We start from the raw sequence: 94,817 nt of genomic DNA, 5'->3' as shown, positions 1-94,817 counted from the left end.
CACTCACCGAATGTGTGTGGTGGCGATAGCGAGAAGGATACACCTGTTCCCATGCCGAACACAGAAGTTAAGCTTCTTAGCGCCGATTGTAGTGAGGGGTTGCCCCTTGTGAGAGTAGGACGTCGCCACGCAAGACTGAAAGACCTGATTATACTGTCAGGTCTTTTTTTATATCTCAAAATAAAACAACCAAAAGCAAAAAAATGGACAAATCTTTCACACAAGAAGAAAATAAAGGAAAAGTAGGTGAGAAAATGACAAACTATTCTAAAGAAGAATTGAAAAAGAAATTGACACCGATGGAATATGCGGTCACACAGGAAAATGCAACAGAACGACCTTTTACCGGAAAATATGATGATTTCTATGAAAAAGGGATCTATGTAGATATTGTTAGTGAAGAGCCGTTATTTGTTTCAAGCGATAAATTTGATGCAGGTTGTGGCTGGCCAGCATTCTCCCGTCCGATCTCTACGACAGAGATTCAGGAAAAAGAAGATTTATCTTTGTATCAACCAAGAGTTGAAGTAAGGAGTCAAGAAGCGGATTCTCATCTAGGACACGTATTTAATGATGGACCAGAAGAATTAGGCGGATTGCGTTACTGTATCAATTCAGCAGCTTTAAAATTTATTCCTTATGAAGAAATGGATGAAAAAGGATATAGCGAATATAAGCAATATGTTCACTAAATAATAGGGATAAACAAGGAATCAGGCAGTGAAAGATTGCCTGATTTTTTTTCATATCCATGTATTTTATGATACAATAAAGGGAACATATGTACAGAAAGGAAAAAACATGTACGAGTATATTATTGGTAAAGTAGCGGCAATCTATCCCGCGTATATCGTAATCGAAGTAAACGGCATCGGTTATCAAATCGCCTCAGGGAATCCTTATCGCTATAGTGGAAAAACGGATCAAGAAGTAAAAATATTTCTTCATCAGGTCATTCGTGAAGATGCCCATACCTTGTATGGTTTCAATAGTTTAGAAGAGAAGCAGTTGTTTTTGCGTTTGATCAGTGTCTCAGGAATCGGCCCTAAAAGCGGCTTGGCAATTATGGCAAATGAAGATCATGAAGGACTGATTGCTGCAGTTGAAGCTGCAGATATTAACTATCTAACAAAATTCCCAGGTGTTGGTAAGAAAACGGCACAGCAGTTGATCTTGGATCTAAAAGGAAAGCTGGGAGAGTTGTCTGGCGAGTTAGTTGGAGCTCATCCAATGGAATTGTTTACAGAAGAAAAAAATCCTGAACTGGCAGAAGCCATGGCAGCCTTACAAGCGTTGGGCTACAATGAAAGAGAAGTCAAAAAAATTCAGAAGCAACTACTTCAAGAACCCGCACAAACAACCGATGGGTATTTAAGAACCGCTTTGAAGCTGGTGATGAAAAAGTAAGGAGAGACGTATGACAGATCGAATGATTTCACCGAATGCCAACCAAGAAGAAGAATTTTTTGAAAAATCATTACGTCCACAGTATTTTTCACAGTATATCGGTCAGGACAAGGTAAAACAAGAACTGACTATCTATATCCAAGCAGCTAAAAATCGAGAAGAGTCTCTGGATCATGTGTTGCTTTATGGTCCTCCTGGATTGGGGAAAACGACGATGGCAGTAGTGATTGCTAATGAAATGGAAGTCAATATTCGAACGACTAGTGGACCAGCAATCGAAAAACCAGGGGATTTGATTGCGACACTCAACGAACTAGAACCAGGGGATGTCCTTTTTATCGATGAGATCCATCGCTTACCCCGAGTAACGGAAGAAATGTTGTATTCTGCTATGGAAGATTTTTATGTGGATATTATGGTTGGGCAGGGAACGACTGCACATCCGGTCCATTTCCCGTTGCCACCCTTTACTTTGATCGGTGCCACAACAAGAGCCGGGATGCTGGCCGCACCATTACGAGATCGTTTTGGAATCATTTCTCATATGGAATATTACGAAGAAACGGATCTGAAGGAGATCGTCCAGCGTTCTGCTTCGATTTTCCAAACAGAGATCGTTGAAGAAGGGGCGATCGAGATTGCTCGCCGTTCTAGAGGAACACCAAGGATTGCTAATCGCTTGCTGAAACGAGTCCGTGATTTTGCTCAAGTACAGGCAGACGGTGTAATCGATCAAAAAATTGCAGACAAGGCGTTGTCTTTGCTTCAAGTCGACAGTGCTGGACTAGACCTGGTGGATCAGAAATTGATCAAGACCATGATTGAGCTGTACAATGGAGGACCTGTGGGATTGAGTACTTTGTCTGTTAATATCGGCGAAGAAAGAGAGACCGTTGAAGACATGTACGAACCCTACTTGATCCAGAAAGGTTTTTTGAAACGAACGCCTCGCGGACGAGTGGCAACAGCCTTATCCTATGAACATTTCGATTACCCTTATCAGGAACAGTAAAAGTGAGGAAGAGCATGGCAGAAGGAAATAAGACCAAACAAGTCATTGCTACAAGCTATATTCAGCTATGTACGGAAAAAGAGTATGCAAAAATCAGTATCCAAGAGATTGCTTTTCGTGCACAATTGAATCGACAAACTTTTTATTACCATTTTAAAGATAAGCAAGAATTGCTTCGCTGGATATATTTCAATGACTCACTGAAATATCTGGTGGCTGAAAAGGTGACCCTTGATAATTGGGAAGAACAGGCACTGAAAATGCTGAAAGCTATGAAAGAGAAAGCTCTTTTTTATCAGTCTTCTTTGATAGGAGACCGGGATATTTTGATCAACGAGTTTTTTAGTATTGTCGAAAGAATTTTTCAACAGTTGTTTAGACAAGTGGATGAAGAAAAAGAGCTTTCGTCACAAGATATCCTTTTTTACAGCCGTTTCTTTGCTTTTGGCTGTAGTGGTATTCTAGAAACTTGGATTCGTGGGGATTTTCAAGAATTACCGCTTGAGATTGCAGCACAGCTTTTTCGATTAGCAAAGGATATTGAGCTCTTTTCATATCGAATCTATCAAAAAGGGAGGATGGAAGATGACTAAAGTATTATTTGTTTGCTTAGGTAATATTTGTCGTTCACCCATGGCAGAAGGCATGATGCGACAATACAGTGATAAATATCAGCTTGATTTATTGATCGATTCGGCAGCTACAAGTCGCTGGGAGGTAGGTAGCCCGCCATATAGTGGGACACAAAAAATATTTCGAAGAGAAAACATTGATTTTAGTGGGATGGTTTCCAGACAAGTCCAACTAGAAGATTTTTCTGAATTCGACTGGATCATTGGAATGGATCACAGCAATGTCCGAGAGTTGAAACGGCGTGCACCTAAAGGAACAGAAAATAAAATTCGGTTATACATGGAAGTAGTTTCTGGTAAAGAAGCGCAGGAGATCCCTGATCCGTGGTTGACTGGAAATTTTGATGAAACTTATGACATGTTATTAGAAGGGTTGCCATTATGGGCTGAACGATTCAAGTCAGATCTTTAAATGAGTATCGGAAAGGAAGAAGCTATCGTGAAAAAGAAACCTTTAGCAATAAAAAAGCTAGAAAAATTCATTCTCATGATGACAACGACATTGTTGGATAGTTTTTTAAGCGATGATGCAGACAAGCGGATCGCCAAAGAAAATTTGCGGAAAATCCGAACAAAACTCCAGCAAGCTGCACAGGAAACAAGTCTCGTGGTGCTTCAACTAGAAACCGAAAAGCCGGACAAATACGAGATCATTTCTGGCTGGATTGTCGGGAAGAAAATCGGTAAAGAACAAGTTGTGATCAAGATTCAAAACGATCAACAGCAAATACGCATTCTTTCCTTGATGATGATCAAAAAAGTTAGTATCCTTTCACCAAAAGGAAAAAACGATAAACTAGAAAAATAAGAACTGCCTGTATGGAAGATGTATTTCTCGATTCAGGCAGTTCTTATTTTGTTGTCATATAATGGATTCTATTTCCTTGTTCGGCAGAAACATTCGCTAACTATTCGTACCTTTCTTTTTCTAAGGAAGTAATTCCCAAGTAGCTGTCTTTTTCAAATGCAATCGATCATCAGGAAGATTCGTATCTTGAATAATAGAATCGACATAGTTGCTTAAAAAATCAGCATCTTGTGCTTTCAACAGCTGGTAACCAGCTGTTTGTTTGAGTTGTAGAACTTCTTCGTCAGTCAAAAAGTCATCTCCAGAGAAGAAGCGAAGATTAACTTGACCAACAAATTCAGCGATGGGGTCGAGAATTTCTGAATCATAGATTCCTTGCTCGATCAGCATACCATAGGCCATTTTTTGACCATCTTCGATAAACAACTGTTCCAAATAAGTAGCATAGGAGTCTGCCTCCTCAGGGAAAGGCTGCTTGCTTGAGTCTAGCTGACTACGCTGATAGATCAGCTCATTTTGTGTCAATTGAAGCTTGCCGATGGTTTGTGGCGCAATCGAAAAGGAACCCGTAGTGATCTCGATGATCCCGCTTTGAGGATTTTGTAAAATATCCTGTGCATGGATATGGCCAGAGAAAACCAGCGGAACTTGATAGGTCTGCAGCATTCGATGGAGTTCATCGGCATTGTTCAAGACAAAGCCTTGATAGACCAGTGAGTTATGCTTCAGTAAATTGTGATGCATGAAAATCACGGGTGTTTGTGCCTCTTGTTCAGCTTTTTCTAGCTGTTCTTCAAGCCACTGCAAAGATTCTTTTCTAAGTTTCCCGCCGGTCATGGGTTTACGACGGCTAGTTTCACGGGTATAGATATTGGTGTCCAAAAGAAACAGCCGGGAATCATCGGTAGCCTGGATGATGTAGCTTAAAGAATAGGGATCTTTTTCAATCGCTCGTTCATAACTAGATGAAAAAAGCGTTTCGAAATCTTTTGGACTGATCTGACTAGTTGTAAACTGTTCATCACCAATAAATTTTCTGGCCCAACCGTCATGAATATCGTGGTTCCCAGGGAGGACAAAAACAGCAACTCCTTCTTGTTCTAATGCCTCAAAAAAACCGACAAGTGTTTCAGCGCTTTGCTTTTCACCGTTGAAGGTTAAGTCTCCTGTGACAATCAGGGCATCTGGCTGTTCCTTTTTTGCTTGCTCGATCAGAGATTGCCAACTGTCTTCTTGATAACGCAGCTCTTTGCCAGCAGCAGTTTGCTGCATTTTTTCAAAGGCCGAGCCTGTATCGTAAAGTTCAGTAGCCAGTAGATGAGGATCTGAGACGATCCAAAGATCTGCGCGTTCTCCAAAAAGAGCTGGTGCTGTTGTCTTTGGTCTAAAAAAAAGCAGAACAGAGAGACTAAGCAGGACAAATAATAAAATAAAATTTCTTTTCTTCATGAGAGGCTCCTTTTGTTCAGCTTACTATGAGACGAAAAGAAAGTAAACCTTTCAAAAGAATCACTTTTAGAAAATCAAAACAATTTCATCATACTTTTTTCACATCTCTCTTATATAGTATAAACATACCAACAAACAACCCTAACAAAACACTTTTTCATTTTTTACTCCTTGACCTGTCGATCCCCGTCGACAGGTCTTTTTTTAATGTATGAAACGCTTCCTTTAAATAAGTATTTTGTTCACAAGTGAAAAAATTTAAACTTTTTTTAGAGTATAAAAATGTTATTATAGCTGGTTTTTCAGAAGAAACTATCATATTTTTAGCTTGTGCAAAAAAAAATGATAGTTTCTTAGTTCACAATCTAGGTATACTAAGCATGTAAATTAAAGGAGGAACTCTCAATGACAAAAACAGTAATTATTGGGTCTAACCATGCAGGAATCGCTGCCGGAAATGTATTATTAGATAACTTTGAAGATCAGGAAGTTGTAATGATCGAACGCAACAGTAACTTCAGTTACCTAAGCTGTGGAACAGCACTTTGGGTAGGTCGACAAATCGATGAAGTAGATGGCTTGTTCTATACAAACCGTGAAGACTTTGAAGCAAAAGGTGCAAAAGTTTATTTAGAAACAACTGTTGATCACATCGATTTCGAGAAAAAAGAAGTTCATTCTGTGAATAGTTCAGGTGAAGAAGTGGTAGAATCGTATGACAAACTTGTTTTGGCTACAGGTTCAATTCCAATTTCTCCAAATGTACCAGGGCGTGACTTGAAAAATATTACGTTCATGAAAAAATTCCAAGAAGCACAATTTATTGATGGTTTATTAGCACAAGATGAATTCCAAAACGTAGCAATCATCGGTGCTGGATACATTGGGGTAGAAATGGCAGAAGCGGCAAGACGTCGTGGCAAAAATGTATTGCTATTTGATGCAGCTGACCGTTCTCTTCCAAATTACTATGACCGTCCATTTACTGATAATATGGATAAAAACTTAGCAGATCACGGCATTGAATTACACTTAGGTGAATTGGTTCAAGAATACAAAGGAACTGATAAGGTAGATACAGTGGTCACAGCTAAAGGTGAATACTCTGTTGATTTAGTCATCAACGCTATTGGTTTTTCACCAAACAATCTACTAGGTAAAGAGCATTTAGATCTATTTGTGAATGGTGCTTACCTTGTTGACCGTCATCAACAAACAAGTGATCCAGATGTTTACGCAGTAGGTGACTGTGCGACAGTTTACTCAAATGCGTTACAAGATACTGCCTATATTGCTCTAGCGACAAATGCTGTCCGTACAGGGATGGTTGCTGGTGAAAACATCGGCGGTAACAAGATCGAATCTCCTGGGGTTCAAGGATCAAACGGTATTTCAATCTTTGGTTACAACATGGTTTCAACTGGTTACTCTGTTGAAGCAGCCGCTCGTTTTGGTTTAGACGTGAAATACACTGATTTTGAAGATACACAAAAACCAGTCTTTATGAAAAACAATGACAAAGTGAAGATTCGTATCGTTTATGGTGCGAAAACTCGCCGTATCATTGGTGCCCAAATGGCGTCAACAACTTCAGAAATCTCAATGGCGATCCACATGTTCTCATTGGCGATCGAACGTGGAGTGACTGTTGATGAGTTGGCATTGCTAGATCTATTCTTCTTGCCACACTTCAACCAACCATACAACTATATCAACAAAGCTGCTTTGGCTGCTGAATAATAGAAATAAGAAAACGACTCTGTGAGCGACACTCACAGAGTCGTTTTTTGATATTTACAAAAAGTCAGTGGACAATCAATCGTTTGAGAAGAACCTGAACGTAAAAATTTTTGTTTTTCCTTACGATAGTTTTTAGGTGTCAGGTGATATTTGTCTTTGAAGCGTTTGCTGAAATAAGAAGAATTAGTGAAACCACATTGAAAAGCAATCGATGTAATATCGTTATCTGTTTGAAACAATTTAACGGCTGCGACAGCTAAACGCAGATCGCTAACGTAGGAGCTAAAGGATAGATTCATCGACTGAAAGGATTTTTGCAAGGTCCTAGGTGAAACGTGACAGTGCTCTGCGGTTTTTTCTAACGACAGTGCAGGATTCCATAAATACGTATGAATAAATGTTGTAGCGATGTGGATCAGGTCAGTCGTATTTTTTTTTGGGCATAGTAAGATTTTTTTGCTGGATCCAATCACACAGAAGGGAGAGCAGTTGATTCAGGATCAGCAGATTTTCTTCTTTTGAACAGTGGACTAGCTGTTTTTTTAAACTGAAAAAGCTGTCCAGTAAATAACGTCCGATACCAGAAGAGACATCAAAGCTGATACCAGACAACTCCTCCGGCAGTAAGCCTTGCGTTTGCGGCTTCTTTTCGATGAAGAGATTGATTCCTTCTGTTTGTTGGGTTCATACATAATGACTACTGCAGGTCAAGTCAAAAATTCCTAGAGAGTAATCTGACAAAGAGATCTCGGTCTGTTCGGTAAAATGCCGTTCGGCACCTTTTTTGATGAAACGAATCCCCAAAAAAGACCGATCATCGTCAGCGTTTCTAAAGAAAATGCCTTTTGAGGCATCTACTTTGCTGTAGGTAAAAACAAGATCATCCAGCACATGAATCTCAGAAGCAATCGGGAGTAACGGATGTTCTTTGATTGTGTAATGATAGTTGAAACGAGCCAATTGGTGTGTGTACTCAATGGATTTAGAAGACATCAGATGATTCAGTTCTTGTGCAGACACAATAATTTCTCCTTTCGCAGAAATGACAAAACAAGCGGCGTAATGTTTATATCGAAATATGAAAACGTTGTCTATGATTAATTATAAGGATTGTGTGGAAATTCACAACCGTTGATAGCTATTTTTTTAGTTATTAGCAAAAAATTAATTTTAGGAGGAATTTTCATGAAGTATGAAGCATTGTTCTCGCCTTTGAAAATTGGCAAGGTAGAAGTTCCTAATCGTATTGCAATGATGCCAATGGGGGTGTTCTCGCCACGTCTGTTGAATATGGAATCTGTCGCTTATACGAAAGATGGGGCAGATTATTATATCGAACGTGCCAAAGGCGGGACGGGTCTGATCATTACCGGTTTGATGCCGATCATCAATGACATGGGTTTTAGCATTTTAACGAATCCTAAAGCATATGTGGAAGAGATGAAGTATTTGATGGATGGCGTTCATGCGGCAGGCAGCAAGGTTTTTGTTCAATTGACTTCACTGACTGGACGGGTGAATCACGGTTTGACAGGTGTGATCAAAGCGCCCGCACCGATCCAAAATGTCTGGGATCCGACGAAGACAGATTTAGGCATGACCAAGGAAGATATCCATACGTATGTAGGAAATTTTGCCGAAGGAGCGAAACTGGTTCAGGAAGCAGGCGGTGATGGTGTTGAGATTCACGCTGTGCATGAAGGCTATCTGCTAGATCAATTTGCGATCGCCTTTTTCAATCGTCGAACCGATGAATATGGTGGCTCACTAGACAATCGTCTACGGATCATCAAGGAGATCGTAGAAGCAATCAAAGAAAAATGTGGCCAAGATTTCCCAGTGTCTATGCGTTATAGCGTAAAAAGCTATGTCAAAGATTTTAATCGAGGGGCCTTGCCAGGAGAAGAATTTGAAGAAAAAGGTCGAGACATTGAAGAATCACTGATTGTAGCCAAAAAATTGGAAGAATTTGGCTATGATATGTTGAACTGCGACAACGGAAGCTATGATTCTTGGTTCTGGCCGCATCCACCAATGTACATGCCAAAAGCCTGCAACTTGATCGATGTCATGAAGGTGAAGGAGGTTGTCTCTATTCCGGTAGTTTGTGCAGGACGATTTGATAATCCGGAGCTGGCGAATGAAGTGATTGCAGCTGGCAAACTGGATATGATGGGCATGGGCCGTCCGCTGCTTGCAGATCCGGAACTAGCCAATAAATTCAAAGAAGGTCGCTTAGCGGATGTCCGTCCTTGTATCTATTGTCATCAAGGCTGTTTGGGCCGGATTTTCCAAGGCAAGGATATTTCTTGTGCTGTTAATCCAGCTTGTGGCAGAGAAAAAAGCTATGCGCTAGAGCCTGCCGAAGTGAAAAAACGGGTGCTAGTGGTTGGTGGCGGACTTGGCGGAATGGAGGCTGCTCGAGTAGCAGCGATTCGGGGACATCAGGTAGACTTGTTTGAAAAAACAGATCAGTTGGGAGGCGTCTTTGTAGCAGCCGCCACCCCTGATTTCAAAGAAGACGACCGTCAGCTATTGGCATGGTATAAAAGACAAATGGCAGAGCTATCTATCAATGTTCATTTGAATACCTTGGTCACCAAAGAAATGATCACCGCTTACGATGAAGTCTTTATTGCCACAGGTGCTACAGAAAGAAGATTGAATACACCGGGATTTGAAGGGGAGCATGTGAACTATGCCGTGGATGCTTTGTGCAATAAAGAAATCACGGGCGAGAATGTTGCAATCGTTGGGGCTGGTTTGACCGGCTGTGAAATTGCCTATGACTTGGCGAAAAAAGGCAAGTCTGTGACGATTGTGGAAGCATCAGAAACGATTTTGAATGCTTTTGGACTTTCGGCAGCCAATTACAATATGCTGATGGAGCTAATCGATTATTATCAGATTAAAGTCATTAAAAATGCGGTGGTCGACAAATTTGAGAATGGCACGGCTTATGTAACGGAAACCATCAAAAATTATCCGAATGTCGCGAATAGAGCACAGCATATGTTTGCTTTGGGGACACAAGGAATGCCGAAAGCGCACGAGATCCCAGCAGATGACATTGTCGTATCGATCGGCTATCTGCCAGAAGATCAGCTATACAATGAAGTTCAGGCAGAAAATATCCATTTGATCGGTGATGCAAGAAAACCAGCCAATGTGATGGAAGCCATCTGGTCTGCTTATGAAACAGCGATGACTATTTAAAAAGAAATGACGCACGCTTCTGGAGTGAAGGTGCGTCATTTTTCAGCTATTCCGAGTGGTCTATTTGAAGAGCATCATTGTGCCTCATTCCAAGTGATCGCATCGTTGACAATGTCTTCTAAGACGCTAAAATCGACTTTTTTTAAATTTCGCAGACGTAGACAAATTTTGCCCATATTGGATTTTGCGAAATGCTGTTCATAGCTTTTTAAAATCGGCTGTCCATTTTTTTCTCCGCCGATATAAAAGGAGACATTGTTCTTCTGTGGTGCGAGACTAAGCAGACAGTTGTAGATGTCATCTGTAGCATTCGTCAGATCTCCATAACCAATAAAGGTGATAGTACCGCTCGAAATTAGACGTCGAGACAATTGCGGAAAGGTAGTTTGCATCCAGTCATCCAGAGCTTGAAACAGTTCGCGGTGTTCACTTGATTCGATCAATTCTGTGATTGTGTGTGCATGAATATTCATAATATTCCTCCGTATGAGTTTATTTAGAAGATCCTTCGATGAGCTCTCATCGATCAGTCTTATTTTCACTTGAGTATACCATGAGGAAAACAAAAGAGGAAAAGATCGATTTTTCAAAAAGGGATTCCATCATCTTTGGTGATTTATTTTGTCTATCACTATAGAAGTGGTTGTTTTCTTGGTTTTGATGAGTGAGTACACGGAACTCCTCTCAAAAAGCGTTTTAGTGATCGAAAAAAACTATGTGAAGTGTAATTGACTTCTTTATAAAGGAAGGCTATGATTACCTCATCAAATAACTCATGCAATAAAAAGAAGAGTACAATTCGTTTTTTCTTTATAAAAGAGAGCCTCAGCTGGTGAAAAGGGGTAAAGAAAGAGGATTGGAAGATGGTCTTTTTCGCATTCAACTGTAAGTGCTAAGCGATGAGCAGTTGACGGGGGTGCCCGTTACAGCAACGCAGTCTAATCTTTCTTTAGGAAGATTGTACTGGCAGAGTTTCTTTGTTGTGAGACAAAGGATAAATGAAGGTGGTCACACGAATCCATTCGTCCTTCCAGATTAATTTCTGGGAGGACTTTTTTTATCTAAATTTAAAAGGGGGAAATGGAAATGAAAAAAAGTAAAAGGTTAGGATCAATAATGACTCTAGCTGTTGCCGTGGTTGGTTTAGCAGCTTGTGGAAATGGTGCGACGGCAGAGACAGAGACGACTCACGTCAAGTTGGGCGTAGTGGGTGACAGCAATGAGGTTTGGGAGCCGGTGATCGAAAATCTCAAAGAAGAACATATCGAGATCGAATTAGTAAAATTCTCAGACTATACCCAACCGAATGAAGCCTTGGAAAAAGGCGACATTGACCTTAATGCGTTTCAAGGATATATTTTAATGGATGAGTTCAATGCAACCAATGAGGGACATCTAGCTGCAATCGGTGAAACAGTTTTGAATCCGATTGGTTTGTACTCAGACAAGCATGATTCTGTGGAAGAAATCGCAGATGGATCGGAAGTGGCGATCGCCAATGATCCAGTGAATGCTGCTAGAGGACTGTTGCTTTTACAATCAGCAGGTTTGATCAAGCTGGACTATGAGGATGGCAAAAATCCAACGGCCGAAGACATTGTTGAGAATCCTAAGAATCTAAAGATCTTGGAGCTGGAAGCAGCGCAGACAGCTCGTTCACTGCCGGATGTGGGAGCCAGTGCGATCAATGTGTTCATGGCATTGGATGCCGGCTTTATTCCTAAAGAAGATGCGATCTTTATCGAACCCGTCAATGAAGACTCAAAACCGTATTACAATATTATTGTTGCTAGAGAAGACAAGCAGGACAATGAAGTTTATAAAAAAATCGTGGATGCCTATCGTACAGATGCATCAAAAGAATTGATCGATGAATTATATAAAGGTTCTGTATTGCCTTTATGGTAAGAAGAGGTGGAAAGATGACAATAACACTGACAAAAGAAGAAGCATTGGATTTGTATTATGAAATGCGTCGTATTCGTCGTTTTGAGGAAACAGTTAAAGAAAAAAGTGGCACGGACATCGTTGGTCCTACGCACTTGTATATTGGGGAAGAAGCGATCGCTGTTGGTGTATGCAGCAATCTGACAAAGGATGATTATGTGACTAGTACTCACCGTGGACATGGTCATACCTTGGCTAAAGGTGCCAGATTAGATCGTTCGTTAGCTGAACTTTACGGGAAAAAAACAGGATACTGTAAAGGAAAAGGCGGTTCGATGCATCTGGCAGATTTTAGTGTGGGGATGCTAGGAGCCAACGGTGTCGTCGGTGGTGGCTTCAACATCGCCACTGGCGCGGCACTGGCGATCCAGCAAAGAGCAGGGAAAGAGGTCGCTGTCTGCTTCTTTGGAGATGGTTCTAGTAATCGAGGAACCTTCCATGAGGCAGTCAATTTGGCTGCCTCATGGAAGCTACCAGTGGTCTTTGTCTGTGAAAACAACGGTTGGGCATCAACGACACGTTTCAGTGAGACGGGCTCGGTTTCCCAATTGTCTGAACGAGCGAAAGGTTATGGTATCCCGGGGATCACGATCGACGGTAATGATGTCGAAGCTGTCAAAAACACGGCAGCTGAACTAATTACTCGTGCTCGAAATGGAGAAGGTCCAAGTATCTTAGAGTGCCGTTCCTATCGTATCGAAGGGCATTTTTTAGCTGATCCGCAGCTCTACCGAACAAAAGAAGAAGTGCAGGAGCAGTATGATAACAACAACCCGATCACACGGTTTAAAGAAAAAATGTTACAAGGGCAGCTAGTCTCTGAAGAGGAGCTGCAGGAAGTGGATGATAAGCTGGAAGCAGAACTGCGAGAAGCGATCGCATTTGCGGAAATCAGTTCGTTTCCAGAAGCGGAAGAAGCATTGGAGGATTTGTTTGTAGGAGAGGTGACTTTGTATGAGTGAACGTTTGATTACTTTTTCAGAAGCGACTAGAGAAGCGATGATCGAAGAAATGCGAGCAGATAAAGGAGTCTTTGTTTTTGGAGAAGACATCGCTAAACAAGGTGGGATCTTTGGTCAATTTGCCGGCTTAAAAGATGAATTTGGTGAACGCGTCAAGGATACGCCGATTTCTGAAACAGCTTTAGTTGGTGCTGGAGTCGGTGCAGCGATCGCGGGTTCTAAACCGGTCATCGATCTGCATTTTGCCGATTTTATTGGCATCACGATGGATGAGATTTTGAATCAAATGGCCAAGGCACATTATATGTTTGGTGGTCAAGCGCAGCTTCCGCTAGTTTTACGGGCACCAGATGGTTCGATGAAGCACGGTGCTGCACAGCATTCGCAATCACTGGAAGCTTGGTTTATGGGCATACCAGGCATTCGCGTCGTCATCCCTTCGACTCCTGAAAATGGCAAGGGCTTGTTGAAAGCCGCGATTCAAGATCCAAATCCAGTGATCTATTTTGAAAACAAAGGTTTGTTTCCAGTCGTTGGACATGTTCCAGAGGGAGAAGTAATCACGCCTTTGGACAAAGCCGAAGTCGTGCGTGAAGGAACCGATGTTACACTGGTTTCTTACTCGCTCATGTTATCCAAAGCTTTAAAAGCAGCGGAACAGGTTCAGGAAACTTATGGAATCAGTGTCGAAGTCATCGATTTGAGAAGCATTGTACCAATCGACACCGAAACGATCTATCAATCAGTCAAAAAGACTGGACGCTTGGTGATTGCGCATGAAGCAATCAAAATCGGAGGTGTCGGTGGTGAGATCGCCGCACGTGTGGCAGAAAATGTTTGGGAGTACCTGCAGGCGCCGATCCTGCGTGTCGGAGCGAAATTTGTTCCGGTTCCCTTCAGCCCACTAATGGAAAATTATGTATTTGCAGATGAACAGGAAATCATTGCAACGATTTTAAAAAGTACAGAAAAAAGAGGATTGGTGACAAAATGACAAAATTATCGATCGTACTGTTGCAATTAGATGTGGCCTTTGGTGATCCGCAAACGAATAGAGAAAATGTCCGTTTGTGGTTTGAAAAAGCAGAACTAAAACCAAATGAAGTCGTGCTTTTACCAGAACTTTGGGATACAGGCTATGACCTGACTCGTCTGCCGGAAATCGCAGATCAGGAAGGGGAAACGGCGAAAGCTTTTCTTTCAGAGCTGGCGAGAAACTATCAGGTCTTTATTTCAGGCGGCTCGATTGCCAGACAAAGTCAGGGAAAAGTCTTCAATACGACCTATATCGTAGCACCAACCGGAGAGATTCAAACGAGCTATGACAAGGTGCATCTGTTCCGTTTGATGGAAGAAGAAAAATACTTGCATGCAGGAGATCGATTGGTACAAACGTCAATCCTAGAAGTTCCATCAGCCCCTTTTATTTGTTACGATCTACGTTTTCCAGAATTTTTCCGGAAAAGTGCTAGTCAAGGAAGCGAGCTTTTCTTACTTTCAGCACAATGGCCAACCCCTCGCATCGAGCATTGGCAAAAACTGCTTCAAGCCAGAGCTATCGAGAATCAGTGCTTTGCAGCAGCAGTCAATCGCGTAGGCTCTGATCCCAACAATCAGTTTGGCGGGCATTCTTTGGTGGTCGATCCTTTGGGCAAGGTCCTCTTGGAATTGGATGACTCTGAGAGCTTCGGACGTGTAGAGATCGATCTACAAGCAGTAAAAGAGACAAGAAAAGGGATCCCGGTATTTGAGGATCGTCGAACAGATCTATATTCGTAAGGAGGAAAAGTATGATACCAAATGCTGGAGTCTTGCAGCAATTACCGACGCAGTTTTTTGCGCATCTAGTCAAGCAAGTCAATCAAAAAATCACAGAAGGAAAAGATGTGATCAATCTTGGTCAAGGGAATCCAGATCAACCGACACCTCCAGGAATCGTTGCAGCGATGCAGCAGGCGGTAGCGGCTCCTGCGAACCATAAATATTCTCAGTTTAGAGGAAATCAGGCTTTTAAACAAGCTGCAGCTGATTTCTACTGGGAACACTACGGTGTGAAACTAGATCCCGAAAAAGAGATCGCAGTCATGGGTGGTTCTAAAATCGGATTAGTCGAACTACCTTTAGCTTTACTTGATCCAGGAGATACTTTGCTATTGCCTGATCCAGGTTATCCAGATTATCTGTCGGGAGTGACTTTGGCAAAGGTCCAGCAAGAATTGATTCCTTTGTTACCTGAAAACGGCTATTTACCAGATTATGATTCATTAGATGAAGAAATCGTTGAAAAAGCCAAGCTGCTGTTTTTGAATTACCCTAATAATCCAACGGGAGCTCAAGCAAATCCCGCATTTTTTGATGAAACTGTCGCTTTTGCGAAGGAAAACGATGTCGCAGTCGTACATGATTTTGCCTATGGCGCTTTAGGGACTGAAGCAGAGTCACCGATCAGTTTTTTGCAGAGTCCAGGAGCCAAGGACGTGGGGATCGAATTATATACCCTATCTAAAACCTACAATATGGCAGGCTGGCGAATTGCTTTTGCAGCAGGAAACCAACAAATCATCGAAGCACTTAATCTGATCCAAGATCACTTGTTTGTCGGGCTTTTCCCTGCCTTACAGGAAGCAGGCGTCTATGCTCTAGAAAGTTATGAACAAGTCGATGAATTGGTGGCCTTGTATAATCAACGCCGGCAGGTCTTTGTCAAAGCCGCGGCTGAGATCGGTTGGCAGGCCTATCCATCAGAAGGGGCTTTTTATGCTTGGATGCCAGTTGCCAAGGGGTATGATAGTACGTCCTTTACGGAACTTCTTTTAGAAGAGGCTTCTGTTGCTGTTGCACCAGGCAATGGCTTTGGGGCAGGTGGCGAAGGTTTTGTGCGTATTGGCCTACTTGTAGAAGAGGAACGATTGATCGAAGCAGTGGAAAGAATCGGAGAACTGCAACTAACCTTTGAGTAAAAAAATTAGTAGATTAGCATTCAAATTAAGCGAGGGTCAGTTACCAATACTATTGGTTGCTGACCCTTTAAAAGAGTTCTAGGATGATTTTATAGAGGACTGCCAACAAGAAGGGTAGCTAAAAAGAAACAGATAAACAAGTATACTTATTTTTTTATGATAAAAACCTTGACATCTTGTTTGTCACATGATATGATATAAAAGTTGAGAAATGAAAGCAGAAGCACCCGCTTCTCGCCTAAGCGAACATATTGCTGGGCAGAATAGGATTCCTACTAATCTTTGATTGGTTTGGAGTGCGCGCGGGTTCTTATAGAAGAACTCGTTTTTTTATTGCCATTTTGGTAATTCTTTCTTTCTCTCAAATAACTTGGAGGTGAATGACCATAGCTAGAGATATGATGGTAAATGACGGCATTCGTGCAAGAGAACTACGCTTGATTGATCAGAACGGTGAACAATTAGGAGTTAAATCTAAAGCAGAAGCATTAAGTATTGCTGAAAGAGCAAATCTAGATGTAGTATTAGTGGCTCCCAATGCAAAACCACCAGTTGCGCGAATTATGGACTACGGTAAATATCGTTTTGAACAACAGAAAAAAGAACGTGAAGCCCGTAAGAAACAAAAAGTGATCAACGTTAAAGAAGTGCGCTTAAGTCCAACGATCGACGTAAATGATTTCAATACTAAATTGCGTAATGCACGAAAATTCTTAGAAAAAGGCGATAAAGTGAAAGCTTCTATCCGTTTCAAAGGACGTGCCATTACCCATAAAGAGATTGGTCAAAGAGTTCTGGATCGTTTAGCTGAAGAAACTACTGATATTGCAACAGTAGAGCAAAAAGCAAAAATGGATGGACGTAGCATGTTCTTAGTGCTTGCACCGAAAAACGAAAAGTAAATAGATTAACGAAAGATTTTGAGGAGGAAATTAGTTATGCCAAAACAAAAAACTCACCGCGGATTAGCAAAACGTGTTAAACGTACTGGCGGAGGCGGATTAAAACGCGCTCGTGCTTTTACTAGCCATAGATTCCACGGAAAAACGAAAAAACAACGTCGCCAATTGCGTAAAGCAAGCATGGTGTCAAGTGGCGATTACAAACGTATCCGTCAACAATTAGCAAAAATGAAATAAACCAATTACTAGATTTGATATATATTAGGAGGAATTAATCATGGCACGTGTTAAAGGTGGAACAGTTGCTCGTAAACGTCGTAAAAAAGTGCTTAAATTAGCAAAAGGATATTACGGGTCTAAACATACTTTATTTAGAACAGCTCAAGAACAAGTAATGAAATCATATAGTTACGCATATCGCGATCGTCGTCAGAAAAAACGCGACTTCCGCAAATTATGGATTGCACGTATCAACGCTGCAGCTCGTATGAATGGCCTAAGCTATTCTAAATTGATGCATGGTTTGAAATTAGCTGAGATCGACATCAACCGTAAAATGTTGGCGGATCTAGCTGTTCATGATGCAACAGCATTTACTGCTCTTGCTGACCAAGCAAAAACAGCTTTAAGCAAATAATAACAAAAAGTCCCTACTCCTAGAGTGGGGACTTTTTTTGTTTGTCCATCTTTCTAAACAGCGACAAAAGCAGTATGATAAAGGTATCGATAAGGAAAAGGAGTTTTTTATGAAACTGTATAAAAAAGATCGAATATTGTTTTTAGGCGACAGTGTTACAGACAGTCACCGTGAATATGGCAAGGATGCTAGCTTAGGACAAGGCTTTACGCTGATCACCGCCGGACTATTGTCAGCGAACTTTCCTAAAGCGGAGCTCACCTTCTTGAATCGTGGGCGCAATGGTGATCGCATCAACGATATCCTTCATCGGATCGAGAAAGACTGTCTCGATCTAAAGCCAGATGTTCTTGTCTTTCTGATAGGTATTAACGATACATGGCACAATCAATACAGTGACAGCTTTGGGACAAAAGATGAAGCGGTCCGTTTTAAAACCGCCTATCGAAATTTTTTGAAAAAAGTCACCAAGGCAGGCATCACTCGTCTCTTGATTTTAGAACCCTTTGTTCTACCGTATCCTCAAGAACGAATGAATTGGCGTAGAGATTTGGATCAAAAAATCGCCAGTATTCGTTATTTAGCTGGCGAATTTGGCTGTGAATATCTACCCTTGGACGGGATTTTTGCAGAAAAAGCGATTGAAGCTTCGCCTGAATACTACGCAGAAGACGGGATTCATCCAACTGTAGCAGGCAATGGACTGATCGCCAAGGAAATCGTTGCTCGAATGACCTTTACAGAAAAAACAAAAGAAGAATGACAAAATTCGTCATCCTTCTTTTAAGGTGCCCTGCTGGATTTTCTCTTGATCCAAAAACCAGTAATCTTTGGCTTGACCGAGCAATGCTGAAAAGGCTACCGCTGTTTTTTCTTGTTTTGCTAGTTCTGCCAGCAAATAATCGCGTAAGATCCAAGGTTCTTCAAGGATACTGGTTTTGAGAGTGATCACTTGTTTCACGTGCTGTGGTGTCGTCTCCAGATCGATGGCGATTTCCTCAAAAGAGCTGCCTAGTCGTTGGATATTTTCGTAAAATTCTTCAGTAGTGGCTTGTCTTTGTTTCGCAGATAAGGACATTTTTTCACCTTCCATTTTCTTGAAGTAATGAACTAAAGGTAGCATTTAGCTGTGTGCTTGTTTGCTACTTATTAGCAAAGGAATCCAATCCGCCAAATTGATTGTTGTGAATGACTTCAGATTGTAGGTAAGTCACAATGGTTTCTGGGATTTGGATCCCCTCACGCTGACTTTTTTGATAACGTTGCTCAGAACCTTGTCCAGGATATTGGACGCTTGCAAAATCTTTTGCTGGTTTACTGGCAGTTAGTTCCTCCATGGTTTGTGTGATATGTTGTTTGAAACTATCTGGATCACCAAAGCGGGCAGGATCCAAAACGATATACAGTTGACCTAAATTACGTCCTGCATGCAAATCATCGTACATCGAGCTGACATGTTTGCCAAAGGGCAGATTCATCAGCACGCCGGTCAGTACATCAACCATCATCATTAGACCATAGCCTTTTGGTCCAGCGATCGGCAGTAAACCGTGGACACGATGAGGATCGGTGGTTGTTTGTCCATTTTCATCGACGGCACAGTCAGTGGGGAGTTCACTGCCGTCTAAACGAGCACTTAAGACTTTCCCCCAGGTTTGGGCAGTCGTTGCCATATCAAAAATCAAAGGAGTTTCTGTTGTACTAGGTGCACCAAAACCAAGCGGATTGGTACCGTAATAAGGCTCAGAACCACCATAAGGCACAGCCATCGGATCGGATTGTGCCATCGTGATACCGATCAAGCCTGCTTTGGCAATTTTACGAAGGTAATAGGAAAGGGTGCCAATATGACCAGATTTAGAAACACCGATGATCGCTACTCCATTTTTCTTGGCCATGTCGATGGCCGTTGCAGCAGCTAAACTTGCTACATATTGTCCTTGGGCATTGTCACCATGAAAAACACCTGAGCATTCGCCGGTTTTTTCGAGACGTGTCGCTGGCTCCAAGGTGATGCCACCTTTGTTGATTCGCTCAGCGTAATATTCCACGCGCATTGCTCCATGTGAGTGGACACCGCGCATATCGGCATCTACCAAGTGCTTAGCGGTTTCAATAGCTTGGACTTCTGGCAAGCCGGCTTTTTCTAATTTTTTTTGGATCAACGCGTGCAGTGTTTCTGGTGAGAGAGTCATCAATTTTTCTTCAGACATCCTATCCGCTCCTTTTTAATGAGTTATTTTTTGTTGTCGCCGATACATATAGAAAAATCTAGGTGGGAATTCATAGCCTACGGTGATGCCAATAGCGATGGCAATCGCGATTTGAATGACCTGTACCAAGATCTTGGCGGCTTCGAAAGAATCACCAACAAAAAAGTCGTAGGCAAATTGGTAGATACCCAAGCCGGGAACTAAGCAGAAAATGCCGCAAATCAGAAAAATCGTGACAGGAGCTCGTAAACCAAAGGCCGCTTCTCGTGACAGCCAAATCAACATGAACGCCGATACGAAGGTTGCGAAAATGATCGAGTCAAACAGATTCAAAGACAGGAGATAGACGCCCCAGCCAATACTGCCGATCGCACCACAATAAATATAATATTTGGACGGTGTGTCAAAAAATATCGCAAAAGAGATCGTACCAATAAAGCTGGCCAACAGCTGTAAGAAAATCGTCATAGGATACCTCCTGTCAAATGATTCAAAAGGCTTAATCCAAGCCCTACACCGATCGAGATCGAAGTAGCAGTGATTAGAGCATACAAAATTTGTGTCCAACCTGTTTGATAGTCTTCGTCGAACAGTGCACGAATCCCGTTGGAAATTGCCACACCAGGAAACAGCGAGACGACACCTCCTGCGATCAAGCTCGTTACATTCAATACCGGAAACCATAGAACAAGCAGTGAAGCACAAACACTGATCAGAAAGCTACTCGTTACCTGACTGATGATGGGAGAGAGCTTCAATTTAGGAATGATCCAAAGACTGTATCCAGCTAAAATCGTTCCTAAAGCCAAAGCTCCCAGAGAATCTAAAAGCGTCCCGCCAAAAATATAACAAAAACTGGCACTTCCTAAAAGGTAGGACAGAAATTTTAGTGGAGGGCTACTAAAGGTCTCTGATTGAATCTCATGTAGACGTCTACGGGCTTCTTTAGGATTGACTTTTCCTTCTGTGATATGCCTCGAAAGGGTATTGATCGCATCGATTCTCCCCAAAGAAATCGGTGTGTCTCTGACCCGTGCCTGAACGGTGTCGTGAGCTTGTTGATGGGTCAAAAAGACACCATGAATCGAGACATAGCTGTCGAAATTTTTTAATTGGAAAGCTTTGGCAACATGTGCGATCGTTGATTCTACACGTTGCACTTCAGCGCCATTTTTTAACAGTGTTTCTCCGATATCATACACGAGATCAAAGCGTTCTTGTTCATCCAATGAGTTCATTCCTCCTAAAGTTTTTACTCGTTCTTAGATAGTAGTTATTTTACCAAATTTTTCCAATGAACGAAGCAAAAGATCCCAAAAAACTCTTTGAACGTATTATCAAGGACAGGAAAACGCTAAAGAGAATGCTGGATGGGATTTGTGATTGTTTTACTATGTAAATAAAAAGAGCCTAAGCGACTTCTAATAAGGAAGGCTTAAGCTCTGACGGCGTCTAGTTTTTTGACAAGACCGCCAACTTTGTCAGCAAAGATCTCGGACTGCTTTTTATCGTTGAATAACAATAAATTGTCAGCACTTTTGTCTCGTGTACGTTGACCATCTTTGGAAATATATCCATGAAAAACTTTTACGACATACATAGAAATGCTCCTTTCTTTTTTTATCTAAACTTGATTATACAAGTCAGGACAAAAAAATCAAAAAGAATGCTTTCATTTTAATGAAATTCCAATAATTGTTAAGAAAATCACGATATTCTTAATTGTTTTTAGCATAATCCTCGAAAATCTGATGAAAATCAGGGACGGCTTTTTTTAGATGGACCAATCGTTGCTTTTCTTTAGATAAAAAGCAGTGTTTGCTGGAACCTGTCGTCAGCAGTCGCTTATTTTCATCACGAATCTCATAACGAAAATCCAAACGTGTACCAGTATATTTTTCAATAAATACATCGATCCGTACCGTGTCACCATAACGGATCATCTCCTTGTACTGACAAGTGACTTCAAGAACTGGAACGATCAATCCAGCTTCTTCGATCACATGATAAGGCAATTGCAGAAAAGCTAAAATATCTACACGAGCTTCTTCAAACCAACGAATGTAGTTCGAATGGTGAATGATACTCATTTGGTCTGTTTCATAATAGTGGGGTTGGCGTATATATCCTTGATAACCAGTCAAGAAATCCTCTCCTTTCAATTGATCGACTATCTCTAGTTTACGGTGCAATTCCTAAAGGTGCAAGCTTCTTTTGCTTTGCAGATTTTCAAAAGAGAACGGCTGCTTTCAAATAAGAGAATCACTTCACGACAAACTGTAGAAAATAATGGGAATTTTCAGAAATAATCTTGTTAAAATCTTGACTTTTGGGGCACTTTCCTGTAATTTATAGCTATTATCGAAAAAAAGCCAGCGAAAGAATGAGTATGTCGCAAGAATTGCTTTAAAGAGAGAACTACCTTGGCTGAAAGTAGTTTAGGATTCTGTAGCAGAAAGACAATCTGGAGGCGAGTGCGTGCAAAGCCACTCCGCGAGCGAGCGTTATTCGCACAGAGGAAAGCCGGAAATAGAGCTTTCAAATTTAGGTGGTACCGCGTGTAATTGACTCGCCCTTGTATATAAAACAAGGGCGATTTTTTTTTGTTTAAAAGAAATGTTACAGCTTTTCATCAATTGAGGGAGGAAAAAGAATGAGTTATCAACGCCCAAAAGGCACAAATGATATTTTGCCTGGAGAAGTAGAAAAATGGCAATTTGTTGAAGAAACGGCCCGATTGTTATTCAAAGATTACCAGTACAACGAGATCCGGACACCCATGTTCGAACATTATGAAGTAATTGCGCGTAGTGTGGGAGATACAACAGATATCGTTTCAAAAGAAATGTATGATTTCTATGATAAAGGCGAACGCCATGTCACACTGCGTCCAGAGGGAACAGCACCGATCGCCCGTTCATATATTGAAAATAAATTGTTTGGACCCGAGTATTCCAAACCCTACAAAGTGTATTATGTAGGACCAATGTTCCGTTACGAACGTCCACAAAAAGGGCGGATGCGTCAGTTCCATCAAATCGGTGTCGAAGCTTTTGGTTCCAATAATCCAGCGACGGATGTGGAGACAATGGTGATGGCATTGGAATTTTTCAAACAATTGGGAATCGACCAGATTCGCTTAGTCATCAATTCGCTGGGGGACAAAGCTACGCGTGCTGCTTATCGTCAGGCACTGATCGATTATCTGGAACCTCATCAAGCAGAATTAAGTGAAGATTCGCAACGTCGCCTGCATGAAAATCCTTTGCGGGTATTAGATAGCAAAGACAAGCGTGACAAAAAATTTGTAGCGGATGCACCTTCTATTTTGGACTATCTTTCAGAAACTTCTAAAAGTCATTTTGAAGAAGTCACAAACATGCTGGATGCGTTGGAGATTCCATACGAGATCGATTCAAACATGGTTCGTGGCTTGGATTACTATACAGATACTATTTTTGAGATCATGAGTGATGCAAAAGGCATGGGGGCCCAAGCAACGATTTGTGCCGGTGGCCGTTACGATCACTTGGTGGAAGAGCTAGAGGGTCCAGCAACGCCAAGTTTTGGTTTTGCGATGGGGATCGAGCGGATCTTGTTGGTGTTGGAAGCCGAGGAAGTGGTTCTTCCGACACTGAATCAGGTAGATGCTTATATCGTGAATTTAGGAGCCACAACCAACATTGAGGCCTTGAAAGTTGTCCAAGCAATTCGCAATGCCGGCTTCTCTGCTGATCGAGATGTGATGGACCGTAAGGCAAAAGCACAATTCAAAAGTGCTGATAAAGCGGGCGCAACACTGGTTTTGACACTGGGAGAAGATGAATTGGCTGAAGGCATGATCAATGTCAAAGCAATGGAGACCCGTGAAGAAAAACGAGTACCTTTGACTGATATCTATCAGTCTTTCGAAACAATCTATGATGAAATGACTAAAGGAGAATAAAGAAAAATGGCAAAAAGAACAGTTTATTGTGGTCGTGTGTCAAAAGAACAGCTTGGCCAAAAAGTGACCTTAAAAGGATGGGTCCAAAAACGACGTGACTTGGGAGGCGTAATTTTTATCGATCTGCGTGACCGTGAAGGTATCGTCCAAGTCGTATTCAATCCGGAATTATCTAAAGAAGCTTGGGAGACGGCAGATACTTGCCGTAGTGAGTATGTCATCGAAGTGACTGGAGAAGTCATTCAGCGTGATCCAGAAGCAATCAATCCAAAAATGGTGACCGGAGAATATGAAGTCATGATCGATGAGATCACGATTTTAAGTAAATCAAAGACACCACCATTCCCGATCGAAGAGGATGCAAATGTTGGTGACGAAGTGCGCATGAAATATCGTTATTTGGATTTACGTCGTCCGAACATGACAAAAAATCTAATCACTCGTACAAAGACAACACAAGCGATCCGTCGATTCTTGGATGACAATGATTTTCTAGATATTGAAACGCCATACTTGGCTAAATCAACACCGGAGGGAGCACGTGATTACTTGGTTCCTTCACGGGTACACCCTGGACATTTCTATGCTTTGCCACAATCACCACAGATTTTTAAACAACTGTTGATGAACGCTGGTTTTGACCGCTACTACCAAATCGTTCGCTGTTTCCGTGACGAAGACCTGCGTGGCGATCGTCAGCCGGAATTTACACAGGTTGATATTGAAACAACTTTCCTGACAGCTGAAGAGATCCAGGAATATACAGAGCAAATGATCGCCAAAGTGATGAAAGAGGTCAAAGGAATCGATGTCACACTACCATTCCCTCGCATGAGCTGGGATGAAGCAATGAACCGCTATGGTAGTGACAAGCCAGATACACGCTTTGACATGGAATTGATCGATTTGTCTGAAACAGTGAAAGACATTGACTTCAAAGTCTTCCAAATGGCCTTACAAAACGGTGGAGTTGTCAAAGCATTGAACGCAAAAGGTGCAGCAGACAAATATTCTCGCAAAGATATGGACAATTTGGGTCAATACGCGGGGCAATTTGGTGCCAAAGGTTTAGCTTGGCTGAAAGTTGAAGAAGATGGCTTGAAAGGGCCAATCGCTAAATTCCTGACAGAAGCAACACAAGCGATCTTGGAAGCAACCAATGCAGAGGTCGGCGACTTGTTGATGTTTGGTGCGGATAGCTTTGAAGTAGTTGCCGCAACTCTAGGTGCGATCCGTACACGTCTAGGAAAAGAACTAGATCTGATTGATGAATCTGCCTACAATTATTTGTGGATCGTTGATTGGCCACAATTTGAATACGATGCTGAAGCTGGTCGTTATGTTTCTGCCCACCATCCATTCACGATGCCTAAAGCAGCAGACGTGGAATTGCTAGCAACAGATCCAGCCAAAGTTTATGCGGAAGCCTACGATATTGTTTTAAATGGCTACGAACTAGGCGGAGGTTCTCTGCGTATCCATGACAGAGCGGTACAAGAGCAAATGTTTGAAACTTTAGGATTCTCTCGTCGTGAGATGCAAGAGCAATTTGGCTTCTTGCTGGATGCTTTAGATTACGGTTTCCCTCCACATGGTGGAATTGCTTTAGGCTTAGACCGTTTGGCAATGCTTCTAGCAGGCGAAGAGAATATCCGCGAAGTGATCGCCTTTCCGAAAAACGGAAAAGCAGTTGATCCGATGTCTGCAGCTCCAAGCCCAGTCTCACCACTGCAGTTGTTTGAATTGAACATTGATGTGACATCGATCGAGGAAGAATGATTTTATACGGAAATGTTGTAAAAAGGAATAGTTTGGTTAAAAAACACTCTTTTTACGGCACTTCCGTTTTCTTTTGTCCACAAACTATCTATAATGAAAGAAATCGAAACAAAGCGAGGAACAACCATGAGTCGTTTATTTAAACTTTTGCCCCATCCAGACTATGCAATGAAATTTTCTTTTTCCGTTGTATATGCTATTTTAGCAGCAGTTGCGGTCAACATTTTTTACCAGCCAGGAAACATCTACTCCAGTGGACTGACTGGGATCGCCCAAATCATATCGACACTGTCTGAAAGTTGGTTTGGCTTTGAATTACCGGTATCTTTGACGCTGTTACTTTTAAATGTGCCTTTATTTTTTATTGGCTGGTTTAAAATCGGTCATAAATTTACCATTTTTACTGGAATCACAGTCGTTAATACTTCAGTATTTATGCAGCTGATCCCGATTGAGGTATTGACGACCGATCCAATCATTTGTGCGATCTTTGGTGGTGCAGTCATGGGAGCCGGTATTGGTTATGCGCTGAGAAATGGTCTGTCTTCAGGTGGTCTGGACTTTATCAGTATTGCGATCCGTAAAAAAACCGGGAAAACGATCGGTTCGATCTCGATCATTTTTAATTTCTTTATCCTGATCGTTGCAGGGATGCTATTTGGTTGGCAGTCTGCTTTCTATAGTGCTTTAGCGATCTTTGTTTGCGGAAAAGTCACCGATGCCTTTTATACGAAACAAAAGAAAATGCAAGTGACGATCATCACGCGTTATCCAGATCGTGTGATCCATGCGATTCAAGACAAATTAAGACGGGGCATTACGATTATCAATGAAGCAGAAGGTGCTTTTCGTCATGATAAGCAAACGGTTTTGTTGACGGTAGTGACACGTTTTGAATTGCCGATGCTGCGTCAGGCAATGAGAGAAGCGGATCAGCAGGCCTTTGTCAGTATTGCTGAAAATGTTCAAATTTTGGGACGTTTTTATGAGGAAAACCTTTAAACAACGAAAGTTAAAAAAAACCAAATTTTTCATGCTATTTCTTCATTTTTGTGGCATGATGTAAGAGATAAATGAGCAGAGAAGGTAAAAAAATGGAAAAAAGAATCAAAAAAAGCCGCTATATCACTGGAATAGATGGCATTCGTAGCGTAGCTGTCATTGGAGTCATCTTCTACCATTTGATTCCGACAAGCATTCGGGGAGGTTATTTAGGTGTGCCGGTGTTCTTTGTGATCTCAGGTTATTTGATCACAGATTTGTTGCGTCAAGAATGGCAGCAAAATGGGAAGATCCAGCTAAAACAATTTTACATACGCCGATTGAAACGTTTGTATCCAGCTTTGGCTACATTACTGATCGTCTCATCTGCCTACATTACCCTGTTTCAAAGAAATCTATTAAATAATTTGCGAGGCATCGTCACCAGCAGTCTACTATACCTCAACAACTGGTGGCAGATTCGCAATGAACTGTCTTACTTTGATCGTTTTGGAAATGAGTCACCTTTTACTCATCTCTGGTCACTGGCTGTTGAAGGCCAAAATTATTTGATCTGGCCGTTGCTGTTCTTACTTTTGATCCGTGTGACCAAAAAAAGGCAGACAACTTTTCTAGTGATTGCTGCTGGTGCGCTAGTTTCAGCCATTCTAATGGCAATCTTATTTGTACCAGGAGCAGATCCAACTAGAGCTTATTATGGCACCGACACAAGAATCTTTTCTATTTGGATCGGAGGGAGTTTGGCTTTCATTTGGCCAAGTAAGCAATTAAAGGAAAAAATCCCTCTAGAGGCAAAACGTGTTTTAAACAGTGCAGGACTGCTGGCGTTGGTTTTACTGGTCATCAGTTTTGTGTATTTAGATGGACACAGTACCTTTGTCTATTATGGTGGCATGTACTTGATTAGTTTGCTGGCAGCAGTCTTGGTAGCTATCACAGCACATCCGGGAGCAAGTCTGAATCGTTGGCTGACGAATCCCGTCTTCACCTACTTGGGAAAACGCAGCTATGGGATCTATCTCTATCAGTTTCCAGTTATGATTTTTTATGAATCAAAGGTCCAAAACATCGCTGATAATGTCTGGCTGCATATCGTTATTGAACTCGCGCTAATTTTGATTGCTAGTGAGTTGTCCTATCGTTTTGTTGAAAAACCTTTACGCAATTTTGATTACAGTCAAAGCTTCAACGTGATGAAAAAGTGGCTGACTACTCCGAATGTCAGCTTACAAAAAATAGGTGTGATCTTCGGAATTCTCGTCTTTCTATTAGCCGGATTCGGGATGATCACAGCACCAGTTAATTATGTGGCAGATGACAAAAAAGTTTTTCAGCAAGAGATTGAGATCAACAAAGAACTTGCTGAACAAACACAAAACAATCAGTTGGCAGAAAATCCTGATGCTGCAGGTGAGACCGAGACAACCGCTAGCGAGGAAGAGACGTTGGCTGAAGAAAGCTTGGCAATCATTGAAAAGTACGGTTTGACCGAGGAACAATTTCAAGCAGCAAAAACAATGGAGATCACGGCCTTTGGTGATTCGGTTATGTTGGGAGCAACGATCGAACTGCAGGAGATTTTTCCTCAGGCAGTGGTGGATGCAGATATCAGCCGACAGCTGTATACAGCTCCTGAGCTGTTGCAAAGTCTTCGAGAGCAGGGCTTGTTAAAAGATAAGGTGGTCTTGGCTTTAGGAACAAATGGTTCCTTTACCGATGCCCAATTTGATAGCGTCATGAAAACGATTGGCGATCGACAAGTCTATGTGGTGAATGTTCGAGTACCGACGCAAAGATGGCAAAACGAAGTCAATCTGTCATTTGAAAAGATGGTCGAAAAATATCCGAACATCACGTTGATCGATTGGTACAGCGAGAGTAATGAGCATGACGATTGGTTTAGAGAAGATCATGTGCATTTGGAAGAATCAGGTAAAGTGCACTATGCTACTTTATTAGCTAAAGCAATTTTAAATTAAGAAGAACCCGTTAAACTGAAAAAAAGTTTGACGGGCTTTTTTGCGTATCTTTTTATGAAAGGAGGAAACATATGACTATTGAAGAATTATCGAATCATTTGATCGCTTATGGGATCAAATATCAGATGCAGGATGTTTATATCTACACATCGGAAAGTGAAGCAACGATCTCTTTTAGGCAAAGTACACGTATCCAAGTCTACAAAAAAGTAGCAGCGGATATTGGTCAACAGCTGATTTCAAGATTCAAATATTTAGGAGCGATGGATGTCGGTGAAAAACGCAAAGCCCAGCTAGGAGCGATCTCTTACAGGATCGAAGACCAAGAACAGCGCTTGCGATTGTCAACGGTTGGCGATTATCGAGGACAAGAAAGCCTGGTGATTCGTTTTTTGCATCCTTTAAGCAACATTCAGCTGGATTATTTTTTTCCTGACGATCTGCCGTTGATCAGAGAGAAGATCCAGGAAGCGGGATTGTATTTATTCAGTGGTCCTACGGGTTCTGGAAAAACGACGCTAATGTATCATTTGGCCAAGGGGTGTTCAGGTCAAGTGATTTCGATCGAGGATCCTGTTGAAATCGAAGAGCCAGCCTTTTTGCAGCTTCAGACGAATCTCAAGATTCAGCAAACATACGATCAGCTGATCAAACTGTCCCTAAGACATCGACCAGACCTGCTGATCATTGGAGAGATCCGTGATCAGACAACTGCTCAAGCCGCTGTTCGAGCTGCTTTGACGGGGCATACGGTTTTTGCGACAGTCCACGGTAAAGGCGTCAGCGAAACCAAAGAACGTCTGATTGATTTGTTGGGGGAAGCAACCGACATCGATTCCTGTCTAAATGCTGTTTTTTATCAGCAGCTTTTTTTTGATGAAGCCAATACAGCGAAGGCTTTGCTGGCCTATGAATTTTACACTGGAGAACAGGAAAAAGCATCGTGGCAAGAACGGTATCAGCAAATCCAAGGGCAGGTGACTTCTCATGAAGAAGGAAGTCTTTCGTAAGTCGTTTTTAGCTATTTTGGTGGCACTGTTAGAGAATGGCTTCTCTTTGCAGGAGAGTATCGAAGTCATCCAGCGTAGCGGTCAGTTTCAAGAAGGACAATTGCAGAAATTCAGCCGAGGATTGTTTTTAGGAGAAACGATCGCCCACTGTTTTGCACAGATCGATTTTTCTGTTCATCAGGTCGTTCAGATTCAATTGGCGGAAACTCACGGAGATATTCAACATACATTAGCAACAATGCTACAGCATATGGAACTGTTTGAAAAGCAGCAAAAAGAACTGCGCAAAGTTGCTGCCTACCCAGTGTTGCTACTGTTTTTTGTTTTTAGCTTGTTGATTGGGATGCGATTATTTTTATTGCCTCCGCTACTTCAGTCCGGCATGCTGCCCGTCGATCACTGGGGAATGCTGTTTTTGCGTTACGCACCCATCGTTTTATTGGTTGTCCTTGTTGTTTTAGGCAACGGTGTGTTGGCCTTATTTTTGTACTTCAAACGACGAACGGTTTTGGAAAAAGCCAGCTTCTTTGCACGCTTGCCTTTGACAGGAACCCTCTATGCATTGTATCAAACCAGTTGTTTTTCTTTGGAATGGGGCCGTTTGTTCAAGCAAGGGCTAGAAGCACAGCAAATTTTGACACAGATGAGCCAGATCAATCCTTCTTCGTTGCTGGCAGCTGTTGCGAAGGAAGTAGATGAAGGATTGTCACAGGGAAAGACATTAGCGGAACAATTAGCAGATTATCGTTTTCTGACACTAGAATTCCCGTTGATCATCTATCAGGGAGAGGTGAAAGGAAAATTGGGAGAAGAGCTACTGTTGTACAGTCAGCTGTTATTGACCAAATTTATTAGTAAAGTTGAAAAAGGCATTCAGTGGATCCAACCATTAGTCTTTTTATTTATTGCTGTGCTGATTTTAGCTATTTATATGGCAATGTTTTTGCCAATCTATGGAAATTTAGGAGGAATGATGACATGAAAAAGAAGTTATACTCAGGATTTACTTTAATAGAAATGCTCGTCGTCTTACTAATAGTAAGTTTATTAGTGTTGATGTTTATCCCCAATTTGTCCAATCAAAAAGAGACCGTGACCAAACAAGGACATACCGCTGTCGTAAAATCGGTTGAGACACAATTGGAGTTGTTTGAAATGGAGCACAATCGAAAAATGACAGCAGAAGAAATGAAAGACAAGATCGATGCGAAGCAACTGGAGATCTATCAGGAAGCCAAAAAGTAGGTGATCAAGATGGAAAGATACAATGGATTCACCTTATTGGAATCCTTGTTCGTTTTGGCAATCGTCTCCTTTTTTATTGCATTGCCTGCATTAGCAGTCAAAGAAGCAATAGATACATTGACGACACTGCACTTTTTTGATCGTCTGGAAAAAAGTATTTTGACAAGTCAGCAGACAGCGATCATTTCAAATAAAAAAACAGATATCATTCAAGATTATGATAATCAACGAATTTTAGCTTTTCAGTTACAAACTGGTGAATGGCTAGAGCATTTGATTGTTCCCGAAACATTGACTGTCGGGAGTATCTCACCGAAGATCTCTTTTTCAGCGGGGACAGGCAATGCCAGCGCATATCGGACGATCCGTTTTACCTGGCCGAAAAAAAATCAGCGGATCACCTATCGTTTTTTATTTGGAAAGGGGCATTATGAACAGACTATTGAGCCACTCTAAACAGGGGTTTATCTTACTAGAAGCCGTATTCGCAACCGGTCTTCTCACAATGATCCTTTTCTTTTATCAGGAGAATCAATTGCAGGCGATCAAAGCCAGTCAGCGGCAGTACGAGGAAGTCCGAATGCTACGTGTTTTGGCGGAAGAAGTGAGAGAAAGGCAGCTCCATCAGTTGCCTGAAAAACGCTATCAATTGACGAGAAATGGCCAGTTTATCGTCACCTATACTAGCGAACCCTATCATCAGGCCAAAATTGAAGCTGAGGCACTTACTTGGGAGATTCGTCGTGAAGATTAAGGGATTTACTTTACTGGAGTGTCTGATTGCACTACTGGTATTTAGTCTGTTCTTTTTGAGTGTGCCGCCGTTGATCCAACAGAGTCGGCAAGTAGGGGAAATCGTTTTTGGTCGTGCCGAACAGGAATGGCATGTGTTTCTGATCCAAATGGAAAATAAACTAGCCGAAGGTGTTTTCGTGTCTGTTGAAAAAGAAAAATTCCACTTTCAGAAACCGATCGAAGAGACAACACGTTTTTCTAACGGTCAGATTGAATTTAGACGTTCAGACCAGTTGATTGTGATCAGAGACAACGGGGGCTATGAGCCAGTCTTGATGGAGGTAGAGGATGTTACTTTTTCAAAACAGGGACAAAATGTTTATTTTGAAATAATCTTTAAAAATGGAGAGAAAAGAAATGGAAAATGGGCGATCCCGCAAATATAAGGGTAGTATCTTACTAACAGCAATCTTTTTGGTAAGCTTCATGAGTATGCTGTCATTGCTATTATTAAGTAATTATCGAGTAGTGACTGAATTTTCTTTTCGAACACGTCAGTATTATGAAATGAAGATCATGACGCATCTTTTCCTCGCAGACTATCCGTTGCTTTCTTCAGAAGAGCAAAAAGAAGGTCAGATAAAGTACAACAAAGGGGCAGTTGTTTATCGATTAGAGAATGAACAACTGGTGGTAACAGCAATGGCTGGAAAATATAAATATGTTCATTACGAGACAGTGTCGCAAGAGATAGAAACAAGTCTGAGTACGACAGAAACTGAAACAGATATAGCTGGTTCAATGGAAAATGAGTAACAGATAGATAGATTTAATGATACAGCTAAAAGGGTATTCTCCAATGAGAGTATCCTTTTAGCTGTCCCGAAAGATAAAGCATAAAAGATCATAAGATGAAATCTTGCAATTACATAGGAAGCGGTTGATTATTTGGCTTAAATCAGATAAAATTAAACAGGTAATACCGTTGTTATAGTTTAAAAATTTGAAATGAGGTGCACCATGTTTCCAGAAAAAATTGAAGACAGCTTTCATCTTCATTTAGAAGCTACTCAATTGTTGCAAAATGCATTGGGGTCCTCATACTTGGATACCTATGTAGAAAATGTGGAAAATATCATTGATCAGTTTCAAGTCCGTGTAATTGATGGCATCCCAAGTGAAGAAACAGCTGAAAAAATCCAGACGATCTATCAGAAACTTCAGGAAATTCCTTTGGAACAAGAAGAGATTCGTAAATTGTCACAGTTGTTGTTACTAAAGGGGACACAAACTGAACCCTTACAGCCAAACCATCAATTGACACCTGATAGTATTGGCTTTTTATTTGTTTTTTTGATCGAACAACTTTATGCAGACAAAAAACAATCCCTTTCTGTTTTGGATTTAACGGTTGGGTTGGGCAATCTATTGTTAACGATCTTGAACAATTTGACTTTGGCAGGTTACCAGGTCTCAGGTATTGGTGTAGACAATGACGAAACACTCTTGGCCGTTGCTGCAGCAAACAGTCAATGGATGAATGCTGAAGTTCAGCTGTTCCATCAAGACGGTCTGCAGGATTCTCTGATTGATCCAGTCGATGTTGCAGTAGCTGATTTACCTGTGGGATATTATCCAGTGGATGAAAAAGCACAAGCGTTCGTAACGGCTGCATCAGAAGGGCACAGCTTTGCGCATCATTTGTTGATGGAGCAAAGTATGAGCTATGTGAAAGAAAATGGCTTTGGATTCTTTTTAGCCCCCTCTAACTTTTTAGAGACAGAACAAAGCGATGCCTTGAAGAAGTGGATCGGAAGTCAGGTTTATCTACAAGGGATCATTCGTCTGCCGGATGAACTATTCAAAAATGAAAGTGCTCGTAAAAGTATCTTGATCCTACAACAAAAAGGGGAGCAAGCCAAACAAGTACCAGAAGTGTTACTGGCACAGCTAACTTCTCTGAAAGATCCAAAATACATGACGGCTTTCTTTCAGGAATTTATTGCCTGGAAAAATAAGAACCAGTTATAAACATGCATGATCCTTGGAAAGATTTTTCGAGGTTTTAAAATAAAACATAAGGAGAAATACACATGTCTAAAACAATCGCAATCAATGCCGGAAGTTCAAGTCTAAAATGGCAATTGTATCAAATGCCAGAAGAAACAGTTATCGCAAAAGGGATCGTAGAACGTATTGGTTTAAATGATTCTATTTTTACGATCAAATACGGAGACGGTCAAAAATTTGAGCAAATCGTGGATATTCCAGACCATGAAGTTGCTGTAAAAATGTTACTAGATCAATTGATTGAATTGAAGATTTTAGGTTCTTACGATGAGATCACTGGTGTTGGTCACCGTGTGGTTCAAGGTGGAAGCTACTTTGATAAATCAGTCCTTGTTGACGAAGATGTTATGGCTAAAATTGAAGAACTAGCAGAATTTGCACCATTACACAATCCAGCTAACCTAATGGGAATCAAAGCCTTCAAAAACTTGTTACCTGATATTGTTAGTGTCGCTGTTTTTGATACTTCTTTCCATTCAACAATGCCAAAAGTAAACTATCTATATAGCTTACCAAAAGAATTTTATGATGAATTTGGTGCACGTAAATATGGTGCTCACGGAACAAGTCATCGCTATGTAGCGTATCGTGCAGCTGAAATGCTAGACAAACCAATTGAAGAATTAAAAATTATTACTTGTCATTTAGGAAATGGCGCATCAATCACTGCAGTTGATGGTGGTGTTTCTGTTGATACATCTATGGGATTCACGCCACTAGCAGGTGTAACGATGGGAACTCGTTCAGGAGATCTAGATCCTTCATTGATCCCATTCTTGATGAACAAGCTAGATGTAGATATCAATGAAATGTTGAACATCTTGAACAAAAAATCTGGATTGCTAGGATTGACAGGCATTTCAAGTGATATGCGTGATCTAGAAGCGAACATGGATAAAGAAGAAGTCCGTGTTGCTTTGGATATCTTTGCAGACCGCATCCGTAAATACATTGGTTCTTATGTAACTGTGATGAACGGTGTTGATGCGATCGTCTTCACTGCAGGAATCGGTGAAAATGATTCAAACGCTCGTGCGAATATTATCAATGGTATGACTTGGTTCGGTTGTGAATTGGATCCAGAACAAAATGCAAAACGTGGTGAAGAACTAGTGATTTCTACACCTGAATCAAAAGTAAAAGTACTACTGATTCCAACTGATGAAGAATTAGTGATCGCTCGTGATGTCGAAGCATTACGCGGCTAATCGTCAAATATAGTAAAACAGTCGAGGGATTTTTTTCCTCGGCTGTTTTTTTTCGAAGCATGCCAGAGTAGGTAGCAAAGGAATTTTATCCTGCTTGCTGCGGTCTTTTGTCAAAGGAATCTTTAAAAAATATTCTGTAAAAATTGGGGGACATGGTATAATAAGCCAAAATAGTGAAAGGGAGATCAGTATGGGATTGTTTTTAAAAGAAGAAGATTTTTTGCAGTATATAGAAGAAACCTATCCGGATGTAAAAATTGAAAAAGGACATACGATCGTGTCTGTCAATATTATCAGTATGCAACCAATTATGAGCTTTGCCTATATTACTGAGGAGCTAGTGATTGCTGCAAAATATCAACGACAATTACAAATTTTCACCGACCACATCTTATTTACCAAAAAACAAATCAAGCAAATTGAGTATGTGGCAAATGGACTCAATGCCCAGTTGATTGTTCATACCAATGAAAAATTACCAGATGAGCGAGACATTACTTTGACATTAAACGTCAATACGATGACCGGTAATCGTTGGCATAAGGAAAATTTAAAACAACTGAGAAAAACTTTTCAACAGAGTGAATAATCTAAACCTTAGAAGATCGATTTCAATGATGATAGATCTTCTAAGGTTTTTATTTTTCATTTAAATACTTATAAATGCTTGCATGAACTTACAAACACTTATATAATTGATGTGAGGTGAGTGAGATGTATCAAGAAGAGAGAATCCAACAAATCTATCAGTTATTGGTGCAACATGGTCGAGTGACCAAAAAAGAAATTATGGAGCAATTTGCCATTTCTGCTGACACTGCGCGAAGAGATATTCTAGAAGTTTTAAAGCTAGATAAAGTAATTCGCACCCATGGTGGTATTATGCTTGCACAAACAAATCCCCAGGTATTTGATTTTCTGGAACGATTGGATCAATCGAAACCTGAGAAAGAGCATATGTCCATGTTAGTGAAAAAACACTTGCCAGAAAACAGTGTATGTTTTTTAGATGTGTCTACTACACTTTTATTAGTTGCTCAGCAATTAGAGAAGAAATGTACGGTGTATACTCATTCTTTAGATAATGCGTTAGCTTTAGCAAAAGACAATCAAGTAGATACGCATATATTAGGTGGACAACTAGATAAGGAAAACCGTTTCTTTTTTTCAGAAGAAGGACTACAAACGATTCGAAAGCAAAAGTTTGACTGCTGCATCATTGGGGCAGCAAGTCTAGAGCAAGAAGGGATCTTTTTTAAGGAAAGCACTAATGCATGGATTAAACAAAGGATTATTGAACAAAGCCGTAAAGTCATTTTAGTGGCTGAAAATGCAAAGTTTTTTAAACAAGGACATTATCAGGGAGCCAGCTATTCGCAAATCGATCAGTTTATTACCGACAGAGAATTAACACCAGATCAAAGAGCTTATTTTGAACCAGAAACAGAAATTATTTTTTAGGAGGGAAAATAATGACGGTAAAAATAGTGTTTAGTGATATTGACGGGACATTATTAGACGATAAGCACCAACTAACAAAGGAAACAAAGAAGGTGGTGCAAGCTTTAAAAAAGCAGAAGGTGGAAACAGTCCTAGTTTCTGCTCGGCCTCCTAAAGCAATGACGTCTATTGCCAATGAGTTAGTGTTAGACACGCCCTTAGTTTGTTTTAATGGTGCATTAATTACGCAAGTCCAAGGAAATCAGCTGACTGATTTATTTAGTGTAAGCATAGAGAGGCTAGATAGTTTGATGCTGTATCAAATGATTGCTTCGAAGTTTCCAAATGTAAGTATTAACCTCTATTCCAGCGAACGTTGGTTGGTGGAGGAAATGGGAAGTTGGGAAACGCAGGAGATGGAAATTACTGGTATGAAGCCTGAAATCATAGCTATGCCATTGTTTTTAAAAGAGTATCATCCGATTCATAAAATCTTGTGTATGGGTAATGAGCAGGAAATTGCGGGGTTGGAGAGTGCTTTACTATCAGCGAATATATCAGGTGTGACTTGTCATCTCTCCAAACCAACGTATTTGGAAATTGTGAATAAAGAGGTTTCTAAGTTGGCGGCATTAAAATTCCTGTGTCAAGACTATCAACTTTCCTTGAATGACGCGGTAGCCATTGGAGATAACTACAATGATTTACCTATGATCGAGCACGCAGGAATTGGCATTGCTATGGGAAATGCCCCCACAGCAGTCAAAGAGCTTGCCGATATAACGACAACCTCTAATTGTGAGAATGGCTTTAGTCAAGCGTTGGCAAAAGTCTGTGGATTAGGTATACTTGAATAAAAGTGTTTTAAAAAGGCCGGGATGTATATGAAACGGATTGAAAAAGTGTATCAAGAATTAGTTGATATTTGGCAAGACTGTGAAAAGCAGGATTTCTTAATCAAAAAAGGTTCTTCAGCGAATGAGCTTGCCGAACGATTGGATTTAACTAGAGCCAATACTAGCTTGGAATTAAATAAATTAGTTCGGGAAAAGCGAGTCTTAAAAATCAAGTCCTATCCAGTAGGTTACTTGCCGATTGAAGTGCTTGAAGACAAATTACAGCTTCAATGGGATGACAAGATAGAAGAAGTAACGGATTTAACAGCTTATGTTCGACAACCAGAAAAAAAAGTCAAAAGAAATCCTTTTGAGTTGATGATCGGCAGCAATGATAGCTTAAAAAAAGCGGTTTTTCAAGCAAAAGCAGCGGTATATTATCCGCCCAATGGTTTGCATATGTTGCTTTTAGGTCCAACCGGTTCAGGGAAGACCTTTTTTGCTAATAAAATCTATCAATATTCTATTTTCGAAAAAATAATTGAAGAAAATGCACCATTTGAAAGCTTTAACTGTGCAGATTATTACCATAATCCTCAGCTACTACTCTCTCAATTATTCGGTTATAGGAAAGGGGCTTTTACCGGTGCTGAAGAAGATCATCCAGGATTGGTAGAAAAGGCCAATGGTGGGGTATTATTACTGGATGAGATTCATCGATTAACCCCAGAAGGTCAAGAAATGTTGTTTTATTTTATTGACCATAACCGTTTCAATCGTTTAGGAGAGACTGGTTTCAAACGACAAGCCAATGTGCTGATTATTTGTGCTACGACCGAAGATCCTAACTCTTCAATGTTAGAAACGTTTTTACGTAGGATTCCAATGACGATTCAAATTCCAGCTCTGAATCAACGATCCTTGCGAGAAAAAGTGGAGCTTTCCAAGTTCTTATTTGAAAAAGAAGCCAAGCGTGTGCAACGGACCTTTGTCATTGATATCGATGTGATTAACGCCTTGATTAATACAGATGCTTATGGAAATGTCGGACAACTACAATCCCATATCCAACTGATTTGTGCGCAAGCTTTTTTACACAATCTCCATGAAAAAAATAAGATCAGTATCGGCATTCAAGAATTGCCTGAAGAAATGCTGTCCCATTGGAGTTCCAGTAGTAAAAATATCCGCCGCTCAAAAGAAATCGAAGAATTTGTAGGAGTGACCACAACGATCCATCCTTCAGAAAAGAGTAATGACGAAGACTATGAAGGATTCAATATTTATGAAATGATTGAGGAAAAGGTCAAGATTTTAGAAAATGAAAGCATTTCAGAAGCACAAATCCATCAGTATATCTTGACAGATCTCCGTCTTCACGTAAAAAATTTCATAAGTAACAAAACAGTGAACTATAATCTACTGAAATTTGTCGACCCCTTGATTTCTAACTTGACCATTGAGCTGAAAAAAATTGCAGAAAAGCATCTGGGGGTTTGTTTTGATCGGAAATTTCTTTATTATATTGGCATGCATTTGGATGCCTATTTCCGCAGAGAAAAGAAGGACAACTTGCTTTCTCAATTAGACATTCGTACCATTACGTCAGAACATAGTCGTGAATACGAAGTGACACAATTGTTTCAATTGGAAATAGAAAAAAGACTAGGTATTACCCTACCAGAAATTGAAATGGTCTATTTAACAATGTTGTTAGTTTCCATTGAAACAGTTGAAGAGAAGAAGCAGATAAGTGTTTTGGTGGTGACTCATGGGAACTCTACAGCGACTTCGATGGTACAGGTAGCTGTTGAATTATTGGGAGCTGCTCCGATTGTTGCCTTGGATATGCCTTTAAATCTGAACCCTGATGAAATGTTTCAACGAATCGTGCAACAAATTGAGGAGTTGGAAACTGACAATGGTGTGTTAATGTTAGTAGACATGGGATCGTTGGCTATGATGGAAGGCAAATTGATGGAAAAAACGGGTGTCGCCATTAAAACGATTCCTAATATTACTACACTAATTGTGCTAGATGTTGTCCGTAAAATCAATTATATGGACTTGAGCTTAGCGGGCATCTACTCTTCTGTGATGAAGGATTTTTTAGCCACTATTCAAACACAAGAAAACGGCCGACCTAAGGCGATTTTATCCATTTGCACAACTGGAAGTGGTACTGCTAAAAAAATAGAACAAATGGTTTCAGGAATTTTGCAAAATTCAACAGAAGAATCGGTAGAGATTATTACGGTATCTAGTTTAAAAATCCCACAAACCATGTCCAAACTGATTGAAAAGTACCAAATTTTAGCGACTGTTGGAACCAAGGATCCTAAAATCGATGTGCCTCATATTAGTTTAGAAGACTTGATAGAAGGCTCTGGAGAAAGAGTGATTCGTCAAGTGGTGGGTTTGCCCTATGAAAAAAAACAACAGCGACCAAAAAATACAGTGATCAGAGATTTATGTCAAGATGCGTTAAATACCTATTTGGTTTACTTGAATCCATATCACATAACAGATATGCTACTTGATTGGACAAAAGAATTGCAGATGAATATCGAGATGACATTTTCCAATATCATGATCCTAAAATTAGTGGTGCATACAGCTTTTGCTTTTGAACGAGCGATCAAGCAAGATCCTTTGACCTATACGGATCCTTGGAGAGAAGAGCTTCAAATCCCTCTTGATATCGTTTCAAGTACCATTGAATCCTTAGAGGACAGATTAGTACTGAATTTAGTAGAGGATGAAAAGATATTTATTGCAGAGATTCTACTCAATGAATAAAACAGTTTCATTTCAAGTGAAACAGTGTTTTAGAAATGGAAATATCCAATGAAAGAGTGTTCTTTTTTTTGAGACACTCTTTTTTGTGTCTGGAAGATCCTAGGTTAATCTAGGGTTTTGTGCTGAAACACTGTTTTGGCACGTATTTTGCTTATAGTATAGTGAAAGGAGGGATAATCAATGGTATCAATTATAATTAGTGGTCATGGTCAACTATCTGTAGGAATTCTAGATGCGTTTGAAATGATTTTTGGTGCTGATCAAGATGTTCAAGCAATTCCGTTTTTAAAAGGGGAAGGTTTGCCACAGGTGAATGAGAAATATACCAATGTCTACAATTCATTAGAAGAAAACAAGGAATTATTAATTTTGGTAGATGTTTTTGGTGGCACACCGTACAATGCAGCCGCACAGCTAGCATTTGGTAAGGACAATGTGGATATTCTTTCAGGAGTGAACCTACCCATGGTATTAGAAGCTGCAGCTGGGAAAAAACAATCCTTGACACAGTTAGTAGATTATCTAAAAAAAGTAAGTAAAGATGGAATTAAGAACTTCAAAGAGGAAGTAGCCAAACTTCAAAAGGATGAAGACGAGGAGGATTTATAATGAAAATTGAATTAGCTAGAATTGATGACCGTTTTATTCATGGACAAGTGTTAACTAAATGGGTGAAATTACGTCCGATTAGTCGGATCATTGTTGTTTCAGATGCGGTAGCTCAAGATGAAATGCGTAAAACGTTGATTTTATCTGTGGCGCCAGCAAGTGTAAAAGCAAGTGCTGTGACAGTGGACAAAATGGTTCGTGCGTACAAGTCACCACGTTATGACAATGACACCGTGATGCTATTATTTGAAAATCCAGAAGATATTGTTGATTTAGTCCAAAAAGGTGTGCCTTTAAAGGAAATCAATGTAGGTGGGATGCGTTTTGAACGTGATCGTAAACAAATCACTAAAGCAGTTAGCGTTTCTCCAACAAATGTGGAAGCATTCAAAACCTTACATGAATTAGGGGTTAAACTTGAATTACGTCAATTACCAGGGGATACAAGTATAGATTTCTATAAAGAATTAGTCGGAAAACTTGATAAATAGGGGGATCGATCATGTCTATCATACAAATTGTTTTACTTTTAATTGTTGCTGGAATTACCGGTGTAGGAAGTGTACTAGATGAAGGTCAAACGCATAGACCGCTAGTTGCTTGTACACTTGTTGGTTTAGTTTTAGGAGATATTACTACGGGAGTCATTCTTGGTGGAACGCTAGAAATGATGGCTCTAGGTTGGATGAATGTCGGCTTAGCAATGGCACCAGATACAGCGATTGCTTCAGTTATTTCAACAATTTTGGTTATCACAGCAAACCAAGGAATTGGTGAAGGAATTGCGATTGCAGTACCGTTGGCAGCTGCCGGTCAAGCACTAACTATTTTTGTTCGTACGATTGCGGTATTCTTTGTTCACAAAGCAGATAGTTATGCAGAACAAGGCAATTTTCGTGGGATTGAAATAATGCATATTTTTGCCTTGCTGCTGCAAGCCTTACGTGTAATGATTCCAACATTAATTATTTCAATGATTAGTGCGGATGCTGTAAGCCGCTTTTTAAATGGTATTCCAGAGGTTGTTACTGGTGGTCTACAAATTGGTGGAGGGATCATTGTTGTCGTTGGATATGCGATGGTTATCAACATGATGGATGTCCCTAACTTGAAACCCTTCTTCTACATTGGATTCCTATTCGCTGCCTTTACAAGCTTTAATTTAGTTGGCTTTGGTGGTCTAGGTTTATGTTTGGCCTTGCTTTTCATTCAGTTGAAATACAATGTGCTCAATCATCCTGCACCGCAAACAGTTGCAGTAAATCAAGGATCTTATGATGACCTTGACGATGATTTGGATGCGTAGGGAGGATAAGAAGAATGGAAAATACACAAAAGAAATTAACGAAAAAAGATTTAAATAGTATGTTTTGGAGATCCAACTTATTGTTAGGTTCATTCAACTTCGAACGTGTGCAAAACATGGGCTTCTGTTTTGTCATGATTCCTGCCATTAAGCGACTATATGCTCCAGGTAAAGAAAGAAACGAAGCGTTACAACGTCATTTGGAATGGTTCAATACTCATCCATGGTTAACTGCGCCAATTTTTGGTGTAGTAGGTGCGATGGAAGAGGAAAAAGCGAATGAGGGAAATATGCCCGGCAGTTCGATTGCCGCAATGAAAATAGGTTTGATGGGACCTTTAGCTGGTGTTGGTGATCCTATTTTCTGGGGAACTGCTCGCCCAGTATTGGCTGCCTTAGGTGCTTCTTTAGCCATGGCAGGTAGTGTATTCGGACCACTGCTATTCTTTCTTTTGATTAATGCTATTCGTATTGCTACCAAATATTACGGTTTGACACTAGGCTATGAAAAAGGGAATGAAATCATTCAAGGCATGGCTGGTGGAACGGTTAAAAAACTAACAGAAGGTGCATCAATTGTTGGTTTATTCGTAATGGGAGCTCTGGTTAATAAATGGACAAGCATTAATATTCCGATTATAGCTACTCGTATTACCAATGATAATGGTGAAATAGTTACACAAACCGTTCAAGATGTCCTAGATAGCATTTTACCAGGACTATTACCATTGCTATTAACTTTGTTTGTGGCTTGGTTATTGAAGAAAAACGTAAGTCCGTTGTTGATCATCCTTGTGATCTTCGTTATCGGGATTGCCGGAAAAGCATTTGGTTTCTTAGGGTAATAAAAAAGAAGTCGTTCATAGGAGTTTCAATACTCTCTTAAATTTTGAAATCGGACGAGAAAGCGAGGTGTTTAGCACTCGCATTTTCGTGCGATTTTTTCTGTGCATCAAAAAAGGCCCGGCAGTAAATCAAACTGCCTGACCTCAAAGAATGTATGCTTCCATTTATGAGATGCTTTAAAGAGTTTTATGACTGAATGATCTCTAACATTTCAGGGATCGTGCGAACGATATAGTCCGCTTGAATGTCTTCCAAAACATAGTCAAGATCATAGAAAATCGACTGGACGCCGGCATTTTTTCCAGCTAGAACATCTAGCGTACGATCACCGATCATCACGGTCTTCTTGCGATCCATTTGATATTTCTCCACTAAGTAAGTCAGTGAAGCAGGATCTGGTTTACGGGGAAACTTGTTTTCTGGACCAACGATTTCCTCGATCAAGTGTAGCATGTCCTCTTTTTTCAAAAGCTCAATAGTGGAAGAGACAGTCCGATGAGTCAAAATATAGTTTTTTTGTCCTTTGGCAACGATGGCTTCTAGCATTTCCTTTGTACCAGGATAGGAGATCGGATCCTCCCATCCTTTGCCCTCGTAGGATTTGAAGGTTTTGGAGAACTCAATAAAATCAAGTGCGTATTTTTCTGCTACGGAGGCAGAAGATTTTTCTTTTAGTATTCGAAAAATCTCCTGACGATCCGCAGTTATTTGATATTCTTTCAGGGTATGCATAAAGCCATCCAGCATCATGGGATAGGTGTCATACAGTGTGCCGTCAAAGTCCCAAATGTAATGTTCAAACATTTTTAGACTTCACTCCAATCATCAGTTTTTCACAGTTCTAATTTATTTACTTGGATCTGTTTCGCAAAAGTTTCGACATCTTCTTTATTGATAAAACCAACTTCACCGTGTTGGGCATTAGACATACCGCAAGCCATGGAATAACTGAAGGTATCCTCTAAAGAAAACTGTTGTTCAACAGCATGAGCAAAGCCCCCAACAGAAGCATCGCCAGAACCGGTCGTATTGACGATCTCGATACGAGGGATCGTGATATCGTAAAAGTCTTCGCCTACTTTACACAGGGCACCTTCTTCACCACAGGAGATCATGATGTAATCAATTCCTTTGAAGTAAGCATGGCTCAATTCTTTCCGAGCTTCTTCTTTTGTTTCAATGTCCTTATGAAGGATCTCGCCTAATTCATGAACATTTGGTTTGATAAAGCTTGGTTTGTAGGTATCATTTTTTAAAAGAGAGAGCAATTGTTTGCCAGAAACATCCATGAATACCGGGACATCTTGGCTGATATGTTTTCTAATATGAGCAAGCATTTCCAAGTAAATCTGATCATTTTTCGAATTGATCGAACCCGAGATACAAATCACTTGTAACTTGCCCTGCTCATGAATAAGTTTGATTTTATCCAGTAGTTGATAGACCTCTTCATCAGAGATTTCAGGACCGCTTTCCACGACCTCTGTGTGCGTATCATTGTCATGCATGATGGTGATCGCATTGCGTGTTTCGCCAGAAGTTTCCATCATGTCCAGGGTGAAGAGGTTTTCTTCTATGAGATACTTTTCAACCAATTCTCCAATATCCCCAGCCAAAAAGCCAGTCAGAACAACTTCTGAACCAGACTGGGCAGCTGTCCTTCCAGCGTTGATCCCTTTACCGCCCACCGATTTAGTAGGTGAGTTGAAGCGGTTCATTCTTCCTAATTGAAAGTGCTCAATAAAATAAGCTAGATCAATCGAGGGGTTCATAGTAACAGTAACAATCATTTCATTTCCTCCTTCAAAATTTCTGTATATTGACTATAATATTCAAATTGCTCTGCCGAGATATGACTATCAGTGACTAAATAGTCGATTTCGCTTAACCGTTTAAACGTATAAACGTCAGAAACACCTAGCTTTGAACTATCTGCGACAACACATTTGGTTTTTGATTTTGCGAACACCGCACTTTGCACAGCACCTTCGTCAAACTGTGCAGTCGTGATATTGTCTTCGAAGACACCATTTGTTGCAGCAAATGCGAAGTCGATGTTCAAATTGTCAAAGGCTTTGATGGCTACTTCGCCAACAAATTCCTCTGTAATAGGAGAAAATTCTCCGCCACTTAATAAGATTCGATAGTCTGTATGCTCTTTCAAATAATTAAAGGCAATCAAACTGTTCGTCGTCACGAAGAGATTTTTGCGATTGAGTTCTGCTAACGCATAAAGGATGGTAGTACCAGCACCAACAAAAATAGTGGCATTATCAGGAATTAGGCTGTTCATTACTTTACCGATATATTTTTTTTCATCTACTTTTGTTTGGATTTTTTCTTCTGTGCTCCGCTCTTTTTCTAAAATTTCAAGCCTTTGAGCGCCACCGTATAGCTTGGTCAATTTTTTTTGTTTGGATAATTCTGTAATATCGCGCCGGATCGTCATGTCGGAAACATCCAATTCTTCGGCGATCGTCACAATAGACAAATATGTATGGTCTTGTAACAAGTCTAAAATCATTTGTTGTCTCTCTTTTTTTAACATCGAACCCTCCCTTTCTTTAAATGTCCAAAAATGTTCATCTTTGTTAACTTGGGCATGCAGATTCATTATACGGGCAAACTCCTTGTTTTTCAATAGAAAATCCCAGAAAATAAATTTTTGATTTTTTGAAAGAAAGCGTTGACAAAGTTCGAGTTTGATAATATGATGTGAATGTAAAACAAAATATTACATAAACGAACTTTTGATAAAACAAAATTTTACAAAAGTGAACAAAAGGAGGGGAGTAGAAAAATGGAATACAAAGAAATGTTTCATCCAGATTTAGTAGATTTGTCATTGAAAGTATCTTCTGAAGAAGAAGCTTTTGAAGTAATCGGTGGACGACTAAAAGAATTAGGTTATGTCAACGATGGCTACTTATCTGGAATAAAAGAACGTGAAAAATCATTTCCAACGGGTTTGATCACCCAGTATTTGAATATTGGCTTACCGCATTCTAATACAGAATTTGTTGAGAAAGCATTTATTTACATTGTTCGTTTGGAAGAAGAGGTTACTTGTTATCAAATGGGAGACAGTCGTGAAATGCTGGTTAAAAACTTGTTCTTTCTAGGAATCAAAGATGGAAAAAATCAAGTAGGGTTGTTGCAAGCGTTCATGGACTTGTTCATGAATGAGGAGTTCGTTCAAAAATACAAATCAGTTGAAACACCAGAACAAGCATATCAATTATTTGTAGATAATATTTAATTATTTAGGAGGAAAACAAAATGAAAAAAAGATTGATCGTAGCATGTGGTAGTGGAGTAGCAACAAGTCAAACAATTGCAAGTAAGATCCAAAGCAAATTTGAAGAAGACGGCATTGATTACCCAGTAGATGCAGTGGATTACAAATCAATTTCAGGTGAACTGCCAAGCTCAGGAATCTACGTTTTTGTGGCTCAGCCGGATGAAGAAGTTTTGGCGCAAGCAGAAGAATTAGGAATCAAAGTATTCCCAGGAGTTCCTTTCATCACAGGTATGGGTATGGACGATATCTATGATCAAATCGTAGAAGCAACAAAAGAATAATTTCTTATAGTAAGTATAGAAAAGAAAAGAGGTAAGCAAAATGGAAGTATTTTCAAGTGTCATTAACTTTGTCTTAGGATTGGGATCCGCTATTTTCGTTCCATTAATCATCTTGATCCTAGGATTGCTTGCCGGTATGAAACCCGGCAAAGCATTCATGTCTGCTATCACATTAGGGATCGCCTTCACTGGGATGTCAATGGTTATCGGATTCATGGGTAATGCTGTAGGACCAGCATCAGAATCATTAGCAATGAACACAGGAATCAACTTGCCTGCTCTTGATATGGGTTGGACAAGTGCCGCAGCGATCACTTGGTCTTGGAGTTATGCATTCATCTTTTTCGCGGTTACGATCGGTGTGAACTTTGTCATGTTGGTGTTGAACTGGACGAAAACGTTGAACGCAGATATGTGGAACGTTTGGGGTAAAGCTTTAACAGCTTACTTGGTTTACTTTGTTACTGGTAATCTAATTGCTGGTTTCATCACAGCAATCGTTCAAGTTGTTCTAGAATTGAAGCTGGGAGATATGTTCCAGCGTCATATTCAAGATTTAACGGGTATTCCATTGGTAACAGTGACTCACTTTATGACTTCAGCAGCAGTCCTATTATTGCCACTAAATATGTTGATGGATAAAATGCCAATCTTCAACAAACGTGCAGATACCAATGCATTGAAGAAAAAAATCGGTATGTTCTCAGAAAACTCTGTGATGGGTTTCATCATTGGTTTAGGTCTAGGTTTGGCAGCGGCTTACGGCGTGTCAGGTTCATTGAATTTGGCGATCCAAGTAGCAACAGCCTTATCATTATTCCCAACGATCTCTAAACTATTCATGCAATCTCTATCTCCATTAGCAGATGCAATGTCAGAATTCATGAAAAAACGTTTCAAAGACCGCGAAGTATTTATCGGTTTAGACTGGCCAATCTTAGCTGGTCGTTCAGAAGTATGGGTAACAGCGATCCTTTTGGTTCCAGTATTTATCGGTTATGCGATCATCTTGCCTGGAAACCAAGTATTGCCTCTAGCAAGTATCATCAACTATTCAATCGCTGTTGGTGGTTTACTGTTAACTGGTGGTAACTTGGCTCGTATGTTAGTGATGGGTGTGATCACCATGCCGATCTACTTGTACGGTGCAACTTACTTGGCGCCGATCTTAACTGGTTTGGCAAGAAGTACAGGTACTGTTGCAGAAGTTGGTGATGGTCAATCGATCACTTGGGCTTCTATTGAAGGACCTGAATTCAGAATTTTATTTGCTGAAGCATTTAACGGCAACTTCCTGGCGATCGCCGGAGCTGTCATCTTCATCGGTTTGTTCTACTTATTGAACAAATACATGAATAAGGCAGAAGTACCAAGTAAACGTTACGAATAAGATAAAAATATAAAAAGCTAAAAGCGGGGAAAAGAAAATGACAAAACAAGAAAATCAAGCAAGCAAGGTTAAATACATGTTACTACTTTTCCTTGCTTTGGGACTTTTTATCCTGGCCTTATACACAGGTCAACTCATGTTAAACGTCGTTGTAATGGGCTTGGGAATCTATATTTATAAAAATGGTAATCCAATCCTATTTAAAGAATACAATGAAAAACGCAAGAAGCAGTTAGAAGAATCAAAAATGGTTCAGGAAGCTGTGAAAGAAACGATCCAATCAAAAAAACTTTTTACAAAAAATAAGGGGGACGCATAAAATGTCTGATGGACGTATGATGTTTGAAAGAGAAAGAGAAGATATGGCAAGAGTCGTGAAACTGATTTTTTCAAGAAAGTTAACGAACGTAGCTGGAGGAAATTTTTCTTTCAAAGCAACAGATGAAAACGGTAAAGACTATATTATTATGACACCAACCATGATGTCAGAAGCATATTTAGGTGATTTAAGTGCGGCTCAAATTTTAGTTGTTGAACCACATACAAGAAAAGTTGTCAGTGGAATCGGTAAATTGACTCGCGAAATCAACATGCATGAAGCTATGTATGATACAAATCCTGAGATTAAAGCTGTCTTACATGCGCACGCTCCTAATGCAATGTTCTGGGCAACAGCAGAATTACCAATGCCTAACTTGACAGAAGCAACCCAAAAAGTCGGCGCGATTCCTGTACTGGACTTTGCTCCAAACTGTTCAGAAGAATTAGCAGGTATCACAAGCAGCTACATCAAAGAAAACAACTTATCCATTCCACATATGTTGTTATTGGACAGCCATGGTGTGCTAATCAACGCAACCGGTGATTCAGGAATGATGGCGATTCACAAAGCCTTGGCTATTCTGGATACAGTAGAATGGAATGCTGAGATCGCTTATAAACAAGCGGTATTCCAAGCATTGGGAATCACAGATGGTTTCTATTCTAAAGGTGAAAAAATCGGTACTTTAGAAGATTTGAAAAATGGAAAAGCAATTTACAACAAAGCAAAAATCGCTGCTGGCGGAGACTAATCCGCTTAGTGAGGCAAAGAGAAGGAACTGTTCCGGTTGGAGCAGTTCCTTCTTTTTACTTTTGAAATTTCCACATCCAATAAGGCAAGGCAGCACTAATTTCAGTCGGCAACACGACATAACGATCTTTAGCCAACTGATCACCGATGTAGCTGTGAAGGTAGACTGCAGCGTGGATCGTTGACATTTGCTTCGGAAATTGTGCAAGAAAACCAGAGATTATTCCGGCAAGGGTATCTCCGGTGCCACCAGTCGCCATACCGGGATTTCCTAAAGGATTTTGAACAGGTTCTTGTTGGCTGTAAATCTCTGTTTGATGACTTTTTAAGACGATTGCGGCTTTTAAGGAGCGTTGTATTTTCTGGTTATTTAACTCTGATTGATTCTCGATTGCCAGACCACTCAGTCGCTGCCATTCTTTTTGATGGGGAGTGAAAACGACCTGTTGGGGTTCTCTTAACGAAAGTCCATGCTCAGCCAGTAGCGTAATTGCTGATCCGTCAATAACCAGCCATTGCTTTTCCTGTTGAGCCAAGACGAAAAGCAAAAGCTCTAGCTGTTCTTGTTCCAATCCTAAACCAGGTCCGATCAAACAGACGTCCGCGGTACTCAAAACAGTCTGGATCAGTTCTTCGTTGTGCCAATCAACGACCATTACTTCTGGAAGTCTAGCATGTAGTGCCGTATGATTGACGGGATCTGTCACGACGGTCACTAAGCCAGCACCAGACCGGACACAGGCTTCGGCTGCCATAATGATTGCGCCGCCATACTGATGATTGCCGCCAACAAGTACCACACGGCCAAAGGTGCCTTTGTGAGATTCTTTGGGGCGGACACGGATCATTGATAAACATTCTTCGGTCAATTGTTTCATCTGAATCCATCCTTTGGGTTCTTTTTTTCCATTATATGCTTTTTTTCAAAGAATGAAAAACCTCTCAGAGTTCCGCATCAAAACTTTTTCACTTTCCCAAGTAGAAGTGGTATCATGGAACATGTGAATACGAATTGGAGGGAATCAAATGACAATTGACTGGCAAAAAGAAGTCGAAGCACGTAAAGATGATTTACTGCAAGATTTGATTGATTTATTAAAAGTAAAAAGCGAACGCGAAGATGATAAAGTAACTGCGGATGCGCCTTTTGGACCAGGACCTCGTGATGCCTTACTGCATATGCTGGCATATGGCGAGCGTGATGGTTTTACGGTAAAAAATGTAGATAATTATGCTGGACATATCGAGTTTGGCGAAGGCGATGAAACATTGGGAATCTTTGGCCACATGGACGTAGTACCTGCTGGCGACGGCTGGGATACCGATCCGTATCTTCCTGTGATCAAAGACAATAAAATTTTTGCCCGTGGTTCTTCCGATGACAAAGGACCAAGTATGGCTGCTTACTATGGTATGAAAATCATCAAAGAATTAGGCTTGCCGATCTCTAAAAAAATTCGTTTTGTCGTTGGAAGCGATGAAGAGAGCGGTTGGGGAGATATGGACTATTATTTTGAGAAGGAAGAAAAACCAGACTTTGGCTTTTCACCGGATGCAGAGTTTCCGATCATCAATGGTGAGAAAGGGAATGTTTCCTTAGCACTTCATTTGGAAACGGGCAATACCGGTAGCTATACGCTGACAAGCTTTGCTTCAGGCTTGCGTGCCAACATGGTTCCTGGTGGAGCAAAAGCAACAGTTAGCGCACCAGATACTGAAAAAGCCGCAGCTTTGGCAAAAGAGTTTGCAGCGTATACAGAGAATCAACCGATTACTGGTACAGCCAGTGTAGAAGATACTACGGTGACATTGGATGTCGTAGGTAAAGGTGCACATGGTGCCAGCCCTCAAAGTGGGATCAATGCAGCAACATTCCTAGCGGGCTTTTTGGATGGGTATGATTTTGCTGGTGGTGCGAAAAACTTCCTTCATGTGACAGGTGCTTACTTACATGAAGACTTCTATGGTGAAAAACTGACGGTTGCCTATGAAGATGCAAAAATGGGCAAATTAACGATGAACGCAGGTCTGTTCGATTTTGATGCAGCGCAAGAAAAAGCCTTTATCAATTTGAATTTCCGTTATCCGCAAGGGACAACTTTGGGAAAAATCGAAGCGGCTTTGAACACAGCAATCGGTGAATACGGTGTAACTATTAGCGTTGAACCTCATCACATGACGCCACATTATGTTCCTCAAGAAGATCCATTGGTAGCGACATTATTGTCTGTCTATGAAGATCACACCGGAGAAAAAGGCTTTGAACAAATCATTGGTGGTGGTACCTATGGACGCTTGTTGAAACGCGGTGTTGCTTACGGTGCGATGTTCCCTGGATATACTGATACAATGCATCAGGCCAATGAATTCATGGATCTTGACGATTTGTTCCGTGCAGCAGTAATTTATGCAGACGCGATTTACCGTTTAGCAAAGTAAATGTTGGAATAAAATAGAAAAGTGCCTTGTCACAGAAATTTTGGTGACAAGGCACTTTTCTACTTCGATCACAGTCCCAATATAAGTTGCTTACAAAGTAGCCATTGCTAGCGCTTTTTGTACTTGGGTGATATTTTTGTCTTTTCTGAATTGCAGGGTTTCTACAGGTTCTGTATCGCTGGAGATCCAAATTTTTAGTTCTGCATCTAAGTCAAAGTGTCCAGAAGTTTCGACGCTAAATCTTGAGATGCTCTTGTAAGGATAGGTCTTATATTCACTTTTCTTTCCCGTGACACCTTGCTTGTCGACGACGATCAACCGATAATCGGTGAAAACGATCAAATCACGAACCAGTTTATAGGCCAAGTCGATTTGTTCATCCGGCATCAGGACATCTTCCAGCTCTTTTTCGACTTTTGGGTGTTTCGCTTCGATGGCATTGCCCATCAATCCATTGAATAATCCCATATTTTTCCCCTCATTCCTTTGACTAAAGTTCAGGCGATCGAACGCTGAATATCCAGAACCGTTCCTGTGTTGGTATCAGCTAAAAATTCGTACATCACGAGTTGCCCGTCTTCCATCCGTGTGATCCCACCACTGTAGGCATCCGAATGCACAGCGAATTTTCGTACAGGCTGTTTTTCAAAGGTGATCCAAGAACCTTCGATCGGCCCTTCTTTTTGAAAAGCTCTTTTTACTGTATCTAGGACGTCATCTGCTCCCAGTGCATTTCTATTTTTGACCCAAACGGCTGCAGTGATTCCACTGACAAGACCGATTCCTGCACCAATCATTAAACCAGTTTTAAAAAGATCCAACTGTTTCTTTTCCATTTAAGGACTCCTCTCTGTACAAAACGATGTAATTACTGTTTATTTTACCATAGAATAGAAAAAATCGAACGGGAAATCTTTCAACTTCCGTGATTTGCGTTATAATTAAGAGGATACTGATGAGTTAGAAGAAGGAGGCTAGGTTTGACGATTGTCAAACGACCAGATGATGCAAGAAAAAACATTTCAACGAATCAAAGAATTAACAGAACTTCAAGGGACGAGCGGATTTGAGCACGAGGTTCGTGCTTACATGCGTCAAGCAATGAGCCCTTTTGTAGATGAAGTACAGCAAGACGGACTGGGTGGTATTTTTGGAATCCGTCATCATGAGCAGGAGGATGCACCAAGAGTTATGGTTGCTGCTCACATGGATGAAGTTGGTTTTATGGTCAGCCAAATCACGGATCGTGGTTTATTCAAGATCATTCCATTAGGTGGTTGGAATCCTTATGTTGTTTCTGCGCAAAGATTTACTCTAAAAACAGCCAAAGGAGACTATCCATGTATTTCTTCCTCGATTCCTCCCCATTTATTGAGAGGAACTGCGGGGCAAAAAACAGTAGAAGTTTCTGAGATTTTGTTCGATGCAGGATTTGACTCTCGTGAGGAAGCAGAAAGCTATGGCGTGCGTCCAGGTGACACAATCGTGCCTCAGGTAGAGACGATCCGAACAGCTAACGGAAAAAACATTATCTCTAAAGCCTGGGATGATCGTTATGGCTGCACGGTGGTACTAGAAGCATTGGAAGCTTTAAAAGATGAAAAACTGGCACACACACTGATTGCTGGTGCGAATGTACAGGAAGAAGTTGGATTGCGGGGAACAAAAGGTTCTGTCAATAAATTCAAACCAGATTTATTTTTTGCAGTTGACTGTTCACCAGCCGATGATACGGTCACAAAAAATGGGACATTTGGTCATTTAGGTGAAGGAACATTGATGCGTATCTATGATCCAGGTATGATCATGCTGCCACGCTTGAAAGAATACTTGTTGGACACTGCAGCAACACACAACATTCCCTTCCAGTACTTTGTTTCCAAAGGGGGAACGGATGCCGGTGCCGCCCATACTTCGAATGAAGGCATCCCAAGTGCCGTTATTGGTGTACCAGGCAGATACATCCACACGCATCAAACGATGTTCAGTATCGCAGACTTTGAAGCTGCACGAGAAATGCTGATTCAAACCTTGCGTGGACTAGATGCAAGCACGATCCACACGATCGTTGAAGGCAAATAAAGAAGAGCTGTCCGTTGTGGGCAGCTTTTTTCATTTAGATGAATTGGCTGGCCGGAACAGCGAAATTGTCGCAAAAATGATATACTAAAGATAACAAGAGAGAAAGCAGGCGGTCAGATGATCATCCCAAAAAATTTAGAAGAACTTGCAACGTATGTCGAAAATGGAGCCAATGTATTTTTCTTTACAGCAGACTGGTGTGGCGATTGTCAGTTTATCAAACCGGTGATGCCTGAGATCGAAGCTGATTTTCCAGAGTATCAGTTTGTGCAAGTAGATCGTGATGAATACATCGATGTAGCGTCAGAATGGCATATTTTTGGTATTCCAAGTTTTGTCGTGATCAAAGACGGAAAAGAGCTTGGACGTTTGGTCAATAAACAACGAAAGACAAAAGAAGAAATCGAGACATTTCTTCGGAATCTATAAAAAACTTAGAAAGGATGAGAGACATGGAACATACCTATCAAACGATTCTAGTCGGTATTGACGGTTCCAATCAGGCAAAGGAAGCTTTTGAAAAGGCAGTAGAAGTAGCCAGAAGAAACCAGGGAAAAGTGATCGTGGCAACAGTGATTGAACCTCAGACAAACACAACGATGGGCTATGCGCCTTTAGTTGAAAGTATCGTGGAGATCGAGGAACGCAATGCGAAAGAAATGATCCAAGAAGCCAAAGCATATGCCGCTTCGGTAGCCTTTGATGCGGTTGAAGGAGTTGTAGCCTTTGGTTCTGCCAAAACGGCACTGTCCAAAGAATTACCCAAAAATTACGGAGTAGACCTGATTATGGTTGGCCAGTCGGGACTGAATGCGGTGGAGCGTTTCATTACAGGGAGCGTAGCTAGTTACATCATCCGTGAAGCCAAATGTGATGTGCTAGTAGTCACACCAAGCAAGGAAGTTGAATAAGCCTTTTTATAAAAAAATTGCCATGAAACGTGTGCAAAAAGCAAAAATTTGTTAAGATAGTTGTCGAAATGAATTTTAGGAGGAACGCAAGTGATTTTTGCATACAATCCCCAGCATGTGGGAGATACTTTATTGGTGATCACAGACAATGATCAAGGACTGGAACAAAGCGTAGAACGTAAAGAGAATGTGGCACGCATCCAAACAGAAGACGGTCGTGTCGTTGGTTGGAACTTTTTCCATATTTCTGAAGCAATCACATTGGAAGGAAACGGACAGGTGACACTCTCTGATGAGCAAGTTGCAACATTGAATCAATTGATGGCTGCCGCAGGTTTTGCAGACCAGTTGACAGCAGATCATGAAGCAAAATTCGTTGTCGGCTTTGTTAAAAGCTGCGAGCCACATGAAGACAGTGACCATTTATCGATCACAGAAATCGAAGTCGATGGTGGAGAGACATTACAAATCGTTTGTGGTGCACCAAACATTCGTAAAGGGTTAAAAGTCGTCGTCGCAAAACCAGGAGCGATGATGCCGGACGGAATGATGATCTGGCCGGGTGAATTGCGAGGAGTGGCCAGCTACGGAATGATCTGTTCAGCCAAAGAGTTGAAATTACCAAACGCACCAATGAAACGCGGTATTTTAGAATTGGGCAACGAAGCCGTGGTCGGAGAAGCCTTTGCAGTAGGAAAGTAAATAAAAATGAGCTGGCAGCTGCCAGCTCATTTTTTGTTTAAAGTTATTGTTCATTCAATGCGGTTTGATCTAGAGTCAGTTCTACAGATACGGTTTGTTCTTCATCGCCTCGATAGAAAGTCAGCTCCATGATGTCACCGACAGATTTTTTATACAAAGCTGCTCGTAGTTCTGTGGCACTGGTGATCTCTTCACCGTCAACTTTAGTGATTACATCGTATTGTTGCAAACCAGCTTTTTCAGCAGGTGTCGCACTTTCAACATAACGCACCACGACACCGTTGACCACAGAAGCAGGTACCTCTAGTACACGTTCTTGCTGTTGGGTAGAGACTTCACTCAAATTCAGCATAGAGATGCCTAATGCTGGACGAATAACGCTACCGCTATCTTCTAATTGTTGAATGATATTGGTCACATCGTTACTTGGGATCGCAAAGCCCATACCTTCCACACTCACACCAGAGCTAGAAGAGGTAGCTATTTTGCTTGAGTTGATCCCGACGACTTGTCCAGCGACATTGACCAATGGACCACCAGAATTCCCAGGATTGATCGCGGCATCTGTTTGGATGGCATTGATGCTGATTTCTTGTCCCGATTCATTGACATTTTGAACCAATCGATTCAAGGAAGAAATAATTCCTTGAGTCACAGAGTTCGCATAGTCAGAACCAAGAGGAGAGCCGATTGCGATTGCTGGTTCACCAACTTTTAAAGAAGTAGAGTCACCGAATGTTGCGACGGTGTCAACCTTGTCGCCAGCAATTTTCAAGACAGCTAAATCTGTGTAAGCATCCGTTCCGATCAATTCTGCCTGTACTTTCGTCCCGTCTTTTAAGACCACTTCTAACCCTTCTTGACCTTCAACGACGTGGTTGTTGGTAACGATATAAGCATCGTTGCCATCCTTTTTATAAATAACACCACTTCCTTCGCCTGTTGGCTGTAATTCAGAAGAATCATTTTGCTGTGTTTCAAATGGACTGCTCCATTGACTTTGCGTGCTCGTTTGTAAATTGATGACGGATACCACCGCATTTTGTACTTTATCCACCGCATTTGTAATGTCACTGTTGACATTGACCTTCACATTACTTATTTCTGCATCATTGTCGATCGTTTGTGTGCTTTCAGCAGTCAAGGGCTCAACGACAGATGAATTGAAACCATCTGTTGCATAATAGATACCACCGATACTTAACATACCGCCTAAGACACCACCTAAAAGACCAACACCAAATTTTTTGAATGAACCATTATTTTTACGAGGTGTAACATCTTTTCTAGCCATAGCTATTTTCCTCCATTTCTTTTCCTTCTCATAAATAGTATAATATCAATTTCTGAATTTAGTCTACTGCGAGATTTTGAAAAAAATATGAAGAAGATACGCAAAAAAATACGCAAAAGCGTGAAAAATTCTTTTTTCCACAAGAATTGTGTAAAAAAAGTGTGAAAATCTATAAGATTTTTATCCACAAAGTTGTGGATAAAGTGGATAACTAAGCGTGAGAACCTACGTTCTTATCAAAAAAGTTGATAAAAAAGGCTTTTTCACACAAAATTCTGTGGATAAACCTGTGTATAGTGTGTATAACTCTGTTGAAAATAAGAGGATAAGTAAAAAAATAAATCTTGAAGCGAATTTTGGCTTCGTTCCATGTATAATAAAAAACGAAGAAGACAAAGGAGCAGAAATATGAATATCAAAATTATTACGGTGGGTAAACTAAAGGAAAAATATTTGGTTCAGGGAATCAATGAGTACGTGAAACGCTTGGGCGCTTACGCAAAAATACAGTTAGTGGAAGTTCCTGATGAAAAAGCACCGGAAAATCTTAGTGAAGCCCAGATGCTGCAGGTCAAAGAGAAGGAAGGACAGCGGATCTTAGCCAAGATCAAGGATCAGGAATACGTTTATGCGTTGGCGATCGATGGAAAAAATCCCTCCAGTGAAGCATTCGCTCGTCAGATTGATCAATTAGGCATCCAAGGGAAAAGTCAGTTGGTTTTTGTGATCGGAGGCTCCTTGGGCTTGAGCGAGGAAGTCATGAGACGGAGCAATGTGCAGATATCCTTTGGAAAAATGACCTATCCACATCAGTTGATGAAATTGATTTTGGTGGAGCAGATTTACCGGGCCTTTCGGATCAATAAAGGGGAACCTTATCATAAGTGAGGATGACCGAAAGTATCGCAAGTTATGTCATTTGCGAAGCAACAGGTGTTGTGTGTTTCTTCTCAGACTAATGAGAAATAAATTTGAAAAATAGGGTGATGACATTGAGTTGTCATCACCCTATTTTTGCTTAAAAGCACTTGTCGCTTTCATCTAAACTTTAAGCTGGAGACAACTGGATTGTTTAGAAAAAAATTCCAGAGGATAAAAGAAAAATACTTAATCCGTGAGCCAATGTTGCTGAGATTATTCCGTATTTTTCATATAAGACTGCACAAATAAGCCCTTCCCAAAAAGTAAAAATCAGAATAATCGTGCCTAAATCGGTCACTGTAAAAGCTAGAAAGATGTGTCCTATTGAAAAGAATAATGCGGACAACAAGACTCTCTTTAACATACGAATACTTTGTTTTTGCAAGTAGTTTTGAAAATAACCTCTAAACAGTATTTCCTCTAAAAAATTTCCTAAAAGAGCAAATACAATAAGTGGTAATAACATTTCTAAGGGTACGCTGTCATTTTGTTGAGATACCGATGTCCAAAAAGAAGTCATTCTAAATGGAAACACAACAACAAAAGAGGACAATATACCAACAAGAATGTCTTGGAACTTTGAGTAGTTGGAAAACCATTTTAAACTGGTTTTTAAATTCTTATCAGTTCGATATAAAACTAAACTGACAACAAGAGAAGTAAAACCAAGTACAAGGAGAACTAGCGGATCATTTATAAAGCGTAACGTGAGCGTATTATTAGTAAATCCGAATTCCCAAAATCTCAGTGGTGTCATGGTATCTCGCATTAAAATAAAACCGAATAAAAGTAGAAACATCCTAATAACAATCTCTTTTTTTGGTAAAAGAAAATAACTAGTGCTTAAGATGACTAAACCAGGAAAAATACGTACACTATATTCAAATAATTGCTCCATCAATCAACTCTCCTTTTTATTAGTTTTTTATTATACCATTCATTTTAGTTAATCTAATACGAAAGGTGGAAATACTGCTTTGATAATAAAAACTAATCTATTTTAAAACTTTCTAAAACATATTAAGAAAAGCTATAATTCTCTGAAACACTCATACACAAACATTCACAAGTGCTATTCTTAAAGTAAAGACCTTGTTATTCATCATTCAAGGATTATTTAAGTGGAGGAGTGTCGTCAATGATTGGGTTGGTACTTGTTGGCATGCTGTTGATCATGCTATTTTTTTGGTGGAGCTTTTTTAAAAAGCAATATGTTTGGTTGGCACGGTCTCTGGGGATCTTCTTGATCATTAGCGGGATTATCATTTTCATCTATAAAACGAGCGTTCCTCATACGGATTTGAGCAATGAGGAATTAGGTGGTGTGAAGCTTGGAGCGGAGATTGCGGATAGTCAGATTCAGCCAATTGAAGGGAACACTCTTTATGTGGCGTTGAAAGAGCAGCCAGATCTTCATTTAATAGTATGAAAAATCATCGAGTGAAGGAACTATCAACGCCTTTTTACACAGCAGATGAATCGGTACAAACACAGCGAGGAATCGGCTTGGGAGCAAATTTCGTAGAGGTGGTGAACCAATACGGTGAAGGTTTTCGAAGAATGCCGTTTGTCGAAGAGTTTTCCACAGGGATCACTTATTATGATCGCGAAAATAATCAAAAGCTGTCCTTTTATTTCGACAATGACGAGGAAGGCAGCTGGCTCAGCTATATAAGTTTTCGATAATATACGTGTATTAGAAATCTTTGCAATAAATTAACTGCAGAGGTTTCTTTTTTGATGTACTCATATTCAACAACGATAAATGAAATCCGTGTGCTCGGGAGTCTGAAATATTTTGTGATATACTTCAAGAGAAAGAAATAATTGGGAGGAATTGTCTTGAAGATTTTTGTTTATAATCTACGTGAGCATGACGAAAAAGCATATTTCGATCATTTTTGTAAGAGCTACGATTGCGAATATGCCTACACAACAGAATACCCTACGCTGGAAAATGTCTATTTGGCAGAAGGCTGTGATGCCTTGAATATCATTACCAGCAGAATGGACGCGCCGCTACTGGAGGCTTTTCAGGAAATTGGGATTAAATATATCACGACTCGAACGATTGGCTATGATCATATTGATGTAGAAAAAGCTGAATCACTGGGAATGAAGGTGGCCAATATCAGTTATTCGCCAAACAGTGTGGCCAATTATGCCATCATGCTCATGCTGATGAGCTGCAGAAACATCACGCATATCTTAGAAAGAACCAAATTGCAAGACTATACGTTAAAAGGAAAAATCGGAAAAGAGCTCAGCATCAGTACCGTTGGAGTCATTGGAACGGGAAAAATCGGACGGACGGTGATCGAGCATTTGCAAGGCTTTGGCTGTAAAATCCTTGCCTACGACAAATATCCAAATGCTGAATTAGCCAAAATAGTTGAGTATGTAGAGCTGGATACACTTTTGGGAGAAAGTGATATTCTGACCTTGCACGCCCCATTGACTGAGGAAACTTATCATTTGATTGATGAACAGTCGATTGCAAAAATGAAAGATGGTGTGATTCTCATCAATACAGCAAGAGGTGGTTTGATCGATACCACCGCATTGATCAATGGATTAGATCAACATAAAATCGGCTATGCTGCTTTGGATGTACTTGAAAAGGAAGACGGCTTGTATTATTTTGATCGAATGAATGAGCCGATCGGAAATCATGAATTGGCTATTTTAAATGCATATCCTAATGTGATCATTACGCCTCATACGGCTTTTTATACCACCCAAGCAGTTTCTGATATGGTAGAAAATTCGATCAAAGGAATAGTAGCATTTATGGAAGAAAGTGAGTAAGTGTCGAAAGTATGGACACTAACGTTTTAATAACATCGAGAGCGTTTTCTTTTCCGTTGCCAAGGAGGGAATTCTCGCATATGATTGAAGTATTAGCAACAATCACAAGAAGCTCTTTGTGATGGGAAGCCAAAGGAGAGAGAAACATGACAGACATGGAAAAGAAATATATTATGGCGATCGATCAGGGAACGACTAGCTCACGGGCCATCTTGTTTGATAAAAAAGGCAACAAGATTGGTGCCTCTCAAAAAGAATTCACGCAACACTTTCCTCAATCGGGCTGGGTGGAACACAATGCCAATGAAATTTGGAATTCTGTACAGTCTGTGATTGCAGAAGCCTTCATCGAATCAGGGATCCGTCCAGAAGAAGTAGCGGGGATTGGGATCACGAATCAGCGTGAAACGACGGTCGTCTGGGAAAAAGCGACCGGACGGCCCATTTACAATGCGATCGTCTGGCAGTCACGCCAGTCAGCAGACATCGCAGACCAGCTCGTTCGTGACGGTCATCAAGGGATGATTCATGCCAAAACAGGTCTGGTTGTCGATGCCTACTTCTCAGCAACCAAAGTTCGTTGGATCTTGGATCATGTGGCACATGCACAAGAGCGGGCAGAGAAAGGTGAACTACTTTTTGGAACGATTGATTCTTGGTTGGTCTGGAAATTGACGGACGGCGCGACGCATGTGACGGATTATTCGAATGCCAGTCGTACGATGCTGTACAATATTCACGACCTCAGCTGGGATGAAGAGATCCTTTCTTTACTGAATATCCCCAAACAGATGCTTCCTGAAGTAAAAAGTAATTCAGAAATTTACGGACAAACCAAACCCTATCACTTTTACGGAAGTCAAGTACCGATCTCCGGGATGGCTGGTGACCAACAGGCGGCATTATTTGGTCAGATGGCTTTTGAGCCTGGAATGGTCAAAAATACTTACGGCACAGGTTCCTTTATCGTCATGAATACAGGGGAAACACCTCAGCTTTCAAAGAACAATCTGTTGACAACGATCGGTTATGGCATCAATGGGAAAATCTATTATGCTTTGGAGGGAAGTATTTTTGTAGCGGGTTCCGCGATTCAATGGCTGCGAGACGGCTTAAAAATGATCGAGACTTCTCCAGAATCAGAAGAGATCGCCGGACAAGCTAGTGGAGACAATGAAGTGTATGTGGTACCAGCCTTCACCGGTCTAGGTGCGCCTCATTGGGATTCAGATGCTCGCGGTGCTGTTTTTGGTTTGACCCGCGGAACGACCAAAGAAGATTTTGTAAAGGCAACGCTACAATCGATCGCTTACCAGTCCAGAGATGTCCTAGATACGATGAAAAAAGATTCCGGTATCGATATTCCTCTATTAAAAGTAGATGGTGGCGCAGCAAAAAACAAGCTGTTGATGCAGTTTCAGGCAGACATTTTGGACATTCCTGTTCAAATAGCCGCCAATCTTGAAACCACAGCATTAGGTGCCGCTTACTTAGCTGGCCTAGCTGTAGGATTTTGGAAGGACTTGGATGAGTTGAAAACGATGCTTGAAGAAGGCGAGATCTTATCACCGAAAATGCAGGATGAAGAACGCGAAAAACTCTATGAGAATTGGCAAGCAGCGGTAAAAGCAACCCAAGCCTTTAAACCTCGAAAATAGCAGAAAGTGGTGGAATACCATGACCTTTTCATTCGAAACAAGAAAACAGAATATCGAACAGGCAAAAGAAAAGAAACTTGATCTCTTGATCATCGGTGGAGGGATCACCGGTGCTGGAGTGGCGGTTCAAGCTGCAGCTGCGGGCATGAAAACTGCTTTGGTAGAAATGCAGGATTTTGCAGAAGGCACTTCTTCTCGCTCGACCAAGCTGGTTCATGGCGGACTGCGGTACTTGAAGACTTTTGATGTAGAGGTCGTTGCAGATACGGTCAAGGAACGGGCAATTGTGCAAAGGATCTCCCCTCATATTCCTAAAGCCGATCCCATGCTGTTGCCAATCTATGGAGAAGCTGGAGCGACCTTTACGCTGTTTTCTTTGCAACTAGCGATGGATCTCTATGACCAGTTGGCAGAAATCACAGAAACTGCCAGTGCGAACGTTCTTTTAACCAAAGCAGAGATCCTTGAAAGAGAGCCAGACTTATGTCCAGAAAATCTGGAAGGTGGCGGTGTCTATCTGGATTTTAACAACAACGATGCCCGATTGGTGATCGAAAATATTAAGCAAGCACAGGTAGACGGTGGCTTGATGATCAGTCGCGCAAAGGTCATTGAGCTCTTGCATGATGTTTCTGGCAAAGCAATCGGTGCTGTCGTGGAGGATCAGCTGTCAGGTGAAACCTTCATGATTCAGGCTCGGGTGATCATCAATGCGACAGGTGCTTGGTCGGACGAGCTGAGACGATTGGATCATACGAACGATCTGCCTCCACAAATGCGCCCAACCAAAGGCGTACATCTAGTGGTAGATCGCAGCAAACTCTCTGTTTCGCAACCCATCTATTTCGATACAGGAAAAAACGATGGACGCATGATCTTTGTGGTTCCCCGTGGAGAAAAGACCTATTTTGGAACGACCGATACAGATTATCAGGGAGAGCTTGAACAACCACGTGTCGAGCCAAGCGATGTCGATTATTTATTGGCGGTCGTCAATCATCGTTTTCCTAAAGCGCAGCTCACGGTGCAGGATATTGAAGCAAGCTGGGCAGGCTTACGGCCATTGATCGCCAGCAACGGCGGCTCTGACTACAATGGCGGCAGTCAGAAAACAATCACCGAAGAAAGCTTTCAAAAAGTCGTGGCGGCAGTCAAAGAATACGTGGCTCACCCAGAGACTCGTGAAAAAGTAGAAAAAACCATTCTCGAAGCCAAAGCATCGAGTGGTGGAACCAATCCTTCACAAGTCTCCCGTGGCAGCAGTTTGACTATTTCCCCAAATGGTTTGCTGACGCTAGCTGGTGGGAAACTCACCGATTATCGTTTGATGGCGGAAGGTGCCATACAAAAAATACAGGAAATTTTAGCCAATGATTTTCAAAGAAACTATTCACTGATCGATTCAACAGAATATCCCGTTTCTGGTGGACACATTGATCATCAGAAGGTTGAAGAAGAACTGGCTCGTTTGGCAAAATTAGCCAAGGAAAAAGGCTTGAGTGAAGACGATGCCCGCTATTTAGCTCATCTTTATGGATCGAATCTGCCCACCGTCTTAACTTATGAAGAACCTGTGACAGGTTTGTCTGTAAGGGATAGCTATTCATTGAATTACGCCTTGTACGAGGAGGCAGTCTTGACGCCGACTGATTTTTTGATGCGACGCACAAATTTTCTGTTGTTCATGCGTGGCGAACTGGATCAAATCAAAGAACCAGTGATTGCAAAAATGAAGAACTTCTTTCAGTGGACAGAAACAGAGACAGAAGGATATACTGCAGACTTAGAAACAATCATTACAGCATCTGATTTGAGAGAGATAAAGGAGCAAATACATGAGAAACATTAAATTAACGATCGAATACGATGGCAAACGCTATTTAGGCTGGCAACGACTAGGTGATTCGGACAAAACGATCCAAGGCAAAATCGAGAGCATTCTGAAACAAATGACGGGAGAAGAGATTGAGATCACCGGCTCTGGTCGAACCGACTCTGGTACCCATGCCAGAGGACAAGTAGCAAATTTCAAGACCGAGCATTCGATGGCACGTGCAGAGATGCTTGATTTTTTGAATCGTTATTTGCCACGTGACATCGTAGTGAAGAAAGTAGAGGAAGTACCAGAACGTTTCCATGCTCGTTACAATTGTGTGGGAAAACAATACAGTTACTACGTTTGGAACGAGCAGATACCAACTGTTTTCGATCGCAATCACAGTTTCCATGTTCCAGAGAAGCTAGACTTGGAAAAAATGGAGGAAGCCTGTCAAAAATTGATCGGCACACATGATTTTATCGGTTTTTCGGCTTTGAAGAAAACTAAAAAATCTACGGTAAAGACGATCAACGAATTGTCGATCAAAAGAGAAGGCGGCATGTTGTGTTTTACTTTTAAAGGTGATGGCTTCTTATATAAAATGGTCAGAATCATCATGGGCACGATATTAGAGATTGGTGCTGGCAAGATGCCAGTGACGGTTATCGATGAGATTTTTGAAAACAAGATCAGAAAAGATGCGGGAGAAACCGTTCCAGCACAAGCTTTATTTTTGGATGAAGTGTATTATCGGTGAAAAAAATAGTCAAGTGGAGATTGCTATTCAGTAGGATGGCAATCTCTTTTTTAGTTGTCGAGGGTTTGTATTTACCCTACCTTGTCTTTTTAATCTAACCGATATATAATATTTTTGGATTGAAAAAAATAACTATTTCAGAAAATCATTTCATGAATGTTCGTGTAAAACAAAGATGAAGGAGTTAGTCAAAAATGGATAAAGCACAACTTACCAACTTGATCGATGTCGCAGCTGGCAGAAAACCAGCAGACTTGGTGTTAAAAAATGGTGTGATCATCGATGTGTATCAAGGAACGACACTAACAGGCGATGTGGCAATCGTAGATGGAAAAATCGCGGGCATCGGGAGTTCGTATGAGGGCAAAGAAATCCGTGATCTAAAAGGAAAATATATTGCGCCAGGCTTGATCGATCCTCACATCCACGTCGAGTCTTCTTATGTGACACCAGAGGAATTTGGTCGTCTCCTTGTCCCACATGGAACCACGACTGTTTTAGCGGATCCGCATGAGATCGTCAATGTCGCAGGTTTAAAAGGCTTGGACTACATGATCGACGCAGCCAAGAACACAGCTTTGGATATCCAGTATATGCTGCCATCCTGTGTGCCGGCAACGACGATGGAAAATGCTGGTGCAGTCTTGCAGGCTGAAGACATGATTGCTCCTTTAAAAGAAGGCAAAGCAGCTGGCTTGGCAGAGTTTATGGACTTTCCAGGTGTGATCCAGGCGCAAGAAAAAGTGATCGATAAATTATTGGTAGCCAAAGAATTGAACAAACGGATCGACGGACACAGCCCGATGGTATCTGGGAAAGAGCTGAATGCGTATATCGCTGCCGGTGTTGAAAACGATCATGAATGTTCGACCGTTGAGGAAATGCAAGAACGATTGTCACGAGGCATGTATGTCTTTTTACGTGAAGGCTCAGTTACACAAAACCTACGAACCTTGCTTCAAGGAGTGACACCGCGTAATAGTCATCGCTGTACACTTTCGGGCGATGATGTTCAGGCGAAAACGATTCTGGAAAACGGGCATATCGACAACAGTATTCGGATTTGTATCGAAGAAGGTATCGATCCGATTCAAGCGATCCAAATGGGAACGATCAACACTGCACAGTGCTGTCAATTGCGAGATCGAGGAGCAGTTGCTCCAGGCTTACAAGCTGACCTGATCATTTTTTCTGATTTACAAAACTTCACCGTAGAGCAAACCTACATCGAAGGGAAACTTGTGGCTGAAGACGGAAAATACGTCGGCCCATTTGCTCGTGCGGAGATTTCAGCAGTCCAGTCTAGCGTTCATATTGGCGACTTTTCTGTAGACAAGCTAGTGCTGCCTTTAACTTCGGATAAAGCTCGAGCAATCGGTGTGATCCAAACCGAGGCATTGACCAATGAGGCGATTGTTTCTGTTAAACGTGATCCAGCAGGAAACTATGTTTATGATGAAACACAGCCGGTGGCCAAAATCGCTGTAATCGAACGTCATCACAACACCGGCAATGTGTTTGTTGGTTTGATCAAAGATTATGGCATCCAAAAAGGAGCAATCGGTCTTTCGATCGCTCACGATTCACACAATCTGATCGTTGCCGGAACGAGCGATGCAGATATGGCCATCGCCGTTGAAAAATTAAAAGAGCAAGATGGTGGTGTCGTCTTGATCGAAAATGGGGAAGTTCTGGCAAGCATGGCATTGCCGATTGGCGGCTTGATGAGTGACCTCACCGGAGAAGAGATTGCAGCACAGCAGGAAAAAGTCAATCAAGCAGCGCATCAGAGATTAGGTGTTGCCGAAGATGTGGACCCGATCATGACTTTAGGCTTTATGTCATTGGCGGTCATTCCTAACTTAAAAATCACCGATGTCGGTTTGGTCGATGTCACAAAATTTGAATTTGTTCCGGTTTCGGTTGAAGAATAATTAGCTAGACGCTTGCTAAATGCAGGCGTCTATTTTTTTCGGAAATATTTTTCCTAGCCAGACAATCTGTTATGATAGAAGTAATGAAAAAAAGAAGCGGAGTATCTATATGAAAGAAGCAAGTCGGACAATCCAACTGATGGGAACGACGATCCAGCTCTGGATTCAGCATGTGAATCCAGAACCCTTGGCTGAAGAAGCGGTTCGTCGTCTCTATGATTATGAACAGCGATTCAGCGCCAATCGTCCCTCACATTTAATGACGATCAATCAGCAGGCAGGCAAAAGATCAGTCAACGTGGAGGCGGATTTATTGGAGCTGATCCGTATTGGAAAGCAGCACAGTTTACCACGAGACAGTTTCTTGAACATTGCGATCGGGCCCTTGACGCAAGCCTGGCATATTGGTTTTCAAGATGCGGTTCGTCCAAGCGATACACAGATCAAAAAACTGCTATCCTGTATTGATCCAAATAGAATCGAGATAGACGAAGAGCAGCAAACGGTCTTTTTGCAGGAGAACATGTCGATCGATCTCGGAGCCTTGGCCAAGGGATATTTTGCCGATCAGCTGCTGGATTATTTTAAATCACAAGACGTGCAATCAGCGATGATCGATCTGGGTGGCAATGTGCTCGTTTACGGAGACGCGCCCAATCGTGAAGATACATACTGGCGTGTGGGAATCCAAAATCCTTTTCAACCTCGAGGGAATTTTGTTGCGGCGTTGAAAGTGAAGAATCAGTCGGTCGTGACTTCCGGTATTTATGAACGAACCAATACATTTGACGGCCAAAAATACCATCATATCTTTGATCCTCACACTGGTTATCCAGTCGATACGCAAATTGCGAGTGTGACCATTGTTTCAGAACATTCGATTGACGGCGAGATTTGGACAACTCGTTTGTTTGGTCACTCTGCGGAAACGATTTTGACGACACTTGATCATGTAGCAGGGGTAAATGGCTTGGTGATCACGAAGGAAGGGCATGTGTATTATTCTAAAGAATTAGCGGAGCAAATCATTCAAAATTGAAGACAGAGATTTTACAAATAGCAGTTGTATATTTTGTTTTTTTCTGTTTCAATAGTACAAGAGAATTTTTTGCTTTTACAGCTAGTGAAAGAAGAGTTAATTTAGATGAGGGGTTCGACAATGACGAGAAAAATGGGATTTGATCCACAGAAGTATATCGAAGAACAGTCCAAATACATTTTAGAGCGTGTCAATAATTACGACAAATTATACTTGGAATTTGGTGGGAAATTGATCGGTGACATGCATGCAAAACGTGTATTGCCAGGCTTTGATCAGGATGCAAAAATCAAATTGCTCCATAAATTAAAAGACAAAACAGAAATTATCATCTGTGTGTTCGCGGGAGATATTGAGCGCAACAAGATTCGTGGAGACTACGGAATTACTTACGACATGGACATTATGCGTCTGATCGATGAATTGAGTGATTATGAGTTAGCAGTGAACAGTGTCGTTATCACACGTTACAGTGGGCAGCCGTCCACAAAGATTTTTATCAATAAACTGAAGCAACGCGGAATCAAAGTGTTTACTCATCGGGAGATCGAAGGCTATCCAGTCAATGTCGATAAGATCGTGAGTGACGAAGGTTTTGGTCAAAATGAATTTATTCCAACGACTAAACCAATCGTGGTCGTGACTGGACCGGGAGCCGGAAGCGGGAAGTTGGCAACTTGTTTGAACCAGCTTTACCATGAAAGCCGTAACGGTAATACAGGCGGGTATTCTAAGTTTGAAACCTTCCCTGTTTGGAATGTGCCGTTAAGACATCCACTGAATATTGCCTACGAAGCCGCAACGGTAGATTTGAAGGATGTCAACATGATCGATTCCTTCCACTTCGATCATTACGGAGAAGTAGCCATCAATTACAATCGTGATATGGAATCTTTCCCAATTATTAAGCGGACGATCGAACGGATTACGGGTCGTGAATCTGAGTTCCATTCACCGACAGACATGGGGGTCAATCGTGTCGGCTTCGGCATTATTGATGACGAGGTTGTGCAAGAAGCTTCGAAACAAGAAATCATTCGTCGTTATTTTGAAACAGAGTGCAGTTATAAAAAAGGAACAACCGATCGCGATACGTTGAAACGCAGTCAGATCATTATGGAAGAAATCGCTTTGCGACCAGAAGATCGCCCGGCTGTCCAACCAGCGCGGGAGTACGCGGAGCAATTAAAGCAATCAGATGATTGGGATCAAGAATTCACACCATCCGTTGTTGCTTTGGAGCTAACAGATGGTCAAATCATCACGGGTCGAGCGTCTGAATTGATGGATGCCAGCGCCTCAGCGATTTTGAACACCATCAAGAAGCTGGCAAATATTGCCGATGAAATCTTGCTCTTGTCACCTAATATTTTAGAGCCAATCCAAAAACTGAAGACGGACGAGCTTTCCGGTCGGATCACTTCACTGAATACGTCAGAGATTTTGATTGCTTTGTCGATCAGTGCGGTCACCAATCCAACCGCTCAATTAGCTTATGCACAATTCAAGAAACTCAAAGATGCGCAAGCTCATTCAACAGTCATTTTAAATAAAGAGGATGAGCAAGTATTACGCAATCTAGGAATTTCCTTCACTTGCGATCCCATCTTTTCGTCTAAAAATCTCTTTTATGTATAGTAGAACAACGCCTAAACTTTGTGATAAGTTTGGGCGTTTTTTTATCGGATGATACAAATTATGGAGGTTTCATAAAATTTACAAAATTAAATTGACATCCGAAACGTTTCGGATTATACTTGTAAATGAGTTAAGCGCTTACAAAACAGGAGGGATAGAGATGAAAAAATTGTTAAAACGTTTTGGGATCGTCGGAATGTCATTAGGTGTGCTGGTAGGTTTGACAGCCTGTTCTTCGGGTGGTGACACTGCAGGTAGCGGTGAAGATGGCGACAGTGATGTCACATTGACCGTGGGTTTTTGGAAGGGTGATTCTACCTCGGAAGATTCTGCACGTAAGAAAGCATTTGATGCATTCACTGAAAAAACAGGAATTGAAGTAAAAGAAAAAGTTTACAATGATTATGAAACACAGTTGATGACCGACTTAGTTGGCGGTACGGCACCAGATGTCTTTTATGTAGATGCTTCTAATTTACCAAGTTTGACTGCACAACAAATTTTAGAGCCATTGAACAGTTTTATTGATGAAGAAGAAAATTTCAATCAAGAAGATTTCTATGAGCCGATCTTCAACGCTTTTGTCGAAGATGGCAGTGTTTATGGTGTTCCCAAAGATTACTCGACACTAGGCTTTTATTACAATGAAGAATTACTGGGAGAAGCTGGTTTGAGTGTGGCGGATATTCCGACAAACTTCGAAGACTTGGAAGGCTTCTTGACAACATTGAAAGAAGAGCTGCCAGATGTACAGCCAATGGTCTTCTCACCATTACTTGCTAGACAAATGTATATTGCACAATCCAATGGCGGTAAGATCGTCAATGAAGATGGCACGGCCAACTTGGATGATCCGCAAGTTATTGAATCTTTGGAACCATTGGTAGATCTTTATGAAAAAGGTTTGGTCCGTTCAGCTGACGATTTAGGTGACGGCTGGCCGGGAGATACTTTTGGACGTGGTGGTGCAGTGATCAGTGATGAGGGTGCTTGGATGGTGTCTCACTTGAAGACAAACTTCCCGGATCTTCAATGGGGTGTGACAGAAGTACCAACGATCAATGGTGAAAAAGGCAATATGGCCTTTACTGTTAGCTACTCGATGAATGCGGCAACAGCCCACAAAGAGGAAGCATGGCAGTTGATCAATCATTTGACCAACGATGCGATGAAAGATTATGCAGAAGAAGCGTCTGTACTTCCATCAAGAAAATCAGTAGCAGAAGAGTTGAATATCGACTCTGACGAGATCATGGCATCTTTTGCTGAAGCTGCGAACTACGCAACAGCCTGGCAGGATGGCCCGAACTTGACATTGATTGCTTCTCGTTATGAAAATATGTTCCCTTCCGCATTAAAAGGGGAGATGTCTCTTGAAGAAGCATTAAAAGAAGCTACTGAATCGGCAAATCGTGACATTGACAATCAATAAACAAACTAATTGGCGATGCAGGAATTTTTCCTGCATTGCCTTAAATTTTAAAAGGGGTGAGTAAGTTGAAGAGATACGGGGAGAAGATACAGGGAGTGCTTTTTTCACTTCCAGCTGTCATCATACTTGTAATATTTACACTACTGCCAATCATTTATTCTTTTTACCTGTCATTCAATAAGGTGAACTTAGTTGGCGATGTGACCTATGATTTTGTGGGCTTGAGAAATTATATTACAGCTATTCAGGATCCACGTGTGATCATTGCAATGAAAAATACGATGAAATATGTTCTGTTCGTTGTGCCAACACAAACGCTGTTGGCGTTGCTGCTAGCATATATTCTGAATTCCGGAATCAAATTTCAAAATAGTTTTCGTACGATGTTGTTTCTGCCAACGTTAACTTCAAGTTCGGCATTGACGATGATCTTTATGTTTTTATTCAGTGTCAATGGTCCGATCAATAAATTTTTAGTGGCAGGCGGGATTCTGGATGCACCGATCGGATTTTTAAATGAAAGCTCGACGGTGCTGTATGCGATTATTGTGATGAATGTCTGGTCGACCGTCCCAATGTTTATGACGATCTATCTTGCAGGTCTGCAGGATATTCCGAAAACGATGTACGAAGCAGCCGAGATCGATGGGGCAAACGCCTTTCAGAGACTGACCAAGATCACGGTTCCCCAGCTAGTACCTGTAACGAATTATATTTTAATGGTTGGCTTGGCGTCTACCTTCCAACTATTTGACCAAACCTATATCGTTTCAGGAGGATCAGGGGGGCCCAACAATGCAACGCTGACGCTGTCTTTGATCATTTATCAATACGCATTCAAGACATTTGGAACAATGGGCTATGCTTCAGCGATCGCCGTTGTTTTGACACTCTTTATCTTTGTGGTCACGATGATCCTAAGAAGATTCAGTAATGAGGATGTTACTGGGGAAGGAAGGATTTAATATGAGAAAAATAAAACTCTCCAAAGTCATTTTATACAGTATTTTGATCGTTTATGCAGTGATCACGGTGTATCCTTTCTTGTGGGCAACCTTTGCCTCGATCAAACCCTACAGCGAGATCGTTGGTGGTGGATTGAAGTTGCTTCCTGAACAACCGACACTGGACAATTTCCGTTACATTTTTACACAGGACCCGTTGTTTCCTAAATGGGTCGTGAATTCTATCGTGATCGCTACGATCGGGACCTTTTTGAATGTCGTGTTCAACAGTATGTGTGGTTATGCATTGGCAAGGCTGCGTTTTCCTGGGCGTAAACCCTTATTGCTGATCGTGATGATCTGTATCATGGTACCCGCACAGATCTTGTTGATTCCCAACTATTTGATTATGCGTCAATTAGGTTTGCTGGACACGTATTCGGCCTTGATCATTCCTTCAGCAATCAACTTTTCTTACATCTTTATGATGCGGCAGTTCTTTATCTCATTTCCAAGAGAAATCGAAGAAGCAGCAGAAATCGATGGCTTGGGACGTTTTATGATCTTTTTCAGGATCGTTATGCCAATGGCGCGGGCCTCGGTCGGAACACAGGCAATCTTTGTCTTTCTGGCATTTTGGAATGATTTTATGAAACCTTTGCTTTATGTGACATCTCAGGATAAGTATACGTTGACATTAGGTCTACAGTCCTTTCAGTCTCAGCATGCCACTCAGTGGAATTATATTATGGCAGCCGCTGTCGTCACGATCGCGCCGATCATTGTCATGTATATCGTGCTAAATAAATACTTCATGAAAGGCATGAAAATTGGCGGTGATAAGTAGATGTCGAAGCTTACCAATCTTACTCTAATCAATAGTTCTAATGTAGAGATTCAACAGACAAAGCAAGCAGAACAAACAATTTATGATTTGACCGTGATAGATGATCGAGAACCCTTGGCGGTGACCTTTTCTTTTCCGTTGATCGAGATTTCTCGATTTTGGACACCCGTCTCTGGTGGAGAAGATCATTTGCCGAATCTATGGAGTACACCATTGGAAACACAGATCAATTATTCGATGCCGTTGTTTTCTTTTTTGAATGAAGCAGGGCAAAATAAATGGGTCGTGGCACTGTCAGAAGCAAAATACAAGGTAGAAACATTAGTAGGTGTTCATGAGGAAACGGCTTGTCTTCATCTGACTTTTCGCATTCCGCAGCTGTTTGATCTGCGGCAATTGTACATTTATACGGATGAGGAAACAAAAGAATTCTATCAGGGGATCACCGAAGCGCGTCAATGGATGTATCAGATCAATGATTTGGAACCACTGGCTCGCAATGAAAAAGCCTATCAGCCAGTATACTCTACTTGGTACAGCTTCCATCAATCATTGAATCAAGTGGCGATCGAGAAGCAGAAGGAATATTTTAAGGAAAATCATTTGAAGACGATCATTCTGGATGACGGCTGGCAAACAGATGATAGCAATCGAAGGTACGCCTATGCTGGCGACTGGGAGATCGCTCGAAAGAAATTTCCAGATATGAAGAATCACATCCAGAAGTTTCAAAAGGAAGGAATCAATTATCTCGTTTGGATCACCTTGCCATATATTGGTAAAAACACGGCAGCTTTTCATCGATTTGAGCAGAAATTTTTGTACTATGACGAGTACCAGCAGGCAGGAATTCTGGACCCGAGATATCCAGAGGTTCGCGAATATTTGATTGAGAAGCTGATGCATCTGATCGAGGAATTGAATTTGGATGGACTAAAAATCGACTTTGTGGATGCCTTCAAAGAGAGCCAGCCGATCAGGAATGAGGCGATGGATGGTTTGTCTTTAGAGAACGCGATCGAGGAATTACTGCAGGAATTGACAAAGCGATGCATCGCTTATAAAGCTGATTTTCTGTTTGAATACCGGGAGGATTATTTTGGTCCGTGGATGAATCAACTGGCCAATATTATCCGAGTAAAGGATTGTCCAAATGACCTGAATCGCAACCGCTACAGTATTGCCAATCTGCGCTTGCTGTGTCCAACAGCGGCGATCCATTCAGACATGATCCTTTTCCATAGCGAAGAGACGATGGCATACACTGCTTTTCAACTGCTCCATTGTCTGTTTGGGGTGATTCAGCTTTCAGTGGATCTTACACAGCTTTCATCTCAACAGCGAAAACTGCTTCGTTTTTGGATGAATTATCAGCAAGAGAATTTCAGTACTTTATTTGAAAAAGCCTTTCAACCGCTGAATCCTCACGCTCGTTACAATCTAATCATTGCAGGCGATGAAACGAAGAAAATCACTGCCAAATATCAATCGGATATCGTGTTACCTTTGGATAGAATGCGGGCGGATGAAGTAGACATTATCAATGCCACCCTGGATGACTCATTGGTACTTTCGGATGAAAAACAGGAAGCAGTCACGTACGAGCTAACGATTTTTGATGTCTTCGGTGAGTTCGTCGACAGCAGAAAAACAATCATTGATCGCATCAGTACGATAGAGGTACCGAGCGGCGGCTTTATTAGAATCAAGAAATGGCAGGGAGGATACGATGGAAAAAATAAATTATAGAAACGACTGGCAAATTTCCAGTGATCAGTTTGACGAAAGCAATCTGGCGAAATTTGAATCGATCATGGCATTAGGCAATGGTTATTTGACAATCAGAAATAGTCATGAAGAAGTCTATCCTTTAGAAAAAAGGAATTTTTTTGTAGCAGGTATGTTCAACAAATTTTCTGAAGACGAAGTCACTGAACTGGCGGCTTTTCCAGATATCAGCAAGATCGTTCTTTGGATCAACGGGCACCGTTTCTCTTTGCTGCAGGGAAAAACAGAGGAATTTGTTCATCTGTTTGATTATCGAACCGGTGAATCTAAGCGGTCGTTCATCTGGAGCTTGGATGAGAACATCTGCTTGCGATTTTGTTTTAGCAAGTTTGTCTCTATGGACAACAAGCATTTGACTGCTACGCATTTGGAACTGGAAAATTTAGGAGAAACAGTCGACGTAGTGATTGAATCTGGGATCGACGGGTCAGTGACCAATACTGGTAGTCAGCATTTCGAAGAAGGCGAAAAACGCTATTTTGATAAAAAAAATCTGTATGTCAAAACGCAGACGACAGAATCAGATGTGGTGGTTGCTGTGGCCTGTCGTCACCACTTGTCAGTAGCACACACAACTCGAGCAAGAATGGCACGCAGACAGATTTATGAGCGCAAGCAATTTCAGTTGGGGCAAGGAGAGACGGCGACCTTCACTAAATGTTCATTGGTGAAGACGGATCGTGATCTGGCGTATGAGAAAGAAACCTATTTAAAGGAATCTTTGCTGACAGAATTGGATCGTCTTTCTTCGCAAACCTATGAAGAATTGTTTGAGAAAAATCAACAAGCCTGGGAAAAAATCTGGACGGAAGGCAAGGTCCAGATCAAAGGAGCGATACGCGATGCATTGCTGTTGAATTTTTCACGTTACCATCTTCATGCGATGTCACCGATCCATGATCCACGTATGAATATTGGTGCTAAAGGAATGACAGGCGAAGGCTATAAAGGGCATACCTTCTGGGATACAGAAATTTTTATCTTGCCTTATTTTATTTATATGTATCCGGAATGGGCAAAAAATCTTATCCTGTACCGAGTCAATGGTTTGGAAGCGGCGAAGAAAAATGCACAAAAGAATGGATACGATGGTGCGCAATATCCTTGGGAGTCAGCTTGGCTTTCCGATGGAGAAACGACACCGGAATTTGGGGACATCGATGTCGTTACTGGTCAGGCAACACCGATATTGACAGGGAAAATCGAACATCATGTGACCGGAGATGTGATTCAGGGGGCGTTGGAATATTTAAAAGCCACTCAGGATGAAGCGCTGGAGGAACAGTTGTTTGAAGTCATCATGGAGACGGCGAAGTTTTGGTGCTCTCGAGTTACTTGGCAGGAAGCAAAGCAACGCTACGAGATTTTGGATGTGATCGGTCCGGATGAGTACAAGGAACATGTAGACAACAATGCGTACACCAATTATCTAGCTAAATACAATTTGGATCATGCCTTAAAAACCTTTGAAGAGCATGTCGGGACGGAGAAAAACAAGGCGTACCAACAGGATATCGAGAAGATCAGAGCTGTCGCTGAAAAGCTCTATCTGCCTGTAGCAAATGAACAAGGGATCGTGCCACAGGATGATACCTACCTACAAAAAGAAATTCTAGATTTGACTTCTTACTTAGCAGATGAAGAAGTCAATACGATCTTTCTTGATTACAATTTGGAGCAGGTCAACGAAATGCAGGTCACGAAGCAGGCAGATATTTTGCTACTGTTGTCTCTGTTCATTGAGCAATTTAGTGAAGAGCTCTTGCTTAAAAACTGGGATTATTATTATCCTAAGACACTGCATGATTCTTCCTTGTCGCTTACGACACATTGCACCTTTGCCTTGCAGCTGGATAAAATCGATTTGGCCTATGACCTATTCCAGCGTTCCTTTGACATCGATCTTGGTGCAAACAACATGAAATCTTCTGATATGGGGATTCATTCGGCTTCTATGGGTGGCGTTTGGCAAAATGTTGTTCGAGGATTTGGTGGATTCTCACTCGAAGAAGGTCAAATTCGAATTCAACCACGGCTTCCAGATGCTTGGGAAGAGCTCATTTATACGGTGAACGTCAGTGGTGCCAAACTGGAAATCACCGTTACAGCAGACACGATCCTGGTTAAAAACTTAAAAGGCAGTGTGCCAAGTCTTGTAATTAATGGTAAAATCTATTCAATAGATAAAAATCAGTTACTAGTCAAGAGGTAAAGAAGGTGCACCCAAAATGATTACGTTAAAAGATATTGCAAAATTATCCGGTTATTCGGTCACAACCGTCTCTAGAGCGTTGAATGGCTATAGTGATGTGAACGAGGAAACACGTCAGCATATTCAGAATATTGCAGACCAGCATGGCTATGCCCCCAATGTGTTGGCCAAAGGTTTAGTCAGCCAAGATTCTAAGACATTCGGTTTCATTACTTCGCATTTCTCGCAAACCAAGACACCGCTGATCGACAATTTTACCTTCAGTCTGTTTATTCGATCAATCGAAAAAGCCAATGCCTTAGGCTATGATATCGTTTTGATCCATTACAATGAAAAACTACAAAAAAACAAAACATTTAAACAGCTGATTGCCGAGCGTAACCTTTCGGGTGCTATCATACAGGGGTTTGACCGTGACGATGAATTGTGTCAAGATGCGTTAAACTCTAAAGTACCAACAGTTTTTATCGATATGGGACTTGATAATGAAAGTTCTGGCTTTGTTGTTTCTAATATTCGGAAAGCAGCAAAGATGGGCTTTGAGTATTTAGTAGACTGTGGTTATCGGAACCTGCTCTTTATTTTCGGTTCTGAGGAATCATGGGTCACAGATCAATGGAAAGAAGCCGTTGCTGAAGCATCTCAGCAGTATCAAGGAGTGCTTGATTCTATCGCGTCGCTTAATGGAAATTATAGCTTGGAGGATACGATCGATCTAATCGTTGACAATCAGGCGATGGTCCAGAAAGAGAAGCTGGCAATTTTTTGTGCAAGTGACCATATGGCAGTCGGTGCGATCAAGGGATTGGAAAAACTCCAGATCAAGGTACCCGATCAAACGGGGGTATTGGGCTATGACGGTATGGTCATTTCTCAATATCTGACACCATCGTTATCTACGATTGCTCAAAATCCTGAAGAGCTTAGTGCCAAGGCAGTGGAAATGCTCTTGGAGATCATGAACAATAAACAGAAGAGAGCCAGCTACATTTGTAAAGAGGTCGAAGTGGAGCTGATTATCAGAGAATCCACGAAGGAGTTGAAGCATGATTGATTTATTCGTAAATAGTGTGCAGCTGAATGTCAAAAAAACAGCAGACTATCGCAACGATAAATTGTCAAAGTTTATTTCTTACTTGATCTTGTTGATTTTAAGTTTAAGTATGCTCGTCTTGTTTTACAATCTTAGTCAGATTAAGCTAGATGAATTTTTAACTTTGACCGCAGATTCGAAAATCCAACTGATTGATACACAGCTGCAAGAGAATCCTGCGGTGGCGGAGATCAATCAGCAAAGTGCTTATACAGGGATCACGATGTCTGAGGATCATTTGCAGATCCGTAATGTCGGTGCATTCCCCTATGAAACGCTGCAGGATGTGACACAATACTCTTCTCATGCGTTTTTGTATGATGTCTTGAATGACAGCCAAGGAACCTTGCGAAGTTTGATGTTCATTACCCTTTATTTAAAGACAATTCCTTTTATTCTTGCTGCGATTTTCTTGGTAGGGATAATGAGCTATCTCTTCTATCGTACATTGAAGAATACGGGCTATGATTACAAAGAAGCCTTCAAGATCTGTACCTCTTTGCTGACGCTACCTGCGATTGCCTATACAGCGGTAAGAGTGGTAGGTCTGCGGGAAGCGACAGCACTGTTCTTTTTCAGTATGGCTTACATCATTCTTGTCTTTTATGCTTCACGAGTTATTTCTGGGGACAACAAGTAAACCGTGTTCTTCAAGAAGTACTCAACAGTTTTTTTGAAAAAACATCCCGGCCAACCTGTTTGATCGACAGGTTGGTCGGAATGTTTTACTATTTTTTTATGATCATGTTGATCGCCTGTTCCAGTTTTTTTGACTGTTTCTCAGGATCATCTTCAGGATCAACAAAGCAGTTTTTTAAGTTTTCAGCAACGATCATCCCCATGACACGATCAATACTGGAACGAACAGCACTGAGCTGTGTGATGACATCCACACATTCTTTTTCTTCCTCAATCATTTTTTGAATCCCGCGTATCTGCCCTTCTGTTCGTCGCAGGCGATGAATAACTTTCTTCTGTTGTTCTTTCATGCGATTTCCTTCTTTCTCAAAGCTCTTGGTTTGAATATACCGTAAGAGGGTATAGAGGTCAACCGATTTGAAAAAGATAAAAAGCTTGACAGACGGATTAATCAATAGTTTAATATACCCCATAAGGTATATTAAAGGAGTGTATGAAATGTTTGGATTTATTTTTAACAGTGTGCCGTCTGTCTCAACAGCAGAGCTTTCCCAGCGATTATCCGAGAATATAAGCATCTTAGATGTACGGACACCATCTGAATACCGCAGTGGGCATCTTCCAACTGCGAAAAATGTGCCATTGAGCAAGATCAGCAGCTACAGTTTAAAAGAAAAACAAGTCTATGTTATTTGTCAGTCCGGCATGAGAAGTCGACAGGCAGCAAAGCAGCTGAAGAAAAAAGGTTATGAAGCGATCAATGTTCGCGGTGGTATGAATCAATGGACTGGAAAAATCAGAGGAGGGAAATAAATGAAAATAATCATTGTAGGAGGCGTAGCAGGTGGGATGTCTGCAGCTACTCGTTTGCGAAGATTGATGGAAGATGCAGAGATCGTTGTGCTAGAGAAAGGACCATTTGTCTCTTTTGCAAATTGCGGACTGCCCTATCATGTCTCTGGCGAAATAGCAGAGCGTGATGAATTAGTAGTTCAGACACCGCAAGCATTACGATCACGGTTCAATCTGGATGTCCGTCCGTTTCATGAAGTGATCAGTATCTCGCCAGCAGACCACACGGTAACGATTCGGACAGAAGAAAAGGAATTTGTTGAAAGCTATGACAAACTGATCTTGTCTCCAGGGGCTAGACCGTTTGTCCCGCCGATCAAAGGATTACAGGAAGCGCAAAATGTTTATAGTTTGAGAAACATTCCTGATCTGGATCGGCTGATTTCAGGAATCACAGAAGAAACAAAACAGGCGGTTGTAATCGGTGCAGGCTTTATCGGTCTGGAAATGGCGGAAAATTTAAAGAAACGTGGGCTGGCTGTAACGATCGTGGAAAAAGCACCACAAGTTTTACCGCCGTTGGATGAGGAAATGGCAGCTTTTGTCGAAAAAGAGCTGACTAATCAGGGAGTCCGTGTCATTACTTCTCAGTCAGCGATTCGTTTTGAAGAAGCTGGTAAAAAAATTGTCTTGGAGGATGGACAGGTACTGACTTCCGATTTAACCATCTTGTCTGTAGGTGTTCAGCCAGAGAACCAGCTAGCTGTTGCTGCCGGACTGAAGACAGGACAGCGTGGCGGAATTTTAGTAGACTGTTCCTATAAGACCAGTGAAAAAGATATCTATGCGGTAGGCGACGCGATTCTCGTCAAACAGCAGATTACCGGCGAAGACGCGCTGATTTCTCTGGCTTCTCCAGCAAATCGTCAGGGAAGACAAGTGGCAGACGTAATTGCCGGACTTTCGAGGAAAAATCAAGGAAGTATTGGGACAGCAATCGTTCGCGTGTTTGATTTGTCAGCGGCTTCCACAGGTTTGAATGAGCGCATGGCGAAACTTGCAGGTTTTCCCGTCACGGTTGTACACATTACTGGCAAAGATCATGCAGGTTATTTTCCAGGAGCAACAGACATGACGTTAAAGCTGATTTTTAATGCAGAAACAGGGGAAATCTACGGAGCTCAGGGAGTCGGTGAAAAAGGAATCGACAAACGAATCGACAGTCTAGCGACAGCAATCAAAGGGAAACTGACGATTTTTGACTTGCCTGAACTGGAATTTACTTATGCACCGCCTTTTGGTTCAGCCAAGGATCCAGTGAACATGCTGGGCTATGCTGCAATGAATCTGGCAGAAGGATTGAGTGAATCGGTTCAATGGCATGAATTATCAAAAGAATTGGCACAAGGAAAGAAATTACTGGACGTTCGTACGTCAGCTGAAGTTGCACAAGGTCAATTTGCAGATGCGATCCATATTCCATTGAATGAGTTGCGTGATCATGTAGCCGAATTGGATGCAGAAAAAGAGTATATCATTAGCTGTCATAGTGGCTTGCGCAGCTACATTGCCGAGAGAATTTTAAAACAAGCAGGTTTTAAAGCAAAAAATTTAGATGGGGCGTTCTCTCTTTATCAAGTAATCAGACCGGAGGAAATCAAGTATGTATAAATCAATCGGTATCGATGAATTTGAGCAACGAATCAAACGAGAGAATCTTTCAGTCATTGATGTTCGCGAAGTCCATGAATACCAAATGGGGCATGTGCCGGGTGCAATTAATGAACCATTGAGCAGGTTGGCAGGAGCAAAACTGACTGTAGACAAAGCTCAGGAGCACTATATTATTTGTCAGGCAGGTTCTCGTTCAGCGAGGGCTTGCGAATTTCTTAGCTCGCAAGGATATCAGGTAGTCAATATTATGGGGGGAACTTCCGCTTGGCGGGGGATTTTAGTTTAAAGAAAAGAAAGGAAAGATCCAAATGAAACAGTTAACAAAACAAAATTTTGAAGAAACAGTAAAAGAAGGACTTCATTTGATTGATTTTTGGGCAGTCTGGTGTGGACCTTGTCGTATGCAGGAACCGATATTAGACGAATTAGAAAAAGAGCTGCCATCCATTCAGATCAGCAAAGTGAACGTTGATGAAGAACCGGAATTGTCTGCTCAATTTGGCATCCAAAGTATTCCAACGATGCTGATTTTTCTAGATGGTCGTTTGGTGGATCGTTTGAGCGGTGTCCGTGTCAAAGAAGAACTGAAAAAGGAATTAGCGTATTACATGTAGGCAAGTGTGGATGAATAAGGTAAAATAAAAGAAAGATTGTCAACAAAACAGGAAGCGAGGAGAAACAATGCAATCGATTATTTTTGATTTCAATGGCACCTTATTCAGTGACACGCCAATCCATGAACGCGCCTGGCGGCAATTTCTTCAAGGGATACTGCAAAGAGAGCTAGCAGAAGAAGAATTCCACCAAATCCATGGATGTTCCAATCATTTGACCATGGAAAATTTGTTAGAGAAAAAGCTGACTAAAGAAGAAGGCCATCGATATTCTGAACAAAAAGAAGCTGTTTATCGAAAATTACTTTTACAGGAAGAAAAGATTGAGTTGATAGCAGGAGCGACCGACTTTTTTGATCACCTAAAAGTAAAGGGGATTCCGATGAATATCGCTACTGCCTCACCAAAAAGCAATGTTGATTTTTACTTTGAATTGTTTCAGCTGCACCGCTGGTTCGATCTGGAAAAAGTCGTCTTCAATGATGGCAGCCTAGCAAGCAAACCAGCACCAGACTATTATGTACAGGCAGCGTTGAATATTGACGCAGATCCAAAGGAAATGGTCGTTTTTGAAGATTCATTTATCGGACTGCAGGGAGCAGCTAACGCTCAAGCAAAACAAATCATTGCTGTTGCTACAGAGGATAACCATGAATCGTTACAAAAAACTGGACTGGTCGATTTTGTGATTGATGATTTTACTGATCGACAACTACAAGATCTAATATAACCAAAAGCACGTTTGTTTACGCAAACGTGCTTTTTTTTGAAGTTATTTTGGTACGACAGGAATCCACATTTCACCGAAATACTGACCATCACGCGTCCCCATTTCAACGGTTGTATTTGGTCCGCCGACATACTGGTAGTCTTCGATCTCCATGAGTGCTTGTCCGAAAGCAATCCCTGTTAAGGTATTTTTCAATTCTTCAGGATCAGCTGCTTCGGCTTTGACCACAACATAGGTACTTTTAGGGAACTGGATCACACGAGTTGCTTCTGGCAAGGTTTGTTCTGTCAAGACGTCCATATAATACATCATTTTATTATTGACTGCTTCGTTTACTGCAAACAAATAGTCGTTGTCAGCAAGATTCTGTAATTTCTCTAAAGTACCGTCTTCTGAGGCTTGTGTCCAGAAGTCTTTCTTTTCTTTAGTGATACCCATGTAGTCAGTGTAGTCGCTTTTCAAATCTGTGCCAAATCCTAAAACGGTGAATGCTTCTTTTTCTTCTAAAGTGTATGTTGACATGAGAAATTCCTTCTTTCTTATCTTTTGTTGTTTTTTGTTTCTACGTTTATACTAAAAGAAAACCATGTCAAAAAATGACACTGTTTAGGAGAAAACGATCCATTCAAAGAAACACTGGCTTATACGAGTCCTTATCAACTGACGGCGCGTTTGGAAACAGTTGTTGACGTAAATCAGGGATCAGAGGTTGAGGAGATGATCAACTGGCTATTGTTTCTAGGAAAAGAGGTTCAATTTCGACAGCTTCCGCCAATCTTGGCTAAAGGAGTAAAGCAACGACTTTCAGCAGCTACCAAAGACTGGTGATCAATATTATGTAAAATAGTGTTCAATCTAGCGCAAAACTATATTAAAATAGAGGTAAGAGCAAGAGAGTAGGTGACAAAATGGTCCATACGCACAGTCGTTTATGTCCCGATCTGGTTTATCGTTTCTTACAATTGTTTGCGCTTTTTTTAACAATCTCAGCTTTTTTAATCGATTCGATCTCAGAAATCTGGCAAGGACTTGAGGCGATCATCGTCTCACCAAGTAATTTGACGACGGATTATATAGAGTTGGGTGGTCTGGGAGCAACGTTATTGAACAGTGGTATTTTGACCTTCCTTAGTTTGTTTATGCTAAGAAGGCACGAACATTATTTTTCACCCAATACAGTATTGACGGTCATGTTACTGGCAGGCTATTCTTTTTGGGGAAAAAATTTATTCAACGCAGCCCCCATTTTTATCGGACTGTCTGTTTATCTGAAGCAAAAGGGGGACGATTCTCAAACGGATATCGCAGCAGGTATGCTGGGAACAGCACTTGCTCCAGCAGTGAGCCTCGTCTTCTTTTATTCGGATGACTGGCAGATGAAAGGAATCGCCTTGTTGCTGGGCTTTTTGATTGGCTATACGATTGTGCCAGTATTCAAAAAAGTTCAAAATTTTACTCGAGGGCTGAATTTGTACAATATGGGTTTTGCTGCAGGAGTCCTCAGTATAGCCGTCAACATTGTAGTCACAAAGCTGTTGGGTGTTCCAGTTCCTTGGGTTCGCAGTGAGGTTCAGCACGATAAAGAGATCTTTTATCTACTGTTAGCTCTGTTTGCCGCTGCCGGATTATACGGGATCTATATTTTTTTCAAGTATCATTTTGTTTCGGTCCAACGTCACAAACTCGTAGTGACTTGCATCCATCAACGCTTTGCTTTGCGGGATACGTCAAGGATCTTCAAGTTTTCAATCTATGGTTTTATTGGACTGGGAATCGTGGAGCTGTTTCATGGACAGCTCAATGGTCCAGTCGCTGGAACGATTTTGATTTTTACTGGCTTTAGTATGTATTATTATCACTTTGGACAATACCTCGCACCCGCTTTAGGTGTGATGCTTTCTTATGTTTTATTTTTTCCCGATGCGGGAGTCTCGGAGCGGTTGATTGCGGTCTTGTTCGTTAGTACGATGGCACCTTTTACTAAAAAATACGGGATACTTTTGGGCTTTCTTTCAGGGATGCTCTTTCCCGCAGTGTCTAGACAGTTGAATATTCTACATGACGGAATCAATCTGTATAACAGTGGCTTTGCTGGTGGGGTGACAGCGATCTTGATGTACGGTGTACGCAGAGAGGTCAAACGAATTCCTTTTTTGCGAAAGATTTTTTTCGGTTTACTACCTTACACCTATCAAAAACAACAGAGGCGTTTGAAACAATGGTTCAGAAGAAAATTTTTAAAAAATAGTATCGAAATCATCGTTATCAGATCCAAAAAATAAAAAAGTGGACAAATTTTCATTCGTTTGTTCACTTTTTTCAATGTCATTTGTTTTATAAGTGAGGGGGGAGGAAATGAACAGTTATTCAGAGGAATATTTATTGCGCACAGCCAATGAACTGATTGCTTACCTGAGAAAAATCGGCGCTCGATTGCCAGATGCGCAGGATATCGCTCAAGAAACCCTGCTGAAGATCCTAGAGATCGAAACAGAGATTCCCCCTGATAAGGTCCACGCTTGGATGTTTCGGGTGGGGACGAATCTGTATTTCAATCTATACAAGCAAACCAAGCGCCGTCAGGAGATATTGGAAAGAGATTTCCCTCGTATACCAGAAGAATGGAGCTCCTACAATGAGCAATTATTTATAGCATTGAATCAACTTGATTTGAAGGCCGCTACCGTGCTGATTTTGAAATACAGTGAGGAGCGTTCAATGAAGGAAATGGCTTTTCTATTGGGACGACCTGAAAGTAGTCTGAAAACTGAATTATATCGAGCAAGAAAAAAACTCAAAAAGATTTTGGAGGAGCTGACTGAGGATGGAAGATAAAGAGTTAAAAAAATTGGTCAAAAAATCACGCAATCGCCAAACCAAAAAAATACTGGGAACTTATGCGATCATGCTCTTGTGTTTTGCTCTTATCGGACTGGTGTTTATGAGCGTGTATAATTATGGTCCGTTCAAGGCAGACAAGGTTTCCGGACTTCGCGACGATCGGATCAAAACGGTTGAGCAGCAGTCAGATGTCGGAGCATTGCTTTTTGATCAGGTACAAGAGATACAAATGAATACCGATGTCAATCAGTTGACGATCCACATCGACTATTATGAAGGAGAAAAATTGATTTCTGCCACGGAGCCTTTCCAAGTAGGGGATGCCGAAGAAACGGGAGAGGAGCTTTCTGGCTTGAAGGGCAGCTTGATGTATGGCATTCCGACTGGGGAAAAGCGAATGATCATCGATTTTATTGGAGACGGTTATCGTGCACGAGGGCAACTAGATTTTGATGAGTATCTGACCCTAGAAAAGGATAAGGGCTGGAGCTCTCAGGAGTACTATTACGAAGGGACAGAAAGAATCGAGCGAGACAAAAAATATTATCTATACCTTACTCAAACAGGAGGTAATATGTATTTAGACTTTGAGCAGAATTTGTCAAAGAAAAAACTCAAAGAGACCAAGCAGACGATAGTGATGTATATGGTTTTAAAATAGTAAGAAATTTCAAAATTTCGAAAAAGTCGGAAACGTGTCTGTTTCTGGCTTTTTTTCTTGCTACCAGCTTTATTTACTGCTAGACTAAGTCTCTGCCCGAAAACCACGTTGAAGTTTCCCCAAAACATACATTCTCAAAAACTTTTTAAAGAGGAGATTGCCAATGAACGAGTACATTGAATTTATTCATGCCAGAGAGAACAATCTAAAGAATGTCAGCTTAAAGATCCCGAAAAACAAGATCACTATTTTTACAGGTGTTTCTGGTTCGGGAAAATCCTCGATCGTTTTTGATACGATTGCTCAGGAGGCTGGGCGCCAGCTGAATGAGACCTATGACAGCTATACCCGTTTGTTTTTGCCAAAGTACAGTCGTCCGGATGTGGATGAGATCAATCATCTGTCGACAGCGATCGTCATTAGCTAAAAGAAAATCGGCGGTAGTGCTCGTTCCACATTAGGGACAATCACCGATATCAATGCCTTGTTCCGAGACCTGTTTTCACGTTTTGCGAAACCAAGTTTAGGTTTTGCCAATGCGTATTCTTTCAATGATCCAAGTGGGATGTGTCCAGTTTGTCAGGGAATCGGTCAAACGATTGCTTTAGATACTGAAAAAGCCGTCGATCATGAACGATCTTTGAATGAAGGCGCCATCTTGTTACCGGGTTTTTCTATAGGTTCATGGTACTGGAAGCTTCATGCAGAGACTGGTCTCTTTGATCCTGACAAAAAGATCAAAGAGTATACGCCAGAGGAATACGATCTGTTGATGTATGCTCAGCCGCAAAAAATAACCACTGCGGAAACTGGTGAAATGAATGTACCTATGAGGGGATCGTGACCCGCTTTATGCGGACCAACATTCATACCGAAAAAGAAACCAGCAAGCGGGCTGCAAAAGTCTTGGAGGACTATACTGTCATGAAGGCTTGTCCAGATTGCCACGGGAAAAGATATAATCAAGACGTGCTGGCATCGACCATCGACGGTTACAATATGCACGACCTGACGGCAGTCCAGTTGACTGAACTAAATGAAATTTTGCAGACGATCGATACGGAGACTCGTCATCCAATCATTGCCGGCATTCAAAAGAGAGTCCAAGACATGATCGATATTGGTTTAGGCTATATGGACCTGTGTCGAGAAACCGGGACTTTATCTGGTGGAGAATCGCAGAGAGTCAAGATGGTCAAACAATTAGCCAGCAGTTTGACCAATATTTTGTATATTTTTGATGAACCTAGTACCGGACTGCATCCAAGAGATGTCTATCGTTTGAATGATCTACTGCGCAAGATCCGTGATGCTGGCAATACCGTGTTAGTTGTTGAACACGATCCAGATGTGATCCAGATTGCCGATCATATCGTAGATGTCGGTCCCCATGCTGGCAGACAGGGTGGCGAGATCACCTTTACCGGTAGCTATTCGGAGTTGCTGGATTCTCAGACATTGACCGGTCAATCACTGAGTCAGTCTTTGCCGATCAATCAAGAGCCAAGAAGTGCAACAGAATATTATGAGAGTGCCCACAGCTCTTTGCATAATTTGAAAAATGTCCAGTTACGTATTCCAAAAGGGATCTTTACGGCAGTCACAGGTGTTGCTGGTTCAGGTAAGAGTACGCTGGTCAATGAAGTTTTTGCAAAAAAATTCTCCGAAGCGATTCAAATCACGCAAACACCGATCCATGCCAATAAACGTTCAAATCCAGCGACATATACTGGGATCATGAACAGTATTCGCAAATTGTTTGCCAAAGAGAATGGCGTAGATGCAGGACTCTTCAGTTATAATTCCAAAGGTGCTTGTCCCGAGTGTAAAGGAACCGGTTCGATCGAGCTCAATCTTTCTTTTATGGATAAATCGGAGATCGAGTGTAGCCACTGCCAAGGGAAACGCTACGATCCAACGGTGCTGGAGTATTTGTACAAAGAAAAAAACATTGTGGATGTCATGGATATGACGATCGATGAAGCGGTGGCTTTCTTTGATGCCAAAGATATTCAAAGAAAATTACAAAATCTACAAGAAGTAGGCATCGCCTATTTGACATTGGGTCAACCGATGGATACCTTGTCAGGAGGAGAAGCACAGCGCTTGAAGCTGGCGAATGAGCTAAAAACCAATGGCAATATCTATATTTTGGATGAACCAACTACCGGCTTGCACATGTCGGATGTGAAAAATGTGATTCGAATTATCAACAATCTAGTTGAAAAAGGCAATACCGTGATCGTTATCGAGCACAATGTCGATGTGATCCGAAGTGCCGATTGGGTGATCGATCTAGGACCAGATGGTGGACGAGCTGGAGGAGAACTTCTCTTTGAGGGAACCGTTCAAAACTTACAGAAAGCTGCTACGATCACTGGAAAATATATTTAAAGATGAAGAACATCAGCCACTACTTACAGAGTAGATGCTGATGTTTTTTTATTTGGCGAACCGATTGAGAAAGACTTTCAAGTACAAATGATTCTCTTTATCGTTTAGGGGATATTGTTCCAGTCTAAAAAAATAAAGTGTTATGCTCAAAGTGTGGAAGGGGCGAGCGACATGAAACAGGAGAAAATAGATTGGAAAAGTACAGCAGGATGTACCTGCTTTTTGGTGGTCGGACTAGGGATCGAATTTCTTACAGGATGGGCGTTTTCCAGTTGGCTGTATGCTTTAGCCGTTTTAGCTGGAGGAATCCAGTTGACGATAGCGGGACTGCAAGAACTTTTCAAAGAAAAACGGTTCAACGTAGATTTACTGATGATGCTGGCAGCGTTGGGTGCCGGACTGATCGGCGAATGGCGAGAAGGGGCCTTGCTGATTTTTATTTTCAGTTTAAGTCATGTCATGGAAGAATATGCGACACATCGAAGCAAAAGAGAAATCAATCATTTGTTGGATCAGCAGCCGCAATCTGCGAGGAAAATCTTTTCCAACGGGCGCTCACAGGAAATTCCGGTCGCTGAATTGGTAGTAGGAGATCATTTACTTGTTTTTAAAGGAGAACGTGTACCGACAGATGGCAAAATAATTAGAGGTGTGTCGGAGATCGACGAGTCAGTTGTTACCGGAGAAAGTGTACCGCAGGCAAGAGCAAGAGGCGAAGACGTCTTTGGAGGAACGGTCAATCTAGGCAATGAGCTGGAGCTAATTGTAACGAAAGACAATTCTGAAACACTGTTGGCGCAGATCATTCGACTGGTAGAAGAAGCACAAAACAGTCAGACACGAACGGAAAGCTTTATTCAAAGAATTGAGAATCGCTACGTCCGCGTGATTCTTATTGGTGTACCCTTGATGATCTTGTTCTTTTATTTTGTTTGGCAGTGGTCCCTGACAGAAAGTTTGTATCGGGGAGTCACCTTGTTAGTTGTTGCGAGTCCGTGTGCATTGGTTGCCAGTAGTACACCAGCTTTGCTCAGTGCCATCAGCAACGGTGCCAAACGTGGCGTGCTCTTTAAAGGTGGCACCTACCTAGAGACTCTCTCGGAAATCAAGAGTATCGCTTTTGACAAAACAGGCACATTGACCAAAGGAGAACTGATCGTGACCGATCATTGTTTTTCAGTATCGGAAGAAGAGATTCTGCCAATGGTCGTTGGCTTAGAAGAAAAAAGCACACATCCATTGGCACAAGGAATTCTTCGTAAATGGCAGGAGGATTACTCATCGTTACAGTTAGTGACAGAAGAACTGACGGCACAGGGAATACAAGGAAAATATGACGAGCACACCTATTATATAGGAAAGAAAACCTCAGAATATTCGGATTCCGAAGAAATCATTCAATGGAAGGAAGAAGGAAAAACCGTAGTGTATGTTGAAAGAGATCAGCAGTTTTTAGGAGCGATTGCTTTGTTAGATACATTAAATACGCATGTAAAAGAAATGATTGCTTATTTTCATCAGGAAGAAGTCCATACGCTGATGCTGACAGGAGATGCACAAAAGACGGCGGCCTATATCGCAAAGCAAGCCGGAATCCAGGAAGTCCAAGCAGAATTGCTGCCGGAAGACAAGGTTCGCTATGTCAAAGAACAAAAAGAACGGTTTGGAAAAAATGCCATGCTGGGTGATGGTATCAATGATGCACCTGCATTGTCTACAGCCACTTTGGGGATCGCGATGGGAAAAGGAACAGACGTGGCGATGGATGTCTCGGATGTCGTAATCATGGAAAATGATTTGAGCAAGCTAGTATATACCCATCGTTTATCCAAAAAGATGAAACGAATCATCAAACAAAATATTTTCTTTAGTCTTACCGTGATCCTACTGCTCATTTTCCTGAATATCCAACAAACATTAACGATTCCCTTTGCAGTCATTGGACATGAAGGTAGTACGATTCTAGTAATTTTGAATGGGCTGCGCTTATTACGAAAACTTCCTCAATAGTAGGAAGTTTTTTTACTGTTATCGATTGACAAATGAATGGTTGTTCATGTATTATAAAGATAAACAAATGAGAGTTCGTTCATATGATGAATAGAAGTGTTTGTTAAAAATTTGCCAGCCCTACTTATCAGAATTTTTAAGTTAGTAGGATGGTATGCGTACAAAGAATCAAACTTAAATGTTCAATTTTTTAAAATTTAAATACATTAAAAGAAATAAGGATGCCAGTTCCACTTTCCCAGATTACAAGCTAGTGGAAATGGTATACGGCATTTCAATCAGACTAAAATTTTGCTTTTTAAAAATTTGCCAGTTCTACTTATCAGAATTTTTTAAGTTAATAGGATGGTATGCGTAGAGAGAATCAAACTTAAATTTTCAATTTTTGAAAATTTAAATACGTTAAATCGAAGTAGCTTAATACATTAAAAGAAATAAGGAGTCGATAAAGATGGAATCACATGAAGAGCATACACATACCAGGAGTTGTCATTATGATCACACGCATGAACACGGACATGGTCACGAACACGAGCATGGTCGCCAGCCAGTGATTCTTTATCTAGTTGGTCTCGTCTTATATTTGATTGGCTTTTTAGGTGATTTTTCTACAACTGTCAATCATATTCTCTATATTTTAGCGATGCTGACCGCTGGCTATCATGTGATCTGGGAAGGTTTTGGGGAAACGATCACGGATTCGATTCGTTTGAAAAAATTTCGTCCGAATGTCCATATTCTGATGACTCTAGCAGCAGTGGGCGCTTCGATCATTGGGGACTTTGACGAAGGTGCTCTATTGATTTTGATTTTTGCTGGGGCTCATTTTTTAGAAGAATACGCAGAAGGAAAAAGCCGTAGAGAAATCACCAGTCTGTTGCAAATGAATCCTACAGAAGCCCGTCTTCTTCAAAAAGATGGAAAAATGAAGCAAGTTTCTGTAGAGACACTAAAGATTGGTGATTACCTAAGAGTGCTTCCGGGAGATCAAATTCCCACAGACGGGATCGTGATCGAAGGAATCAGCGCGATCGATGAATCATCGATCAATGGGGAAAGTATGCCTCAAGAAAAAGGAGTCGGAGCTGAAGTGTTTGGTAGTACTATCAATGGACAGGGAACCTTGACGATGGAAGTGACAAAAGAAAGCACGGATACGGTCTTTGCCAAAATTTTGCAGCTGGTCGAACAGTCACAAAGCAATTTATCCAAGACCGCTACGAAAATCAAAAAAATCGAACCGGTTTATGTGAACACTGTTTTAGTGATCGTTCCGCTCTTTATTCTGCTCGCGCCAACGATCTTTGGTTGGGACTGGTCCACGAGTATATATCGCGGAATGGTCTTGCTGATTGCAGCATCACCGTGTGCTTTGGCGGCAAGTGCTGTACCAGCAACCTTGTCAGGTATTTCTAATTTAGCCAAACGAGGTGTGTTGTTCAAAGGGGGTTCCTATTTGGCGAATCTATCAACGGTCAAAGCAGTTGCCTTTGACAAGACCGGCACACTGACTGCTGGAAAACCAGTGGTAACAAACAGCGTCTTTCTGGAAGATTCCAAACAAAAATGGCTTGATTTGATCGTAGCGATGGAAAAAAATGCCAACCATCCTTTGGCGAAGTCGATACTGGAAGCCTTTGGTCAGGAGACACCCCTTACTTTAACAGTGGAAAATGAGATCGGTCGAGGACTCGTAACAAACTATCAAGAAAAAACCTATAGAATTGGAAAACCGTCATCTTTTTCGGAAATTCCAGAAGACATCCAGCATCATACAGAAATGTACGCACAGCAAGGAAAAACTGTCGTGTATTTTGCTGAAGATGAACGAGTGGTTGCATTGCTGGCGATGATGGATGTGCCAAACAAACAAGCCGAAACATTGATTGCCTACTTAAAAACGCAGAAGATCCATACCGTGATGATCACCGGTGATGCTGAACAAACAGGAAAAGCAGTTGCCACAGAATTGGGAATCGATGAAGTAAGTGGCAATGTGTTGCCTGAGAACAAGGCAGCGATCATTCAATCACTTCAGGAAACTTATGGAGAAACCGTGATGATCGGTGATGGTGTCAATGATGCGCCAGCTTTGGTGCAGGCAGATATTGGTTTTGCAATGGGGGATGGAACAGACATTGCAATCGATGTAGCCGATGCCGTCATTATGCAAAATGATCTAATGAAATTTAAATATGCTCATCAATTATCGAAGAAACTCGACAAAATCGTTTGGCAGAATATTCTCTTCTCGATGTTTATCGTCGCTTTGCTAACTGTGTTGAATATTCTAGGAAAAATGGATATCGGGATCGGTGTTTTAGCCCATGAAGGAAGTACTTTAGTCGTCATTTTAAACGGTCTTCGTTTACTAGTACCAGTAAAACATTAGAAAAAAGAAGCAAACATTTTCAAAATGTTTGCTTCTTTTTTTAGTTACCTTCTAATTGAAAAAGATTGGTCACCTGCTTCAAAGATTCCGAAACAGATTGTAGATCCGCAACATGCGCAATAAATTCTTCCATTGTTGCCAATACTTCTTCCGCATTTGCGGAAACTTCCTGTGTACCAGCTGCGTTTTCTTCTGTCGAGGCTGAAATACTTTCCAAATTTTCCAGAACCACTTGCTGAATTTGAGAAACGCGGGCTGACAAAGCATCAATCTGCTCAATTTGGCCCAAGAGATTATAGCTTTGTTCGAATAATTTTTCTGAAGAGTTGATTGCTAGATGGATCAGATTCGTTTGATTTTGGCCGCCGTCTAATGAACGCGAGGTTTGATCGACCATGTTTTGTGACTGTTTTTGAATTTTTTCGATAATCGTCTCGATTTCTTTGGTGGAGTTTTTACTTTTTTCAGCCAATTGACGAACCTCTGTGGCAACAACCGCAAATCCCTTACCAGATTCGCCGGCACGAGCCGCTTCGATCGAAGCATTGAGTGCCAGTAAATTAGTTTGATAAGAAATGTCATTGATCACATGGATGATTTGTGTAATATTTTGGACCTCTGTATTCATTTCTGTCATATTGGACATCAAGTTTCCAATTTGTTCTAGCTCTGTCGACCAGTTTTCATTGACCTCTAACATCGCTTGCATATTTTCTTTATTGATTTCGCTGACTTGTTCGGCATCTTGGCTCATCATCGAGACACTTCCGCTTAGTTCTTCGACTACCGATGACAGATCGTGGACTCGCAAGACACTGCTTTCGGTCTCCTGCGCCTGTGTAGAGGTGACCTCTGCGATGCCTGTAATGGTTTCGGTGACTTCTTCTGTCGCCAGATTTGTCTGCTTGGATAGTTCTAGTAGTGAGTGAGACATATCTGACACAGACTGACTTTCTTGTCGGACTTGTTGATTCATCTTACCAACTGACTGGATCATTTCGTTAAAATGAAAAGCCATTTGATGGATCTCTGTTCCGGTCTCCTTAGGATAAACATAGTTTGTTCCGATGTCTCGATAGGCAAGCTTTTTCTTTTGGTTTTTTTCTGCCTTTTTGATAGTGTTCATGCGCCCATTGCTCATTTGCTGGAAAGAACGGATGAAAATATTGATCATGTTTTGGATAAAATGTGTGAGCACAAAAGAAAAACCAATGGCAAGAACCATCATACTTAATCCTACTATAATAGAGGAAACAATCAATGATTGTGTCTCATCACGGTATTCTGATTTGTTGATACTGACGATTGCCCAGCTAGATCCTAAAGCAGACTCTTTGCTAAAGTACAAGCTGTTTAATTGTTCCTCTCCTTTTAATGGGATCATGGCAGCATTACGATTGTTTTCAGCCACCCTTTGGAAGAGTGGGTTTTGACTGATATCCGTTCCGTTCTCCTCCGTGGTTTCAGATGCAACGATGATTCCCGAATCATGAACAAGCGAGAGGACTCCGGTGTTTCCGACACGTAGATGCTGGATCAGGTTCGAGACACTTTGATAGGAGACATCGAAACTCAAGACTGCCAACTGATTGGATTGATTCCGATAAGCTTTGGAAACTGAAAGCAGGAATTCACCGGTACCAGCATCTTCGTAAGGTTCTGTCCAATAAAAAGAACCTTCGTTTTCCACTGCACCAATAAACCAAGGACGGGAAGTGGCATCGTAATCATTCGGTAAGGGGGACAAGGTTGCATACTGTCCGTATTCAGTAGCAAACACGAGTTCAATAATATCCTCGTCACCGGCAACCGCCGTACGCAGCTCGTCTTCGATCTCCTGCATCTGGTATCGTTCCTGCAGAGGAGCCAATTGGATGATCTCGTCGATTCGTTTTTCAACAGATGCAAACAAGGCTGCTTCCTGAGCGAGGATCGCTTCTGTGGCACTTTGGGCAGCAGCCGTATTTCTTTCGATCATCATTTTTTTGGTGCTGTTGAAAGAACTGAGCAGTAAAATGAGAATAGGAATCAAAGCTGTGAGAGTCAGGATAAGAATGACTCTAGAACGAATACTTTTCTTTTTCATACAAACACTCTTTTCTACGATATTTTTTAACACTATCTATAGCTATCGGATAGCGCTTACGAAAAGTTAAGAGGAAGAGAAAAAATCTGTCCTGATTTTTTAACATGAAAGGAAATCTCACTTTTGAAGGAATAGAAAGCATGGGTTCATAGGTTGTCTATCTTTTTCAATTGTCCGAACTCTCGGTCAAACAGGGAGATGAAAAAGAATCTTCTTCAAGTGATTTTCGTTGAGGAGCACCAGTATTAGCAGTGATTCTTAGAAAAATAGGAACATAGGATGTGTCCTGTTGTGAAGAAGGAAGACATTTCAGTATTGTAGAGATCTTCGAAAAGGGGATCGACTATTTATCTGTGAAGGTTGTCATGCGGTGAAAACGATTCTTTATAAATTTTAAAGGGAAATTTTGTTCAAGGTATTCCAATGTAAACAAAGTATTCTAAGTCTGAATTTGGTTACGAATGTTAAATCTGTGATAATCGTTAAAAGCTAGAGAAAACAAAAAAATTCCTAGGAGAGGTGTTCTCCTAGGATTTTTTTATTGAAAAAATGCGAGTTTTGTCGTTTTTTTTACCAGTTTTGTCAAAACTATAGTCAAATCGCCCTTGTGTTTATATAGTTAAGGGAACAAATTGTGAAAATTTGAATAATACTATAAACCAAAAGAAAAGAGGCGTGACGATGAAAAGTAAAAAATTCAAAAAGCACTGTCATTATTACTTATTTTATTAGGCGATAGTGATTCTTCCGATCAATTGTTTCAGACCAGCAGAGATATTTTGTAATTCGCTGACATGACCGACGAATTCTTCCATCGTTGCCAGAACTTCTTCAGCATTGGCAGAAACTTCCTGAGTACCTGCCGCGTTCTCTTCTGTAGAAGCTGAGATACTTTCCAGATTTTCCAAGACCAGATTTTGAATCGTA

General features: G+C 41.2%; 99 protein-coding genes, 1 rRNA gene, 1 pseudogene and 2 other annotated features (1 of these 103 only partly in view). Of the genes and pseudogenes, 78 read left to right on the top strand and 23 right to left on the bottom strand.

Annotation, left to right across the window (positions count from 1 at the left end; genetic code table 11):
- Positions 1 to 15: 15 nt before the first annotated feature.
- The 7 genes from rrf to ACWODM_RS04990 all read left to right on the top strand — a co-directional run bounded on the left by rrf (position 16) and on the right by ACWODM_RS04990 (position 3,859).
- Positions 16 to 131, top strand: a 5S ribosomal RNA gene (gene rrf, locus ACWODM_RS05020).
- Positions 132 to 254: 123 nt separating this feature from the next.
- The gene (gene msrB, locus ACWODM_RS05015; protein WP_455320282.1) at positions 255 to 692 is read left to right on the top strand and encodes a peptide-methionine (R)-S-oxide reductase MsrB; all 438 of its coding nucleotides are present in this window, start codon (positions 255 to 257) and stop codon (positions 690 to 692) included.
- A 109-nt stretch (positions 693 to 801) separates the two neighbouring features.
- Positions 802 to 1,407 carry a Holliday junction branch migration protein RuvA gene (gene ruvA / locus ACWODM_RS05010; RefSeq protein WP_455320281.1) on the top strand — a complete coding sequence of 202 codons (606 nt, stop codon included), beginning with the start codon at positions 802 to 804 and terminating at the stop codon, positions 1,405 to 1,407.
- A 10-nt stretch (positions 1,408 to 1,417) separates the two neighbouring features.
- Positions 1,418 to 2,419, top strand: a complete 1,002-nt coding sequence (gene ruvB / locus ACWODM_RS05005) for a Holliday junction branch migration DNA helicase RuvB (RefSeq protein ID WP_455320280.1) — start codon at positions 1,418 to 1,420, stop codon at positions 2,417 to 2,419.
- A gap of 14 nt (positions 2,420 to 2,433) precedes the next feature.
- On the top strand, positions 2,434 to 3,012 hold the full coding sequence (locus ACWODM_RS05000) for a TetR/AcrR family transcriptional regulator (RefSeq protein WP_455320279.1): 579 nt from the start codon (positions 2,434 to 2,436) through the stop codon (positions 3,010 to 3,012).
- Entirely contained in the window at positions 3,005 to 3,463 is a 459-nt protein-coding gene (locus ACWODM_RS04995; RefSeq protein ID WP_455320278.1) for a low molecular weight protein-tyrosine-phosphatase, read from the top strand. The genes ACWODM_RS05000 and ACWODM_RS04995 overlap by 8 nt, the downstream gene beginning before the upstream one ends.
- A gap of 27 nt (positions 3,464 to 3,490) precedes the next feature.
- Positions 3,491 to 3,859, top strand: a complete 369-nt coding sequence (locus tag ACWODM_RS04990) for a hypothetical protein (RefSeq protein WP_455320277.1) — start codon at positions 3,491 to 3,493, stop codon at positions 3,857 to 3,859.
- Between the two features lie 120 nt (positions 3,860 to 3,979).
- Here the strand turns inward: ACWODM_RS04990 and ACWODM_RS04985 are convergent, their stop codons facing one another.
- Positions 3,980 to 5,308, bottom strand: coding sequence for a metallophosphoesterase (locus ACWODM_RS04985; RefSeq protein ID WP_455320276.1), 1,329 nt, complete (start codon positions 5,306 to 5,308; stop codon positions 3,980 to 3,982).
- A 405-nt stretch (positions 5,309 to 5,713) separates the two neighbouring features.
- On the opposite strand from ACWODM_RS04985, the gene nox reads away from it, so the two are divergent.
- Complete coding sequence (gene nox / locus ACWODM_RS04980) at positions 5,714 to 7,048, top strand: H2O-forming NADH oxidase (RefSeq protein ID WP_455320275.1); 1,335 nt, start codon at positions 5,714 to 5,716, stop codon at positions 7,046 to 7,048.
- Positions 7,049 to 7,080: 32 nt separating this feature from the next.
- Here nox and ACWODM_RS04975 read toward each other — a convergent pair whose 3' ends face one another.
- From ACWODM_RS04975 to ACWODM_RS04965, 3 genes are all read right to left on the bottom strand, one after another.
- Entirely contained in the window at positions 7,081 to 7,521 is a 441-nt protein-coding gene (locus tag ACWODM_RS04975) for a helix-turn-helix domain-containing protein (protein ID WP_455320274.1), read from the bottom strand.
- Positions 7,469 to 7,660, bottom strand: coding sequence for a hypothetical protein (locus ACWODM_RS04970; protein ID WP_455320286.1), 192 nt, complete (start codon positions 7,658 to 7,660; stop codon positions 7,469 to 7,471). The genes ACWODM_RS04975 and ACWODM_RS04970 overlap by 53 nt, the downstream gene beginning before the upstream one ends.
- Before the next feature lie 72 nt (positions 7,661 to 7,732).
- On the bottom strand, positions 7,733 to 8,068 hold the full coding sequence (locus ACWODM_RS04965; protein WP_455320273.1) for a hypothetical protein: 336 nt from the start codon (positions 8,066 to 8,068) through the stop codon (positions 7,733 to 7,735).
- Positions 8,069 to 8,233: 165 nt separating this feature from the next.
- Between ACWODM_RS04965 and ACWODM_RS04960 the strand changes: the two genes are divergently transcribed.
- On the top strand, positions 8,234 to 10,264 hold the full coding sequence (locus tag ACWODM_RS04960; protein ID WP_455320272.1) for an FAD-dependent oxidoreductase: 2,031 nt from the start codon (positions 8,234 to 8,236) through the stop codon (positions 10,262 to 10,264).
- A 74-nt stretch (positions 10,265 to 10,338) separates the two neighbouring features.
- On the opposite strand, the gene ACWODM_RS04955 is transcribed toward ACWODM_RS04960, so the two are convergent.
- Positions 10,339 to 10,737, bottom strand: a complete 399-nt coding sequence (locus ACWODM_RS04955; protein ID WP_455320271.1) for a DUF1801 domain-containing protein — start codon at positions 10,735 to 10,737, stop codon at positions 10,339 to 10,341.
- A gap of 613 nt (positions 10,738 to 11,350) precedes the next feature.
- On the opposite strand from ACWODM_RS04955, the gene ACWODM_RS04950 reads away from it, so the two are divergent.
- The 9 genes from ACWODM_RS04950 (at position 11,351) to ACWODM_RS04910 (ending at position 18,435) form a co-directional block, all read left to right on the top strand.
- Positions 11,351 to 12,172: a MetQ/NlpA family ABC transporter substrate-binding protein gene (locus ACWODM_RS04950; RefSeq protein WP_455320270.1), complete on the top strand. Its 822-nt coding sequence runs from the start codon at positions 11,351 to 11,353 to the stop codon at positions 12,170 to 12,172.
- A gap of 14 nt (positions 12,173 to 12,186) precedes the next feature.
- A complete protein-coding gene (locus ACWODM_RS04945) occupies positions 12,187 to 13,173 on the top strand; it encodes a thiamine pyrophosphate-dependent dehydrogenase E1 component subunit alpha (RefSeq protein ID WP_455320269.1) in 987 nt (328 codons plus the stop codon).
- A complete protein-coding gene (locus ACWODM_RS04940; RefSeq protein ID WP_455320268.1) occupies positions 13,166 to 14,167 on the top strand; it encodes an alpha-ketoacid dehydrogenase subunit beta in 1,002 nt (333 codons plus the stop codon). Before ACWODM_RS04945 ends, ACWODM_RS04940 begins: the two co-directional genes overlap by 8 nt.
- Entirely contained in the window at positions 14,164 to 14,952 is a 789-nt protein-coding gene (locus ACWODM_RS04935; protein WP_455320267.1) for a carbon-nitrogen family hydrolase, read from the top strand. Before ACWODM_RS04940 ends, ACWODM_RS04935 begins: the two co-directional genes overlap by 4 nt.
- 11 nt (positions 14,953 to 14,963) lie before the next feature.
- Positions 14,964 to 16,133 (top strand): aminotransferase class I/II-fold pyridoxal phosphate-dependent enzyme, encoded by a 1,170-nt coding sequence (locus ACWODM_RS04930; protein ID WP_455320266.1) that lies wholly within the window; start codon positions 14,964 to 14,966, stop codon positions 16,131 to 16,133.
- A 209-nt stretch (positions 16,134 to 16,342) separates the two neighbouring features.
- Positions 16,343 to 16,473: a sequence feature (ribosomal protein L20 leader region), on the top strand.
- Positions 16,474 to 16,513: 40 nt separating this feature from the next.
- A complete protein-coding gene (gene infC / locus ACWODM_RS04925) occupies positions 16,514 to 17,035 on the top strand; it encodes a translation initiation factor IF-3 (RefSeq protein ID WP_455320265.1) in 522 nt (173 codons plus the stop codon).
- A gap of 36 nt (positions 17,036 to 17,071) precedes the next feature.
- On the top strand, positions 17,072 to 17,272 hold the full coding sequence (gene rpmI, locus ACWODM_RS04920; protein ID WP_455320264.1) for a 50S ribosomal protein L35: 201 nt from the start codon (positions 17,072 to 17,074) through the stop codon (positions 17,270 to 17,272).
- 40 nt (positions 17,273 to 17,312) lie between these two features.
- Positions 17,313 to 17,672 carry a 50S ribosomal protein L20 gene (rplT, locus tag ACWODM_RS04915; protein WP_455320263.1) on the top strand — a complete coding sequence of 120 codons (360 nt, stop codon included), beginning with the start codon at positions 17,313 to 17,315 and terminating at the stop codon, positions 17,670 to 17,672.
- A 109-nt stretch (positions 17,673 to 17,781) separates the two neighbouring features.
- A complete protein-coding gene (locus tag ACWODM_RS04910; RefSeq protein WP_455320262.1) occupies positions 17,782 to 18,435 on the top strand; it encodes an SGNH/GDSL hydrolase family protein in 654 nt (217 codons plus the stop codon).
- Positions 18,436 to 18,444: 9 nt separating this feature from the next.
- Here ACWODM_RS04910 and ACWODM_RS04905 read toward each other — a convergent pair whose 3' ends face one another.
- The 6 genes from ACWODM_RS04905 to ACWODM_RS04880 form a co-directional block, all read right to left on the bottom strand.
- On the bottom strand, positions 18,445 to 18,750 hold the full coding sequence (locus ACWODM_RS04905; RefSeq protein ID WP_455320261.1) for a DUF2316 family protein: 306 nt from the start codon (positions 18,748 to 18,750) through the stop codon (positions 18,445 to 18,447).
- Positions 18,751 to 18,814: 64 nt separating this feature from the next.
- The gene (gene allD / locus ACWODM_RS04900) at positions 18,815 to 19,885 is read right to left on the bottom strand and encodes an ureidoglycolate dehydrogenase (RefSeq protein WP_455320260.1); all 1,071 of its coding nucleotides are present in this window, start codon (positions 19,883 to 19,885) and stop codon (positions 18,815 to 18,817) included.
- A gap of 15 nt (positions 19,886 to 19,900) precedes the next feature.
- Positions 19,901 to 20,353 carry a threonine/serine exporter family protein gene (locus ACWODM_RS04895; protein WP_455320259.1) on the bottom strand — a complete coding sequence of 151 codons (453 nt, stop codon included), beginning with the start codon at positions 20,351 to 20,353 and terminating at the stop codon, positions 19,901 to 19,903.
- Positions 20,350 to 21,114, bottom strand: a complete 765-nt coding sequence (locus ACWODM_RS04890; protein ID WP_455320258.1) for a threonine/serine ThrE exporter family protein — start codon at positions 21,112 to 21,114, stop codon at positions 20,350 to 20,352. The genes ACWODM_RS04895 and ACWODM_RS04890 overlap by 4 nt, the downstream gene beginning before the upstream one ends.
- A 206-nt stretch (positions 21,115 to 21,320) precedes the next feature.
- Positions 21,321 to 21,485, bottom strand: coding sequence for a hypothetical protein (locus ACWODM_RS04885; RefSeq protein WP_455320257.1), 165 nt, complete (start codon positions 21,483 to 21,485; stop codon positions 21,321 to 21,323).
- A gap of 118 nt (positions 21,486 to 21,603) precedes the next feature.
- Positions 21,604 to 22,029, bottom strand: a complete 426-nt coding sequence (locus tag ACWODM_RS04880; RefSeq protein ID WP_455320256.1) for an acyl-CoA thioesterase — start codon at positions 22,027 to 22,029, stop codon at positions 21,604 to 21,606.
- Positions 22,030 to 22,251: 222 nt separating this feature from the next.
- Positions 22,252 to 22,465, top strand: a binding site (T-box leader).
- Between the two features lie 73 nt (positions 22,466 to 22,538).
- Between ACWODM_RS04880 and hisS the strand changes: the two genes are divergently transcribed.
- The 21 genes from hisS (at position 22,539) to ACWODM_RS04775 (ending at position 42,694) form a co-directional block, all read left to right on the top strand.
- Positions 22,539 to 23,831, top strand: coding sequence for a histidine--tRNA ligase (gene hisS, locus ACWODM_RS04875; protein ID WP_455320255.1), 1,293 nt, complete (start codon positions 22,539 to 22,541; stop codon positions 23,829 to 23,831).
- A gap of 6 nt (positions 23,832 to 23,837) precedes the next feature.
- Positions 23,838 to 25,610 carry an aspartate--tRNA ligase gene (gene aspS / locus ACWODM_RS04870; RefSeq protein WP_455320254.1) on the top strand — a complete coding sequence of 591 codons (1,773 nt, stop codon included), beginning with the start codon at positions 23,838 to 23,840 and terminating at the stop codon, positions 25,608 to 25,610.
- A gap of 126 nt (positions 25,611 to 25,736) precedes the next feature.
- Positions 25,737 to 26,612, top strand: coding sequence for a YitT family protein (locus tag ACWODM_RS04865; RefSeq protein ID WP_455320253.1), 876 nt, complete (start codon positions 25,737 to 25,739; stop codon positions 26,610 to 26,612).
- Between the two features lie 92 nt (positions 26,613 to 26,704).
- Positions 26,705 to 28,591, top strand: coding sequence for an acyltransferase family protein (locus tag ACWODM_RS04860; RefSeq protein WP_455320252.1), 1,887 nt, complete (start codon positions 26,705 to 26,707; stop codon positions 28,589 to 28,591).
- 71 nt (positions 28,592 to 28,662) lie between these two features.
- Positions 28,663 to 29,601 (top strand): competence type IV pilus ATPase ComGA, encoded by a 939-nt coding sequence (gene comGA, locus ACWODM_RS04855; protein ID WP_455320251.1) that lies wholly within the window; start codon positions 28,663 to 28,665, stop codon positions 29,599 to 29,601.
- On the top strand, positions 29,579 to 30,583 hold the full coding sequence (comGB, locus tag ACWODM_RS04850; protein WP_455320250.1) for a competence type IV pilus assembly protein ComGB: 1,005 nt from the start codon (positions 29,579 to 29,581) through the stop codon (positions 30,581 to 30,583). The genes comGA and comGB overlap by 23 nt, the downstream gene beginning before the upstream one ends.
- Positions 30,580 to 30,846, top strand: coding sequence for a competence type IV pilus major pilin ComGC (gene comGC / locus ACWODM_RS04845; protein WP_455320249.1), 267 nt, complete (start codon positions 30,580 to 30,582; stop codon positions 30,844 to 30,846). The genes comGB and comGC overlap by 4 nt, the downstream gene beginning before the upstream one ends.
- Positions 30,847 to 30,855: 9 nt before the next feature.
- Positions 30,856 to 31,302 carry a competence type IV pilus minor pilin ComGD gene (gene comGD / locus ACWODM_RS04840; RefSeq protein ID WP_455320248.1) on the top strand — a complete coding sequence of 149 codons (447 nt, stop codon included), beginning with the start codon at positions 30,856 to 30,858 and terminating at the stop codon, positions 31,300 to 31,302.
- Positions 31,277 to 31,600, top strand: a complete 324-nt coding sequence (locus tag ACWODM_RS04835; RefSeq protein ID WP_455320247.1) for a hypothetical protein — start codon at positions 31,277 to 31,279, stop codon at positions 31,598 to 31,600. The genes comGD and ACWODM_RS04835 overlap by 26 nt, the downstream gene beginning before the upstream one ends.
- Positions 31,590 to 32,027, top strand: coding sequence for a competence type IV pilus minor pilin ComGF (gene comGF, locus ACWODM_RS04830; RefSeq protein WP_455320246.1), 438 nt, complete (start codon positions 31,590 to 31,592; stop codon positions 32,025 to 32,027). The genes ACWODM_RS04835 and comGF overlap by 11 nt, the downstream gene beginning before the upstream one ends.
- On the top strand, positions 31,999 to 32,397 hold the full coding sequence (gene comGG / locus ACWODM_RS04825; RefSeq protein WP_455320245.1) for a competence type IV pilus minor pilin ComGG: 399 nt from the start codon (positions 31,999 to 32,001) through the stop codon (positions 32,395 to 32,397). Before comGF ends, comGG begins: the two co-directional genes overlap by 29 nt.
- A gap of 204 nt (positions 32,398 to 32,601) precedes the next feature.
- The gene (locus tag ACWODM_RS04820) at positions 32,602 to 33,612 is read left to right on the top strand and encodes a class I SAM-dependent methyltransferase (protein ID WP_455320244.1); all 1,011 of its coding nucleotides are present in this window, start codon (positions 32,602 to 32,604) and stop codon (positions 33,610 to 33,612) included.
- Positions 33,613 to 33,674: 62 nt separating this feature from the next.
- The gene (locus ACWODM_RS04815) at positions 33,675 to 34,859 is read left to right on the top strand and encodes an acetate/propionate family kinase (RefSeq protein ID WP_455320243.1); all 1,185 of its coding nucleotides are present in this window, start codon (positions 33,675 to 33,677) and stop codon (positions 34,857 to 34,859) included.
- 190 nt (positions 34,860 to 35,049) lie between these two features.
- Positions 35,050 to 35,448 (top strand): hypothetical protein, encoded by a 399-nt coding sequence (locus ACWODM_RS04810; RefSeq protein ID WP_455320242.1) that lies wholly within the window; start codon positions 35,050 to 35,052, stop codon positions 35,446 to 35,448.
- 125 nt (positions 35,449 to 35,573) lie between these two features.
- Positions 35,574 to 36,320, top strand: coding sequence for a DeoR/GlpR family DNA-binding transcription regulator (locus ACWODM_RS04805; RefSeq protein ID WP_455320241.1), 747 nt, complete (start codon positions 35,574 to 35,576; stop codon positions 36,318 to 36,320).
- Positions 36,321 to 36,331: 11 nt separating this feature from the next.
- The gene (locus tag ACWODM_RS04800; RefSeq protein ID WP_455320240.1) at positions 36,332 to 37,156 is read left to right on the top strand and encodes a Cof-type HAD-IIB family hydrolase; all 825 of its coding nucleotides are present in this window, start codon (positions 36,332 to 36,334) and stop codon (positions 37,154 to 37,156) included.
- Positions 37,157 to 37,177: 21 nt separating this feature from the next.
- Complete coding sequence (locus ACWODM_RS04795) at positions 37,178 to 39,934, top strand: sigma 54-interacting transcriptional regulator (protein ID WP_455320239.1); 2,757 nt, start codon at positions 37,178 to 37,180, stop codon at positions 39,932 to 39,934.
- 180 nt (positions 39,935 to 40,114) lie between these two features.
- A complete protein-coding gene (locus tag ACWODM_RS04790) occupies positions 40,115 to 40,543 on the top strand; it encodes a PTS sugar transporter subunit IIA (protein ID WP_455320238.1) in 429 nt (142 codons plus the stop codon).
- Positions 40,543 to 41,034 (top strand): PTS system mannose/fructose/N-acetylgalactosamine-transporter subunit IIB, encoded by a 492-nt coding sequence (locus ACWODM_RS04785; protein WP_455320237.1) that lies wholly within the window; start codon positions 40,543 to 40,545, stop codon positions 41,032 to 41,034. Before ACWODM_RS04790 ends, ACWODM_RS04785 begins: the two co-directional genes overlap by 1 nt.
- An 11-nt stretch (positions 41,035 to 41,045) precedes the next feature.
- The gene (locus ACWODM_RS04780) at positions 41,046 to 41,849 is read left to right on the top strand and encodes a PTS mannose/fructose/sorbose transporter subunit IIC (protein ID WP_455320236.1); all 804 of its coding nucleotides are present in this window, start codon (positions 41,046 to 41,048) and stop codon (positions 41,847 to 41,849) included.
- Between the two features lie 14 nt (positions 41,850 to 41,863).
- Positions 41,864 to 42,694 (top strand): PTS system mannose/fructose/sorbose family transporter subunit IID, encoded by an 831-nt coding sequence (locus ACWODM_RS04775; protein ID WP_455320235.1) that lies wholly within the window; start codon positions 41,864 to 41,866, stop codon positions 42,692 to 42,694.
- 187 nt (positions 42,695 to 42,881) lie between these two features.
- On the opposite strand, the gene ACWODM_RS04770 is transcribed toward ACWODM_RS04775, so the two are convergent.
- Genes ACWODM_RS04770 through ACWODM_RS04760 form a run of 3 tightly spaced genes read right to left on the bottom strand, consistent with a single transcriptional unit; the run spans position 42,882 to position 45,243 of the window.
- Entirely contained in the window at positions 42,882 to 43,499 is a 618-nt protein-coding gene (locus ACWODM_RS04770) for an HAD-IA family hydrolase (RefSeq protein ID WP_455320234.1), read from the bottom strand.
- Between the two features lie 29 nt (positions 43,500 to 43,528).
- Positions 43,529 to 44,485 carry a 1-phosphofructokinase family hexose kinase gene (locus ACWODM_RS04765; RefSeq protein WP_455320233.1) on the bottom strand — a complete coding sequence of 319 codons (957 nt, stop codon included), beginning with the start codon at positions 44,483 to 44,485 and terminating at the stop codon, positions 43,529 to 43,531.
- Positions 44,482 to 45,243 (bottom strand): DeoR/GlpR family DNA-binding transcription regulator, encoded by a 762-nt coding sequence (locus ACWODM_RS04760; RefSeq protein ID WP_455320232.1) that lies wholly within the window; start codon positions 45,241 to 45,243, stop codon positions 44,482 to 44,484. The genes ACWODM_RS04765 and ACWODM_RS04760 overlap by 4 nt, the downstream gene beginning before the upstream one ends.
- A gap of 252 nt (positions 45,244 to 45,495) precedes the next feature.
- Here ACWODM_RS04760 and ACWODM_RS04755 point away from each other — a divergent pair, with 252 nt between their 5' ends.
- The 5 genes from ACWODM_RS04755 to ACWODM_RS04735 are packed head-to-tail and all read left to right on the top strand — an operon-like array spanning position 45,496 to position 48,740.
- Positions 45,496 to 45,954, top strand: a complete 459-nt coding sequence (locus ACWODM_RS04755; RefSeq protein WP_455320231.1) for a PTS sugar transporter subunit IIA — start codon at positions 45,496 to 45,498, stop codon at positions 45,952 to 45,954.
- A 20-nt stretch (positions 45,955 to 45,974) separates the two neighbouring features.
- Positions 45,975 to 46,277 (top strand): PTS sugar transporter subunit IIB, encoded by a 303-nt coding sequence (locus tag ACWODM_RS04750; protein WP_455320230.1) that lies wholly within the window; start codon positions 45,975 to 45,977, stop codon positions 46,275 to 46,277.
- Between the two features lie 40 nt (positions 46,278 to 46,317).
- Positions 46,318 to 47,667 (top strand): PTS galactitol transporter subunit IIC, encoded by a 1,350-nt coding sequence (locus ACWODM_RS04745; RefSeq protein WP_455320229.1) that lies wholly within the window; start codon positions 46,318 to 46,320, stop codon positions 47,665 to 47,667.
- Between the two features lie 37 nt (positions 47,668 to 47,704).
- Positions 47,705 to 47,986 carry a hypothetical protein gene (locus ACWODM_RS04740; RefSeq protein WP_455320228.1) on the top strand — a complete coding sequence of 94 codons (282 nt, stop codon included), beginning with the start codon at positions 47,705 to 47,707 and terminating at the stop codon, positions 47,984 to 47,986.
- Position 47,987: 1 nt separating this feature from the next.
- The gene (locus ACWODM_RS04735) at positions 47,988 to 48,740 is read left to right on the top strand and encodes a class II aldolase/adducin family protein (protein WP_455320227.1); all 753 of its coding nucleotides are present in this window, start codon (positions 47,988 to 47,990) and stop codon (positions 48,738 to 48,740) included.
- A 55-nt stretch (positions 48,741 to 48,795) separates the two neighbouring features.
- On the opposite strand, the gene ACWODM_RS04730 is transcribed toward ACWODM_RS04735, so the two are convergent.
- Positions 48,796 to 49,617, bottom strand: coding sequence for an NAD(P)H-hydrate dehydratase (locus ACWODM_RS04730; protein ID WP_455320226.1), 822 nt, complete (start codon positions 49,615 to 49,617; stop codon positions 48,796 to 48,798).
- Positions 49,618 to 49,765: 148 nt separating this feature from the next.
- On the opposite strand from ACWODM_RS04730, the gene pepV reads away from it, so the two are divergent.
- Positions 49,766 to 51,178 carry a dipeptidase PepV gene (gene pepV / locus ACWODM_RS04725; protein WP_455320225.1) on the top strand — a complete coding sequence of 471 codons (1,413 nt, stop codon included), beginning with the start codon at positions 49,766 to 49,768 and terminating at the stop codon, positions 51,176 to 51,178.
- A gap of 90 nt (positions 51,179 to 51,268) precedes the next feature.
- Here pepV and ACWODM_RS04720 read toward each other — a convergent pair whose 3' ends face one another.
- A complete protein-coding gene (locus ACWODM_RS04720; protein WP_455320224.1) occupies positions 51,269 to 51,646 on the bottom strand; it encodes a PH domain-containing protein in 378 nt (125 codons plus the stop codon).
- 29 nt (positions 51,647 to 51,675) lie between these two features.
- Positions 51,676 to 52,014 (bottom strand): hypothetical protein, encoded by a 339-nt coding sequence (locus ACWODM_RS04715; RefSeq protein WP_455320223.1) that lies wholly within the window; start codon positions 52,012 to 52,014, stop codon positions 51,676 to 51,678.
- A 169-nt stretch (positions 52,015 to 52,183) separates the two neighbouring features.
- On the opposite strand from ACWODM_RS04715, the gene pepA reads away from it, so the two are divergent.
- From pepA to ytpR, 4 genes are all read left to right on the top strand, one after another.
- Positions 52,184 to 53,260 (top strand): glutamyl aminopeptidase, encoded by a 1,077-nt coding sequence (gene pepA / locus ACWODM_RS04710; RefSeq protein ID WP_455320285.1) that lies wholly within the window; start codon positions 52,184 to 52,186, stop codon positions 53,258 to 53,260.
- Positions 53,261 to 53,377: 117 nt separating this feature from the next.
- A complete protein-coding gene (locus ACWODM_RS04705) occupies positions 53,378 to 53,689 on the top strand; it encodes a thioredoxin family protein (protein WP_455320222.1) in 312 nt (103 codons plus the stop codon).
- Positions 53,690 to 53,712: 23 nt separating this feature from the next.
- On the top strand, positions 53,713 to 54,171 hold the full coding sequence (locus tag ACWODM_RS04700) for a universal stress protein (RefSeq protein ID WP_455320221.1): 459 nt from the start codon (positions 53,713 to 53,715) through the stop codon (positions 54,169 to 54,171).
- A gap of 90 nt (positions 54,172 to 54,261) precedes the next feature.
- Complete coding sequence (gene ytpR, locus ACWODM_RS04695) at positions 54,262 to 54,873, top strand: YtpR family tRNA-binding protein (protein WP_455320220.1); 612 nt, start codon at positions 54,262 to 54,264, stop codon at positions 54,871 to 54,873.
- Positions 54,874 to 54,916: 43 nt separating this feature from the next.
- Here the strand turns inward: ytpR and ACWODM_RS04690 are convergent, their stop codons facing one another.
- A complete protein-coding gene (locus ACWODM_RS04690; RefSeq protein WP_455320219.1) occupies positions 54,917 to 56,167 on the bottom strand; it encodes a S1C family serine protease in 1,251 nt (416 codons plus the stop codon).
- 408 nt (positions 56,168 to 56,575) lie between these two features.
- Here ACWODM_RS04690 and rlmH point away from each other — a divergent pair, with 408 nt between their 5' ends.
- Entirely contained in the window at positions 56,576 to 57,055 is a 480-nt protein-coding gene (gene rlmH, locus ACWODM_RS04685; RefSeq protein ID WP_455320218.1) for a 23S rRNA (pseudouridine(1915)-N(3))-methyltransferase RlmH, read from the top strand.
- A 184-nt stretch (positions 57,056 to 57,239) separates the two neighbouring features.
- On the opposite strand, the gene ACWODM_RS04680 is transcribed toward rlmH, so the two are convergent.
- Positions 57,240 to 57,986 (bottom strand): CPBP family intramembrane glutamic endopeptidase, encoded by a 747-nt coding sequence (locus ACWODM_RS04680; protein ID WP_455320217.1) that lies wholly within the window; start codon positions 57,984 to 57,986, stop codon positions 57,240 to 57,242.
- Positions 57,987 to 58,226: 240 nt separating this feature from the next.
- On the opposite strand from ACWODM_RS04680, the gene ACWODM_RS04675 reads away from it, so the two are divergent.
- The 16 genes from ACWODM_RS04675 (at position 58,227) to ACWODM_RS04600 (ending at position 77,697) form a co-directional block, all read left to right on the top strand.
- Entirely contained in the window at positions 58,227 to 58,517 is a 291-nt protein-coding gene (locus tag ACWODM_RS04675) for a hypothetical protein (protein ID WP_455320216.1), read from the top strand.
- Between the two features lie 11 nt (positions 58,518 to 58,528).
- Entirely contained in the window at positions 58,529 to 58,774 is a 246-nt protein-coding gene (locus ACWODM_RS04670) for a hypothetical protein (RefSeq protein WP_455320215.1), read from the top strand.
- Positions 58,775 to 58,930: 156 nt separating this feature from the next.
- Complete coding sequence (locus ACWODM_RS04665) at positions 58,931 to 59,896, top strand: D-isomer specific 2-hydroxyacid dehydrogenase family protein (protein WP_455320214.1); 966 nt, start codon at positions 58,931 to 58,933, stop codon at positions 59,894 to 59,896.
- Positions 59,897 to 60,042: 146 nt separating this feature from the next.
- Positions 60,043 to 61,554: a glycerol kinase GlpK gene (gene glpK, locus ACWODM_RS04660; protein ID WP_455320213.1), complete on the top strand. Its 1,512-nt coding sequence runs from the start codon at positions 60,043 to 60,045 to the stop codon at positions 61,552 to 61,554.
- A 19-nt stretch (positions 61,555 to 61,573) separates the two neighbouring features.
- The gene (glpO, locus tag ACWODM_RS04655) at positions 61,574 to 63,403 is read left to right on the top strand and encodes a type 1 glycerol-3-phosphate oxidase (RefSeq protein ID WP_455320212.1); all 1,830 of its coding nucleotides are present in this window, start codon (positions 61,574 to 61,576) and stop codon (positions 63,401 to 63,403) included.
- Positions 63,390 to 64,130, top strand: coding sequence for a tRNA pseudouridine(38-40) synthase TruA (truA, locus tag ACWODM_RS04650; RefSeq protein ID WP_455320211.1), 741 nt, complete (start codon positions 63,390 to 63,392; stop codon positions 64,128 to 64,130). Before glpO ends, truA begins: the two co-directional genes overlap by 14 nt.
- A 194-nt stretch (positions 64,131 to 64,324) precedes the next feature.
- Positions 64,325 to 66,064 (top strand): adenine deaminase, encoded by a 1,740-nt coding sequence (gene ade, locus ACWODM_RS04645; RefSeq protein ID WP_455320210.1) that lies wholly within the window; start codon positions 64,325 to 64,327, stop codon positions 66,062 to 66,064.
- 109 nt (positions 66,065 to 66,173) lie between these two features.
- The gene (locus ACWODM_RS04640; RefSeq protein WP_455320209.1) at positions 66,174 to 67,103 is read left to right on the top strand and encodes an FAD:protein FMN transferase; all 930 of its coding nucleotides are present in this window, start codon (positions 66,174 to 66,176) and stop codon (positions 67,101 to 67,103) included.
- 120 nt (positions 67,104 to 67,223) lie between these two features.
- Positions 67,224 to 68,741 carry a DUF1846 domain-containing protein gene (locus ACWODM_RS04635; RefSeq protein ID WP_455320208.1) on the top strand — a complete coding sequence of 506 codons (1,518 nt, stop codon included), beginning with the start codon at positions 67,224 to 67,226 and terminating at the stop codon, positions 68,739 to 68,741.
- A 160-nt stretch (positions 68,742 to 68,901) separates the two neighbouring features.
- Positions 68,902 to 70,173 (top strand): extracellular solute-binding protein, encoded by a 1,272-nt coding sequence (locus ACWODM_RS04630; protein WP_455320207.1) that lies wholly within the window; start codon positions 68,902 to 68,904, stop codon positions 70,171 to 70,173.
- A gap of 56 nt (positions 70,174 to 70,229) precedes the next feature.
- The gene (locus ACWODM_RS04625) at positions 70,230 to 71,138 is read left to right on the top strand and encodes a carbohydrate ABC transporter permease (RefSeq protein ID WP_455320206.1); all 909 of its coding nucleotides are present in this window, start codon (positions 70,230 to 70,232) and stop codon (positions 71,136 to 71,138) included.
- A gap of 1 nt (position 71,139) precedes the next feature.
- Positions 71,140 to 71,964, top strand: a complete 825-nt coding sequence (locus ACWODM_RS04620) for a carbohydrate ABC transporter permease (protein WP_455320205.1) — start codon at positions 71,140 to 71,142, stop codon at positions 71,962 to 71,964.
- Positions 71,965 to 73,713 carry a glycoside hydrolase family 36 protein gene (locus ACWODM_RS04615; RefSeq protein ID WP_455320204.1) on the top strand — a complete coding sequence of 583 codons (1,749 nt, stop codon included), beginning with the start codon at positions 71,965 to 71,967 and terminating at the stop codon, positions 73,711 to 73,713.
- Positions 73,694 to 75,964, top strand: a complete 2,271-nt coding sequence (locus ACWODM_RS04610; RefSeq protein ID WP_455320203.1) for a glycoside hydrolase family 65 protein — start codon at positions 73,694 to 73,696, stop codon at positions 75,962 to 75,964. Before ACWODM_RS04615 ends, ACWODM_RS04610 begins: the two co-directional genes overlap by 20 nt.
- Positions 75,965 to 75,980: 16 nt before the next feature.
- Positions 75,981 to 77,018 (top strand): LacI family DNA-binding transcriptional regulator, encoded by a 1,038-nt coding sequence (locus ACWODM_RS04605; RefSeq protein ID WP_455320202.1) that lies wholly within the window; start codon positions 75,981 to 75,983, stop codon positions 77,016 to 77,018.
- Positions 77,011 to 77,697, top strand: a complete 687-nt coding sequence (locus tag ACWODM_RS04600) for a hypothetical protein (protein ID WP_455320201.1) — start codon at positions 77,011 to 77,013, stop codon at positions 77,695 to 77,697. Before ACWODM_RS04605 ends, ACWODM_RS04600 begins: the two co-directional genes overlap by 8 nt.
- A gap of 88 nt (positions 77,698 to 77,785) precedes the next feature.
- Here ACWODM_RS04600 and ACWODM_RS04595 read toward each other — a convergent pair whose 3' ends face one another.
- Positions 77,786 to 78,046 carry a metal-sensitive transcriptional regulator gene (locus ACWODM_RS04595; protein WP_455320200.1) on the bottom strand — a complete coding sequence of 87 codons (261 nt, stop codon included), beginning with the start codon at positions 78,044 to 78,046 and terminating at the stop codon, positions 77,786 to 77,788.
- A gap of 148 nt (positions 78,047 to 78,194) precedes the next feature.
- Between ACWODM_RS04595 and ACWODM_RS04590 the strand changes: the two genes are divergently transcribed.
- From ACWODM_RS04590 to ACWODM_RS04570, 5 genes are all read left to right on the top strand, one after another.
- The gene (locus ACWODM_RS04590; RefSeq protein ID WP_455320199.1) at positions 78,195 to 78,509 is read left to right on the top strand and encodes a rhodanese-like domain-containing protein; all 315 of its coding nucleotides are present in this window, start codon (positions 78,195 to 78,197) and stop codon (positions 78,507 to 78,509) included.
- Positions 78,510 to 80,159, top strand: a complete 1,650-nt coding sequence (locus ACWODM_RS04585; protein WP_455320198.1) for an FAD-dependent oxidoreductase — start codon at positions 78,510 to 78,512, stop codon at positions 80,157 to 80,159.
- A complete protein-coding gene (locus ACWODM_RS04580) occupies positions 80,152 to 80,448 on the top strand; it encodes a rhodanese-like domain-containing protein (protein WP_455320197.1) in 297 nt (98 codons plus the stop codon). The genes ACWODM_RS04585 and ACWODM_RS04580 overlap by 8 nt, the downstream gene beginning before the upstream one ends.
- 22 nt (positions 80,449 to 80,470) lie before the next feature.
- Positions 80,471 to 80,776: a thioredoxin gene (trxA, locus tag ACWODM_RS04575; RefSeq protein WP_455320196.1), complete on the top strand. Its 306-nt coding sequence runs from the start codon at positions 80,471 to 80,473 to the stop codon at positions 80,774 to 80,776.
- Between the two features lie 67 nt (positions 80,777 to 80,843).
- A complete protein-coding gene (locus ACWODM_RS04570; RefSeq protein WP_455320195.1) occupies positions 80,844 to 81,506 on the top strand; it encodes an HAD family hydrolase in 663 nt (220 codons plus the stop codon).
- Between the two features lie 42 nt (positions 81,507 to 81,548).
- Here ACWODM_RS04570 and ACWODM_RS04565 read toward each other — a convergent pair whose 3' ends face one another.
- On the bottom strand, positions 81,549 to 82,028 hold the full coding sequence (locus ACWODM_RS04565; protein ID WP_455320194.1) for a GyrI-like domain-containing protein: 480 nt from the start codon (positions 82,026 to 82,028) through the stop codon (positions 81,549 to 81,551).
- A gap of 386 nt (positions 82,029 to 82,414) precedes the next feature.
- Here ACWODM_RS04565 and ACWODM_RS04560 point away from each other — a divergent pair, with 386 nt between their 5' ends.
- The 7 genes and pseudogenes from ACWODM_RS04560 to ACWODM_RS04530 all read left to right on the top strand — a co-directional run bounded on the left by ACWODM_RS04560 (position 82,415) and on the right by ACWODM_RS04530 (position 91,804).
- Positions 82,415 to 83,788 (top strand): DUF1576 domain-containing protein, encoded by a 1,374-nt coding sequence (locus ACWODM_RS04560; RefSeq protein ID WP_455320193.1) that lies wholly within the window; start codon positions 82,415 to 82,417, stop codon positions 83,786 to 83,788.
- A gap of 73 nt (positions 83,789 to 83,861) precedes the next feature.
- Positions 83,862 to 84,341 carry an RNA polymerase sigma factor gene (locus ACWODM_RS04555; protein WP_455320192.1) on the top strand — a complete coding sequence of 160 codons (480 nt, stop codon included), beginning with the start codon at positions 83,862 to 83,864 and terminating at the stop codon, positions 84,339 to 84,341.
- A complete protein-coding gene (locus ACWODM_RS04550) occupies positions 84,331 to 85,008 on the top strand; it encodes a hypothetical protein (RefSeq protein WP_455320191.1) in 678 nt (225 codons plus the stop codon). The genes ACWODM_RS04555 and ACWODM_RS04550 overlap by 11 nt, the downstream gene beginning before the upstream one ends.
- Positions 85,009 to 85,171: 163 nt before the next feature.
- Complete coding sequence (locus ACWODM_RS04545) at positions 85,172 to 85,435, top strand: multidrug ABC transporter ATP-binding protein (RefSeq protein ID WP_455320190.1); 264 nt, start codon at positions 85,172 to 85,174, stop codon at positions 85,433 to 85,435.
- A 390-nt stretch (positions 85,436 to 85,825) separates the two neighbouring features.
- Positions 85,826 to 87,402: pseudogene (locus tag ACWODM_RS04540) on the top strand (ATP-binding cassette domain-containing protein).
- Positions 87,403 to 87,573: 171 nt separating this feature from the next.
- A complete protein-coding gene (locus tag ACWODM_RS04535; RefSeq protein WP_455320189.1) occupies positions 87,574 to 89,412 on the top strand; it encodes a heavy metal translocating P-type ATPase in 1,839 nt (612 codons plus the stop codon).
- Positions 89,413 to 89,863: 451 nt separating this feature from the next.
- Positions 89,864 to 91,804: a heavy metal translocating P-type ATPase gene (locus ACWODM_RS04530; RefSeq protein ID WP_455320188.1), complete on the top strand. Its 1,941-nt coding sequence runs from the start codon at positions 89,864 to 89,866 to the stop codon at positions 91,802 to 91,804.
- A gap of 40 nt (positions 91,805 to 91,844) precedes the next feature.
- On the opposite strand, the gene ACWODM_RS04525 is transcribed toward ACWODM_RS04530, so the two are convergent.
- Both ACWODM_RS04525 and ACWODM_RS04520 read right to left on the bottom strand, forming a co-directional pair.
- Entirely contained in the window at positions 91,845 to 93,890 is a 2,046-nt protein-coding gene (locus ACWODM_RS04525; protein WP_455320187.1) for a methyl-accepting chemotaxis protein, read from the bottom strand.
- 728 nt (positions 93,891 to 94,618) lie between these two features.
- Positions 94,619 to 94,817, bottom strand: partial view of a methyl-accepting chemotaxis protein gene (locus ACWODM_RS04520; protein ID WP_455320284.1) — the final stretch only. 1,817 nt of this gene lie beyond the right edge of the window; 199 of the gene's 2,016 nt are visible here — the last part of the coding sequence; the start codon falls outside the window, past its right edge; it ends in the stop codon at positions 94,619 to 94,621.

The organism is Enterococcus olivae, from assembly GCF_053760925.1.
Note: the sequence above shows the minus strand (reverse complement) of the source record. Positions and strands in the feature narration are given on the sequence as shown.

Excerpts from the sequence above, each read along its gene's own strand:
- msrB (WP_455320282.1), top strand. The coding sequence starts at position 255 with ATGACAAACTATTCTAAAGAAGAATTGAAAAAGAAATTGACACCGATG.
- ruvA (WP_455320281.1), top strand. The coding sequence starts at position 802 with ATGTACGAGTATATTATTGGTAAAGTAGCGGCAATCTATCCCGCGTAT.
- ruvB (WP_455320280.1), top strand. The coding sequence starts at position 1,418 with ATGACAGATCGAATGATTTCACCGAATGCCAACCAAGAAGAAGAATTT.
- ACWODM_RS05000 (WP_455320279.1), top strand. The coding sequence starts at position 2,434 with ATGGCAGAAGGAAATAAGACCAAACAAGTCATTGCTACAAGCTATATT.
- ACWODM_RS04995 (WP_455320278.1), top strand. The coding sequence starts at position 3,005 with ATGACTAAAGTATTATTTGTTTGCTTAGGTAATATTTGTCGTTCACCC.
- ACWODM_RS04985 (WP_455320276.1), bottom strand. The coding sequence starts at position 5,308 with ATGAAGAAAAGAAATTTTATTTTATTATTTGTCCTGCTTAGTCTCTCT.
- nox (WP_455320275.1), top strand. The coding sequence starts at position 5,714 with ATGACAAAAACAGTAATTATTGGGTCTAACCATGCAGGAATCGCTGCC.
- ACWODM_RS04960 (WP_455320272.1), top strand. The coding sequence starts at position 8,234 with ATGAAGTATGAAGCATTGTTCTCGCCTTTGAAAATTGGCAAGGTAGAA.
- ACWODM_RS04955 (WP_455320271.1), bottom strand. The coding sequence starts at position 10,737 with ATGAATATTCATGCACACACAATCACAGAATTGATCGAATCAAGTGAA.
- ACWODM_RS04950 (WP_455320270.1), top strand. The coding sequence starts at position 11,351 with ATGAAAAAAAGTAAAAGGTTAGGATCAATAATGACTCTAGCTGTTGCC.
- ACWODM_RS04945 (WP_455320269.1), top strand. The coding sequence starts at position 12,187 with ATGACAATAACACTGACAAAAGAAGAAGCATTGGATTTGTATTATGAA.
- ACWODM_RS04940 (WP_455320268.1), top strand. The coding sequence starts at position 13,166 with ATGAGTGAACGTTTGATTACTTTTTCAGAAGCGACTAGAGAAGCGATG.
- ACWODM_RS04935 (WP_455320267.1), top strand. The coding sequence starts at position 14,164 with ATGACAAAATTATCGATCGTACTGTTGCAATTAGATGTGGCCTTTGGT.
- ACWODM_RS04930 (WP_455320266.1), top strand. The coding sequence starts at position 14,964 with ATGATACCAAATGCTGGAGTCTTGCAGCAATTACCGACGCAGTTTTTT.
- infC (WP_455320265.1), top strand. The coding sequence starts at position 16,514 with ATGACCATAGCTAGAGATATGATGGTAAATGACGGCATTCGTGCAAGA.
- rpmI (WP_455320264.1), top strand. The coding sequence starts at position 17,072 with ATGCCAAAACAAAAAACTCACCGCGGATTAGCAAAACGTGTTAAACGT.
- rplT (WP_455320263.1), top strand. The coding sequence starts at position 17,313 with ATGGCACGTGTTAAAGGTGGAACAGTTGCTCGTAAACGTCGTAAAAAA.
- ACWODM_RS04910 (WP_455320262.1), top strand. The coding sequence starts at position 17,782 with ATGAAACTGTATAAAAAAGATCGAATATTGTTTTTAGGCGACAGTGTT.
- ACWODM_RS04905 (WP_455320261.1), bottom strand. The coding sequence starts at position 18,750 with ATGTCCTTATCTGCGAAACAAAGACAAGCCACTACTGAAGAATTTTAC.
- allD (WP_455320260.1), bottom strand. The coding sequence starts at position 19,885 with ATGTCTGAAGAAAAATTGATGACTCTCTCACCAGAAACACTGCACGCG.
- ACWODM_RS04895 (WP_455320259.1), bottom strand. The coding sequence starts at position 20,353 with ATGACGATTTTCTTACAGCTGTTGGCCAGCTTTATTGGTACGATCTCT.
- ACWODM_RS04885 (WP_455320257.1), bottom strand. The coding sequence starts at position 21,485 with ATGTATGTCGTAAAAGTTTTTCATGGATATATTTCCAAAGATGGTCAA.
- hisS (WP_455320255.1), top strand. The coding sequence starts at position 22,539 with ATGAGTTATCAACGCCCAAAAGGCACAAATGATATTTTGCCTGGAGAA.
- aspS (WP_455320254.1), top strand. The coding sequence starts at position 23,838 with ATGGCAAAAAGAACAGTTTATTGTGGTCGTGTGTCAAAAGAACAGCTT.
- ACWODM_RS04865 (WP_455320253.1), top strand. The coding sequence starts at position 25,737 with ATGAGTCGTTTATTTAAACTTTTGCCCCATCCAGACTATGCAATGAAA.
- ACWODM_RS04860 (WP_455320252.1), top strand. The coding sequence starts at position 26,705 with ATGGAAAAAAGAATCAAAAAAAGCCGCTATATCACTGGAATAGATGGC.
- comGA (WP_455320251.1), top strand. The coding sequence starts at position 28,663 with ATGACTATTGAAGAATTATCGAATCATTTGATCGCTTATGGGATCAAA.
- comGB (WP_455320250.1), top strand. The coding sequence starts at position 29,579 with ATGAAGAAGGAAGTCTTTCGTAAGTCGTTTTTAGCTATTTTGGTGGCA.
- comGC (WP_455320249.1), top strand. The coding sequence starts at position 30,580 with ATGAAAAAGAAGTTATACTCAGGATTTACTTTAATAGAAATGCTCGTC.
- comGD (WP_455320248.1), top strand. The coding sequence starts at position 30,856 with ATGGAAAGATACAATGGATTCACCTTATTGGAATCCTTGTTCGTTTTG.
- ACWODM_RS04835 (WP_455320247.1), top strand. The coding sequence starts at position 31,277 with ATGAACAGACTATTGAGCCACTCTAAACAGGGGTTTATCTTACTAGAA.
- comGG (WP_455320245.1), top strand. The coding sequence starts at position 31,999 with ATGGAAAATGGGCGATCCCGCAAATATAAGGGTAGTATCTTACTAACA.
- ACWODM_RS04820 (WP_455320244.1), top strand. The coding sequence starts at position 32,602 with ATGTTTCCAGAAAAAATTGAAGACAGCTTTCATCTTCATTTAGAAGCT.
- ACWODM_RS04815 (WP_455320243.1), top strand. The coding sequence starts at position 33,675 with ATGTCTAAAACAATCGCAATCAATGCCGGAAGTTCAAGTCTAAAATGG.
- ACWODM_RS04810 (WP_455320242.1), top strand. The coding sequence starts at position 35,050 with ATGGGATTGTTTTTAAAAGAAGAAGATTTTTTGCAGTATATAGAAGAA.
- ACWODM_RS04805 (WP_455320241.1), top strand. The coding sequence starts at position 35,574 with ATGTATCAAGAAGAGAGAATCCAACAAATCTATCAGTTATTGGTGCAA.
- ACWODM_RS04800 (WP_455320240.1), top strand. The coding sequence starts at position 36,332 with ATGACGGTAAAAATAGTGTTTAGTGATATTGACGGGACATTATTAGAC.
- ACWODM_RS04795 (WP_455320239.1), top strand. The coding sequence starts at position 37,178 with ATGTATATGAAACGGATTGAAAAAGTGTATCAAGAATTAGTTGATATT.
- ACWODM_RS04790 (WP_455320238.1), top strand. The coding sequence starts at position 40,115 with ATGGTATCAATTATAATTAGTGGTCATGGTCAACTATCTGTAGGAATT.
- ACWODM_RS04785 (WP_455320237.1), top strand. The coding sequence starts at position 40,543 with ATGAAAATTGAATTAGCTAGAATTGATGACCGTTTTATTCATGGACAA.
- ACWODM_RS04780 (WP_455320236.1), top strand. The coding sequence starts at position 41,046 with ATGTCTATCATACAAATTGTTTTACTTTTAATTGTTGCTGGAATTACC.
- ACWODM_RS04775 (WP_455320235.1), top strand. The coding sequence starts at position 41,864 with ATGGAAAATACACAAAAGAAATTAACGAAAAAAGATTTAAATAGTATG.
- ACWODM_RS04770 (WP_455320234.1), bottom strand. The coding sequence starts at position 43,499 with ATGTTTGAACATTACATTTGGGACTTTGACGGCACACTGTATGACACC.
- ACWODM_RS04765 (WP_455320233.1), bottom strand. The coding sequence starts at position 44,485 with ATGATTGTTACTGTTACTATGAACCCCTCGATTGATCTAGCTTATTTT.
- ACWODM_RS04760 (WP_455320232.1), bottom strand. The coding sequence starts at position 45,243 with ATGTTAAAAAAAGAGAGACAACAAATGATTTTAGACTTGTTACAAGAC.
- ACWODM_RS04755 (WP_455320231.1), top strand. The coding sequence starts at position 45,496 with ATGGAATACAAAGAAATGTTTCATCCAGATTTAGTAGATTTGTCATTG.
- ACWODM_RS04750 (WP_455320230.1), top strand. The coding sequence starts at position 45,975 with ATGAAAAAAAGATTGATCGTAGCATGTGGTAGTGGAGTAGCAACAAGT.
- ACWODM_RS04745 (WP_455320229.1), top strand. The coding sequence starts at position 46,318 with ATGGAAGTATTTTCAAGTGTCATTAACTTTGTCTTAGGATTGGGATCC.
- ACWODM_RS04740 (WP_455320228.1), top strand. The coding sequence starts at position 47,705 with ATGACAAAACAAGAAAATCAAGCAAGCAAGGTTAAATACATGTTACTA.
- ACWODM_RS04735 (WP_455320227.1), top strand. The coding sequence starts at position 47,988 with ATGTCTGATGGACGTATGATGTTTGAAAGAGAAAGAGAAGATATGGCA.
- ACWODM_RS04730 (WP_455320226.1), bottom strand. The coding sequence starts at position 49,617 with ATGAAACAATTGACCGAAGAATGTTTATCAATGATCCGTGTCCGCCCC.
- pepV (WP_455320225.1), top strand. The coding sequence starts at position 49,766 with ATGACAATTGACTGGCAAAAAGAAGTCGAAGCACGTAAAGATGATTTA.
- ACWODM_RS04720 (WP_455320224.1), bottom strand. The coding sequence starts at position 51,646 with ATGGGATTATTCAATGGATTGATGGGCAATGCCATCGAAGCGAAACAC.
- ACWODM_RS04715 (WP_455320223.1), bottom strand. The coding sequence starts at position 52,014 with ATGGAAAAGAAACAGTTGGATCTTTTTAAAACTGGTTTAATGATTGGT.
- pepA (WP_455320285.1), top strand. The coding sequence starts at position 52,184 with ATGCAAGAAAAAACATTTCAACGAATCAAAGAATTAACAGAACTTCAA.
- ACWODM_RS04705 (WP_455320222.1), top strand. The coding sequence starts at position 53,378 with ATGATCATCCCAAAAAATTTAGAAGAACTTGCAACGTATGTCGAAAAT.
- ACWODM_RS04700 (WP_455320221.1), top strand. The coding sequence starts at position 53,713 with ATGGAACATACCTATCAAACGATTCTAGTCGGTATTGACGGTTCCAAT.
- ACWODM_RS04690 (WP_455320219.1), bottom strand. The coding sequence starts at position 56,167 with ATGGCTAGAAAAGATGTTACACCTCGTAAAAATAATGGTTCATTCAAA.
- rlmH (WP_455320218.1), top strand. The coding sequence starts at position 56,576 with ATGAATATCAAAATTATTACGGTGGGTAAACTAAAGGAAAAATATTTG.
- ACWODM_RS04680 (WP_455320217.1), bottom strand. The coding sequence starts at position 57,986 with ATGGAGCAATTATTTGAATATAGTGTACGTATTTTTCCTGGTTTAGTC.
- ACWODM_RS04675 (WP_455320216.1), top strand. The coding sequence starts at position 58,227 with ATGATTGGGTTGGTACTTGTTGGCATGCTGTTGATCATGCTATTTTTT.
- glpK (WP_455320213.1), top strand. The coding sequence starts at position 60,043 with ATGACAGACATGGAAAAGAAATATATTATGGCGATCGATCAGGGAACG.
- glpO (WP_455320212.1), top strand. The coding sequence starts at position 61,574 with ATGACCTTTTCATTCGAAACAAGAAAACAGAATATCGAACAGGCAAAA.
- truA (WP_455320211.1), top strand. The coding sequence starts at position 63,390 with ATGAGAAACATTAAATTAACGATCGAATACGATGGCAAACGCTATTTA.
- ade (WP_455320210.1), top strand. The coding sequence starts at position 64,325 with ATGGATAAAGCACAACTTACCAACTTGATCGATGTCGCAGCTGGCAGA.
- ACWODM_RS04640 (WP_455320209.1), top strand. The coding sequence starts at position 66,174 with ATGAAAGAAGCAAGTCGGACAATCCAACTGATGGGAACGACGATCCAG.
- ACWODM_RS04635 (WP_455320208.1), top strand. The coding sequence starts at position 67,224 with ATGACGAGAAAAATGGGATTTGATCCACAGAAGTATATCGAAGAACAG.
- ACWODM_RS04630 (WP_455320207.1), top strand. The coding sequence starts at position 68,902 with ATGAAAAAATTGTTAAAACGTTTTGGGATCGTCGGAATGTCATTAGGT.
- ACWODM_RS04620 (WP_455320205.1), top strand. The coding sequence starts at position 71,140 with ATGAGAAAAATAAAACTCTCCAAAGTCATTTTATACAGTATTTTGATC.
- ACWODM_RS04615 (WP_455320204.1), top strand. The coding sequence starts at position 71,965 with ATGTCGAAGCTTACCAATCTTACTCTAATCAATAGTTCTAATGTAGAG.
- ACWODM_RS04610 (WP_455320203.1), top strand. The coding sequence starts at position 73,694 with ATGGAAAAAATAAATTATAGAAACGACTGGCAAATTTCCAGTGATCAG.
- ACWODM_RS04605 (WP_455320202.1), top strand. The coding sequence starts at position 75,981 with ATGATTACGTTAAAAGATATTGCAAAATTATCCGGTTATTCGGTCACA.
- ACWODM_RS04600 (WP_455320201.1), top strand. The coding sequence starts at position 77,011 with ATGATTGATTTATTCGTAAATAGTGTGCAGCTGAATGTCAAAAAAACA.
- ACWODM_RS04595 (WP_455320200.1), bottom strand. The coding sequence starts at position 78,046 with ATGAAAGAACAACAGAAGAAAGTTATTCATCGCCTGCGACGAACAGAA.
- ACWODM_RS04590 (WP_455320199.1), top strand. The coding sequence starts at position 78,195 with ATGTTTGGATTTATTTTTAACAGTGTGCCGTCTGTCTCAACAGCAGAG.
- ACWODM_RS04585 (WP_455320198.1), top strand. The coding sequence starts at position 78,510 with ATGAAAATAATCATTGTAGGAGGCGTAGCAGGTGGGATGTCTGCAGCT.
- ACWODM_RS04580 (WP_455320197.1), top strand. The coding sequence starts at position 80,152 with ATGTATAAATCAATCGGTATCGATGAATTTGAGCAACGAATCAAACGA.
- trxA (WP_455320196.1), top strand. The coding sequence starts at position 80,471 with ATGAAACAGTTAACAAAACAAAATTTTGAAGAAACAGTAAAAGAAGGA.
- ACWODM_RS04570 (WP_455320195.1), top strand. The coding sequence starts at position 80,844 with ATGCAATCGATTATTTTTGATTTCAATGGCACCTTATTCAGTGACACG.
- ACWODM_RS04565 (WP_455320194.1), bottom strand. The coding sequence starts at position 82,028 with ATGTCAACATACACTTTAGAAGAAAAAGAAGCATTCACCGTTTTAGGA.
- ACWODM_RS04560 (WP_455320193.1), top strand. The coding sequence starts at position 82,415 with ATGGTCCATACGCACAGTCGTTTATGTCCCGATCTGGTTTATCGTTTC.
- ACWODM_RS04555 (WP_455320192.1), top strand. The coding sequence starts at position 83,862 with ATGAACAGTTATTCAGAGGAATATTTATTGCGCACAGCCAATGAACTG.
- ACWODM_RS04550 (WP_455320191.1), top strand. The coding sequence starts at position 84,331 with ATGGAAGATAAAGAGTTAAAAAAATTGGTCAAAAAATCACGCAATCGC.
- ACWODM_RS04545 (WP_455320190.1), top strand. The coding sequence starts at position 85,172 with ATGAACGAGTACATTGAATTTATTCATGCCAGAGAGAACAATCTAAAG.
- ACWODM_RS04535 (WP_455320189.1), top strand. The coding sequence starts at position 87,574 with ATGAAACAGGAGAAAATAGATTGGAAAAGTACAGCAGGATGTACCTGC.
- ACWODM_RS04530 (WP_455320188.1), top strand. The coding sequence starts at position 89,864 with ATGGAATCACATGAAGAGCATACACATACCAGGAGTTGTCATTATGAT.
- ACWODM_RS04525 (WP_455320187.1), bottom strand. The coding sequence starts at position 93,890 with ATGAAAAAGAAAAGTATTCGTTCTAGAGTCATTCTTATCCTGACTCTC.